At 60.9% G+C, this 83,149-nt stretch carries 77 protein-coding genes and 2 pseudogenes; 40 read left to right on the top strand and 39 right to left on the bottom strand.

The genetic code is table 11. The features are described 5' to 3' along the window. Nucleotides 1-225 precede the first annotated feature (225 nt). The 12 genes from P4U43_RS06560 to P4U43_RS06505 all read right to left on the bottom strand — a co-directional run bounded on the left by P4U43_RS06560 (nt 226) and on the right by P4U43_RS06505 (nt 12,233). Nucleotides 226-1,266 carry a DUF4192 domain-containing protein gene (locus P4U43_RS06560; RefSeq protein ID WP_277358005.1) on the bottom strand — a complete coding sequence of 347 codons (1,041 nt, stop codon included), beginning with the start codon at nt 1,264-1,266 and terminating at the stop codon, nt 226-228. Between the two features lie 460 nt (nt 1,267-1,726). After that, a complete protein-coding gene (locus P4U43_RS06555; protein ID WP_277358004.1) occupies nt 1,727-2,155 on the bottom strand; it encodes a hypothetical protein in 429 nt (142 codons plus the stop codon). Between the two features lie 22 nt (nt 2,156-2,177). Next, complete coding sequence (locus tag P4U43_RS06550) at nt 2,178-2,429, bottom strand: hypothetical protein (RefSeq protein ID WP_277358003.1); 252 nt, start codon at nt 2,427-2,429, stop codon at nt 2,178-2,180. 497 nt (nt 2,430-2,926) lie between these two features. Beyond that, on the bottom strand, nt 2,927-4,357 hold the full coding sequence (locus P4U43_RS06545) for a ParB/RepB/Spo0J family partition protein (protein ID WP_277358002.1): 1,431 nt from the start codon (nt 4,355-4,357) through the stop codon (nt 2,927-2,929). A 387-nt stretch (nt 4,358-4,744) separates the two neighbouring features. Continuing rightward, nucleotides 4,745-4,987 (bottom strand): hypothetical protein, encoded by a 243-nt coding sequence (locus P4U43_RS06540; RefSeq protein ID WP_277358001.1) that lies wholly within the window; start codon nt 4,985-4,987, stop codon nt 4,745-4,747. Nucleotides 4,988-5,209: 222 nt separating this feature from the next. Continuing rightward, nucleotides 5,210-6,139: a ParA family protein gene (locus P4U43_RS06535; protein ID WP_277358000.1), complete on the bottom strand. Its 930-nt coding sequence runs from the start codon at nt 6,137-6,139 to the stop codon at nt 5,210-5,212. A 333-nt stretch (nt 6,140-6,472) separates the two neighbouring features. Further along, nucleotides 6,473-8,071 carry a hypothetical protein gene (locus P4U43_RS06530; RefSeq protein WP_277357999.1) on the bottom strand — a complete coding sequence of 533 codons (1,599 nt, stop codon included), beginning with the start codon at nt 8,069-8,071 and terminating at the stop codon, nt 6,473-6,475. 358 nt (nt 8,072-8,429) lie between these two features. Next, nucleotides 8,430-8,657: a hypothetical protein gene (locus tag P4U43_RS06525; RefSeq protein ID WP_277357998.1), complete on the bottom strand. Its 228-nt coding sequence runs from the start codon at nt 8,655-8,657 to the stop codon at nt 8,430-8,432. Between the two features lie 134 nt (nt 8,658-8,791). Continuing rightward, a complete protein-coding gene (locus P4U43_RS06520) occupies nt 8,792-9,394 on the bottom strand; it encodes a hypothetical protein (protein ID WP_277357997.1) in 603 nt (200 codons plus the stop codon). Next, nucleotides 9,391-10,494, bottom strand: coding sequence for a transglycosylase SLT domain-containing protein (locus P4U43_RS06515; protein WP_277357996.1), 1,104 nt, complete (start codon nt 10,492-10,494; stop codon nt 9,391-9,393). Before P4U43_RS06515 ends, P4U43_RS06520 begins: the two co-directional genes overlap by 4 nt. Before the next feature lie 36 nt (nt 10,495-10,530). After that, nucleotides 10,531-11,943: a P-loop NTPase family protein gene (locus P4U43_RS06510; RefSeq protein ID WP_277357995.1), complete on the bottom strand. Its 1,413-nt coding sequence runs from the start codon at nt 11,941-11,943 to the stop codon at nt 10,531-10,533. Nucleotides 11,944-11,966: 23 nt separating this feature from the next. Continuing rightward, on the bottom strand, nt 11,967-12,233 hold the full coding sequence (locus P4U43_RS06505; RefSeq protein ID WP_277357994.1) for a helix-turn-helix domain-containing protein: 267 nt from the start codon (nt 12,231-12,233) through the stop codon (nt 11,967-11,969). Between the two features lie 196 nt (nt 12,234-12,429). Between P4U43_RS06505 and P4U43_RS06500 the strand changes: the two genes are divergently transcribed. From P4U43_RS06500 to P4U43_RS06465, 8 genes are all read left to right on the top strand, one after another. Next, nucleotides 12,430-13,005 (top strand): DUF6668 family protein, encoded by a 576-nt coding sequence (locus tag P4U43_RS06500; protein WP_277357993.1) that lies wholly within the window; start codon nt 12,430-12,432, stop codon nt 13,003-13,005. A gap of 4 nt (nt 13,006-13,009) precedes the next feature. Beyond that, nucleotides 13,010-13,303: a hypothetical protein gene (locus P4U43_RS06495; RefSeq protein WP_277357992.1), complete on the top strand. Its 294-nt coding sequence runs from the start codon at nt 13,010-13,012 to the stop codon at nt 13,301-13,303. Nucleotides 13,304-13,339: 36 nt separating this feature from the next. Beyond that, nucleotides 13,340-14,107: a flagellar basal body-associated FliL family protein gene (locus tag P4U43_RS06490; protein WP_277357991.1), complete on the top strand. Its 768-nt coding sequence runs from the start codon at nt 13,340-13,342 to the stop codon at nt 14,105-14,107. After that, a complete protein-coding gene (locus P4U43_RS06485; protein WP_277357990.1) occupies nt 14,079-15,857 on the top strand; it encodes a hypothetical protein in 1,779 nt (592 codons plus the stop codon). The genes P4U43_RS06490 and P4U43_RS06485 overlap by 29 nt, the downstream gene beginning before the upstream one ends. After that, nucleotides 15,838-17,355 (top strand): SCO6880 family protein, encoded by a 1,518-nt coding sequence (locus P4U43_RS06480; protein ID WP_277357989.1) that lies wholly within the window; start codon nt 15,838-15,840, stop codon nt 17,353-17,355. Before P4U43_RS06485 ends, P4U43_RS06480 begins: the two co-directional genes overlap by 20 nt. 119 nt (nt 17,356-17,474) lie before the next feature. Further along, on the top strand, nt 17,475-19,061 hold the full coding sequence (locus tag P4U43_RS06475) for an ATP/GTP-binding protein (protein WP_277357988.1): 1,587 nt from the start codon (nt 17,475-17,477) through the stop codon (nt 19,059-19,061). Beyond that, nucleotides 19,058-20,851, top strand: a complete 1,794-nt coding sequence (locus P4U43_RS06470) for a type IV secretory system conjugative DNA transfer family protein (protein ID WP_277357987.1) — start codon at nt 19,058-19,060, stop codon at nt 20,849-20,851. The genes P4U43_RS06475 and P4U43_RS06470 overlap by 4 nt, the downstream gene beginning before the upstream one ends. A 3-nt stretch (nt 20,852-20,854) precedes the next feature. After that, nucleotides 20,855-21,259, top strand: coding sequence for a DUF4913 domain-containing protein (locus tag P4U43_RS06465; protein WP_277357986.1), 405 nt, complete (start codon nt 20,855-20,857; stop codon nt 21,257-21,259). 590 nt (nt 21,260-21,849) lie between these two features. Here the strand turns inward: P4U43_RS06465 and P4U43_RS06460 are convergent. Beyond that, nucleotides 21,850-22,836 (bottom strand): sugar-binding transcriptional regulator, encoded by a 987-nt coding sequence (locus P4U43_RS06460; RefSeq protein WP_277357985.1) that lies wholly within the window; start codon nt 22,834-22,836, stop codon nt 21,850-21,852. A gap of 197 nt (nt 22,837-23,033) precedes the next feature. Between P4U43_RS06460 and P4U43_RS06455 the strand changes: the two genes are divergently transcribed. The 7 genes from P4U43_RS06455 (at nt 23,034) to xylB (ending at nt 30,619) form a co-directional block, all read left to right on the top strand. Continuing rightward, entirely contained in the window at nt 23,034-23,600 is a 567-nt protein-coding gene (locus tag P4U43_RS06455) for an SIS domain-containing protein (RefSeq protein ID WP_277357984.1), read from the top strand. A 94-nt stretch (nt 23,601-23,694) separates the two neighbouring features. Next, nucleotides 23,695-24,714, top strand: coding sequence for an autoinducer 2 ABC transporter substrate-binding protein (locus P4U43_RS06450; RefSeq protein ID WP_277357983.1), 1,020 nt, complete (start codon nt 23,695-23,697; stop codon nt 24,712-24,714). 51 nt (nt 24,715-24,765) lie between these two features. Next, entirely contained in the window at nt 24,766-26,334 is a 1,569-nt protein-coding gene (locus tag P4U43_RS06445; RefSeq protein ID WP_277357982.1) for a sugar ABC transporter ATP-binding protein, read from the top strand. 5 nt (nt 26,335-26,339) lie between these two features. After that, on the top strand, nt 26,340-27,323 hold the full coding sequence (locus P4U43_RS06440) for an ABC transporter permease (RefSeq protein WP_277357981.1): 984 nt from the start codon (nt 26,340-26,342) through the stop codon (nt 27,321-27,323). Then, nucleotides 27,320-28,432 carry an ABC transporter permease gene (locus P4U43_RS06435; RefSeq protein ID WP_277357980.1) on the top strand — a complete coding sequence of 371 codons (1,113 nt, stop codon included), beginning with the start codon at nt 27,320-27,322 and terminating at the stop codon, nt 28,430-28,432. The genes P4U43_RS06440 and P4U43_RS06435 overlap by 4 nt, the downstream gene beginning before the upstream one ends. Nucleotides 28,433-28,497: 65 nt before the next feature. Then, nucleotides 28,498-29,124 carry a KpsF/GutQ family sugar-phosphate isomerase gene (locus tag P4U43_RS06430; RefSeq protein WP_277357979.1) on the top strand — a complete coding sequence of 209 codons (627 nt, stop codon included), beginning with the start codon at nt 28,498-28,500 and terminating at the stop codon, nt 29,122-29,124. Nucleotides 29,125-29,152: 28 nt separating this feature from the next. Beyond that, nucleotides 29,153-30,619, top strand: a complete 1,467-nt coding sequence (gene xylB / locus P4U43_RS06425; protein ID WP_277357978.1) for a xylulokinase — start codon at nt 29,153-29,155, stop codon at nt 30,617-30,619. A 141-nt stretch (nt 30,620-30,760) separates the two neighbouring features. On the opposite strand, the gene P4U43_RS06420 is transcribed toward xylB, so the two are convergent. After that, entirely contained in the window at nt 30,761-30,904 is a 144-nt protein-coding gene (locus tag P4U43_RS06420; protein ID WP_277357977.1) for a hypothetical protein, read from the bottom strand. A 1,023-nt stretch (nt 30,905-31,927) separates the two neighbouring features. On the opposite strand from P4U43_RS06420, the gene P4U43_RS06415 reads away from it, so the two are divergent. Both P4U43_RS06415 and P4U43_RS06410 read left to right on the top strand, forming a co-directional pair. Then, nucleotides 31,928-32,320, top strand: a complete 393-nt coding sequence (locus tag P4U43_RS06415; protein ID WP_277357976.1) for a hypothetical protein — start codon at nt 31,928-31,930, stop codon at nt 32,318-32,320. Between the two features lie 3 nt (nt 32,321-32,323). Continuing rightward, nucleotides 32,324-33,025, top strand: a complete 702-nt coding sequence (locus P4U43_RS06410) for an RES domain-containing protein (protein WP_277357975.1) — start codon at nt 32,324-32,326, stop codon at nt 33,023-33,025. Nucleotides 33,026-33,603: 578 nt separating this feature from the next. Here P4U43_RS06410 and P4U43_RS06405 read toward each other — a convergent pair. Together P4U43_RS06405 and P4U43_RS06400 are read right to left on the bottom strand one after the other, a co-directional pair. Next, on the bottom strand, nt 33,604-34,014 hold the full coding sequence (locus P4U43_RS06405; protein ID WP_277357974.1) for a hypothetical protein: 411 nt from the start codon (nt 34,012-34,014) through the stop codon (nt 33,604-33,606). Nucleotides 34,015-34,604: 590 nt separating this feature from the next. After that, nucleotides 34,605-34,826 (bottom strand): hypothetical protein, encoded by a 222-nt coding sequence (locus tag P4U43_RS06400; RefSeq protein WP_277357973.1) that lies wholly within the window; start codon nt 34,824-34,826, stop codon nt 34,605-34,607. A 555-nt stretch (nt 34,827-35,381) separates the two neighbouring features. On the opposite strand from P4U43_RS06400, the gene P4U43_RS06395 reads away from it, so the two are divergent. Beyond that, a complete protein-coding gene (locus P4U43_RS06395; protein ID WP_277357972.1) occupies nt 35,382-38,192 on the top strand; it encodes a DUF4365 domain-containing protein in 2,811 nt (936 codons plus the stop codon). Nucleotides 38,193-38,486: 294 nt separating this feature from the next. Here the strand turns inward: P4U43_RS06395 and P4U43_RS06390 are convergent, their stop codons facing one another. The 3 genes from P4U43_RS06390 to mobC are packed head-to-tail and all read right to left on the bottom strand — an operon-like array spanning nt 38,487 to nt 41,214. Then, nucleotides 38,487-39,254: a hypothetical protein gene (locus tag P4U43_RS06390; RefSeq protein WP_277357971.1), complete on the bottom strand. Its 768-nt coding sequence runs from the start codon at nt 39,252-39,254 to the stop codon at nt 38,487-38,489. A 2-nt stretch (nt 39,255-39,256) separates the two neighbouring features. Next, nucleotides 39,257-40,798 carry a relaxase/mobilization nuclease domain-containing protein gene (locus P4U43_RS06385; protein ID WP_277357970.1) on the bottom strand — a complete coding sequence of 514 codons (1,542 nt, stop codon included), beginning with the start codon at nt 40,796-40,798 and terminating at the stop codon, nt 39,257-39,259. Next, complete coding sequence (gene mobC / locus P4U43_RS06380; RefSeq protein WP_277357969.1) at nt 40,795-41,214, bottom strand: plasmid mobilization relaxosome protein MobC; 420 nt, start codon at nt 41,212-41,214, stop codon at nt 40,795-40,797. The genes P4U43_RS06385 and mobC overlap by 4 nt, the downstream gene beginning before the upstream one ends. A gap of 446 nt (nt 41,215-41,660) precedes the next feature. On the opposite strand from mobC, the gene P4U43_RS06375 reads away from it, so the two are divergent. The 5 genes from P4U43_RS06375 (at nt 41,661) to P4U43_RS06355 (ending at nt 45,647) form a co-directional block, all read left to right on the top strand. After that, nucleotides 41,661-41,873, top strand: a complete 213-nt coding sequence (locus P4U43_RS06375; RefSeq protein ID WP_277357968.1) for a helix-turn-helix transcriptional regulator — start codon at nt 41,661-41,663, stop codon at nt 41,871-41,873. 35 nt (nt 41,874-41,908) lie between these two features. Continuing rightward, nucleotides 41,909-42,220 (top strand): hypothetical protein, encoded by a 312-nt coding sequence (locus tag P4U43_RS06370; protein ID WP_277357967.1) that lies wholly within the window; start codon nt 41,909-41,911, stop codon nt 42,218-42,220. A gap of 781 nt (nt 42,221-43,001) precedes the next feature. Continuing rightward, entirely contained in the window at nt 43,002-43,712 is a 711-nt protein-coding gene (locus P4U43_RS06365) for a hypothetical protein (RefSeq protein ID WP_277357966.1), read from the top strand. 205 nt (nt 43,713-43,917) lie between these two features. Continuing rightward, a complete protein-coding gene (locus P4U43_RS06360; protein WP_277357965.1) occupies nt 43,918-44,844 on the top strand; it encodes a phosphotransferase family protein in 927 nt (308 codons plus the stop codon). 182 nt (nt 44,845-45,026) lie between these two features. After that, nucleotides 45,027-45,647: a recombinase family protein gene (locus P4U43_RS06355; RefSeq protein ID WP_277357964.1), complete on the top strand. Its 621-nt coding sequence runs from the start codon at nt 45,027-45,029 to the stop codon at nt 45,645-45,647. A gap of 144 nt (nt 45,648-45,791) precedes the next feature. On the opposite strand, the gene P4U43_RS06350 is transcribed toward P4U43_RS06355, so the two are convergent. From P4U43_RS06350 to P4U43_RS06330, 5 genes are all read right to left on the bottom strand, one after another. After that, nucleotides 45,792-46,973 (bottom strand): NAD(P)/FAD-dependent oxidoreductase, encoded by a 1,182-nt coding sequence (locus P4U43_RS06350; protein WP_277357963.1) that lies wholly within the window; start codon nt 46,971-46,973, stop codon nt 45,792-45,794. Between the two features lie 81 nt (nt 46,974-47,054). After that, nucleotides 47,055-48,104 carry a Gfo/Idh/MocA family protein gene (locus P4U43_RS06345; RefSeq protein WP_277357962.1) on the bottom strand — a complete coding sequence of 350 codons (1,050 nt, stop codon included), beginning with the start codon at nt 48,102-48,104 and terminating at the stop codon, nt 47,055-47,057. After that, nucleotides 48,101-48,997 (bottom strand): carbohydrate ABC transporter permease, encoded by an 897-nt coding sequence (locus tag P4U43_RS06340; RefSeq protein ID WP_277357961.1) that lies wholly within the window; start codon nt 48,995-48,997, stop codon nt 48,101-48,103. Before P4U43_RS06340 ends, P4U43_RS06345 begins: the two co-directional genes overlap by 4 nt. Beyond that, the gene (locus tag P4U43_RS06335) at nt 48,997-49,884 is read right to left on the bottom strand and encodes a carbohydrate ABC transporter permease (protein WP_277357960.1); all 888 of its coding nucleotides are present in this window, start codon (nt 49,882-49,884) and stop codon (nt 48,997-48,999) included. The genes P4U43_RS06340 and P4U43_RS06335 overlap by 1 nt, the downstream gene beginning before the upstream one ends. Before the next feature lie 79 nt (nt 49,885-49,963). Then, on the bottom strand, nt 49,964-51,274 hold the full coding sequence (locus P4U43_RS06330) for an ABC transporter substrate-binding protein (protein WP_277357959.1): 1,311 nt from the start codon (nt 51,272-51,274) through the stop codon (nt 49,964-49,966). Between the two features lie 157 nt (nt 51,275-51,431). Between P4U43_RS06330 and P4U43_RS06325 the strand changes: the two genes are divergently transcribed. The 6 genes from P4U43_RS06325 (at nt 51,432) to P4U43_RS06295 (ending at nt 57,180) form a co-directional block, all read left to right on the top strand. Continuing rightward, nucleotides 51,432-52,532: a LacI family DNA-binding transcriptional regulator gene (locus tag P4U43_RS06325; protein WP_277357958.1), complete on the top strand. Its 1,101-nt coding sequence runs from the start codon at nt 51,432-51,434 to the stop codon at nt 52,530-52,532. 147 nt (nt 52,533-52,679) lie between these two features. Next, on the top strand, nt 52,680-54,095 hold the full coding sequence (locus tag P4U43_RS06320; protein WP_277357957.1) for an aspartate ammonia-lyase: 1,416 nt from the start codon (nt 52,680-52,682) through the stop codon (nt 54,093-54,095). 694 nt (nt 54,096-54,789) lie between these two features. Further along, on the top strand, nt 54,790-55,239 hold the full coding sequence (locus P4U43_RS06310; RefSeq protein ID WP_277357956.1) for an iron chaperone: 450 nt from the start codon (nt 54,790-54,792) through the stop codon (nt 55,237-55,239). Between the two features lie 262 nt (nt 55,240-55,501). After that, nucleotides 55,502-56,035, top strand: a complete 534-nt coding sequence (locus P4U43_RS06305; protein ID WP_277357955.1) for an RDD family protein — start codon at nt 55,502-55,504, stop codon at nt 56,033-56,035. A 93-nt stretch (nt 56,036-56,128) separates the two neighbouring features. Beyond that, complete coding sequence (locus P4U43_RS06300) at nt 56,129-56,320, top strand: hypothetical protein (protein WP_277357954.1); 192 nt, start codon at nt 56,129-56,131, stop codon at nt 56,318-56,320. A gap of 635 nt (nt 56,321-56,955) precedes the next feature. Then, entirely contained in the window at nt 56,956-57,180 is a 225-nt protein-coding gene (locus P4U43_RS06295; RefSeq protein WP_277357953.1) for a hypothetical protein, read from the top strand. Nucleotides 57,181-57,218: 38 nt separating this feature from the next. On the opposite strand, the gene P4U43_RS06290 is transcribed toward P4U43_RS06295, so the two are convergent. The 5 genes and pseudogenes from P4U43_RS06290 to P4U43_RS06275 all read right to left on the bottom strand — a co-directional run bounded on the left by P4U43_RS06290 (nt 57,219) and on the right by P4U43_RS06275 (nt 62,166). After that, entirely contained in the window at nt 57,219-57,443 is a 225-nt protein-coding gene (locus P4U43_RS06290; protein ID WP_277357952.1) for a hypothetical protein, read from the bottom strand. A gap of 191 nt (nt 57,444-57,634) precedes the next feature. Next, nucleotides 57,635-59,290 carry an ABC-F family ATP-binding cassette domain-containing protein gene (locus P4U43_RS06285; protein ID WP_277357951.1) on the bottom strand — a complete coding sequence of 552 codons (1,656 nt, stop codon included), beginning with the start codon at nt 59,288-59,290 and terminating at the stop codon, nt 57,635-57,637. Nucleotides 59,291-59,592: 302 nt separating this feature from the next. Beyond that, nucleotides 59,593-59,697, bottom strand: a pseudogene (locus tag P4U43_RS18060) (IS21-like element helper ATPase IstB); the annotation flags it as partial. 274 nt (nt 59,698-59,971) lie between these two features. Further along, nucleotides 59,972-61,225, bottom strand: coding sequence for an ABC transporter permease (locus P4U43_RS06280; protein WP_277357950.1), 1,254 nt, complete (start codon nt 61,223-61,225; stop codon nt 59,972-59,974). Nucleotides 61,226-61,230: 5 nt separating this feature from the next. Beyond that, the gene (locus tag P4U43_RS06275; protein ID WP_277357949.1) at nt 61,231-62,166 is read right to left on the bottom strand and encodes an ABC transporter ATP-binding protein; all 936 of its coding nucleotides are present in this window, start codon (nt 62,164-62,166) and stop codon (nt 61,231-61,233) included. Between the two features lie 543 nt (nt 62,167-62,709). Here P4U43_RS06275 and P4U43_RS06270 point away from each other — a divergent pair. After that, nucleotides 62,710-65,307 carry a DEAD/DEAH box helicase gene (locus P4U43_RS06270; protein ID WP_277357948.1) on the top strand — a complete coding sequence of 866 codons (2,598 nt, stop codon included), beginning with the start codon at nt 62,710-62,712 and terminating at the stop codon, nt 65,305-65,307. Between the two features lie 119 nt (nt 65,308-65,426). Here the strand turns inward: P4U43_RS06270 and P4U43_RS06265 are convergent, their stop codons facing one another. Continuing rightward, nucleotides 65,427-66,164, bottom strand: coding sequence for a hypothetical protein (locus P4U43_RS06265; RefSeq protein WP_277357947.1), 738 nt, complete (start codon nt 66,162-66,164; stop codon nt 65,427-65,429). Between the two features lie 392 nt (nt 66,165-66,556). Between P4U43_RS06265 and P4U43_RS06260 the strand changes: the two genes are divergently transcribed. Next, nucleotides 66,557-67,657 (top strand): DUF4365 domain-containing protein, encoded by a 1,101-nt coding sequence (locus P4U43_RS06260; RefSeq protein ID WP_277357946.1) that lies wholly within the window; start codon nt 66,557-66,559, stop codon nt 67,655-67,657. Nucleotides 67,658-67,834: 177 nt separating this feature from the next. On the opposite strand, the gene P4U43_RS06255 is transcribed toward P4U43_RS06260, so the two are convergent. The 3 genes from P4U43_RS06255 to P4U43_RS06245 form a co-directional block, all read right to left on the bottom strand. After that, nucleotides 67,835-69,157 carry a 5-methylcytosine restriction system specificity protein McrC gene (locus tag P4U43_RS06255; RefSeq protein WP_277357945.1) on the bottom strand — a complete coding sequence of 441 codons (1,323 nt, stop codon included), beginning with the start codon at nt 69,155-69,157 and terminating at the stop codon, nt 67,835-67,837. Nucleotides 69,158-69,161: 4 nt separating this feature from the next. Beyond that, complete coding sequence (locus tag P4U43_RS06250; RefSeq protein WP_277357944.1) at nt 69,162-70,916, bottom strand: McrB family protein; 1,755 nt, start codon at nt 70,914-70,916, stop codon at nt 69,162-69,164. Between the two features lie 119 nt (nt 70,917-71,035). Further along, nucleotides 71,036-71,947 (bottom strand): MT-A70 family methyltransferase, encoded by a 912-nt coding sequence (locus tag P4U43_RS06245; protein WP_277357943.1) that lies wholly within the window; start codon nt 71,945-71,947, stop codon nt 71,036-71,038. A gap of 173 nt (nt 71,948-72,120) precedes the next feature. Here P4U43_RS06245 and P4U43_RS06240 point away from each other — a divergent pair, with 173 nt between their 5' ends. Beyond that, nucleotides 72,121-72,606 (top strand): SRPBCC family protein, encoded by a 486-nt coding sequence (locus tag P4U43_RS06240; protein ID WP_318533007.1) that lies wholly within the window; start codon nt 72,121-72,123, stop codon nt 72,604-72,606. A 123-nt stretch (nt 72,607-72,729) separates the two neighbouring features. Further along, nucleotides 72,730-72,873, top strand: a complete 144-nt coding sequence (locus P4U43_RS06235; RefSeq protein WP_277357942.1) for a hypothetical protein — start codon at nt 72,730-72,732, stop codon at nt 72,871-72,873. Between the two features lie 18 nt (nt 72,874-72,891). On the opposite strand, the gene P4U43_RS06230 is transcribed toward P4U43_RS06235, so the two are convergent. Next, nucleotides 72,892-73,302 carry a hypothetical protein gene (locus P4U43_RS06230; RefSeq protein WP_277357941.1) on the bottom strand — a complete coding sequence of 137 codons (411 nt, stop codon included), beginning with the start codon at nt 73,300-73,302 and terminating at the stop codon, nt 72,892-72,894. Nucleotides 73,303-73,877: 575 nt separating this feature from the next. Between P4U43_RS06230 and P4U43_RS06220 the strand changes: the two genes are divergently transcribed. Next, nucleotides 73,878-74,489, top strand: a complete 612-nt coding sequence (locus P4U43_RS06220) for a hypothetical protein (RefSeq protein WP_277357940.1) — start codon at nt 73,878-73,880, stop codon at nt 74,487-74,489. 66 nt (nt 74,490-74,555) lie between these two features. On the opposite strand, the gene P4U43_RS06215 is transcribed toward P4U43_RS06220, so the two are convergent. Beyond that, nucleotides 74,556-75,377 (bottom strand): hypothetical protein, encoded by an 822-nt coding sequence (locus P4U43_RS06215; RefSeq protein WP_277357939.1) that lies wholly within the window; start codon nt 75,375-75,377, stop codon nt 74,556-74,558. Between the two features lie 476 nt (nt 75,378-75,853). Between P4U43_RS06215 and P4U43_RS06210 the strand changes: the two genes are divergently transcribed. The 3 genes from P4U43_RS06210 to P4U43_RS06200 all read left to right on the top strand — a co-directional run bounded on the left by P4U43_RS06210 (nt 75,854) and on the right by P4U43_RS06200 (nt 78,740). After that, nucleotides 75,854-76,906 carry a PDDEXK nuclease domain-containing protein gene (locus tag P4U43_RS06210; protein WP_277357938.1) on the top strand — a complete coding sequence of 351 codons (1,053 nt, stop codon included), beginning with the start codon at nt 75,854-75,856 and terminating at the stop codon, nt 76,904-76,906. A 46-nt stretch (nt 76,907-76,952) separates the two neighbouring features. Then, nucleotides 76,953-77,384 carry a LexA family protein gene (locus P4U43_RS06205; protein ID WP_277358007.1) on the top strand — a complete coding sequence of 144 codons (432 nt, stop codon included), beginning with the start codon at nt 76,953-76,955 and terminating at the stop codon, nt 77,382-77,384. A gap of 75 nt (nt 77,385-77,459) precedes the next feature. Then, nucleotides 77,460-78,740 carry a Y-family DNA polymerase gene (locus P4U43_RS06200; RefSeq protein ID WP_277357937.1) on the top strand — a complete coding sequence of 427 codons (1,281 nt, stop codon included), beginning with the start codon at nt 77,460-77,462 and terminating at the stop codon, nt 78,738-78,740. 338 nt (nt 78,741-79,078) lie between these two features. On the opposite strand, the gene P4U43_RS06195 is transcribed toward P4U43_RS06200, so the two are convergent. The 4 genes from P4U43_RS06195 to P4U43_RS06180 form a co-directional block, all read right to left on the bottom strand. Next, nucleotides 79,079-79,294 (bottom strand): helix-turn-helix domain-containing protein, encoded by a 216-nt coding sequence (locus P4U43_RS06195; RefSeq protein ID WP_277358006.1) that lies wholly within the window; start codon nt 79,292-79,294, stop codon nt 79,079-79,081. 137 nt (nt 79,295-79,431) lie between these two features. Beyond that, nucleotides 79,432-79,689, bottom strand: coding sequence for a ParB family protein (locus tag P4U43_RS06190; RefSeq protein WP_277357936.1), 258 nt, complete (start codon nt 79,687-79,689; stop codon nt 79,432-79,434). A gap of 24 nt (nt 79,690-79,713) precedes the next feature. Then, complete coding sequence (locus P4U43_RS06185; protein WP_277357935.1) at nt 79,714-80,049, bottom strand: hypothetical protein; 336 nt, start codon at nt 80,047-80,049, stop codon at nt 79,714-79,716. Nucleotides 80,050-80,132: 83 nt separating this feature from the next. Further along, nucleotides 80,133-80,324, bottom strand: coding sequence for a hypothetical protein (locus tag P4U43_RS06180; protein WP_277357934.1), 192 nt, complete (start codon nt 80,322-80,324; stop codon nt 80,133-80,135). A 106-nt stretch (nt 80,325-80,430) separates the two neighbouring features. On the opposite strand from P4U43_RS06180, the gene P4U43_RS06175 reads away from it, so the two are divergent. From P4U43_RS06175 to P4U43_RS06165, 3 genes and pseudogenes are all read left to right on the top strand, one after another. Next, the gene (locus P4U43_RS06175) at nt 80,431-81,549 is read left to right on the top strand and encodes a tyrosine-type recombinase/integrase (protein WP_277357933.1); all 1,119 of its coding nucleotides are present in this window, start codon (nt 80,431-80,433) and stop codon (nt 81,547-81,549) included. 4 nt (nt 81,550-81,553) lie between these two features. Then, complete coding sequence (locus P4U43_RS06170; protein WP_277357932.1) at nt 81,554-81,874, top strand: helix-turn-helix domain-containing protein; 321 nt, start codon at nt 81,554-81,556, stop codon at nt 81,872-81,874. 464 nt (nt 81,875-82,338) lie between these two features. Further along, nucleotides 82,339-83,149, top strand: a pseudogene (locus P4U43_RS06165) (hypothetical protein); the annotation flags it as partial.

Raw genomic sequence — 83,149 nt, 5'->3', positions numbered from 1 at the left:
GTGGCAGGGAAGGCGAGCCGACACGTCTCCTCATAGACCAGCAAGCACCGAAAGAGATGCCAGCCGTCACGCAGCGGGTAAGTCAGGAACCCCTCCCTTGCCACCTGAAACCCATCTTTCCTCAGTGCGCCAGCGGGGGAGGCCGCCGCCGCGCACCCAGGGGGAAGCTGGGGCAGGGAACCCGTTCCATTCCCTGCCCCAGCTCTTCAACCCTAGACTTGCTGGTTAGCGCTGGTAGGCGGTGTCCTTGCTGGTGACGCATACGGGGAGGGTTCCGGTGTTCACGAGCTGGGTCAGGAGCTGTGTGAGCCGGTGCTCACGGTCGGTGTCCTGTGCTGTGGTGAGGTACTGGGCGGCGATGGAGGAGCGGCCCTTGTACCAGTGGATCCAGCCGAGGAACGCGAACAACGGTGCCCGTGCTTCGGACGGCGTGGACGAGAGGAGCCCGGTGAGGAGGTTCTGGGTGGCGTCGACGCGGTCCCAGTCGGGGCGTGCGGGGTAGCGTCCGATCACGACCTGCGCGAACGTATCGGGGTCGTCGTCGGTGCTGATGGTGTCGGCGATGATCCGGTCCCGTACCGCCGGGGCGTGCAGGGCCGCGATCAGGTGCAGGGCGGTGTCCTCGTCAGGGACTGTGCCGAGGGTTTCCTGCCAGAGTGCCCGGCATCCGGTCATGACCGGAGCGGTCCAGTCGGCGGGGTCGGTGATGGTCCAGCCGGTGATGATGTCCCCGATCCGGTCGAGGGTCTCCGGAGTGTTCCCGGTGTAGTCGGGGATGGTGATGGTCCCGGCGGTGGGGTTGGAGCCCTCGTAGATCAGGTGGGCGTTGAGCATGCTGTCGGTGACCTCATCCAGCGGGCGCGGGGTACAGCAGTCCGCGTCCTGGCAGAAGTAGGTTTCCCACTGCTCACTGGTCACCAACCAGCTGTCGCGGATCGGTGTTCCCGCAGTGTCAAGGGCGTTGTCGATGGCGGTGGAGTGCTCGCTGTAGGGTTTGGTGCCGTCGATGGTGGCCCGGTCGGTGTAGGCGATGGACAGGACCCCGTCCGCCTCCCCATCGTGGGCTAGGTAATGCCGGACGGTTGCCGCGTACTGGGCGGGGCTGACCTCGGGCCCGGGGGCGTCCAGGCGCAGGGTCGCGCCGAGCTGCTTGCCGTGCATGGTCAGGAACACGAATGAATCCTGCGGGGTGAAGCCGAGGGTGTGCAGGACGTAGGCCAGAATGTCGGCCGGGGACGAAACAGACAGTGGGGTCTTTCCCATCATGATGTGATGCTCCTTAGTCGCAGAGAATGGGGTTTCGGGCTGTGGTGGTCCAGCAGTCGCCCTCTCCCCTCGTCGTTGTTTTGCCTGCTGGCAAGCTCGCTTGCTTGTGCCCGACGGAGCCGGGTCAACCCCGGCAGGGGCAAAGGAGCACAGAAGGTGGGAGGAAATAAGCGACTTTAGGAGCGCCGGACACCTTCTGGGCGGATGCAGCAGCGCAGCTGTTGACCCGGTGGAGCGGGCACACATAATCCGTAGGACAGCAGCAAAACCACAAGAACCCCTGCCGACGGCGACGCAGGAGCCGACGGCAGCTACTGTCCGGAGCGGTAGCGCAGGCCCGTTTCCTGGTGCGAGCGGGCGAGTCACCAGGATCCTTCTCGTCCGGGCCGGCTCCGTCCGGTCCGGGCAGCACCCCCACCACCAGAAAGGTGGCGGGGATACCATCCCCCTCCTGGTTGGGTTAGCTGGTCGGGTTGTAGGGCCGGCGGTCCCCGCCGGGCAGCCCGGCGGCGGTCATGGGGAGGTGGTGGGGTCCGTGGGACTGGCCGGATTTCCAGTGGAAGAAGACGTCCTCGGTGATCGCTTCGAAGCATGCCTCTTGGGAGCGGTACCAGGAGGCGCGGGTGTCGCCTTCCACGTAGGTGCCGTACCCGAACAGCTCCCCTACCTCGTCGCGGTGCCGTGCCACGGTGAAGATGATGTAGGGCCAGGCCCCGGCGTCCCAGCCCTCGCTCGCCCACCCGGGCAGCGGCACCCAGCCGGAGCCGTTCAGCGTGTTCATCCAGTCGTACCCGTCGCCGGTCCTGTCATCGGCAGGCAGCGCGGGCACGGTGATGGTTTCTTCGGTGTCGGCGGTGACGGTACGGGTCAGCAGGCGTGTGGTGGTCATGATCGGTGTCCTTTCCGGGTAGTCAGCGGCTGATGAGGCCGGTGGTCGTGTCGATGGTGAACCGTGCGCGGGCGCGGTCCCGGTGTGGGTTGTCCCCGCTCAGCAGGAGGTTGCAGGCGGTGAGTTTCCCCGGTTCCCGGTACTCGGTGATTTCCCGCAGTTCCTGCACGGGGGCGGCGTACCCGGCGATGGTGACGGTCCGGCCTGTGTCGGGGACGGACACGAAACGGGTCACCGCGTCCTGGCGGGATTGTGGCTGGTTGGTGGTGTTCACGATGTGCTCCTTCGTCGCAGGGTGGGGAGGGTTTTGCCCGGTGATGTACCAGGTGGGTTTTTCCTTTCCCCCGTCGTTGTTTTGCCTGCTGGCGGAGCAACGCGCAGCTGTGCCTGACGGAGCAGTGCTCAACGCCGTAGGTGCCAGGGTGCGCCAATCCTTGGGAGGAACTAAGCGACGGTAGGAGCGCCGGACAGGATTGGTGTGCCCGCAGCCGGCGCCAGCCGGTTGACGCTGCGGAGCAGGCACGCACAATCCGGAGGACAGCAGCAAAACACGAAGCAACTGCCGGGCGTGACGTAGGAGCGCCCGGCGTATCAGGCCGCAGCGAAGCGAAGGGCCGCTCACATTCTTGACTCCGAGCGCGAGCCCGAACGTAGTGAGGCCCGTTTCCTGGTACGAGCGAGCGAGTCACCAGGTCATTCGTCTGGGCCGGCTCCGTCCGGGCCGGGCAGCACCCCTGCCACCGAAGGTGGCAGGGGCACCGCTCCCCTAGGTCAGCTCGCGTCGGCGTACCCGGTTTCCTCCGCGATCAGTTCTTCCTCACCCGTCCGGACGTCCTCGAACGTCTCCCCCGGCGTCGGGGCTTCATTGGTGGAACTGGTTTCTGTGTTTACAGTTTCCTGTGTTTCTGTGTTTCCGTGGTCGGTGATGAGGGTTTCCACGTCGCTGAGCGTGTAACCCCAGACAGCGAGCTGGTTCAGGTAGTGGCTGGCGGTGCTGGACGGGTTGCGCCATGAGGCGCGGGACAGACTCTTCTCGAACCCAGCCAGGACCACGGCGAGGACGTTGGTTTCATGCTTCGCGGTCGCCTTGCTGGTGATCGCGGTCAATGCCCCGTATTCGTCGGTGGCTCCGAGCAGTTCGGCGGCGAAACCGCTGTGCTTGGACAGCCCGTCAGCGACCGTGTACCCGTGCGATCCCATGGACTGGGCAACGAATTTGAGCGCTCCCTTGGGTGTGGTTTTGGCTTTCAGGAGCTTCTGGACGAACTCGATGCGTACGATTGTGGCGGCGTCCCAGGCCTTGTTGTTTTCGATCACGGTGCGCCGTTCGGCTTTTTCCTCCTCGGTCATCTTCCCTGACCGTGCCGCGCCGGGTTTGGTGAAGCCTGCGGCTTTCCAATCGGTGTTGATGTAGGTGACGCGGACCTCGCCCAGATAGGACCAGCCGATGTGCGCGGCGTCGGCATCTTCAACGGTGAGCGGTTCACCCTCACTGGTGCGCAGATCGGTGATGCGGGCCATGGCGCCCTTGTAATCCCAGTAGGACACGTCCTCGTCCACGACCGTCAGACCCTGCGCTTCTACCTCCGCTGTGGCTTCTGCGATCAGTGCGGCGCGCGTCCGGTCGTCGCGGAGCCGCTGGGCCGTGTGGTCGAAGCCCTGCGGGTTCTGGTCCGCGACCTGCTCGAGCTTGACGATCGCGTCCTCATCGCCGTGGAACTCTTCGATGACGGCGGCCATCTCCAGCGTCATGCCGTTGGCGAGGGCTGCTGTGGCGGTGTCGTTGGCGCGGACTTTCAGCGCCGAGTCGACGGTGGCTTTCTTCGCCCCGGTTTTCCGGGCGATCTGCGTGGCCGAGACCCCGAGCAGGGAGAGTTGGTGGAACGCTTCGGCCCGGTCATGATCGGTCAGAGCCTGCCTGTGGTCATTCTCCACGACCTGCTTGGCCAGCCGGTCCGCTTCGGTGAGGCTGTCCACCACGTACACCGGGATCAGGGATTGTTTGGTTTCGACGGCGGCGAGGGTGCGCCGCTGCCCGTACAGGACGTGCGCTCCCCCGTCCTCGCCGCGGTGGGCGACGACGGGCTGGATGACGCCGTGTTCCTTGATGGAGGCCAGGAACGCCTTATCGAGCTGGACGTCGGCGCGGACGTTCGCGTCGATGGTCAGGGTGGCCGGGTCGATCATTTCCAGAACAGTCATGAGATGTGTGCTCCTCTTTCGCAGGTGGGGAAGCTGGGCTGTGGTGTACCAGCAGCTGCCCCTCTCCCCCGTCGTTGTTTTGCCTGCTGGCGGAGCAACGCGCAGCTGTGCCTGACGGAGCAGTGCTCAACGCCGTAGGTGCCAGGGGTGCGCCAATCCTGGGAGGAAATAAGCGACGGTAGGAGCGCCGGACAGGATTGGTGTGCCCGCAGCCGGCGCCAGCCGGTTGACACTGCGGAGCAGGCACGCACAATCCGAAGGACAGCAGCAAAACGCGCGTCTGTTTGGTCAGGCAAAAGCGGAGCGCAGGACCAATCCTTCTAAACGACGATGCCCGCCCGGCGTGTGGCCATTGGGCGGGCGGGGTCGGGATCGCGTCGGAGTGTGCTACCTGCCGATACGGCGTGGTTTCAAACCTAGACCTCTGGCTATTGCTTCTTCACTTGTCCCCTGAATTTCGTGCTCGCGTTGAAGAAGTAGGTCAATAGCGACGCGGATGAGGGTGTTATCGGTGATGCGTTCGCCGACGGAAGTGCCGTTCGGCAGGCGCCGCTCGCTGTTGAGCCGCCGGGTGAGCAGGGTGAGCGCGTCAGCTTGTTCGTTGTGAATGCGAGCTTCGCGTCTTTGCATCTGTAGGTACTTCGGTACTGACGTAGTTACAGAGTCTGTAACTACGTCAGACTCAGGGGTCGGCGCAGAAGCGGATGGTTCGGGAGTAGGTAGAGACTTCGTAGTGTCTTCGGGCTGGGTCAGCGTTGGTCGGTTGGCTTTGATGAGGCGATCTAGGCCAGCCGTCTTCGTCGCTTTGGGCGCCAGACCGCTAAGGGTGCGTCGGGTTGGTTGAGTAGTCATTTAGCTCTCCGCTCCGGCTGCACTTGTCGGGATGGAGGTCGATTCGCTTTCGGTTATGCGAGCAACAACTTCTTCACCGAGTGCTTGGAAGTCTTCAGCGACTCCGACGGCACTCTTGGATCGGGGCCCGTCATGCTGTTGGCCACTCCCCCGCCGCAACTCCCACCATTTAGGAGCAGCGAGCACTGCTTCCTCCAGCTCGAATGCAAGGAGTCCACGTTCGCGGCTTTCCTGTGCCGCTGCTTCAGCATGGCGGATGGATGTCGCGAATATGGGGGCGCCTGATCCGAGATCCTGCCGGATCGCCTCTCGAGCGCTTTCGGACACGCGCTTGGCGGATCGGTTGACGCCGAAAAGCACGATGCCGAGGAGGTCCAGGTCAGGGTTGATGGCAACAACCGCGTCAAGACGCCGCGCTACATCTCGAAGTCCTTTGCGCGACGATGCGTCTGTTTTAACTGGGATCATTGCCCATCGTGCGGCCGCGAGAGCGGCTTGCTGGAGGGTTTCCTGCCCGGGAGGACAGTCGATGAAGATTAGATCGTAGTTCTCGGCTAAGCCTTCGAGACCCTGAGCCAGGGCTGCTTTGGCTATGGCGGGGTCTTTCTGGGCTTTCAGAGTCAAACCTGCTGCCGCCATGTCCAAATGGGATCCACCCATGAGCACGTCCAGATTCTCCCTGACGCCCAGCACCGGCTGTGCCTCAGAACCAAACACAAGTGTCTGCGCGAGGGCCATCCCGTCATCGTTCGTATCGGCGTCCGTATAGCCGAGCTCCTCGGCAAGATTTCCCTGCGGATCCATATCGACCAACAACACCCGATATCCGCTTGCAGCTAGCATTCCTCCGATGTTCGCTGCGATGGTCGTCTTTCCTACCCCACCTTTGCCATTCACTATGGCGATCACGCGATCTAATCCTTGTGGCATATTTCCTCCTTAGCCCCATGGTCGCCGTTCGAAGCCGTAAGCCGACGGAGGCGCGCCGACAGTCTGTCAGTTCCGTACTACCGTACTACCGTACTACCGTACTAACAGAGTTTGTCATTTTGGACCGATACGAATGTGATTGCTCTCGCCTTTGGAGAAACTCCAAGGGGGGCCCACAGGTGCGCGGATAGAAAAGACCCCGTTAGTCACGTAATAACAGAGTCTGTTATTACGTGACTAACGGGGTAACGTACTAACAGATTCACAGCGCTGATAGCCAATGAATTGTCTGTCAGTACGTGAGTTTGTGACTAACAGAGTCTGTTATGAGAACTAAGCTGCAGACCATAGCGCAAGTTGCAGCTCTTCCTCGTCGCATGGCGGTAGCCAGTACTCCTCAGACTCAGGGTCATAGAAGTCAGATTCTTCTACCGTCCCGTCGGTGTGTCGGTCTAACCAAGCATGCCATCGCGCTCGTTCCCGGCGATACCTAGTGATTTGTTGTTGGCGTTCGATTGTTGCTCCCAGTCGTTCTGCCAGGGCCGACAAATTGGTCGTAGCGATAATCTCCCACCGGCCGTGGTGTCTGCGAAGCATCTGCAGACTTTCCATCTCCGCTAGAGCAGTCGTGACCGCGTTTCGGGAAAACCCAGTAGTACGCACCAGTTCGGCCGTAGTGGGGGAGTGGCGGCCGCGTTCGATAGCTTCGTACGTGAGTGCAGCTAGATCTCCAAGAACGCGAAATACCGGCCGAACCGCATGAATCTTCCCCTTGCGCCAGGTGAGTTGTCGGGCGAGGGCTTCAAATTCCTGAGGAAGATGAATTAGATAGCTGTCGGCGTTCTTCCCGCGGCCTCGTTCGATGCGGGTGAGAATCCCTGTGGTGGCCTGCTCTAGGGCCGGCAGTAGCCTGGCGATCGTCACGTGATCCTTGCCCAGCGCGACAGCGAATGTTCGACAACCGACATCGAGAACATTGGTCTGGTTAGTGCGCATGTATGCGAGGACTGCTCGGAATAGGAACTTGAGACTAATTCCCAACCGTCCACGCTGAGCGAACCTCTGGTCAAGAACGGCGTACAGGATGTTTTCGAGGTCGTTCACTAGCTGCTGGACAGAGACCGAGGTAGCCCCCGTGGGTTTTGTAGGGCTTGTGTTGTATTTATGAGCATTCTTTTGACGATGTGTTTGGGAGAGTTGTTTTTCCGTGATCCATGAGGTCGCTTTGTGCCATTCGGGGGCGAGCAGGCGGTCTACCTTGGAGCCATAGAGGGCTGTGAGCCCTGGATAGGTCTCATTCATGCCTGCGCGTACTTGCTCTAGCGTCCAGTTGCATGCGGCGAAGTGGTTTAGAACCGCCATGCGGGCTTCGGAGTCAGAGGCGTAGCGCTCAGTGTCGTAGAGACCTGTAAGAGCTACTGAACGCAAGGGCGAGTGCTGCCCGTTTACAGCGGTGTTAGTCGCGAGTGCTGTGCGTGACTTGGGGGGTATAAGGCGTTGCATACGTCGACGTGTGGCCTGAAGTCTGCGAATTTCAGGGGCCAATATCTGGTGCAATGCGCTGATGGCACTGGCCGTGTTTCGCCTCTTTAAGGTGTCGTACGCTTCCGTAAGCGGTGTGAGCAACACCTGGTGCCCACCGTATTTGTGGGCAGAGCCCGGCACACGAATACAGCCGTCGGTGATGTTTTGGTGGGGCCCTGGATCGAGACTTGCGGCGTGGAACATCAGTGCTTCAATAAGTTCTCGAGCTGCATCTGCAGCCATGGGCTCCTGCAACGGCACGTAGATGTGCCTTCCACCGCTGGGGGAGAAGTCTTCGACGTAACGGATACCAGATCTGTTGAAAAGCTCGCCCAGCTTGTCCGCGTCATCATCTACGACGGCTTTGCGCGCTTTCGACGTGTCCAGATCCAGGCACAGCGTGCGCACTGATCCATCGGTGCTGTGTACCAACACGGCTGCGGGAGCCCGGGGCACACTCTTGGTGATGGGCGATGGTGTGCGTGTACGCGGGTATTGGAAGCGGTCGCCAATCCAGCGTCCGGTTCGATATACCGGTTGCCCCGCGATCAGCGGCGCTAGTACCCACGCATGGTTTGGTGGTGTCTCACGGCGTGGCGCATGCGAATCTGGTGAGCCCAAAGGCATCCGGTGTACACTCTCTACTAGGTAACGGAACCCGAAAATGGGTGCTGTAACTGGAGCCCTTCACCGGGAAACTTGCCGGAGACGCGGTGAAGAGCTGAATAACTTGATACGAAGGCCCGCCTACGGCGGGCCTTCTGCTTTAACTGGCCCTAGCGATAGGCAAGGCCTCCTGGTGATTAATCTGGTCGACTTCAACCGTCGAGAGGTGCTGATGGAGCAGTTCCGCGACGTACTCGCTCACGGTGGTTCCTTTGGCTTCAACCACGTCAGCCAGCTTCACGGCGTCGGCGATGGGAAGGCGCGCACCGATGAGATGACGCTCGCCTTTGGTGGGTCGTTGTCGTCTAGTACGTCCTGGAAGTGCCATAACCCCGATTCTTGCGTTAACTGTTACAGCATTCCGGGAGGGCACCAGCGTGTCGCAGCTATTTCCTGCGCCGGTTGAGAACGTCGCAGCGGGTATCCTGCCTTCTCGGAGCCGATATTCTTCCAATACAAGGTTCATTGGCTCATGTCCTGAAACTGGTGCCCTACGACGTACCAACGTTCGTCGTGTTTTTCTAGGTAGATGGTGACGATTCGCTGGCCGGTGGCGGTGAGTTGTTCTCCGTTTCGGCTTTCCCACTGCCAGCGGACGTCGTAGGCGCGGATTGCTTTGTCCTCGGCGATGTCTTTGGAGACGTCGCTCGGTGCCGGAACGATGGAGGGGGAGCTGTATGCCTGGTGTTGGGCCGGTTCGAGCCAGGCACCTTGGGCTGCGTTCCGTTCGGGTTCCACCTGTTGGGCGGCCCAGTCCTCATTCATCAGCGATTTAGCGCGGATGGCCGCTGCCGTTTGGGTGCGGTCGGTCGTGGTGTCCCAGGAGTGGAGCATCAGCGCCGTGACTTCTGCCGTTGAATCGGCGTCCGTGCGGTCTGCGTCTGTCGATTCAATGAAGCTGCCCTCGCCCGGTGTGGGCTCGCCAGTATCCCCATTGGAGGTGGCCGGGGTAGGAATCTCGGGTGACGCTCCGGTGCGGTCCTCGCTGGGGCCGCAGGCGGTGAGGGTGAGGGGCAGGGCTAGGCAGATACGGGCGGCCGATAGGTATGCGCGAGAGTCTCTCACTGGGGCCACGCTCCTTTTTCTTTGAGGATGGGTTCGGGGTCGATGTTGTAGCCCTCATAGGGGAGGACGAGATCGGGAGCGTCGGGAGCGTAGATCTCTAGGTGGAGGTGCGTGGGGACGGATCCGAGGGCGGCTTTGTTGCCCTCGGTCCCGATGACGTCACCTCGTTGGAGCTTGTCGCCTTTGTCGACGGCGTAGTCGTTGAGATGGCAGAAGGCGAATCCGAAGTCCGGGTCGTCGCCGTTCTCTTTGGCGATGACGCATCCGTCTTTGTCGTTGAACCCTGTAATGCGTAGGTCGGTTGGGGCGATGACGGTTCCTCCATCGCCGTGTCCGGCGCCGGGGGTGGCGATGTCCACACCGACGTGGTTCTGTGCCCAGTCGGGAAGCCCTGGTACGTTGCGTTGCCCGTACCCGGACGTGAACTTCCCTCCGGGCAGGGGAGTGGTCCATTCCCCGTCTCCGAGGTCACCGTCCCATGTTCTGGCTCCGGTGGATGCCTTGCATTCCACGGAGAAGCTGCTTTGCGCGGTGTCCAAAATGCTGTTGACGTACTGCTGCGTCTCCTGGAAGGGCGGAATTCCCTCGTATTCGCGTACTGCGCCGGGGCCGGCGTTGTACGCGGCAAGGGTAAGACGCACGAGGAGGTCAGCGTCGTCCCCGGCCAGCGCTTGGACTTCTTTCATCAGGGCGGCCATGTAGCGTCCGTAGGCGGGTATCGCATCGCTTGCTGAGAACGGGTCTCCGCCGTTGCCGTAGCTGGCCCAGGTTGCTGGCATGAATTGCGCTACGCCTTGCGCGCCTGCCGGGCTCTGGGCGTCTTCTTTCCACCCTGACTCTTGGGCCAGCTGCGCGGCGACCACACTGGTGGGAAGGCCAGCCACTTTGGCGGCTTCTTCAACGAGGGGCCCCCACCCGTTGGGCACGGTGGGAACGGAGCCGTTCCCCTCGTCGGCGACAACACAGGATGCGCGCTCCAGCTCCTGTGCTTCCTCGTCCTCGGCGATGCTCGTGGTGAGGAAGACGATCGCCATGACGGCGCCGACAGGCGCGACTAAGAGCGCGACCGCACCGCATCCTAAAGCTTTCCCCGTGGACATGTTCCCTAACCCGTTGAGACGTGTTTGTACTCGGCTTTACAGCTGGTCGGTGAGGTCGGCGGTGGCCGATTCGTACGCGTGCCGGGTGGCTGGGTTGAGGATGTCGTAGTTGAAGGCCATGCCCTCTTGGAGGGAGCGGTCGAATGGGACGACAGCGATCGCGGCGAGGCCGATCGTCTTGCCGTATTCCTTCAGCCATGCCAGGCGTTCAGCGTTGGGCTGGGCCGTGTTGGTGACCACGAGGATCGACCGCGCCAGCTTGTCGCCGTGCCCTTCTGCTTTGACTCCCTCGACGGTTGCCTCGAGGAGCCGGCAGTCGTCGGCCTTGTTCTGCGCGACGAAGACGAGGGAATCTGCGACGTCGACAGCGGCACGCCACGTCGATGCTTGGGCGGAGTTTCCTGTGTCGAGCAGGATCAGGCTGTACAGCGAGAGCAGGACATCATGTGCGGCCTTGACGGAGTTACCGTCGACCCGTCGCCGGTCAGCTCCTTCTGGTGGGGAGGCGAGCACGTGAATCCTGTCATCGCCCTGCGGCCGGACATAGCGAACGAGGTCGCTGGTACGGCGGGTTACCGAGCCCAGGTTTCGGATCAGGTCCAGGGTTGTCCGGTCGTGTGAACCAGCGAGGGCTCGTTCCCCGAGTGTTCCCTGGTTCTCGTTGAACTCACCAGCCAGGATGTTGCCGCCACGGATCCGCCCGTAGGTCGCCGCAAGGTGATAGGCGACCGTTGTCTTTGTGGCCCCGCCCTTGAGCTGGACAACCGCGACTGTGCGGTGTGAATCCAGGGGGCGCTGGATGCGGCTGCGCCGGTCGCGGTTAGCCTGCTCCGCTCCCGTTGGTGCCAGGTGGGTCTTGAACGCCGCGTTCGACCAACCCCGCCATCCCTCCCGGGCAGGGGTCAGCGCTTTCTCGGCCGGAATTTCCGGCCGCAGCCGCATGCGTGGGTCGTCGGATTCGACCTGGACGGCGGCACAAGCCGCAGCTGCGGCTTGTGCTGCCGCCGGAAGTGACGCGAGTTCAGTTTCGGCGGCGGCCAGAGCTGGTTCGTTCCGCGCGGATTCCTCAACAGTGACCTGCTCGGCGAGAGGGATTTCATCGGCGGTAGTCACGTCCACGGCGACGTTTCCTGCACCTGGGGTGTCCGAGTATCCGGATGCCCCCGATTGGGCCGCGTGCGGCGTCCCGCGCCGGGATGGGCGCTTAACCCGCACGGAGGAGTCTTCCACCACTGAACCGTCAACGTCGACGATCAGGAAGGACTCCGGGTTGGTGGGGGAGGAGGGGTCGATGGCTGTCACTTTGAGGGGCCGGCCAAGATCCTTGGCCGTATCGGCAAGATAGGTGATCGCTTCAGGCATGGAATCGCACTGCCGTTCGACTCCATCGATCACAACCATGACGGTGTCATCGTCACCGATCGTCGCTGTGCATACTGGCCTACTCAAAGCTTCCGCCATCGCCTTTTCCCCTAAACGTCGTCTGGTGGAGTTCCTTCGATCGCCGCCGGAGCGCCGGATCGTGGAATGTTGTAGTGGCTGTTGAGGTGCTCTTTGACATCGTCACGCAGGATCAACCATGAACCGCCCAGCTTGATAGCCGGGACCCGACCCTCACGCAGCCACCGATACGTCACCTGCTTATCGGAGAGCCCGAGAAGGTCAGTGAGCTGCTCAATACTCAACCGTGGCGGCAGAGCATCAAAGAGGTCGTCCAGTGCCTTAGACACTATGACCACCCCAACCTCCATGGTCAGGACCATACACTATATGACTGAAAAGCAAGTTAACGTAAAGTAAAGTAAACATTTAGTAGGAATCCGCCTCAGATCGTGTCTACTATGGTCAAGGTCGAGTCTATGGTCGTTATGGGGGCAAAAGTAGATGGTCAATCGCTGGAGCGATTACGTCACGCGGGAGCCTGCTATCGCTCCGATGGTCACAGAAACCGAGATCCGCGACGCTGTAGAGGTTCTGAGAGGTGTCGCCGGCCCGCAACAGGGCCTTCTCGGCCTGGCAGCTGGTGAGGGTATGGCCAGATTCCTCACGGATGATTCGGATGTGTTCTGGCTCGGCGCACACGGCGGAGCCGGTGAGAACACTCTGGCCGATTTACTTGGGGGAGTGCCGTGTCACCATCGCTGGCCCTCTCGCTCCGCCGCTAACCCATCCGTCCAGCCTGCCCATGTTTTCCTGGTGGCCCGCCAGAACCACCGTGGCCTGAAAGCCGCCCAGCTTGCTGCGCGTGATTGGGCTGCAGGCTCGCACCCGACCATCACGTTGCATGGACTTGTGGTGATTGCGGACGCCCCGGGCAGAACGCCGAAGGCACTGCACAACCAAACACGCATCACAGCCGGCGGTGTCCCACAGACATGGGTTCTGCCCTGGATAGAAGAGCTTCGCCTCGCAGGAACAGTTGACCCCGAGTCACTGGCCCGCGAGCCAAGAAACGTCCTCACCAAACTCCGTGAGGTCATCAACACCACCATCAGAGCTAAAGGGGACTAGACCTATGGAACTGCTTCTTATGACCCAGGACGTCATCATCAACGCAGGCACCCTGCCCGACTCCGACCCGCTGGCACCTCCGGGCATCGGTGAAGCCTGGAACCGCATGGTCGGCGTTGGAAAGTGGATCGCGCTGGGCGTCTGCGTCCTTGGACTGCTGGTTGTGGGCGGAAAGATGGCCTTCGACGCACGCCGTGGTGAAACCACGGAGGAAATCTCCAGCGTCATCAAGATCGTCCTCGCGGTATCGATGGTCACCGGCGGAGCGTCACTCATTACCTTCATTTCCGGCGCCTGATCAACCGACAAACCAGTCTCACCTACAGGAGAAGCCATGGCGGAAACAGCAGAAGAAACCGACAATGCTTGGTGGACCAAACCCACCTTCATCATCTCCGCAATAGCCGTCGTCCTATTGATCGGCACAGGCATCATCCTCTTCACCTTCCTCGGCAATAACGAAGAAACAGACGCTGCACCGCCGGCACAACCACAAACGTCCGCACCCACGGCGACAGCAGCGGAGTCAGTGACTGGCGGTTCCATATGCGGACTGAACGCCACCGGGGGAACAACCATGACCACTGCACCCGAGAACGTGGAGTGGGAGTTCCTCGGCGGTATCGCAGCCCCAAAGTCCGCCGAACACGGACCCGGTCTCGTCGACGAACAAACGGGCGTCCGCTCGTGCTACTCCCACACGCCAGAAGGAGCTCTTTTAGCGGTGACCGGCATGCTCGCTGCAAGTGGGGACACCGAATTGCTGATGGAAACTACCCGAGCTCTAGTGCTTGAGGGGCCCGGCAAACAGCGGACCATAGATTCCCTCGAGGACCGTCTTAAGAGCGGAAATACGTCCTCAGTTCCAATCGAAGTGGCCGGTTTTCGGTTGTTGTCTTACAGTCCCGAACGGGCAACTGTTGAAGTCGTCCTCGCCGCAGATAGCAGCGAAGGAAAGATCTATCAAACGACTGCCTCCGACGTCGTTTGGAGTGACGGAGACTGGCACTTCAACCTAGACACCGATGGGTCGGGCGGCCCGATCGACGGGCAGATTACCGATCTTTCCGGATATGTCCCTTGGGGCCCAGTCAGTGGCTGAAGAAGAGTGCCAGTGGTATGACGCCGCTTGCAAACTGCGAAACGGTGTCCAGGATGCTGTTGCCGGCGGAGCCAGTGATGCGCTGGAAGCTATCGCAGATGCGGTGACCGCCGCGCTCATCAGCACAATCGCCGAGCTTGGCACACTATGGACGACAATCGATGCTCCGGATCTGACAACAGCGGCCACGGGTTCCGCTGAGGCTCCCGCTGGAGGTGCCTTCAACGATCAGGTTGGAACTCTCCTCGGGTACATGACGTGGATCGGTATGGGAATCAGTGCGATCTCCATCATCCTTCTGGCGATCACCTTGGTAACCAACGCCCGCCGCGGCGATGGTTCAGACCTCGTTAACAAGGCAACACTTCTCTTCGGAGCGACCGCCCTCATCGGTGGAGCAACTTCGCTCGCGGGATTCATCGTTCCGCAACGCGCAGCGTCTTCCGCCCCGGCCGTTGGTTTCATCCAGGACCAGACCTTTTATCTGACCCTCGCGTTGGCCGCGCTGAGCATGGTTGTTGCTGGTGTGCGGATCGTGTGGACGCAGCGCGGTGAACCGGCCCAGGAGCTTTTGAAGGGGCTGCTGACGCTGGCAATCGTGACCGCTTCCGGGGTCGCGTTACTGAACGTTCTACTCAAGGCGACGGACGCTCTGGCAAAGCAGATTATCGACGCCGGCATCGGCGAGAACTTCCAATCCGATGTCCAGATCCTGCTGGGAATCGCCCCGGGCGCGGGGGAGGCCGCCGTGTTTCTAGGCGGTAACCAGATGCTCATCATCATCGGCGGGATCATCGCGGTGTGCATCAACATCGCACAAATCATGCTGATGGTGCTTCGGACCGCGATGCTGTTCCTGATCGCCGGGGTTCTTCCGCTGTCGGCGGCTTTCATGAATACGGAAACAGGGAAGACCTGGTTCAGCAAGATCGTTGCGTGGACCCTGGCCTTCGCCTTCTACAAGCCCGCAGCTGCGCTCATTTATGCAACCGGCATCACTTTGACGACTTCCGGGCTTTTCTCCGGACAAGGGCTCTTGCAGTTCTCCGCTGGTCTGATCCTGATCATCGCGTCCGTCGTCGCGCTTCCGGTGCTCATTGGATTCCTTAGCCCTGCACTGGGAGCGATGTCGTCCTCGGGCGGCGGCGGTAATGCGATGGGGATGGCCGCGCTTGGTGCAGCGATCCCGCAGGGTGCGTCGCGGCTGGCACGCAGCCGTCAGGGTTTCGGGAGTACCCCAACTCCGCAACAAGGACCATCCTCACAGGGGGGACCACCCTCGCCGGGTGGACCGTCCTCTGGTGGGGCCGAAGGGGCTTCGTCGTCCGGTTCCGCGGGGTCAGGCGCGGGAGCTGGTGGCGCAGCTAAAGCGGTTCCGGCTGCTGGAGCTGCCGTAGCTGCCGCTGAGGTAGCGAAGAAAGGCGGCGAGGCCGTTGCTGGGGCTGTGCAGGAGGAGGCCCGGCAAGGCTCTTCCGGTGGGGCTCAAGGCGGTTCGGGGAACCCAGCAACATCGTCTCCGGCGGCTGCCGGAGAGTCAGGGGCCGAGTGGTCCGGGGCAGGGTCCGCACCGGGCGGTGGAGGCGGTACCAGCCCGCCTGGCGTGAGGGCTGCTGGTGGTGCCGCGGGTATCGCTGGGGCTGCTTTGCAGCAGGGTGCTGCGCAGGTTCAGAAGCAGGCACAGCAGATGAAGAAGGAAATTTCGAGCACCACCGGAAACGAGGATGGCCCTAATGGCGCAAACCGAAGCTGACACTGTCGACGTTCGCCCTCGCGTCTATGGCAACTACCGGGTGCCGACCAGCAAGGGCCTGGCCGGCCTGTCGACTGCTGGCACTATCGTCCTGGTCCTCGGCGTGATCGGCGGGGTCATTTTGATGATGCTCAACCTGTGGGCGGCTGCCCTCCTGTTCGAAGCCGTCATCGCTGTGGTTCTCCTGCTGTCAATGCAGAAGAACAAGCATGGCCGGACGATGGTTGAGCGTATATTCCGCCGGTTTGGGTGGATGAACGCCCAGTACACCGGAGCCAACGTTTATCGTGCCGGCCCTGTGAGCCGAGTGCCGAGTGGGACGACCACGCTGCCGGGTATCTCGGCGCGATCGACCATCAGCGAGCACACCGACGCGTACGGGCGGCCGTTCGCTCTCATGCACCTCCCGCAACGGAGCCACTACACGGTGGTTCTGGGGTCCGAACCGGACGGTGGCGGCATGGTGGATCAGGAGCAGATCAACCGGTGGGTGGACCGGTGGTCGCACTGGTTGGGCATACTCACCGACGAACCTGGCCTGACCGCAGCCTCGGTGACGATTGAAACAGCACCGGATTCCGGCTTCCGCCTCGCCCGCAAGGTCGAAAGCCGTATTGATCCGAACGCACCCGAATTCGCCCGGGCCGTCATCCAGGAGACCGTCGCCGCGCTGCCTACCGGCGCCACGGTGACCCGGGCTTACATCGCGGTGACCTTCCGCGCCGCGCTGCGGTCCGGTGGTCGCATCCGGAAGGCCGACGAGGTCGCAAACGACCTGGCGGCACGCCTGCCCAATATCACCGCGAGTCTCAGCAATACTGGAGCCGGCGTCGCAACGCCGCTAACGGCACAGGAACTCTGCGAAGTCATCCGGGTGGCCTATGACCCTGCCGAGGCGGTCCTGTTCGATAGGGCTCACGCTGAAGGTAAAGCACCGCTGTTGAACTGGAGCGAGGTCGGCCCGCAGGCGGCCGATACGTTCTGGGACAGCTACCACCACAACAATGCGTGGTCGAAGTCGTGGGCAATGTCCGTGCCGCCCCGTTCCACGGTTCAGGCGAATGTTTTGCAGGCCTTGGTTGCGCCGAGCCCTGAAGTCGTTCGCAAGCGCGTCACCATGCTGTACCGGCCGATTGATGCCGCCCGTGCAGCCCAACTGGTGGAAAACGACGTCAACACGGCCACCTTCAACGCTTCCTCACGCAACCGCGCCACGTCACGCGATACCCGTGAGACCAGGGCCGCCCGCGCCACAGCCGAAGAGGAAGCCGATGGAGCGGGCCTGCTCAACTTCGCGATGATAGTCACCGCGACCGTCCGCGCGAAGCAGGACCTACCCGAAGCTGAAGCCGCCATCGAAAACCTCGGTGCATCTGCCCGCATCCGTCTCGAGGAAGCCTATGGCGCACAGGATTCGACCTTCGCAGCCGGCCTGCCGCTAGGCATCGTCATTCCAGATCACCTGGCACTACCCAAGACCGTAAGGGACGCACTCTGATGAGCGTTGATAAAGCAGCAGCACCCCCGCAGGCAAGGTCAACCGATCCACGAGAACCTGCCAAGAGTGCAGGGAAGAAACATGCCCGGTCCACATCATCAGCTGGGAAGCTGCCGGGTTTGAGGGGCTTCAAAGGCAGGGGACTGGGCGAAGCGCAACTGCTGCATCCTGTGCGGGAGATGCGCGGAACGAACTACCAGTTGTGTGGTCTCTACCCGTTCCCGATGGGCGGCGGCGCACCCCTTGAAGGTGTACCGCTCGGCCGGAACCTCCTGTCCAACGAACCGGTCTGCTGCGACCCCATCTCGTGGTTCAAGAACGTCAGGCTGATTTCGAATCCTTCCGCGTTCGTCATGGCCAACCCCGGACTGGGTAAGTCCTCCCTCCTGCGGCGCATGGCTATCGGTCTGTGTGCGTTCGGCGTGAATCCACTGATCCTGGGCGACATCAAGGGTGAGCATGTGGGCATGATCGAGGAGCTTGGCGGTTCCCCCTTGCCGTTGGGGCGCGGGGTCGGCCACATCAATCCGCTCGATGATGCAGGTGCCTTGGCGGCGACCGAGCGTCTGTCGCCGGCTAAGCGTGAGGAGCTGCTTACCGAGCTGCACGCCCGTCGGCGTGGAACCATCGCCGCGCTGATCGCGATCCTCCGCAAGACACCGCTCGATGAGCGTGAGGGCGCGATCCTTGACCGGTGCCTCCTCGTCCTTGAATCCCGGCACAATGCCGCCGGAACCATCCCGGTCATGTCCGACCTCCGCCAGGTCCTCAAAGACCGGCATGTCGAGGTGCGGGAGGTGGCCCTGGACCGGGGCAACGACGAACGCTACGACTCCATCACCGAAGGGCTCGAGTCCTCCCTGAACAGCCTCTGCGGGGCGGGCGCGTTCGGTGACATGTTTTCGCGGCCCTCAACGCACCGGATCGATGCCACCAAACCGATGGTGTTCGACCTGTCCAGGATCTCCCAGACGGAAACCGATCTGCGGGCGGCAACCCTCATGGCCTGTTGGGCGGCCGGCATCGGAACCGTCACCACCTCGAACATGCTCGCCGACGACGGGGTGATCGAACGCCAACGGTTCCTCATCATCCTTGACGAGCTGTGGAACACCCTCGCGGCCGGGCCCGGCATCGTCGACCAGGTCAACGCCCTCACCCGGCTGAACCGTGAGTGGGGGGTCGGTCAGATCATGGCCTCCCACACCCCATCTGACCTCCAGGCGGTCAAGGATGAAGCTGACCGGCATAAGGCCAAAGGCATCATGGACCGCTGCGGCATCAAAATCCTTGGAGGGCTCGCCCGCTCGGAAATGCCCTTGCTGACCCAGTCCGTAGAGCTCAGCGTCCGCGAGCAGGAGCAGCTGGCGACTTGGCAGGACCCGCCGGCGTGGAACCGTTCCAAGGACGAAAAGACGCATTACAGCAACGACGACGTCTTCCAGCGCACAGATGACGCAACCTTCACGGATGAGGAGCTGACCGCGTGGCTGCAGGACGCCGACAATGCCGCCTGGTACTACGACGACCGCACGACGGAGCCGCCGCCCGGCCAGGGAAAGTTCTTCATCAAGGTCGGCTCCCGCGCCGGAATCCCGTTCAGAATGGAATTCACCCCAAGTGAGCGACTGTCCCGTGTGCACGACACCGAAAAGAAGTGGCACGAAGCCAAACGCACCGCCGCCCAGGAGCGAGGCGAACTGTGAGCTCACTGGACCGCAAACACAAGGGTGGATCCGCTGGAGAAACAGCACTTCTGGCCCTGCTGGTCACCGCCCTCATCGGAGTCCCCGCCGCGTTGTATGGTCTCAACACGTTCGGTCACCAGCTGGCGCCTCGCCCTGAGGGGCTTCCCGCTGACTTTTGGGCACGAGCCCTCGGAACTTTCACCGGTGACCTGCCGTGGCGCAGCACGGAAATCTACCTCCTGACCGCAGCAGGCGTCCTCCTGCTTGCACTCTTCGCACTCTTCCTCGCCCGCAGCATCAGCAAAGGCAACAAGGCCGTCAAGCACGACCGTGCTGCGGCGCGCATGGCCTCGCTGAGAGACGTCGGGCCGTTCACGGAGAAGCAGGTCCGCGCCAAAGCAGCCCGCTTCGGCGTCAACACTCCTGGCGTGATGATCGGGCGCATGGTCCGCGGTGGAAATACGCTCTACGCATCCTGGGAGGACACCCTCCTGCACATTTGGGGCACCCGTACCGGCAAGACCACCACCCAGGCCGCGCCATCGATCATCGAAGCCCCGGGTCCGGTGATCGCGACCTCGAACAAGCGGGACCTCTCAGACCTCACCCGCGACATCCGCGCCGAAGAGGGAGAAGTTTGGGTCTTCGACCCACAAGGGGTCGCCACGGAGGAACCCACCTGGTGGTGGAACCCACTGACCTACGTCACCGACAGCGAACGCGCCGCTGAAATGGCCAACAACTTCGCGCTCGGCTCACGGGCCGTCGGAGCGAAAGGAGGCGATGCCTACTTCGACACCGCCGGCAAAGACCTCCTTGCCGGTCTGCTGCTCGCCGCCGCCGTCGGCAAACAACCCATCGAACGAGTACACACTTGGCTTTCCCGTCCAACGAATGACGAAGCCGTCCGTCTCTTGGACGAAGCCGGATGGATCAAGGAAGCCGACTCCGTCGGTGGTGTCATCGCAACACCTGACAAACAGCGCGAAGGCGTTTACGGCACCGCCCGGCAGATGGCGTCCTGCCTAAAGAACGAGAAGATCGCTGCCTGGGTGAACCCAACCGGGCCAGGGGACCGCAGACCCCAATTCGTCCCGGAAGACTTCGTGCGGGGGAAAAACACGCTCTACGCGTTGTCCAAGGAAGGCGCTGGGACCGCCGGGCCCCTCGTTACGTCCTTGACGGTAGCCACCGCAACTGCTGCCGAAGAATACGCCGTCACCCAGCGCGGCGGCCGACTCGCTGTCCCCATGGTCTGCGTCCTGGACGAGGCGGCGAACGTCTGCCGGTGGGGGAACCTGCCCGACCTGTATAGCCACTACGGCTCTCGTGGAATCGTCGTCTCAACCTTCCTGCAGTCCTGGTCTCAGGGCGTCGATGTGTGGGGCGAATCCGGCATGAAGAAACTGTTCTCCACAGCGAACGTCTTCACCTACGGTGGCAACGTGAAGGAAGAACAGTTCCTGAAGATGCTCTCGGACCTCATCGGCCAATACCGGTACACGGCCGTGTCCACCTCCCGCCAAAAGGGTGGCAGCTCCACCAACCGGCAGGACTCCACCGACGACATCCTCTCGGTGGCCGACCTTGCCGCTCTCCCCAAGGGCAGAGCGGTGATGCTCGGCTCCGGTGCCAGGGCTGTCCTGCTCCGCACAGTACCCATCAGCGACCGCCCCTACGCTGACAAGGTCGCTGCATCAGAGGCCGCCCACAACAGTCCACGCCCCATCCCAGCGGGCCTCACCGGCGCTCCGATCTCAGCTGCAGCCGGTGTCGGCAACCGGTGGTCCACGATGGTGAAGGAGTAGCCGTTGGACATCGATATCGCCGATGAGGCGAACAACGATGTGACGGACGAGGAACCACGGCTGTACTACGCGAATGTCGAACAGTTCGTTACTCAGATGCTCGCCCAGCAATACCGCAGGCCGGTCGACCTCGCAGGTCGGGGCAACACGTTCACCTGGTGCAGCAGATGGTGGCTCCATGCCGAAGCCGTCAGCCGGCTCACCGCGCTATGGCGGGCTTGGGAGGCATCCCGACTGGACCCGACCACCGGCATGATCGTGTGGTGGCGAGACCACGCCGACGCCACCATGCGCGTACTCTTCGCCCAGGACGGGCCCTTCGCCGGCTGCACACCCCGCGAACACAAACCCACAGGCATCCCGCTACCCCTTACCCCACCGCCAGCAGGACTCTTCGAGCTGGATTGACTGGGCCTAGGTTGCGGGGCGTCCACCTGTGGGCGGGTGGAGCTCGAAGGACAGAGCTCAAAGCCGTCCACCTGTGGGTGAGCCGCCTTCAGACGTAGACGGGGCTTTGTCGCGTAACGCTCGAGCACGGGGTCGGATCTCCTCGGTTGCGACGACGTTTTTGACGTGGTGCAGACCTTCGCCGTGGGGTTTCAAGAAAGTCCCAGAATATGTTCGGGCCGTGACGGGTTGGATGATCTCAAATTCGACAGCGCCGATTCAGGAACGGCGCAGATGTATTCAAAGTGCTCGGTTACACGCTCACCTCCGATTTCAAAGTCGTGAAGGTTCGAAGGATCTAAGTGACGCACTTGCCAGCCAGTTACCCCTTCTAATCGCGACCACTCATCCATTGCGTGATGGGCGTCACGTACCACGTGGGGCGACTTGTTTTGAATTGAGTCATGAGGACGGTCCCTTCCAACCAGCGTGCATATTCAGGGCCATGTCTGTGCCACGCCAGTTGAAAGGGTGCGGTTGCGGCCTTCGATGGAGTCGTGCTGTTCCCGGGGGTGATGTGGTGTCGAACGGACAGGTGGCGCATAGGCCACTCAGGCAGAGAATATAGCTCCGTCTGGCGCGGATCGTGTAGAGCAGGAGCGCTCCAAGACCGCTTCAGCGAGCGCGCGATCGGTGACGATCTCTGTGACGAGACCGGATTTGGCGACCGCTGCAGCGGCGCGTGCCTTCCGTGCTCCGCCACCGACTAGGACGATGCGCGCCGTCTCTCGCAGCTGCTTCTCGGTGATCGCGATACATCGGTCGGTGAAATCGTGCGCGACGACCGAACCGTCGTCGGCGATAAGCAGAGCACCCACCTCGGCGACGACACCTTGGTCCTCAAGGATGCTGCGAATCGGCGTCGGGATCGTCTCTCGCAGCTGTGAATCCGGTGGCGCCCACGATCCGAGCGCGAGGACAGCAGCGTCGAGGTGGTCCATAAGGGCGAGCACGTTCGCCACGTCGCTTTGTGCGCGTAGAGAGGCCGCTGTGCGGGCATCGTCCACAACCATTGGGGTGAAGATCGTGCGTGCTGATCCACCCGAGTTCTGCGCCACCATTCTGACCATCTCGACGGGGGAATCGGCCAGTTCGGCGCCAACGGTGCCGGTCAGCTGGACAACGGCGATGCGGGGGAGTGTCGGTAAGGCGGCCGCCATGGCCCGAATGGTTCGGCCCCAGCTCACGCCAAGGGCGTCGCCATCTTTCAGCGTCGTCTGTAGGTGCTCCGCTGCGGCCAGACCGATCTGACGTCGAACAGCGTCGGGGGAACCATGGGACTCCACGACGGTCGCGTGCCGTAGCCCGAGCTGCTGTGCGAGCCGGGCAGAGAGGTCGGGGATGACGGCGCCGCCGTCATCGAGCTCGATCGTGACAACGCCCAGTTCTCGCGCGAGCTCGAGAAGGCGAGCGACCTTGAACCGATTGAGCCCCAGCTCCTTGGCGATCTCCACCTTGCTCGCGTCTTCGAGGAAGAAGCGTCGAGCCACAGCGACCAGGAGCGATCGGTCGACCGTCTCCCCCAAGGGTGCACTCATAGGAACCTCCGTTACCTGATTAAGCCCAGATTACTCCGACGGGATGTTTGCACTTTCCGAACTCATGTGCCTAATCTACATCATGTGAGCAGGAAGTAACGCTCATATGAGAAGACTGGCTCGGATCGCAAAGCGATACGGTTCCGTCCCGCGGGGCACCTGTATCGGCAATGAGGCCTCAGAAAGGACCCAACTTGATGACCACCACACCAGCGCGTGACATCGCGACAGCAGCGATCGCCGAGGTCGGAAGCATGCTCGACGAGGTCCCCGAGGGCAGGTACGACAGCTTCTTGGACGAGATCGTCACCGCGAAGACGATCGTGCTGCACGGTGTTGGCCGCGAGGGCTTGATGATCAAGGCACTTGCGATGCGGCTGATGCATCTGGGGTTCGATGCCCACGTGTTGGGCGACATGACGGCGCCGCCCGTGCGCTCCGGGGACCTCCTGATCGTCAGCGCGGGTCCGGGGCATTTCGGGACCATCCAGGCTCTTCAGGAAATCGCAAAGCACGCCGGCGCCCGCAATCTCCTCGTGACCGCGAATCCTGACGGCGCCAGTGCCGCCCTCGCCGACGTCGTCATCACCCTTCCCGGTCCGACGATGTCGGAGGACCTCCAGGTCCCCGTCAGCGCTCTGCTGATGGGCAGTGTCTTCGAGGTGATCCAGCTGTTCTTCTACGACGTAGCGATCAAGCGTCTCAGCGACCGCCTCGAGCAGCCGCTCGAAGACGCGCGCCTGCGCCACACGAACCTCGAGTAAGCGCCCGCTTTCTCGTTTCCCATCCGGGGGGCGCACCTGCCCCACGCGTCGCGCTGCCCTGCAACGCGCCGTAAAACCGAAAGGACAACACCCCATGTCTAGCTCCAGTGCAAGGGCGCTCTGCAGTATCGCGCTCATCTCGGCTCTCGCCTTGACCGGATGTGCCACTAACGGCGGATCCGGCGGCTCGACCTCCGGCGCCGACGGCGGACTGACCGTCGCCGTGGTCCCGAAGATCCAGGGCGTTCCGTTTGCCGACGCGATCAAGCGCGGCGCCGACGACGCCGCGGAAGAGTTCGGCTTCACCTCGAACTTTGTTGGCCCCACCGCCGCCGACCCGTCCGCACAGGCTGACGTGGTCCGCTCGCTGATGCAGCAGGGCGCCAACGCGATCGTCGTCGCTCCGAACGACCCCGACTCCATGGGCCCAGTGCTCAAGGAAGCGCAGGACCGCGGCATCGCCGTGGGAACGGTCGACACCGACGCGCCCGACTCGGTGCGGTCCGTGTTCGTCAACCAGGCGTCCTCGGCCGCGATCGGGCAGGCTCTGGCCGACCAGGTCCTCACGCCGATGGGCGGGTCCGGTGAGTTCGCGATCGTGTCCTGTGGTCAGACCGCGTCAAACCTTAACTCGTGGATCGAAGAACTGAAGAAGTACACCGCGGAGAAGTACCCGGACGCGAAGATCGTCGATACCGTGTACGCCGACGAGGACGAGGCCAACGCCGTCTCGATGGCGAAGGACCTTATCAATGCTCACCCGAACCTGACCGGTCTGGTCGGGATGTGCACCCCGACCGCTCCGGGTGTTGCCCGCGCGGTCGAGGAGACCGGAAACATCGGCAAGATCTTCACCACCGGTGTCGGCACCCCCAACTCGATGGCTCCGTACCTCGAAGACGGCTCCTCGAGCGCCTCCGTGCTCTGGGACGTGGAGAACCTCGGCTACCTCGCAGGATGGGCCGGCTACACGCTCGCCAGCGGCGACGAGATCGCGGCCGAGAACGAGGTCGGACGCATCGGCAAGGTCACGTACGACTCCTCTACCGGCGAGCTGCTCCTGGGCGACCCGCTGATCCTCACCACCGCCAACGTCGGCGATTACGACTACTGATGATCTGACGGTGGCGGCCTCCGGGCCGCTACCGTCTCGAAGGATGCACTCATGACAAGTACGGCAGCATCGGTGCCCGAGCTCCCGCTCGATACGTTGCTCCAGGCGGGCGGGATCACGAAGGCTTATGGCGGTGTTCGCGCTCTGCGCGGCGTCGACTTCGACGTCCGCCTTGGCGAAGTCCATGCCCTTGTGGGAGAGAACGGAGCGGGCAAGTCCACGCTCATCAAGATGCTCTCCGGCGTCGAACGCCCGGATACCGGCAGCGTCACCGTCCGCGGTGAGGCCGTCGCCCCCGGCAGCCCGAGTGCATCTCTCGCCGCAGGAATCTCTACCGTCTATCAAGAGCCCCACCTGTTTGCAGAACTGACCGTCGCTGAGAACCTGTTCCTCGGTCGGGAACTGCGTGGGCGTGGCGGTCCGGTGCGATGGGCCGAACAATTCGCGACCGCAGCAGAGCTGCTCGAACAGATCGGCCTGGACCCTGTACTGGCGTCCCGCCAGGTCGGCGACCTGAGCGTCGGCGAGCAGCAGCTCATCTCGATCGCGAAGGCCTTCGCCACCAAGGTCCGCGTGCTCATCTTGGATGAGCCCTCCGCGATCCTCGCGGACCACGACATTGACACCCTCTTCGGCGTCGTGCGGCGCATGCGTGATGCCGGAGTCGGTGTCATCTACATCTCGCACAGGCTGGACGAGCTCGCCCAGATCGCCGATCGGGTCACCGTCATGCGCGACGGTGAAGTCGTCACCAGCGCACCGATGTCCGAACTCTCCACGCGCGCCATCGCCGAACTGATGATCGGCGGTGAATTGGACGTCGTCGAGGTCGGCGAACGCACCGTCTCCACCGACATTGGGGTCGAAGTGCGCTCTCTCTCCGCAGGCAAAGCATTGCGCTGCGCGAACCTCACGGTCGCTCAGGGAGAGATTGTCGGAGTCTACGGCCTCATCGGATCGGGCACGGGAGAACTCGCCCGCGCCCTCAACGGCGTCCTTCCCGCCAAGGCCGGTCAGATCCTGATCCGTGCCAAGCCTCTGACCATCTCGAACCCTCGCGACTCCGCTCGCGCAGGGATCGCCATGCTCCCCGGAAACCGCAAAGTCCAAGGCGTCTTTCTCGACAAGTCGCTCACCTTCAACCTTTCCGTCTCCCACTTGCCGTTCTTCTCCCGGCTTGGCTTCGTTCTGGATCAGCTTCGCGAGCGTCGCAGCATGCTCGACTCGATGCGCAAGCTTCGGGTGAAGGCACCCTACCCGGAGACCCCGATCGGTTCCCTCTCCGGAGGAAACCAGCAGAAGGTCGTCCTCGCCCGCCAACTCGTCGAAAAACCCAGCGTCCTCGTCCTCGAGGAGCCCAGCCAGGGTGTCGACGTCGGGGCGAAGGGCGAGATCCACCGCCTCGTCTTCGACCTCGCCCGCGACGGTGCCGCCGTCCTGGTTATCTCCACCGATCTCGATGAGATCCGCACCCTGTCCGACCGGGTCCTGATCATGCGTCAAGGCGCCGTCGCCGCAGAGTTCCAGCGAGGGATCGCCGCGTCCCGCATCCTCGCCGCCGCCTCCGGCGATGAACCCGAAGCGACGACCGAGACCACACAGAAAGTCGAACGCGTATGACCGCCGTGGCCACTCCCGCAACCCGCCGCCGTCGAACCCTGCCCCTACTGCAGGGTCAGGAGATCGTGCTGATCGCCGTGCTCGTCCTGCTCTGGGCGGCCTTGTCGGTATCGACTGACACCTTCCTCACCCCCAACAACATCGGCGCGATCCTCTACCAGGTCGCCCCCATCGCCATCATCGGCGTCGGAATGACTGCTGTCATGGTCACCGCCGGCATCGACGTGTCCGTCGGAAGCCAGATCGCCGTCGTGATGGTCGTAGTCGCGAAGATGCTTCGCGACTTCGAAGTCGCCCTCCCCGTCGCCGTCATCGTTGCGGTGCTCGTCGGATCGATCCTAGGTGCCGTCAACGCGCTCCTGATCACCGTCGCGAAGATCCATCCCATCATCGTCACCTTCGGTACCCTCAACATCTTCCGGTGGGTCGCCCTGCAGATCTTCGGCGACCAGCAGGTCGACGGCGTGCCGGGAACGCTCACCGTCTTTGGCGGCTCCAACCAGGCCATGACGCTCGGCATCCCGAACGCGTTCCTGATCACCGTGCTGCTGATCGCGACCGGCTGGGTCTACATGCGCTCCTACGCTGGCGGCCGTCACCTCTACGCCATCGGAGGTGACGCGCAGGCCGCGCGCCTCGCCGGAGTGAAAGTCAGCCGCGCCACCGCCGGTGTCTACGTGCTCACTGGTGCCTGCGTCGGACTGGCCGGCGTGATCATGATCGGCTCCGGAGGACTCGTCCAGCAGAACATTGGCTCCGGCCTGGAACTCCAAGTCATCGCCGCCGCCGTCATCGGCGGAACTTCCGTCCTCGGCGGACGAGGCACCGTGCTGGGCACGCTGCTCGGTGCGCTCCTTGTCGGCAGCGTCGGCAGCGCTGTCACCCACCTGGGCTGGCCCAGCGAAGTCACGAACCTGTTCGTGGGCGCCTGCATCGTCATCGCCGTCGGCGTGGACCTCGCACGTCAGAAAAGAAGGGCACGCTCGTGAGCGTCACAACCGAAACCCGTCCGGACCAAGCAGGCCGCGTACCCGCCAGTGAACAGGTCGGCGCGATCCTCCGCGACCGCACCACCCTCCTCGTCGTCCTCACCGTCGTGATGATCGTCGTCTTCTCCTCACTCGGCGCGAACGGCTATCTCCTGGGCCCGTTCAACGTGTCCTACCTGCTCAGCTCGCTGATCTCCCTGGTACCCGTCGCTCTTCTCGCCCTCGCGCAGACCTTCGTCATCCTGTCCGGCCGCTCCGGTATCGACCTCTCCGTCGGCGGCATGGTCTCCCTCGGCGGCATGGTCTTCGCCAGTCTCGTGGGCCCCATGGGCTGGGACGTGCTTCCAGCTGCCGCCGTCACCATCGTCGCCGGAGGCATCTTCGGAGCTCTCAACGGATGGCTCGTAGGCTACGTCGGCTTCCCCCCGCTCATCGCCACCCTCGCTACCTCTTACATCTTCGGTTCCCTCGCCCTGCTGCTCAACGACGGGTCCCCGATTTCCGGGCCCCGGGTCGCAGCGACGAACTCCATCACGTCCAACATCCCGCTCGGGACCGGCTTGTTCCTCCCGACCCACGTCCTGACCATCCTGCTGCCAGCGATCGTGATCACCTGGTTCGCGCTGTCGCGTACCTCTTGGGGGCGCTCTCTCTACGCCGTAGGAACGAATGACGTCGCGGCCACCTACGCGACCCTGCCCGTCAAACGCATCCGCGCATCCGCTTACGTCGCCTCCGGACTGCTCTGTGGCGTCACCGCGATCGTGAACGTGGCCCAGTTTGCATCCGCCCGCCCCGACGCCGGTAGCGCAGGCAACGGCCTAGCCCTGCCTGCGATCACCATCGCCGTTCTCGGCGGCGTCGCGATCCACGGTGGCCGCGGCCGCATCAGCGGAACGGTCATCGCGGCCCTGCTCATCACCTGGCTGAACGCGGCGCTGTTGATTTCCTTCACCGGATCGTCCGGCCCGCGCGCACAACTGCTCGCTCTCGGTTTGCTCCTGGTCGGAGCGGTGTTTTTGAACACGGTGCAGCTACCCAAGTCCCGCCGACGTCGCTGGTTCGGACTGGCGCCCAACAACCGCAACGACCCCGGCAAATCTGCGTGATCCGCCCTAAAGCAACATCACACAGAGCAGCGCACTCATCCGACTCAACAGAAAAGGGGACCCTCATGGTAAGCAACAGTGCTCACGCCCTCGACATCGCCCGCGAACTCATTCAGCTCGAAGCAGACGCAGTCCGCTCCGTCAGTAAACAGCTCGACACGAGCTTCCTCGAAAGTGTCGACCTCGCACTCGCCAGCACCGGCAAGATCTTCACCGTCGGCTCCGGCACTTCCGGCATGATCGCCCGCCGACTCGCGCACTTGCTCTCCGTCTGCGGCAGCTCCTCGGTGTTCCTGCACCCGATGGACGCGCTGCACGGCAGCTCAGGAGCGCTCGAGGCCGGCGATCTCCTCATCGCGATCTCCAAGGGCGGCGAATCCGCAGAGATCAACCAGCTGCTCACCCTCGCCCGCTCGCGTGGCGTGAAGATCGTCGCCCTCACAGCCAAGCCGGAATCCGCCATCGCAGCCCTCGCCGACGTCACCGTCAAGCTGACCACCTCGGAAGGAGCGGACCCGGGCGGGGTCATCGCGATGGGCAGCACGCTCGTCACCGCCGTCTGGGGCGACGCCCTCGCCTACGTACTCATGCACTACAACGGATACAGCTGGAACGAAGTACTGGAGGCTCACCCCGCCGGCGCCGTCGGGCAGATCACCGCAGAGCCCGACAACGTCCGCAACCTCGTTTGACAGCGCGAACCACAACCCAAGGATCCCCATGCCTATCGCCGCCGGTGTCGACAGCTCGACCCAGTCCTGCACCATCGAAGTCCGTGACGCCGACAGCGGACTGCTACTCGGCTCGGGCCGCGCCGCGCACCCGCCAACGACACCCCCGCGCAGCGAGCAGGATCCAGAAGGATGGTGGACAGCCTTTGTTCACGCTCTGACCGCGGCCGCAACGGATGCCGGCGTCCGCGTCTCCGAAATCGACGCGATCAGCATCGCCGGCCAATGCCACGGAATGGTGCTCCTCAACTCCGCCGGGGAAGCATTGCGCCCCGCGAAACTCTGGAACGACACCGAGTCGACACCGCAAGCACGCGACATGGTCGCCGCGCTTGGGAAAGAGGGGTGGGCGCGCGCGGTGGGTTCGGTGCCGACAGCGGCATTCACCATTACGAAACTCGCCTGGGTCGCAGCTCACGAGCCCGAACTCATCAACGATATCGCCCGTGTCCTGTTGCCCCACGACTACCTCACGTTCCGTCTCACAGGACGGGCAGTCACCGACCGGTCCGAGGCGTCAGGCACCGCGTACTACGCCGCGCACGAGAACCGGTGGCGCACCGACCTGCTCGACCGCTTCGTGTCCGCGGACGTCGACTGGTCCACCGCGCTTCCTGATGTCCTCGGCCCGTCTGAACCAGCAGGAACAGCCTCTACTGCGGCAGCCCGTGAGGCCGGACTCCGCGCCGACGTGATCGTCGCACCCGGTGCCGGCGACACCCACGCCGGCGCACTCGGCATGGGGATGCGACTCGGCGACGTCGGCTACAGCCTCGGCACCTCCGGCGTCGTCTTCGCCACCTCACCCCATACGATCTGCGACGAAACAGGCTGGGTGAACGGCGTATCCGACGCCACCGGCATCTACCTCCCCGTCGTGTGCACCCTGAATGCCACCAAAGTCACCGACACCGTCGCCCGACTCATGGGTGTGGACCTAGGCACGCTCGGCGAACTCGCCCTCGACGCGATGCGTGACGCGGAACGACCCGTGCTCGCCGCCTACTTGGACGGTGAACGCTCCCCGGACCGGCCTAACGCGACCGGAATCCTGCAGGGACTGACGACGACGACCACGCGGGAACAATTCGCGCTGAGCGCATTCGAGGGCGTGCTGCTCGGACTGTACCGCGGCCAGGAAGCCATCGAACGACTCGGCGTCCCCACCGACGGCGACATCGTCCTGATGGGCGGCGGCGCCCGAGGTGCCGCTTACCGACAGGTGCTCGCGGACCTGACCGGCAGACCCGTCATCACGAAAGACGCTCCGGAAGCTGTCGCAGCCGGTGCCTGCACCCAAGCGGCCGCAGTTCTTGACGGCACGGAGGTGACCGTCATCCGCGACCGATGGACGCCACGCATCTCCTCCACCACCGTCCCTCGCGAAACGGTCCGCGTGAATGCGCGATACGGTCTCGTCGCAGACTGGTCCGGGGCAGACCCGCGCGCTCTGTAACAGCTCATATCGGGAGCACTCACCGCGGCCTCCGTCGCTGGTCTCGTTCCGGCTTGCCCGCCGACGGTAATCACCAGTTCCATCGGGCTCGCAGCGACGCTGAGCGCGGAGCGGAACTGATTCAACCCAGGAGTCGTGCACCTAATCTGGTAGCTGTATCCGAGCGAGTCCGCGACGATTCTCGGCGGGGATCTCGAGCACGAGGGCGCGCATGGCGGAGTTGCGGGCCGCGCGGAGGTCGATGCCGGCCTCGCGCAGTCGCATCATCAGCGCGTTTTGGTTCACTCCCTGACCGGGTCGGCCGCCGGGAAACAGGCATTGGTTCGCGGTGGAGGGATATGATCTGGTGCGACAGCGCGTTGAGGTAGTGGCGGATGACTTGGTCGAAGGGTGCCGGGTCCGTGAGGGTGTCGTTGGTGAACGAGACCGTGACGACTGAGTCAGTGGCCTGCAGCTGCTGTTTCTTGTGACAGCCTTATCCCACTTATTGGGCTTGCCCATGCCAGACGCATTCATGGCCTCTACCCAAAGGTCGACGTACCGCCGTATTCGCATGCAATGCAAAGATGTCCTTTACTACTGGCACCCCTACGTATCAAGTTGGAGCGTGATCTGATCTCCTTCAGGTGTTGGGTAAGGAGTTCCGCGAAAGGAGCATTGCCCGTCCTGGTACGCCCGGCCCTTGGTCCGGCGCTAACGGTGCCGCCTCGTATAGAGAACCGACGTAACAACTCCAGCAGCCAAAGCAACTATTACCCATAGGAATCCGATCGTCGGCAGTCCTAAGATGCTGCGCTCCGTGATCACGCAGTCCCCGGAGGCAGGACATTGGCCCCACTTGCCCACAGGAAGAAGCAGCACGACAGTGAAGGCGGCTGCCGCCAGGGTCCAGAACAGCCTTCGGACTTGGAAGCGTTTGGAGTGCGCAGTCTTCGACGTTCTATTGACACTCATAGTCACCCCCTGACTGCACTTCAACTGTTCTTCGGTGGTGTCACCATATCTGTGACAGCTCAGCGTCACGATCACGATTTGGATAAGTTGATTTCACACCATGCCCCGTTGGCGCGAGCCACCGCGCCGTTTCTGCGGGTTCGTTCAGTAATGGAAAAATCCGTCGAATGCCGCGCCAGAAGCGCTCATCAGAGGCGTGGCCCACAACTCCGCGGGAGAGGGCACCGGCGATTCATCTGATGAGATACGCAGAGGATAAGTTGACATAACGATGGTTATCGGCGCTTTATCGCATGTGATCCACGGTGGGATTCATGTGTTGATAGGGCATGCTTTTCATGCGATCATGAAGACATGACAGCAGTTGCAGGAGCACGCGGAGGACTGAAGGCACATCAGGATTCAATCCGGCTTTCGGATGCGGAATTGGTGCGCGATCTGCGTGATGTTCTCGGCTCGAAGCTGGTCGCCTATATCGGCTCGGTGAAGGAAACCCGGGCCGTCCGCCAGTGGGCCGACGGTGAAAGAAGGCCCTCGGCCGAGGTGATGACACGGTTGCGTCATGCCTACCATGTGGCCGCGCTACTGGCCGAGCGGGACTCCCGCGTGGTGGTCCAGGCGTGGTTCCAGGGCATGAATCCGCAACTGGACGACGTGCCGCCGGCGCGGCTGCTGCGCGAAGGCCAGGTCGAGGACGCAGCGCAGGCGATCCTCGCCGCCGCACGCGCCTTCACAGCAGCAGGCTAACCGGTGAGTTCTGAACTGCTGACATCAGCGGCAGACGCCCGCGTCTGGCGGATTGGTTTCCGTCCTGACCCGTGGGCATGGAGCGGCTGGGAATGGGCAACCAACGGCAGGTTCCCAGGCCGCTGGGATGACCTACATGGAAACTTCCGCACCATCTACGCTGGATCGAGCCTCCAAGCATGTCTACTCGAAGTCTTGGCCGGGTTCCGCCTCGACGCCCGACTCGCCGCGGAACTGGACGAAATCGTTGAAGACGATGAAGACGCAGTGCTGCATCCCACCGTGGCTCCTGGGAAAGTTCCCCGGGAGTGGCTTGATGCCCGCGCCGCAACCTCGGCCGCTCTGGCAGGTAGCTACTGTGTCGTGACCGACTCCAAGTCCATCGCCATTCTGTATCCGCACTTCATCGGAATGGCTCTCAACCTCGGCCTGCCAGACCTTGACGCCGCAGCCTTGAAAGACGCCCGACCACGCCAACTTACACAGGCCATCGCCGCCTGGATCTACGAGAAAACGGACCTCGACGGCGTTACGTTCGCCTCCCGTCACGGCGACGACCTCCAGCTGTGGGCCATTTTCGAACGACCGGACGAGGGATTTGTCAGCCCGAAGCTTCGTCACAGCAGGCCAGAGGAACTCCACCACGACAGCGACGCAATCAAGCAAGCCTTCGCAATGCTCGGCCTAACCTGGAAAAACGGATAGACCACTCCCCTGCCGTCGACGGGCATAGCCTGACAGAATCTCAATTCTCGGCACAATAAACCCCCAGTCAAGAGGGTTTTACGCATGCACAAACCGATCCTTCAACGCACCCTTTCTCGGGCGGTGAGGAACGGGCCGAGGCGTCTTAGGTCTATCCATAATCCGGGCATTTGATTGCGTTGCTGGCCGCGCCGTAGCTCACGACGTTCTATGGTTCGCCGCGGTATTTCCGTTCGTTACTGAAGAAGAACAATCCAAGGAACCCAAGACAGATTATTGCGAGGACGAGTACCAGCCAGTCCGCTTTGGTCACTCCGATATAGATTCCTAGGCCGAGGAAGCCAATGATGGGGAGACACCAGGTGAAGGCCAAAAACCGAGTACGTTCCCGATAGGTCCAGACCTGCCCCCTCTTTGGAAACATCAATCCTCCATGTCCGAAAAAATCACGCCGATACGGTGTCGAATAGAACGAAGCCTATAGGGAGAGTTCTCGAACTAGAAGGCCTGCCCGGGCCCTGTTCCTCGGGGACAGACGTTCATCCTCCATCCTTCACCGAGCAGGCGGCTGGGGCTGGTTAGCGGACCGGGAAGTCACCCTCGTAGTCGTTCCACGTACCCGCCAGCTGTTGCATGGCGAACAGCTGGTCGTTCACAGAAGCATCCTTACCGGCGAAGTCCATGACGAAGTAGTTCACGCTGAAGCTATCGGCAAGGGTCGAGTTGTACTCTGTTGCCGCTGCATGCGTTCGGAAACGGTAGTAGTTCGCTTCAGCTGTGCTGTACGCCTCGACGCAGCCGATCTCTGCACCGCACGCCGAGTCGGTGATCTCCGTGACCTCCGTGGTCACATCTCTCCCGGTGTACTCGGCTTCCATCAGGTCCTCGAGCGTGAGAGTGAGCTGAGGATGCAGCAGGAGGTAGATCATTCCTGCTACGAACATTAGTGGCACGCCTACCAGGACAGCGATCAGCCATTTCTTCCCCATACCGCACTAGTATGCAGGAGCTGGCATCCCTAACCGGACGTGTTTGGCCGCCCGCAGACCATCGGCACATAAGACGTGCTGTCGTTTTATCTCGGTATCTGAAAATAGGCGGCATGAGGAACAGGACGAAGGTTGCATTCAGAAAGACCGTCGTCCGGCGAGGCGATTGAACAGTCCGACTCTGCAACCATAGGCTTCGGTGGATGTACCCCCCACCTGCAGGATCAGTTCTGACGGCCGAGCAACGTCAGGAACTTGACGACACTTTCCTCTCGTCCGACCCCTTCGGATACTTCAGTGCTCGGATCGAGATGATGTTGCGGTGGGCGGAGTCCGGGGTCGACTGTGATGAGCATGTCGGGGTTGCAGCCGATGCTGAGCAGGACGCGACGGAGACCCGTGGGCGGTTTAGGCGCCTCCTTGGTCGGCCGGTTGGCTTTGTACCCGCAACCTCGAAGAGGTCGATCGCGACACAGGTCGCCACAGACGCCTATGCCCTTCGGCATCATGCGGCTGAATCTCTTGTGCGGCTGGCGGCGGTGCTTTCGTCAGGTATGGAAGTTGCTGAATCGTGCGTCTGGGAGAGGATATCAGCTGGACCGAATCAACTCGATCAGCTTGTGGACCAACTGCAGGCGTCCCTCTGCTCGACGGAGGCCCCAGCCCAGTTCGCTCGTCTGATCCTGCGTGGGCAAGACTTGCAGGGCGGGATAACCGAGGAACTTGCTTCGGCGTCCAATGTGTTGGCCGACTGGCTCCAATTCGCTATCGAACTGCTCGTGGGACATGAACTTCAGCTCAACGCTGCTCACAACAAGATCAAACACGGTCTTTCGGTTCGCGCTCGTGATGACCTTAAAGTTTCGTTCGCCACTACGCCACCCAGTGCAGATGGGACGATACCAGTCGGTGCACTAACGGGCCCGAACGTCGTAGACATCTTTGACCGTCCCGTTATCGAGGTTCTCGCGCAGGCCCCCAAAGTGGACGGACATCGGCAAGGACTAGAACTGACGCAGTTGAGGGTGGATGTGCCTGCCGTTCTCGCCGAGGCATACATGATCGCGTGGGTTCATGGGGCAATGTTTCATGTCGCGGCAACGAGACACTTCGAAGGACGGGCAAACCTTCCCAGCCATGTTCAAGCGCCCGCTCATCCCGGGTATCCGGTGGGTGGCCCGCATCCTGAACATGTTTCGGGCAAAGCGCCGGTGGGGATGAGGTTTCCTCTCACTACTCCTCCTGGGGGTGGGCCGCCGCGGCGCTCAATGGGAATCGCGTTTCGGGACGCGTTCATTCCGCTTGTATTCACTGGCCCCGCGATGCGCAATATTCGCGTTGTTGCGGACGAAGCAAGGGAGGCATAGGTGCGGGCTCCAAAGAACGAAGCTACGGGAACCTCAGGTGAGTCTGAGGTTTTGGCGCAGTTCGAGCGCTTGGGCTGGGGTGGGGTGATTGATAGCCGGCACGACACAGGCACCGATCTGTATCTACGGCCGCGAGATGCCCGCCGGTACGAACTCGGTGCCGTGATGGGCGCCCAAGTCAAGACCGGGTCATCCTACTTCGACTCCCCGAAGAGGAATGCTGACGGCACAATCACCGGATGGTGGTTCACCGAAGCCGACCGTGAGCACTTCGACTACTGGCTGCGCCACGCCCTGCCACACGTAGTGATCCTGCGCGACCAAGACAGAAACCTCTCGCACTGGGTTCACATCACTCCGGAGCGAGTTATTCCGACCGGCAAAGGCGCCAAGATTCTGGTGCCAGCCTCCCAGAGCGTTGACGCCGACCACAATGAGGCACTTTCCGATGTTGCGCTGACACAGCTGCCAAGCCCGACCTGGGATGGCACTGCGTGGACCGGCGCAGTGCATCTTGTGCAAGCAGAGGAGATTCGGCATGCCCTCATCACCCCCCGACTTATCGCACCGCATCCAAACCTGGCACCGGATTCGATCACTGGGCTCGAAGCCCTTGCGATGCAAGTGCTTCTTCGGGATGAGCTTGAACGAATCCTGAATCCGGTAACCCTTACCGCAGTAGTAGGGGAGAGTGACGCCGAGCAGAAGGGGCTGTCACTCGACAATGCACGTGAGGCTGATGACTGGTGCTGGCGTGCAACTGCCGCTCTTCATCTCTGGCACTACCAAGGGGAATCTGCTGACCTGTTTCGGCTTGTTGATCAAACTTCAACATCTGCCCAACGCGCCGCAGCGTTCGTGCTTTGCTGCGTCTATCACTTCGACAAGAACGACCCCGATACGGCACTCCAAACACTGCAGGACGCCCTGGAACATGACGACTACTCCTCCGTGGATCACGCATGGCTTGAAGCTCAACGGGCGCGGGCACTGCTGGAGGTTGGACGACAAGAAGAGGCTTTCGACCTCGCGATGAAGACCCAGCGAATTCACCGGGAGGTACCGTCAGATGTCACAGCCGCGGCCATCGCAGGCGCTTGCGCGATGACGTCGTTCAGGGCCGCGGGTTGGATGCAGGGTGACATAGCAAACATCATCCAGCGCAGTGACAACCCTGCGTCGTGGTGGAAAACCCAGGTGATGTCCTATGGGTTGATCGCTCATCTGTCGGAGGGGTTCCGGAGCTGGAGTGAGGATGCGTCAATTCGGATCGGAGGCTCGGATACTGCCCATAAACACCTGCTTTCCGCTGCATTGCTGGCCTCGAGCGCTGGCGATCATGATGGGTGGCGTGGCGCTACGGGTGCTCTCGCAGAGCACTTTCTTATCGCTGCCATCCCCACGGACGATCCCGACAAGGTTGCCGGCCAGCTGACTCTTCTCCGCCTATCCGGTGACAGCAAAAGCACAGGGCGCGCCACTCGACACATCGTGCGCAAGGGCCCAATCATGGCAGCTAGAATCGCGACGAGCGACGTGAACTTATCTCATTCGACTCGAACAACCGCCGCGGCAGATATCGAACTCCTAACGGCTGGCGGCGACGTTCTCGAACCGGCACATGCCGACGAAATCTGCACATGGGCGCTGGCGATGCTCCAGGACCCCAAGAGCTACCTGGAACGTACCCGGCCTACCTTCAAGGTGCTTTACAAGATCGTCGACCTACTGAAGTCCATGGTCTGGACGTTAGGCGAGGACGCGCTTCACAACGTGATCGATTACTTCCTCGACCAGCCACCGATCACCGATCACGGTACTGCACAGACACTCGCCCCGCTGATCCATGCGATCCCCGTATCCGCATGGCGTGAAGATGACCGTCAGCGCGCGGCAACCCGGGCTGACCGAGACGCCGCCTACCTACGCGAGGCTTTTTTGAAGGTCGCTGCCCCTGCAGTCGTCGAGAGTCGTGAGCAAGTTCTTAAACGAGCTCGGGCCGGAGAGTTGGTAATCTTCGAAGCGATCGACGACGTACGAACGTTGCCCTCCGACGCAGTCGATGCCCTCACCGACCGACTGTCCAACGTTATCGAGAGTCTTATCGATGATGCCGCAAAGGGGGCGTACAGTATCGGTGGTCTTGACCCTGGTCATGCACTAGCTTTGCTCGCTATCTGGCACCCTTCTAGTGCGCGGTGGGATCGCATCAAGGCTTTATTAGCAAATCCCGGCGTTCGACCTCAACAACAATCTGGCGTCCTGAAAGTACTCGCCATCCACGGGGAAACGCTCGCTGACCCAGTTAAGACACAGCTTTTCGAGGCCGTGTCAGCTCTTCGGAACCGGGAGCCAGTCCGAACCTTCTTCGATGGCGATGAAGACATCCGAGGTCTCGCCACCGAAGCATTCGCTGCTCTCGTGAACGAGACCTCCCGCGAACCCTTGATAAGGGACCTCCTTGGCGGCAGTGCGGTGCACCGTACCGCAAGTGCACGGATCATTGAACGCTTCGGGGATAAGGCGGAGTTCGAACTTCTTCTCGCCCTAGCGGGTGACGCAAACGAAACCGTACGCAATGTGGCGCTCAGAGGGCTGAGCAAGAGGGCCAATACAGCATTTGTATCTCAGGGAGTCGTGACGATCCTGTCGGAAGTCCTAGAGTCGGGCGGAAGGCGGAGTGCAGCCGCGGTCGTTTCAGGGCTCCGCAAGCCTTCGGACTCTCCAGCTGTTTCTCAACTGCTGGCGATCGCCGCGCAGCACCCATCAGCACAAATTCGTAAAGCTGCGCGAGAGGGCACGACCGACTGAAAGTTCCATATGCGCCATTGGTACTCCGCCGTAAACGGTGGCAATGATGCTTGATCCCTTCAAGACTCTGCGTGCATCTTCGGGGTCGTAGCGCTGCAAATTGCTGTTTGGTCCATTCCCGCAAGCCGGTCGCTCAGAGCCCGTAAGCCGAACCCTGAACGTGATCGAGCGTGTTCGACTCGGTTCCAACACCATTCACGAATCGTTACGCACGTTTCACCTGCGCGATGAAGTGCACGATGAAGGTGCGACGCGCGCTCGTAGTTAGTCGAGCAGGACCTGGGGTGGGTCCCTCTAGCCCAAACCAACCTCTCGGTCCCTTGCGGAGCCTCGGTTGGTGAACTTCTTTCCCGTTATGAGCTTGTGTCCGCCTCGAACGCTTTCGCGAGGGTGGGTGCCCTGGTCTCGGTCTGCGGTGAGAACGGCGGTGACGGCTTCCTTACCTTCCTCGGTGTGCCCGAATGTGTCCATGAGTCGGTCTTCGAGCTGTGTGCGACGGTCACCGGAGTCCCAAAGCTCGTCAGCTGCTGCGGCAGCGTTCTCCGTGTCGGTGTCGTTCTGCAGGTCTCCCGCAGCGACCGTTGCAGCCTGCTGTTCGGCTTCGGCAGAGTCTTGCTGGGCTTCCTGCTCCTCGGCTGCTTTCTCCCGGGTTCCATCGATGCCGGCCCCTGGTGAGGCTGCGTTCCCGTCGAGGAACTGTTCCGGGGTGAGGTCGTACCGGTCCCTGATCTCATCGTGCATGTGCTCGCGGGACAACCGCGCCATGTCATCGAAGGGTTCCCACTGCTGCGCGAGCGCGTAGTGGGTGGCGATGTCCTGGGGCTGCGCGGATTCCCAAAACTGCGGCCGATGCACCGCGGCTAGCTGCGTCCGCATCACAGCGCGTTCGGCTTCGAACCGTTCTTCGAGCTGCCGGCGTTCCTCGTTGGCTGCACGTTGCAGTTCTTGTAGGCGCTCTGCCCGCTGACGAGCGAGCATTTCCCCAAGCCTTCCAGCTACAGCTAGCGCGGCCTGCGCTTGCCCCCGCAGCAGATCATTGGCTCCATCTGGTGTGTGCTCCACGACTATCTCCCCATCCCTTGATCGTGTGTGGCGTGTTGTTCGATTTGGCGTTGTCGTGCCGCGTACCTATCAACCTCGGTCAGGGCTTTCACCTGCCGGTTTGGTCCGTCATGTGCAGGCTGCAGCTTCGGCTCGGGAACGTCCGGCAACGGTCCTGCCACAGCGGCCAACTGGTTCCGGATCGTTTCTGTCAGGACGTTGGCTTCCCGGAGTTCTTTTCCGGCTTCGTGCATGGCGCGGATTGCGCCGAAGGTGCGGAGCATCTGCTGCATGATCAGCGCCTGAGCGACCGGTGACGGTGCGCTCGTGGCGGCAAGAAGGAAGGCCGTGGTGCCGCCCATCCGCAACGGCGGATCCACGGGTGTGGTGATCTTCATGCCGCTTCGGTGAGCGGATCGGGCCATCGCCCGCGCGGCCTCAGCTAGGGGCCCGGGGGAAGGTTCAGTCGCCCGAGACCAGGCACCGAGCAGGCCTGAGGTCTCCCGTGCCACATGCGCCCACGTCTGGTGATCCTCTGGAGCGACCTTCGTCATCGCCCGGCGAGCCTCTGCCAGCTGCACAGCGAATTTCCTAGCCAGGTCCTCGTCAAACGCCCGACCTGCCGCAGACGTCACCGGGGATCCCTGTTTCATGTCCGGGGCGTCCGGGTTCGCAATCCTGTGATGACGCTTCGCGGCCCACCATTCCTCGGCCGCTTTCTGCGCCTGCTGCGGCGTATCCGACCAGGTGGTCCGTAGTGCAGGAAGGGTGAGGTCCTTGGCGAGCTTCCCTCCCCCAAACCAGATCGGGCGCATGCCCTTCGGGGGCCGTTCAGCCACCGAGTAACCCGTGACAACGCTTAACCCGCCGTCCGCGAAACGGGCGCTAACCAGCAAACCGCTGCGCCGAAGTCGCCGCACGAACTCCGCCTCATGCTGTGAGGCGACCGCGCTTGAACGGACAAGACGTTCCATCCGGAATCGTGCCGGCTCCTGCTCGCGTCCGGCCCTCTGCTCGGCTGGTTTGTAACCGCGCTCGGCGTACTGCCCCAGCTCCATCAAGCCGTACTTCTTTTCAATGCCACGGGCAGCCCGTTGTGCCTTCGGATAGTCGGCTCCGTCGTGCCACTTGGTGCCATCGGAGCGGACACGGGAAGCCACGATATGTATGTGGTCATTCCCGGCGATACTCGTTCCGTGGTGAACTGCGACCCACTGCACGGGCGCCTTGCCGCTCGTCTCCGTGAATCCCATATCGTCCATGAAGTCATGGGCGATGTCGGCCCACTGCTGCTCGGTCACGGGCCGCTCATCGGCACGCAGCGAAAGCGAGCAGTGCCAAACATGGTTGGTGACGTCCATGTCGAACGTCCGCCGGTTCAGGTCCAGTTCCTTTGCGACCATGACAGCGGCGCTCTCGTCCAGCTGCACATCATCGAACCAAGCCATGATCGTAGGACTACCGGTCACCAGGTGCGGATCGGTGTGTTCATTCCGCTTCCCAGGACCAACCAGATATTTCATCAGCCCGACCGGACGGTCACCCTTAGTGATGTTCGGAATCATGGCTTCAATTCCTCAATGACGTCGACAATCTTCGCCATCACCTCACGGGCTTCCTTCACCACTGCGCGACCATTCGATGCCATCTCCCCCGTCGTGTTCTGATGACGCGCCACTTGGTTGATGTTGTTAGCAGCAGTAGCAATCAGGTAACGGATTTCGAGAAGTGTCACCAGTTCCTGCTTGCGCAGCTGCAAGGAAGCCGGGTCTCCAGTGCCTAAGGCAGCATCGACCAGAATCGCCGACGGCGAGAGGCCGGTTTGGGCCTCAAGTTGCAGCAGCTTGGCACGCTCGAACTCCGACATGGAGACACGCACGTACTGGGTTTTACCTTCAATGCGCTTGCGCCGGGAAGACCAGACACGACGCGATGGCTTCTCAGCAGCATCCGTCTCCCGGCTTTCATCTTCTCCAGCCACGTCCGTTCTCCTTTCCGGCCCAGCGCAGCGCCCCTTCCCAGGAGGCCCCGCACCCTTAGTGTGTCATGGCCGTCGCCGGGGGCGCTAGGCCGAATCCGCGTTTATGGCACATAAACGCATAGCTTGCTCCGTGGGTGCTCCGTCATACGCTCACCCGAGAGTCCCCCCGAGGTGTGGGGTTTTCATACTTCTGAGGAGGCGCTGCGCGCCCGCATGACAGTACGGCTGCGCCGTTCCGTTTCGGCTGGTGAAGGTACTGTCCGCCCTTCTCTTGGCAAGTCTCCGCCGGCGGCTTTCGCGGCATATCCTCACTCGCTTCGCTCCTTCCGGTATTCCACGGTCCCCCGACTCCAACCTGCCAATTCACTTCGCGGCCAAGTTAATGACGGCGTTGCCGAAAGGAACGGTGGCAAAGAGAGAAAGCGAGGCGAACGATGCGTGGACTGGTGACACCACGGCAAGTGGCACAGAAGTACGGAGTCAGCATGGTGGAGCTGGCGTCATGGCGACGACGGGAGATCGGTCCGCCGTTCTACACCTTCGGACGCAAAGTAGTCCGGTACGACATGAGCGATGTCGACGACTGGTTCCACGATCCGCGCAACGCGCGCCTACACCACTGCCCCGTGGATGAAGGAACGCACTTATGTCCGTCGTGAAGGATGGCCAAGATCGCGATAGATAGGGTTGAAGCATGGCAAGCATCGACATTGAGCAAACACAGCAGCAAGCACGCGCACTCCTAGACTCCCGCATCGATTCCATCACCGCCCTGGTCAAAGCAAGGCAGCGCGTAGCCGACCTCAGGCATCAACTCGCGGAAGCCGAGAAGGATGACAAGCGAGCATATGTCAGAGCGGCAAAGGACGGATGGAGTGCAGAGGAACTCAAAAAGCTCGGACTCGAGAATGCAGCCGCCGGCCGTCGCCGCGTGTCCAGCCGAAGAGCATCAGAACTAGCTCACTCAGAAACGGACAGCCGCCCGTCTGGCAGCTCACAGAGTTGATATCGGGCGCACCTTCGCTCCCGCGAATACTGTGACTGAAAATGACAGCTGAACTGCCGTCAGGCGATCACTGGGCGCTGGCACTGTCCATGGTGGATCCTCGACCACTGCCCATTCCTCGCGGGAGCATCCCTCTTGACCCTGGGATATACATCTGGTTCCGCCACGGGGCTCCAATCTATGTGGGCGAAGCCCTCGGAGCACAGGGACTGCGCGGGCGGCTGAGAGCACACCTATCGAAGGGCTTGGACTTGAGCCGCAGCACGCTAAGGGCAAGCATCGCCGTCCAGTTACTAGGCATCGAACGAGCAGTTGCTCGCACGCGCCCGACCGTCATGCAGGCCGATCAGGTAGCGGTAGTGAACCAGTGGCTCGCGACATGTTAGCTCGGATGGATCTCATGCACCAGCTCAAAGGAAGCCGATGAGTGGGAGATAAAGCTACGGAACGAGTGGCTCCCACCGCTCAACTTGGTGTGAACCTGCTGCTGGTGTCCAACGGTTTTCAATGGCGATAGATCAGCCGCCGGTGTACATCCGCTTCGGGGTACCGACTTGTTCGGTGTCGTTAGCCGCGGCTCACGCGGCTGATGCATCGCTTCAGGTGACTGAGTGGTCTACCCAGTCACGCAGGAGGTTCGCTTCAGCAGACGGCTTATCGATGGTTGCTAATGCCTGAACTGAAACCACCGGTCGTAGTCGGCAAACTATCGAACTCAAGGCCTCAATGTAGGCTTTCAGAACCCACGCTCGTGAGTCCTGCCGAATGGGGAGGAATGTAAATGTCAGATAGACACGAACTCGAGCCTGCCGATTCCACGAATCGGATACGCGGAACAAATGCCAACATCTCTTTGCCTGCAGAGGTCCTTGGCCTCTTGGTGGGCACCATCAGCCCAACCGCTGGAGCTGGTATTGCCTTGGCCGGACGTTTAGTACATGGAATGGGTAACAGGCTGCAACAGCACGAAGATGAGATGTTTAGCCACCTGAGCGAGGGAGTTGAGTCGAGCAGCCACCGCCATCCAGAAGCGGTATATCAGGAGCTGATGGAGAAACCGGAACATCTCTTGCAATTGGCTAAAGCCGTCGATGCAGCTAGGAAGAGTGCATCAGCGGAAAAGGCCAGAAGCTTGGGAAACATCCTGGGTGAGCTGGCATCAGATGACTCCATGATCGACGACGCTTCAGTATGGATTGATATCTTCGGGAGAATCGACCGGATCCATGTGCGCATTCTCCAAGAGATGGCTGCCCTGAATGGAAGCACTGAACCGGTCACGCTTGAAGCGCTGGCGAATCGCACTGGCATCGGCAACGCGCTCATCCCACCAATTCATACACTTCTGCAACTTGGCCTGTGCCGCCCAAGCAATATCATCGACGGCGGGACTGCAGACGGGTTGTTCGAGGTCGATGCCATCAAAGGCGACCGGTACTTCCTAGGACCATTAGCTGATGAATTGTTCGAACGGTTGCGGAATGCCAGCTGAGCCGGGGCGACCCTGTCGAACAAGTCTCTGGGTAGAATCCGACCTTCCAATCACCGATGTGTTGCAACTGATGGGCTTCGAGGCACAGAGGATTCGAGACACTGAATCGGGCTAAGGCGCTTTCGGTAAGTGGTCCTGGCGGTGATCGAGAGCGTGCATCGCGGAAAGGTTCGTGTATCTATGAACTAGCCAGCTCCTAGAATGAGTGCGTGAACCTTTCACATCTCGGCGCGCCGATCGGGCCGATGATCCGCGTCCACGGCGGGTACGCCAACGGTTGTACCGGCTCGACACCGACCAGGGGTCCTTCGCGGTGAAGGAGTTGAACCTCGTCGACCGCCGCTGGACCTATCCCGTCGAGGACGTGTTCAGATTTGAGCGGGCGGCCTTCGCTGCCGGCATTCCGATGCCAGAGCCAATCTCGGCCAGCCACGACACGCTCGTTCACCGATGGGTCGAAGGCGAGAAGGTGCCCGAAGCGCCGGTGTCGTCGGCCTACGCCTTTGAGATCGGTGAGATCCTCGGGCGCATCCACGCGCTCGACGCCCCATGGACCCATGTGTCGACTGAGGATCCGACGTCGCCTGACTGGCCCGAGCTCGCCGCGCGGGCGGCAGCGACCGCACAGCCGTGGGCCGACGAGCTCGCATCTCACGTCGAGACGTTCCTCGCGATTGCCGACTTCGTCGACACGTGCGAACGGCCAGGCCCCGTCGTGCTGACCCACAGGGACATCCAACCGTGGAATCTGCTCGCTCGAAAGGGTCGGCCGGTGGTGCTCGACTGGGAGCTTTCGGGGATGCTCGACCTGTCTAGTGAGCTCGGCTCGACCGCGCTGAGCCTTGCGAAGGGACCTGACTTCGACGACATCAAACCCGCCATTTTCCGCTCGGTACTCAACGGTTATGTCGCGGGCGGCGGAGTGCTGCCGCCGTCAGGTCCAAGCTGGTTCGTGTTCATGATCGGCGGCTGGCTTGGGCACACGAGGTGGAACATCCTCCGGTGCCTCGCCGGTGTCGAGGCGAGCACAGGCCCTGACCTCGCCCTGTCGCACGAGTCCGTGCGAAACGGAGTGCGCGGCCTTCCCGACATGTTCTGCCGACTTCCGGAGCTCGAGGCTTTGCTCGGGTGATAGCGGCCTAGGTACGTCTCACAACTCTAGGGTTGCAACACACTAGGGCGAGACACCACCACTCCCCCGCACTCACTGCTTCTGCTTTGTCTTGCTACCATGTCTTCCAAGCGAACCGCTAAAAAGGGACTGCGAAGTAGCTTACGAGACAGTTTTAGGACAGATCAACGTTGAGGAGGACCATGGGCAAGCTCATCGGGTATGCGCGGGTATCAACTCGCGCCCAGGACGCCGACCGGCAGGTCACCGACCTACTCGCTGCAGGCGTCCGTCGCGATGACCTATACGTTGATCACGGCGTCAGCGGCGCCCACGCTCGACGCCCGCAATTCGACAAATCCCTCAACGCACTGCATGAAGGCGACACCCTGATCATCACGACCCTCGATCGCCTCGGCCGCTCCACCTCCAACATGCTCGCCCTGGCCGATGAACTCCGGGCACAGAAGGTGAACCTGCGCGTCCTGAACCTCGGCGGCGGGAACGTCGACACCGGCACCCCCATGGGATCCATGGTTTTCACCGTCATGGCCGCCCTCGCGCAGATGGAACTCGAGATCAAACGCGAACGCGTCAACGACTCCAACACCAAACGCCGCATCGCCGGCCTCGACCTCGGCGGCCGCCGCCCAATCTTCAGCGACAGCCAAATCGCCAACGCCCGCCAACTCATCGAACAAGGCCAACCCGCATCCCACGTCGCCCGCGACCTCGGCATGTCCAGAGCCACCCTGTACCGGCGAATCGCCAACCTCGACGCACAGCAATGGATTACCACGCTTCCCGGGCCCACGAACGATTGAAGACGGGGCCGACCGACGTAGGGCGCTGCCTGCACTGCCGGCGCCAGTGGACGTTCGGACAATAGCTGGCGAGCAGGGCGCAGTCCCGACCACAGCCCAGTCTGGGGAAGTGGTGAGCAGCGTTTCCACCACTTCCCCAGCTTGCTAGTTTTGGAGCACCGGTGCCCAGGCGCCGGTGCTCACGGTTTCCTCAGTGGCGGTGCCAGTGTCGAAGCGGTCGAGGCGGAAGGGCTTCAACACCGGAGACGGGGTACCGATAAGGATCTCCTCGGCGAGGAGCTCACCGATGATAAGCCCGAGCGTTGCACCCGAGTGAGTGAACACCGTGTACAGTCCCGAGATTGAAGGCACCGGGCCCACCACCGGTTCACCGTCACCCGGAATGGGTTTCAGGCCTGCTCCCACTCGATGCGCGGTCAGTTTGGGGTTTCCAGCTAGCACCTTCGATGCCTCGTCGAGCAAGCCCTGCACCGATCCATCGGGGACCGTGAAGGATCCATCGTCCCCGACAATCACCGACTGCTCTGCCCAGTCGGCATCGAGTACGAGCCGGCCGTCGGGCGTGGGCCGCACCGCGACGCGCGGGGTGTTGAGCACGGTTTTTACATTTATATCGATCGGATCGGTGAACAGCACGAAGGCGGCAGGAGTAGCATCCGGAACCGTTACGCCAAGGGCAGCGAGCTGAGCTGGAACTTCACCGCCGGTGGCCAGCACTACTCGATCGGCAGCCACGTGCGTCCCGTCGCCGAGTATCACGCCGACGGCCGCGCCGTTCTGCACGTCAACCCGCACATCACCGGCATGCTCCATGATGTTCGCGCCATTAGCCACCGCCTCAGTCACTAAAGCCGGGATGAAGTCCGGCATATTGACCCAGCCTTCGCCGGGGTTGTAGATGGCGCCTTCTTCAGCCACCGCATCCACGTTTACATCGGGCGCTACCTGTGGCACGTCGGCACGGTCGATCCAGACGGAGTCGTAACCGTTTGATCGTTCGAAGGCGAAGGTCTCGCGGAAGGTTTTATCGGGGCTCGCCCATTTCATTGCACCGTCGAATCGGATGTAGCCGCGGCTCTCGGGGTGGTGCGCGCTCCAAGTGCGGTAGCGGTCGATGGCGAGCATCCGCAGGTTGTGGTAACCGGCTGAGCGGGCACCCGATGAGTTCAGCCACGCGATCGAGCGGCTCGAAGCCCCATTTGCGAGCGACCCAGCTGTTACTAAGGTCACCTGCGCGCCGCCCCGTGCGAGATGCATGGAGGTCGCCGCGCCGAGGATGCCGCCACCAATGACGACGACGTGATTGGCTGGAGCTGTGGAGGACATGGTTCTCCCTTTCTGGGTGTGTTTGCGACGATGATTTCCGCAGGGCGGCGATGGTACTGGCCTGCACGACTTGGTTCGGCTCTAGCCGGCCGCGCGATGAACTTCCTCGATGATGTGAAGCACCTGCACTGCGTCCTTCGGATCGGCTGGAAGAGGGGTGCCGTCGGCAAGGTGGTTGCTCAGTAGCTTGTAGAACTGGGGGTAGTCGCCACGCTGTGCTGGAATCAGCTGCGGGGCGGCCCCTGAGCTGAGCGATCCCCATGCCGATTCCGCCTCTATCCCGTAGTCAGCATCATTGGGATTCTTTCCTGCATCCAGCGCTGGTTCCTGTCCGTCCAGTCCCCACTTCAGGTAGGTGCCGCGGGAACCGAAGATGTGGAATCGGGGACCGGGCAGAGCAGCCAAGCCGCTCATGGTCAAGCGGGAGCGAGTGCCGTTCGTGTGTTGCAGGATTACAAAGGCATCTTCATCGGCATCAGTAGAGGCGTCGGTATAGCGGGTGGTTTGTCCGTACACCTCCTGGACCGGTCCGAATAGTTGGAGGGCTTGATCGATCAGGTGGCTGCCGAGGTCATACAGGATTCCGCCCGCCATATCGAGGGTCGCGGCGCCCTTCCAGCTTCGGAAACCGTCCGGTTGCCACCATTCGAATCGTGACTCGAAGGTGGCGATGGACCCGAGTACTTGCTGCCGGACAAGGTCTTGGACAGTGAGGAAGTCTGCGTCCCAGCGGCGGTTCTGGAAGACCGTGAGGCTGACTCCGGCGCTCTCAGCCTTTTGTATGAGTTCTTCGCCCTGTGCTGCTGTAGGGACGAAGGGTTTATCAACGACTACGTGTAGACCATGGTCGATAGCGGCATTCGCCAGTTCGTAGTGGTTTGCCGGCGGTGTACCGATGATGACGAGGTCGATTTCATCTGCATGCTTGAAGACGTCCTCGGGGTCCTTGAGTATGGTCGCCTTTGGATGGAGTTCTCGAGCCTGTCGGGACCGTTCCTCGTTGCTCGTGGTGATGAAGCGAAGGCTGTAATCAGGATTGGCGGCCAGGAGTGGCGAGTGAAAGACCCGCCCCGAAACGCCGAATCCCAACACTGCGGTCCGGATTGTTCGTCCAGTTGCGTGGCCACTCATTTGCCCATCCCTTCCGACAGTCCGCGAATGAAGTAGCGCTGCCCAATCGCGAAGGCGATGATCATGGGAAGACTTGCAATGCCTAGGCCGGCGAAGAGCACTGACCAGTCGGTTTGAAGCGTGCTCCTGAAGTCGAGCAGCCCGACGGGCAGGGTCTTTAGGTCCGTGTCATTGAGGAAGACCAGCGCAAAGGGGAACTCGTTCCAGGCGAAGAGTACGTATACGAGGCCGGCGCTGGCTAGCACTGGCTTACACAGGGGGATGATGACCCTCAGGAAGATCTGGAGGGAATTCGCGCCGTCGATCCGCGCGGCTTCCACCACCTCGTCCGAGAGCGTCAGCATGTATGCACGGATCAAAAAGATGGTGAAGGGTAGCCGGTAGGCGACGTAGACAATGATCAGTCCGGCATGCGTGTTGTATAGGCCTACCGTTTGTAGCAGCTGGAATAGGGGAACGAGGATCATTGTCGGTGAGACCATCAGTCCGCCGAGAATCAGGAACGTGACCGTCTTTGAGAATGGGAGGTTGAGCTTGGTTAGCGCGTACGCCGCGGCAGCGCCGAGCAGTAGCGTGATTGCCAGCGAGATGACGGTGATGATGACGCTGTTGGCGAAGTAGGCGACGACGCCCTGGTTCCAGGCTTTGACGTAGTTCTCGAAGGAGAGGGTATTGGGCAGTGCCCACGGGTCTGCGAAGATTTCGGCGCTGGTCTTGAAGGCTGACGAGAACATCCAGAAGAGCGGGTAGAGGACGCCAATGCTCATGACGACAAGCAGGATGCGTACCAGGTAACGAGCGACGATGCTCAGGTAGTCGGGACGGCGCTTTGCCTGCGCGGCACCCCGGGGTCGGGTGTTTGGCGTTGTTGGCTTCATGGTTACGGAGCTCATTAGAGGCTGACCCTCTTCCTGCTTGTGTAGCCCAGCTGGACTGCGCCGATGATCAGCGTGATGAAGAGGACGATGGTGGCGATCGCGGAGGCGTACCCCATGTCATCGTTCACGAACGCGTTCTGGTAGATCATGGTGCCCAGAACCTGGGTGGCGTTATTGGGACCACCATTGGTCATCGCGACGATCTCGTTGAAGACGAGGAAGGCGTTGCTGACGGTGACGATTGACATGACGGCCACCATCTCCCTGGTCAGCGGAATCGTTACGTTGAGGAACTGCCGCACCGGACCGGCTCCGTCGAGAGCCGCGGCCTCATAGAACTCGCTCGGGATACGCTGGATGGCCACCAGAAGTAGGGCTGCCACATATCCGGTCCACTGCCACTGACTCATCGCGATGATTGCCCAGATAGCGGTTTCCGGTTCACCCAGCCACACCCGTGCGAGCCCCTCCATACCGAGCCCACGCAGGGCCTCGTTGAGGAATCCGACTTCCGGGTGGTAGATGAAAGAGAAAAGCACACCCGTCACCGTGATCGAGATGGTGGCCGGCAGAAAGTACACGCTGCGGAAGAAGGCCTGGAGCTTGCCCTTCACGAACCTGTCCAGCAGTGCTGCCAGAATCAGGCCGAGCCCTACCTGAAAAATGAGGGAGACGGCCGCGTAGGCCACGTTATTGCGGATTGCGATCCAGAAGACCGCGTCGCTGAAAGCTTTGGTGTAGTTTTCCAATCCCACGAACTGTTGTTCCGGGGAAAAGACGCTCCACTGCAGAAAGCTCAGGCGCAGGTTCTGCGCCAGGGGGTAGTACAGGAGAGCCAGAATCGCCAGAATTGCCGGGGCTGCCCAGAGGATTGCGCTGAGGCGGAGTCTTCTTGTCATCATGGTGTGCACGAGTCCTTTCACTCGGGTGCGCCACCGAAGCGGCGCCGCCATTGGATCGCCGCTCCGGTGGTTGAGCTGCCTACTTCAGACCGTCTGAGGCTGCCCGAATAGTGTCCAGAATCTCCTCTGGAGTTTGTGACCCGTCGATAGCGGCCTGTCCCCCTGCGAGAAACGCTGCGCCGACCTCAGGGTTCGTAGCTGTATCCAGCCAGATGTTGAAGGTATCGACGCTTTGCAGGTGCGTCAGTGCTTCCTCCAGCTGTGGCAGTACATCTTCAACCCCTTCGGCGGATCCGACGACTGCTGAAGGACGGTCCCGCATTTCAAGCAGGCGTGCGCCGTTCTCCTGGGTGGTGAAGAACTTCAGGAACTCGATGGCGAGATCCTTGTTGTCGCTCTTTTCGTTGATGAGGAAGCCGTCGGGCGCGCCGGTGAGTGATTCCGCGTTGCCTTCTGCGCCTTCGATGTCCGGGAAGGCAAAGAAGTTCCAGTTGGCGGCCACGTCCGGGGTAGCGCCGTTCGCTTCCCTGAAGATGGAGAAGATGTTGCTTTCGCCGTAGTACATGGGCGCAACACCGGTCTGGATCTCTGCCTTTGCTGAATCATTGGAGATTCCGTTTGCTCCAGCGGTGAAGCAGCGTTGAGCCAGCTCGTTGAGGTCTTCGAATGCCCTGATGTAACCGGGGTGCTCGAAGGTTGCAGTCGCAGGTTCGAAATCTGCCTGCATGACGTCACGCGGAACGTGCTTGGCAATCAGGGTAGTTAGGTAGTGCACTCCTGGCCACATGGCGTTGTTGCCCATGGTGATGGGCGTGAGTCCGGTTGCTTCGAAGGTGTCGCAGGCTGTCAGGAGTTCTTCGTAGGTTGTGGGCACCTGCACGCCGTGTTCCTCGAACATCGCCGAGTTATAGATCATGTACTTCCCGGACATACTGACCGGGACTGCGTAGTTCTTCCCCTCGACCGTGTAGGCATCGACGGCGGCCGGCATCAGGGACTCTTCCCATTCGCCGTCCATTTCGGATGTGAGGTCCGCGGCGAAGCCGGCGTTGAAGTACTGCTCCCCGTAGGCGCCTGGCCACGCGAAGTACACGTCCGGAAGGTCATTGGAAGCTGTCAGAACACGCAGTCGCTCCTTGTACGGATCGTCCTGGATGGCCTGCATCTCCACGGTCACTCCGGGGTTGGCCTTCTCAAACTCGTCGACGACCTTCTCGAAGAAGGCCGCGTGATCTCCCTCCGGCCACTTATGCATGACACTCAGGGTCTGGTCTCCTCCGCTGGAGTCCTGGCCGGCGTCTCCGCTTCCGCCGCATGCGGAAAGGGCCAGGGCAAGCAGGGTCGAGACAGCCAGAACAGATTTGCTGCGACTGCGGACGTTCATGGTCATGGGAGCCTCCAAGGCAGGTAGTGAAGTCGCGGACCACGTATTTGAGAGTCTTCAACGTGTGATCTGAGTCTCTTGGTGAGTCCGGTCTCACAAAGGTATAGCATTGAGACTGGACTCACAAGTCCGTTTCAGTAATTTCTCAGAGATAGGTTCACCAATGAGCACCAGTCCAATCCGCCGCGAGACGACGGTCGCGGACGTAGCAGCCGTCGCGAAAGTGTCGAAGGCACAGGCGGCGCGAGCGCTGGGTGGGTACGGGGCCGTGAGTAGCGATGTTCGATCGAGGGTCCTGAAGGTAGCGGAGCAACTGGGCTACCACCCGAACATGCTGGCCCGCAGTATGAACACCGGGCGGTCCCACACCATCGGCGTGGTGGTCGGTGACATTCAGAATCCATACTTCAGCTTGGCCATGAGAGCCATCTCGGACACCGCCCAGCCCGCCGGGTATGACGTCCTGCTGATCAACACCGGCGAGGACGTCAAGGCGGAGCAGGAGGCAGTACGGGTCCTGCAGGACAAGCGAGTAGACGGCTACATCATCGCGCCGGTGCTGTCCGATGACAATGCCCATCTACGCGCGGTTGTCGATTCCGGACGACCCCTTGTCCTGCTCGACAGGGCGGTGGATGGCCTGGAGGTGGATGTGATCGCAACGGCATCCGAGCAAGCGTCCTTCGAGGCGGCGCAACTGTTGCTCGAACAGGGACACGAGCGCATTGCCTACATCTCAACTCTCAAGGCCCGTTCAGACCGATATGGAAGTGAAAAGACTCTCGGCTCAACCCCAGTTGCCCAACGACTGGGAGGCATGAGGCGCGCCTTCAAAGAGGCAGGCAAGGAGTTTCCCGCCTCCTTAGTCCGCTTGAACGCAGGCACGGACGAGAGCATTCATGAAATTGTCCAGGAGCTGCTGGCCCCGCCGTTCGGCGCGACCGCGATCATGGCCTCCGACAGCGTAATCGCCCTGAGCGCACTGGAAGAAATAGCGAACGCCGGCCTCACCATCCCGGCGGATCTCTCCTTCGTAATGTTCGACGATCTTCCCTGGACGAGACTTCTCACCCCTCCTCTCACCGTCGTCTCCCAGCCCGTGTACGAGCTCGGTGTCGCCGTGGCAACTACCCTCATTCACCGTATGCGCGGGGAACAGTTCAGCGCGGAGTTCGACTTCCACGCCCAGTTAATCCGCCGGGGATCTGTGGCTGCTCCCCCGCACGCCGAAACTATAATCAAGCGCAATTCTGTTTCCGTTTAGATACTGCCTACCCGCCTACACGCAGTGAAACCGCACCGCTCTCCGGCATCGCAACCACCCCGGTGATGGGCGGGGACCATACGCCCGGAATGCTGTAGGCCACCAATTTCCTGTCGAAAACCCGTAAGAGAAACCTTGTAAGGATCTATGACTATCATCGATAGCACCGCGGGCTTCCGCTCCGAGCATGACCTCCTAGGCGACCGTGACATCCCCGCCACTGCGTACTGGGGAGTACACACGCTCCGGGCAGTGGAGAACTTTCCTATCACCGGTCAGAAACTGTCATCGAACATCCACCTGGTCCGCGGCCTCGCTGCAGTGAAACTCGCAGCGGCCCGCACAAACCGCGAGCTCGGGCTCCTCGACGTGGAACGCTCTGAAGCTATTGAGCAGGCCTGCCAGGACATCCTGGACGGCCGGCTAGCCGACCAGTTTGTTGTGGACGTCATCCAGGGCGGTGCCGGAACGTCGTCGAACATGAACGCCAACGAGGTCATCGCCAACCGCGCGCTAGAAATCCTGGGCCACCCCAAGGGCGACTACGCTCGTCTGCACCCCAACGACCACGTGAACCTATCCCAATCCACCAACGACGTGTACCCCACCGCAGTGAAGCTGGGCACCATCTTTGCCGCCCGCGAACTGTTGGAGGCGCTGAGCGAACTTGAGGAAGCGTGCGCTTCAAAGGCACTCGAGTTTCGTACTGTAGTCAAAATGGGCCGCACCCAACTGCAGGACGCCGTGCCCATGACCCTGGGACAAGAATTCAGCACCTACGCCATCACCATCGGAGAGGACCGGCTGCGCCTCTCCGAAGCCGAACTGCTGATTCATGAAATCAATCTCGGCGCTACTGCAATCGGCACAGGCTTGAACGCCCCAACCGGCTATGCGGAAACAGCCTGTCGACACCTCGCCTCGATCACTGGGCTTCCCCTGATAACCGCCGTCGACCTGATCGAGGCCACCCAAGATGTAGGCGCCTTCGTCCACCTATCCGGCGTCCTCAAGCGCGTGGCCGTGAAGCTCTCCAAAATCTGCAATGACCTTCGCCTGCTCTCCTCCGGCCCACGCGCCGGCTTCGGCGAAATCAACCTGCCGGCAGTTCAGTCCGGGTCCTCCATCATGCCCGGCAAAATCAACCCGGTGATCCCGGAAGTGGTTTCTCAGGTGGCTTACGAAGTCATCGGCAATGACATTACTATCACCATGGCCGCAGAAGCCGGACAACTCCAACTCAACGCCTTCGAACCCGTCATCGTCCACAGCCTCCACAAGAGCATTTCCCACCTGGAAGCCGCTTGCCGCACCCTCACGGCCCGCTGCGTCCGGGACATCACCGCCAACAGCGAACACCTCCGCCTCACGGTGGAACAGTCCATCGGCCTGGTCACCGCCCTCAACCCGCACCTCGGCTACACCACCGCCACGGCCATCGCCCAGGAAGCCCTCGCCACCGGCAAGGGGGTCGCGGAGCTCGTGCTCGAACATGGGCTGCTCACCGCCGAGCAGCTCACCGAACTCCTCAGCCCGCAGCGCCTGGCCAACCTCAACAAATAATCCCCAAACCACACGAAGCCCTCGTTCACACAGCGATTACGCAACCATTGGGCCAAGTGGAGTCTTCATCTGATGGATATCACTCGGAGTGAGACTAAGTAGCTGGGCTGGCCCTACGGCACAAGGATGCGGGCTATTGCTGCAAGGGCTCGGACGTCAGGTGAAGTAGTCCGGGTCCAGTGTGTGGCCGAGGTTGCACCACCGTCTTTGGAGCACGAAGCGTAGTTCTTCGTGTGCGAGGGGGCGGTATCCATGGGCTGCCCCGACTCTGCTGTAGAGCCGGGGCAGCAGCTGAATTCTCGATGGCTGGCATGCCGATCAGGATCAGCGCGCCTGAAACTCTGGAACCGCCATCCATGGCTAACAGTTACAACTCAGCCAGTAGAACGGCCCCGTTGCGTATGGGTGTACCCCAACGCAACAGATTCCCAGGCCGCTCGGCTGCACGCCGAGCACACACGCCCTTAGATCTGCATAGGATACACAGCGAAGGAAGCTATCGCGGGATGGTTGACGCGACGTAGCGCGGCTTTCCCATCCCTCCTCGGGTTACAGATGCCCCGAGCGGTGCCCGTATGGGGCACGGAATAGGATCGCTTTACCGGGCGGGTTCAACGCGCTACCAGAGTGGGCCGAAACGCGGACTCAGCACTTCGCTGCCATGCCCCCTCCGTTCGGCAACCCGATTTGTCGCATGTACACCCGCCGCCTATCCGACGCCGCGGTTCTGCCGAACCGGAGTCCGAGCGAAGCGGAGGTGGCCAGCGCTAAGCTCAGGGTTATGGGTGCAAAAGCGAAGAGCGTCGAAGAGTATCTCAATGCGCTCGACCCCGCGTACCGAGCAGAACTCGAACGGATCCGCGCGCTTGTAACACAACTCGTGCCGGACACCGAAGAGACCATAAGTTATGGGATGCCGACTCTCAAATATAAAAACCGGGCACTGGTGTACTTCACCGCATCCAAAAAGCATATGAGCTTCTACCCCTCCTCACGGGCGATCGAGGAGCTGAAGGGCCAGCTCAAGCACTACAAGACCACCGAACACGCGATCCAATTCACGCTGGACAAGACCCTGCCCAGCCGCTTGGTCGAAGATCTCGTTCGCGTACATGTGCGCGAAATTGACGCCAACAGGCAATAAGCCCCCAAGCGTCCTACGATCCAGCATCGTGGTCGCAGCAATGATCAATCCGATCTGCGCAGCCGCACGGATCATGTATTTCAGCGCTCTCCTGCGGTTCGGCTTCCGGGGCCAGCTGATGTCCGATTCTCTGCATTGCGCCTCTACTAGCTTGATTCCCATGCCGGACCGGCCGAGAGGAGGTGCTACCGCTAACCGGCGATTCCGGCGCGCCAAGTACCGAACGAGAGTGCGCGCTGAATCGGTTGCTAAAATCCGGAGAGTGCACCCGCAACCGTGGAACCGATTACTTGCTTGGGTGATCGACTGGATCTGCATACTCGCATGGGCTGCGCTCCTCGCTGCGGTCGGTATACCGCTCCGACTGGCCGGGATCACCGACGGACTCACGTTCGTGGCCCTCAACATCATCGCGACACTCGTCCTTGTGGTCCCCGTTACTCTCACGCTAGCCGGGCTTGAATCGTCAGCGCGGCAGGCATCGATCGGCAAACACTCGCGCCACCTCCTCGTCATGAACTCACGCACAGGCCTTCGTCTTTCGTTTCGACGCGCGCTCGTTCGGAACACCATGAAGGTAGCCGCGCCATGGACGATTGGGCATGCTGCCGTCTACGGTATCGTCGCCTCGAGCGCGGATGGCAGTGTACCTCCCTCGATTTGGGCGGGCACGGCGTTTGCCTACGTATTGCCGGCCGCTTACGTGGCGTCACTATTTTTCGGCACGGGCCGGACACCTTACGACCGAATTTCCGGCACAACCGTTATCCTCGGCCCCGGAGCGAAAACCAGCTGAAGAAGACAGAGGCAGTCCGACCAAAGATCACGCGCGCCCTGTATGCCGCCGCCCTACTCCTTGAGTCCGTCGAGTGCGGGAATCGGCGAGACGGTGACCATCGAAGCACAGGACTCGGATTGCGATCCCCGCTACGGCGAGAACGCCAGGATCAATGCGACGGTGACTGATGCCGGAGTTGGACAATCCTCGCTGGGGGACGGATGCGAAGGACCAAGCAACCGCGAGGCGGCTCCTAACTCGCCTGGATCGGAGGGCCATCAGATGATTGTCCTCAGCGGGTAGAGGTTACTGCTCGTCAGTGGGTGGAGGTTACTGCTCGTCAGTGGGTGGAGCCGCACGTGTTGGGGCGAACCGGCACGGCTCCACCCGGGGCTTGAGTGCCCCGCCAGGTTGGAGCTGAAGTTTCGGGTCAGCTCACCGGCAGTCCTCACTATCCGCTGCGTACCTTGAGGTTTCCTCCACGATCACCGAGCAGTACATGACTGGATTGGTGGATCGCTTTTATGAACGGGCGGGTCACTGATCGAACTGCGATGCCGACTGAACGGCATCTAGCCTCCGGCGGCCTCTACCAGGGCGGGGAAATACCGGGTTAGATCCTTCCTTGCCGGAACCACAAGGCGGCGCGCATTCATGGTCACGGATGACCACAATGCACTCACCGGTAAGGGCGCCGCCTGCGAAGATGCTGCTGATACCTCGGTCCCGGGTTGAACTCAGTGGAGGACGTAGCTGGTCGGGGACGTTCACCGGTTACCCTTGACGGTGCTGGTGTCGTTTCCATAGCTCGTGCGTCCGCCGATGATGGCATCCTGATGGTGTGCCCTACTCGTTGGAAAGCCGAAATGCCGGTGAACGCGCGGCAGCTTGAGGCAAACTCTCGGCTTTCCGCCGCTACAGGAGCAGGAGGAGGCAAGATGGATGAGCTGCACGAGTGCGGCAGTCTATGTGAAGCACTAACCCGCGCGGCCCGTGATGTCGCGCCAACCGCTGGTTCCGTCTCGCGTGAAACGCTTGCTGCTGCTCTCCAGGAACGACTGATCCATTACTGGGGAGCCGGTCATGGGATCGGATCCGCTGAGCTCTTGAATATTGCCGCGGATATCAAGGGCCCTTCCAAGAAGGAGCGGCACTACAAGTAGCCCCAAAGGTGAATCTCAAGTCATGTTCGAGTCATTCCTCATGAGTACCGTTCGTGCGAGGTTGATATGGCGTCTCGTCGATTCAGTTCCTCGTTGACCTCGTCCAGCCTGCTCTGAGTCTCCATCTGCGTATCTATGTGTGCGTATTCCTCGTCCAATTCACGGTGCAGTCGACTGTTGAGCACTTCCAGTTCTGTATCGCTCAGCAAGGTGAGGTCGTCAGGAAAAGACTCATCCGGCTCCAGCCGGTACGTCCTACTCATCCATCCCCCTCGTAAAACTGCTGACACCGGATGGAACAGAGACTATCGCCCTCCGCAGCACCATGGCGGAAAAATATGAATTTGCTGAGACGCCTGGGTTCATCTGCGAGAGGGTTTGACCATGGCCTCCCCACCACTGCCTGTGACGGCCCATTACGAGCGGCCTGAGCGCGCACATACTTTCTTCGGGCTCATACCGTCGCCTCACTTCCCGTCGCCGCGGCCAGCCGGAGTTGGGGCCAGTCGTCGACATCGCGAAGAAGCTGCCGATCATGCGTCGACAGAACAACCGCCGCCTGGGTAGCACCGAGCGCGTCGGTGAGTTCATTGACAAGCGCTATCGAGAGGTGGTTGGTGGGTTCATCGAGGAGGAGCACGTGCGGTTTCGTCGCGAGTACCAATGCTAGATCGAGGCGACGCTGTTGGCCTGTCGACATTTCGCCCACCCGCTTGCTGGAGTCACGGGGGCGCAGGATGCCGAGCTGGGAAAGCCCTACCGTTTCAGCGGGTTGTAACGTACCCGAGGCGACAAGGGCGGCGACGTGCGCGGCGTATAACTCACTCGCCCTCAGGTTCAGGGGTAGTGCGGATTCTTGGCGCAGGAAGCCTAGACGCGTGCTCTGAGGTATTCGTATCGAGCCTGTGTCCGGTTGCAGTTCACCAGCGATTACCGCTAACAACGTCGACTTTCCGGCACCATTCGCACCGGTCACGACGAGGCCTCCGCGGTGCGAGAGTGAGAGCGACACCGGGTTCGTCAGGCGCTCAGCAACACTGACGTGATCGACGCTGAGGAGGACCGCGCCGGTTCTTGTCGGGAGCTCTGGGAAGCGGAAGTGCTGTGGTGGTTCCGGCACGCTCAGCGCGTGCGCTTCGAGCTGTTCCTGACGCCGATGCACGCTTTGCACGAGGCCCCCCGCACGGGTAGCTCGCCCATGTTTGTTGGTGCCCTTTTCCGGCCGCCAGCCCGAGACGAGTCGGTTCTGCGCCGCGTTAAGGCTGTCTTGCAGTCGAGTGTGTTCGGCTTGTTGGTGCTCGTACTCTTGTTCCCAGCGTTCACGCTCGGCCAGTCGACCCTTGATGTAGTTGGCATAGCCGTTGCCATAGATGCGCGGGCGATCATCTGGCGTCGGGTCGAGGTCGACGATGGTCTCGGCAACCTCCGACAGCAGTGCCCGATCATGCGTCACGACCACGACGCCGCCGCTACGCGATCGGAGCTGGGCGCTCAGAAACTCGAGTCCGCTTCGATCGAGATGGTTGGTGGGTTCATCGAGCAGCAGGAAATCATCATCGGCCCCCAAAAGGCACGCTAGCCGCACCCGATACCGCTGGCCTACGGAAAGGTCGCCGAGGAACCGCGCCGGGTTGGTCTCCGCATCAAGGGCTTCGAGTGCGATCTGCACGCGCCGCTCGGCATCCCAAGCGTGAAGTAATTCTGCTTGTTCCAACGCTGCCACGTACCGCTCGTCTGCACCGGTCATTCCGTCCGAGAGGGCAAGGGTGGCCGCGTCCAGGGCCGCCAGCGCCGCCAGTGGCTCGGCGATCGCTTCAGCCACAGCTTGGCCCACGGTTCGGTCGTCACTTGCGGTCATTTCCTGTTCCGCGACTCCTAAGGTGCCGATGCGCTGCACGGAGCCAGTCTCTGGAACCAGGGTGCCAGCGAGTACATGAAGGAGGGTCGATTTGCCGCGGCCGTTCTCGCCCACGATCGCGATACGCGAAGCGGGAGTCACGACGAGGTTTACGTGGTTCAGAACAGATGTTGCCCCGCGCATTACAGAAACATCGGAGGCGATGAGCTGCGCTCGGTGGCGCGCCGAATAAGGGTTGGTAGAGGTGAGCATTTGTATCCTTCGTGACGACGCACCACGAGCCCAAAGCCCGGAGAGCGCGAATGACGGCGACCCACGCGGGGGTCAAGAACGAGCAGCCGCCGCAGCCTCGGAGTTACTCATCGAGCGCGGAAGGCCCTACTCAGCCGTCACAGGAAGTACAAATGCATGACTTGATCGTAAAGCATCAAGTCGGCAGTCCGCCAACGATGTCCCAAACCATTGGCTATGAAAGGGCGCGCTGACGAGCATCGTTGTCGCTTGTCGACGAGGCTCCGACTCAATCACCTCGTTTGGTGGGCGAGGGTGTGGGCGAGACGGTGGGAGTCGGTGCCGGAGTCCCCGAGGAGGCAGAGAGGTTGGCCTTTGCGGATCCAGTCACCGGTGGCCAGGGTATGGATGGTGGCGGGGTTGATGTGGCGGCCGGTCCAGTCCTTACACGGCGAACACGTGCTCGAGCGTGACGACCAGGCTTGGGAAGTCAAGCGGGTCTCGGTCTTCTTCCCCCAGTCCTTGCTGTCCAGTAAAGATGGCTGGCATGCCGCAACAACGCGTTTCCCAGACTGCTTCTACATTCGTCGGCGACTACCTGAGCCTTCCAATCCCTGAAAGTTGCGCAAACTCGTCACACTCCGAGGGCCATCCCGCCGTCACCCTGCGCGCAAGAGCAAGGCCAGGTAATCTTCGTCGGCGTCAACTCGCCGCGTTCGATACCGCTTCCGGTGTGCGGCGGCCGCTGCGCAGGGCGGTTCTAATGTTCACCTTGGAGGTGTAGGAGATGGACCCGTACTGGAAGAGCCGGACCGCGAGAAAGAACATCAGCACCGCCCCGATGAACAGGATGGCGATGACGATCGAGGCTTCGGCCACGCTCAAGGATCCGAGGGCGTTGCGGAGCATCGCGGTGACCGGAGAGGAGAACGGGAAGTACGTGAAGATCTGGACGATGAGTGCCTGCGGGTTGGAGAAGATCAGCGAGATCGCATAGAACGGGACGAAGATCAGGGCCATCATCACGCCCATGAAGTTTCCGGCTTCCTTCGCGGTGGGCATGACTGCTCCGATGGCGACGAGCGTCGTAGTGAACAGCGCGAACCCGCCGATCAGGAGCAGGAATCCGATGATCATCGGGACAGGCTCGAAGACCAGGGCCGCGAGATCGAGTTCGGGGATGCTGATCTGTTCACGGAAGAAGAGGTATCCGATGACGATGGGTGAGGCGAAAATGACCATCTGAACCAACCCGATGCCAAAGAGGGCCAGGACTTTGCCACTGATCAGCGTTGTCGGCTTCAGGGTGGTCAGGATCATCTCGGTGACCCTGTTTTCCTTTTCCTCGAGGGTGGAGCTGAGCATCTGTCCGGCGAGAAGGATGATGAGACCGTAGAAGATGACCAGGAACATCAGCGGCGGGATGACGGCGTTGAACCCGCCGGTTTCCTTGCCGTCCTGGTACGTAGTGAGGGCGATGGACGCATCGCCGGCAGCCAGGGTAACCAAATCGGGTGAGCCGATCTGTGTATTGACGGCCTGGGTCAGCATGGCTTCGGCGACGGCGGAGTACTTGTTGTTCTCGAACAATCCCTGGTCCGCCCCGTAGACCTTGATGTCTGAGCTAGCAGGGTCGGCCGGGAAGTCGAAGAACGCATCCACGGCCCCGGTCTGAACGGCATTGACGCCCTCCTCCGGCGAGGCTGCCTCCTCGGCCCCGAAAGCAGCGGCCTGCTCCGGTGTGATGAGCCCGGAGGCGTCCGTGTAGGAGATGGAGAACTCAGCGCTTTCCTGGGCGTCGGCGGCGGACGCGGTAGCACTGTTGCTGATGAAGATTAGACCGAAGACGACGGCCATGATCAACGGCACCGACAAAGTGCCGACCCAGAAACGCTTCTTGCTGATCGTGCGGACGAACTCGAAGCTGACGACGGTGCCGAGGTTGTGCTGTGCCATGCCTGTTATGCCTCTGCCATCTCGTAGTCACTGGTGGAAGCCTCATTCTCGGCGCCGTAAACGCGGATGAAAATCTCCTCCAACGAAACCTTGGTCGTCGTGAAGGATCGCACTGCCACTCCCCCGGCGATCAGTTCTTTCAGGATGTCCGTTTCGTCGGCATCATCGGCGATGGACAGTTCGGAGTAGTTCGTCTCGCTCACAGCGAGCGTGTATCGCGGCGATGCCGGGACCTGGCCGGAATGCTTGAGCCGGATGACGCGGCCGCCGAACTGGTTCTGAACCTCATCGATGGTGCCGTACGCCTCAGAGGTTCCGTTCTTGAGCAGGATGACCCGGTCACAGAGCCGTTCAACTTCTTCCATCTGGTGGGTGACCATGACCACGGTCGCACCCTTGGTCTTTTGCTCGCCGATGATGTCCATCAGCAGGCGCCGGTTGACCGGGTCGAAGCCCTTGGTCGGCTCGTCCAGAATGAGCAGTTCGGGTTCGTTCATGATGGTCACGCCGAGCTGGACCTTCTGCTGCTGTCCACCGGAGAGCTTATCGAGCTGCACGCCGGCCTTGTCCGCCAGGGCAACGCGCTCCAGATACTCGAGAGACCAGCGTTTGGCGGCGCCGGCATCGAGGCCTTTGAGCCGGCCGAAGTAGTTCATCACATCGATGACCTTTTCCTTCTTGTAGAGGCCGCGTTCCTCCGGCAAATACCCTAGGCGTCCTCCGTCCTCGGGCCGGAACGGCCGCCCTCCGATATGGAGGATCCCTGCGGTCGGCTGGTAGATGCCCAGCAGCGCACGGATGGTCGTGGTCTTGCCCGAGCCGTTACTGCCAAGGAAGCCGAACGTCTCGCCCCGGCTCACGTCGAAGGACAGATCCCGGATGACGGTTTTGTCACCGAAATCCATTCGAAAACCGTCGATATGGACAAGTGCTTCGCTCATGGCCAATTCCCCAATGAAGTGCCGTCAGATGATCCTTCGAGTCTATTCACGGCCCCTCACGAGGCACTCAGTCCAAAGGATGACATCGACCGACCCGGCAGTTCGCACGGAACGCTGGATTGAAAGTCAGTCGTATCCATTGGCACCGTCGATCAACGATCGACGGAAGTGTCAGATCCCGTTCTGGTGCGGAATCGTCATTGCAGAGGTTTCGCACTTGATCTGTGCCTCCGGAACTCGCCGCTGTTCGATGCTCCATAAGAAGCGGGTCAGAACCGGTCGTTTATGCCACCCCTCGTTTACAGGGCAGAAGAGGAACAGAGACCGGCCAGACGTGTCCCAGAGACCTACACAGGCTGATGCAATATCAGCTGAGTTTATTCAAGGGTCTCGCCCTGACTCGACGGAATCTTCGAGTCTCATGACATCTACCTAGGCGCAACACACCGACACGATCGCTCATTTCTGCCTACTGTCGTAACCTCTCCCTTCACCTGAGCGATGCTTGGAGGAGAAGATGGGACATAACCGAAGGGGCGGCTAGTGGCTTTCAGGACGCGGAATAGTAGCGCAGCAGCGTTGAGCACGCCGAAGGCGATTTTTGAAAACACCCGCGTCGGCAGACAAGACTTACAAGAGCTCTGGCCACACCAGGAATCTGTACTCACTGCCTGGACTGACAAGCATCAGGACGCAAGCGATGTTGCTATCGAACTGCCTACCGGCGCCGGAAAGACGCTCATCGCCGGACTAATCGGAGAGTTTGAACGCTCCGTTCGTGGTCGCCGGGTCACATACCTATGCCCGACGAAACAGCTAGCTAGGCAGTGCCATGCGCAACTCCTCAGCTACGGGTTGCCCGCGGTACTGCTTATCGGGCCGGTAGCACAGTGGAACTCCGCAGATAGGGCGCGTTACTCGTCAGCCAGCGCAATCGCAGTCTCTGTTGGATCACACGTCTTCAACAGCAATCCCGCCCTCGTGGACTCCCAATACATGATCGTCGACGACGCTCACGCAGCTGACAGCTATGTATCTAACCCGTGGTCCATAAACCTTGAACGCAAAGAGACGGCCTACCACGAAGTCCTTCGTGTCCTAAAAGACTCCTTTGATCCGTTGGTCCTCGGTCGTCTGCAGCAAGACACCGCCGCCGGCCAATTTGCTTCGGACGTCTACCTAGCCTCTCCTGTGGGTGTCATGTCCGCTGCGGCCGCTCTCGAGCAAGCACTGAAAGCGGCTCAGGGAGAAACCGAGATTAATACAGACGCTGTATACGCTCTGAAGATGCTTGAGGGCCATCTCGGGCAGTGTCTCGTGTTTGCGTCCTACCGAAGTCTACAAATTCGGCCCTTCATACCACCAACCCATGCTCATACCGCCTTCGATAGCCCGAAACAGCGCTTATATATGAGCGCGACTCTTGGAGAAGGTGGTGAACTTGAACGCAGCTTTGGCAGGACTAAGATTTCTCGGATCCCCACACCCCCGGAGTGGGCCAAACGCGGGACTGGACGCCGGTTTTTCATGTTCCCGGAACTCACAACGGACTTCGCTCGCGACAAGACAGATCTAGCCGCCTGGATAGTAGCGCTGACCAAGCAGGTAGGACGGTCTGTTGTCCTTACTCCTGATCGACGGACTGGTGAAGACTTCGAGGAATGGGTAGGGGACTCCCTTTCGATCGTCCACGCAAAAGACATTGAGGACAACGTCTCGTCATTCACCAGTCAGCAGGATGCGGCGCTAGTTCTCACCAATCGTTATGACGGGCTCGACCTCCCTGATGATGACTGCAGGCTCGTCGTAATTGACGGACTACCGTCGAGGGGTGATCTGCAAGAACGCTTTCTGGTCGGTTCTCTTGGGGCTCTGGACGTACTGCAAGAACGTATTCGTTCACGAATAGTTCAGGGAGCAGGTAGGGCCACGCGTAACGAAGACGATTACGCCGCCGTTCTTATGCTGGGTGATGATCTAAGTTCATTCTGCACACGATTGGATGTTCGGAATGCTATGCGTGCTGAGCTCAACGCCGAAGTTTCCTTTGGGCTTGAGAACAGTTTAGGAATCGATTCTGACGAGATGAAGGACAACTTCAACGCGTTCCTTGCACAGGGCGATATGTGGGCAGAGGTGGAGAGTGATTTAGCAGACCGGAGGGATGAGGCCACCGTTGTTCACCCCCCGGGGACTGCTCAGTTGAGCGCCGCGTCTAAGGACGAAGTCGCTGCATCCCAAGCCGCTTGGCAAGGCGATTGGGGTCGCGCTCTCGAACACGCAAGGAAGGTGGTTGATAGCCTTACTGGGGGCAGGGCCCCTCAGCGATACGCGTCGTTCTGGAACTATCTGGCTGCCTGCTGGTCCCTAGTCTTGGCCGAAAAGCGACAGGACGCGGGCCTCAGGGAGACGAGCATGGACTACTACAGGGCGTGCCGCTCATCCGGTCGTGGAACGCTCTGGATGTCCTACTTACACGCACCTGCGGATCATGACTTCGAGACTGGCACACCAGCTGAAGACGTCGATGCGGTTGACGAAGTAGCAGCCGCGAACATCTTGCAATCATTTACCCAGGTTGCACGACCAAATTCGTTTGCGAACGAGATTGCTCGAATTCGAAGCCAACTGCTGGCTACAGAAGCGACTCCTTATGAGGAAGCGCTGGTCCATCTTGGCGTGCTGGCTGGAGCAGAAAGCGATGGCAACCACGGGGCATCCTCAGCTCCTGATGCATCTTGGATATTCTCAACCAATTCATGGGTAGGCTGGGAGGCAAAGAGTGAGTCGTTGCCAGAGGGAGAGCTTGGCGCAAAGGACGTACGGCAGGCAGGATCGCACCTTCGCTACATAGCCAGCTCACGAGGTGAATCTGCACCTAGCGACTCTGTGGTCTTCCTAGTCACGTCACAGAAACGCGTTCACCCGTCGGCTCGCGCCATAGCTGAAGACCACGTCTACCTTGTAACGCCTCAGCAAGTTCTCGAGGTCTTCGATGCGCATACGAAGGCCTGGCATGCACTCCGAGCGCGAGGATCGAATGTCATTACTACAACCGATGTTCTCAATGCATTGAAGGATGCCAACGCCCTTCCGTCTCTCTGGATACCGAAGCTCCGGAAAAACCCGGTCAAGCAGTGAGTTGAGAACGGTGTCTCATATCCGATGGGAAACAAGACTCAGCTGACCTGATCGGAAGAAACGAACTGGCTTGTCGGGTGCTGACTGCAACACCGCGGACACGTAACAGAATGCATATTTCATGGGGTACGAACCAAAAAGGCACAGATGGTTGTCAATTTCTCAAGGGCATCCGCATAAGCTGCATCGCGTTCCCAAGAGGCGGTGTAAAGGTGAGAGTACGCATTGCGCCGGACCTGACCTGCTCTTTCTTCTAAGTAAAAATACCCTGCAGTTTTCCGGTCGCCTTGAGTAAACACTTCGAGATCGCAGCGGAAGGCGTCTCGCTGTTCCTTCTGAGATTCATTGGGGTGAAGCACTCCGCTAGCAGCGTCCGCAAATTCGTCCAACCACCCTGGTATCTCATCTCCGTCACCGATACCGACTAGAGGGTCGTGATCTGCCACCCAAGCTGTCAACAGCAGGGCTGCGAGGTCCACCGCTGCGTCATAAGTGGACTTTAAGCGGTCTGGTCCCGGCCGCATCGTCATGACTTTATCGAAGCGCCCCACAAGCGTCATTCGCGGGTTCCAAGTCCATAGATCGAGTAGGTGGTGAAGCACCGAATCGGGAAACGGAAGACTATTTACCATGGAGACCGAATAATCGTCGTCTAAGGACGAGTTCTTTCCTAGAAGCTCATCGAGCTCTCCTGGGCCGAGATACTTCCACTCACCAGGGTCATCGGAGCGAGGAATCACGACAAACGTCGGAATTCCCGACGCTCCGCTTGAAACCCAGCCTCTCAAAGTCCCGATGACTACCGTAGGATCCGACACCCAGTTCTTCACTTGGATGTGTGCGGTCCGGCCAGACATTGTCCAGGAATCCCTGATGCAAGTCCTGTCTAGCGGGATACGGAAGGGTTCGCAGGGAAGATGAATATGTAGATCCCACCCATAGTCGGAAGCTGACAGAGAATTTAAACTTGCTCCCGTATCTAGCATCCTTCGAATCACTGATGCTTCTCCGACGTCCCCCAGATAGTGTTTTTTTGTCCGCTTCGCCATATCGTCATGATGTCCTATGTGCAGGGGGAAAGGCCAAGATATGTGGTCTGTCGTCTCTAAGCGTCGTTTGGTTTTTCAGGACTGACCCTCTCCGCGCCGCAGTCACAGCTCGTCTTAGTTCCATACGTTGCTTAGCCCGGGCGTCAGCACCAATCGGGATCCGGCTCATCAGGCCACACCAGGGCCGTAAGGTTTTGCCCGTGACTAGTGAATCATCCACAAGAAAAAAGCTGCGCGTTGGGCATCGCTCCGAACGAGACGGCATCAACGCTGTGCGGGGACTACTCGAGCGCCATGGCCTAGTGGTGGACGAAGTGGACGGAAGGAGCGACTACGGTCGGGACCTCAATGTCGACATCACTCGCGACTCTGCCATTACGGGCGGCATTATTGGCGTTCAGGTTAAGGGAGGCCGGACCTTCTTTCGACGTGGCCAGTGGATCATTCCTGCCACGAAAGTGGACTGGGCCTACTGGCGCGCATCCACCGTACCGATTGTCGGAATGGTGCATGATCCCGATAGCGGAATCATCCGCTGGATAAATCTGACGGAAGCAGCTCGTAGCCGTGTCTTAACGGAATCCTCAGGCTTCAAGGTTTCAGAGCAGAACGACAATCTGTCGGAGATCGTCCTTGAGGAGGTCTTAAGCGACGACAGCTTTGACTACTTCATCACCCGCACAGAGGCCTACCTGACCGCCACCGCTGATTCTGCTTACTTGCTGCTACTCGATTTCGACGATGAAATTCGCCGCCAGGGGGTGTTCAATTGCTGGACACTGGGCCGCCGTGACCCACGTCCTTTGATCCTCTTGCGCCGAGTATTGACTTCCCTGGCGGGGCGCAGTCTGTATGACGGGATCAGTGTTCTGGCACACGCGACTCCACATCCGGATATCTTCTGGACCAAGCAGAACTGGATTTCCCCAGTGGTTGAAAAGTCCATCCAAGCTTCGTTCAGGTGGTCGCCCGACGAGTTGGCGGAACTAGTACATGCCGTCGAAACCTTCGATGATGCAGGGTCAGACTGGCAGCGTGGCGGTATCGGCCAGAGCCTCTGGTCGATTATGGTCGTCGATCCCGAGTTATGCTCGAAGTTACCCTTGGCGGTTCGTGCTGCTGCAGAGACAGGGCGGGTACAAGCAGCCGTCAGACTCCTCATATGCCTTCAGTATCTGGCAGACGATCCGCTAAGGGAGGTGGATGCCCTCGTCCGAGCCCATCCGTCGCTGGAACAACACGAAATGGCCCGCTTGGTCGTGGAGCACTTACGCGAACACGGTCGATTCGACGTGTACTGAAATTGTGCGCCAAGCTGCATAGCTGATGGCCCCTGAGGAACCGCAGGCCAATGTGGGCTGGGATGCGAGGTTACCCTCCTGAGTGCACAGTAGCTTGGGGCGACTCGCGGTAACCGCGACGCGCGCGGACGATGTGGAGGAGGGCCCATTGAGGCAATAGGTCTACCGGCCGGGCTGTTAGCTCGGGGTTGCCGCCGGGGTTATGCGTTCGCGGAAACTCGCCAAGTTGTCCCGTGCATTCGGGCCAACGTCCATGAAGTGCAGGCGAATGGGCGCCCCGATTCCCCGCACTGCGTAAGACTTGGGAAGCGCCTGTCCCTTAGCCAGGACGATGGGATAGACCAAGGCTGTTCTAGCACCTAGCCACAGCGGTTGCTGTCGGTAGGCTGCCATCTGGTAGACGTCACCTCGCGAAACCCGGATCCTCGGGCCACTGTTTCCAACAGTCAGGGCATCATCTTCGTTGCCGGGAATCCGCAACGACTCCTTATATTTAGCGTCGAACAACATCACGTCATTCCCAGCACGCAGCACATAGTCCGGATCGATTTTCGACGTGGTCAGCCTATTGGCAGAACCATCGTAAATCATTGCGCTTGGGCGCTTGGACTTGTCCACTGTGAAAGCTTCTGAAGCTTCCAGGATTCCACGCAATGCCTCCTGGAACAGCGCCGGCATCGCCCACATGAATGAGCTGACCTGGTTCGCGCCTGTTTGTGCCCCGAGATGCCGGCCACCGAGCAGATCGCCCGTGGTCTGCAGTATGGAAGCGTAGTGGCGTTCGGAGCCTCGGGTCGAGGTCGCCCGCAGCTCTCTAGGGCCAATGGTGGTATCCGAAACCTCAGCAAACATGGGTAGTGCTGCGTTGACCGCGGCTTTGACTGCCTTCCGTGCAGCCGGGATTGCCAGTGCAGACGACAATTTTGTAACTTCCCGCAATCCCGCTTTTAGGACTCTGTTATTTGCTGTGTCAATGGTTCGTTCGGTGATCACGCACGGAACTTCCGCATTGCGCGCTGTTGCAAGGCTTTGCGTCATGTACTTTGAGACGAGAAAACGGCCTCGCACGTGGCCGGGAAGAACGACTTCCCGTGTCCGGTAGCTCCTGCGCAACCACCTGGTCGCAAAGTCCGCCACGGCGTCCACATACCAAACCAGCAAGGCCGCAATCGGATCCGAGTAAGCATTGTCGATGCCCACTCTCGCGCCCTTTGGTCTACGCAGAACCTCGCCGCGCTGGCCGTATGCGTGCTCGGCCAAGAACAGCACATCGGCGCCTCTAAGCTTCGGCTCGATCACCACAGTTAGATCGATGTCGGCGCTTCGGTACCGGGCTATTCCGGACAGGGCATCCGCCTTCAGCCGCCACTCAACCTCTTTGGGACGGCGGGTGGCAGTCACCGATAACTCGATCCAGAACGACTCATCCACAAGCTGGACGAGTTCGTCATCGACGAGAGTCGTTTCATACTCTTGGAGCCTTAAGGTCTCAACCCGCATTGGCTTAAGTCTCGGCCACTTCTGATACGCGGGTAGTTGTGTCTAATTGGAGAAGCCTCTCGATAACTGCCTCCGGCTGGATCCCGGACGTCAGGTTAACTAGTCCAAGAGCGCTCCTGAACTTGCCCAGGGCATCAGGCTCGACTTCGCCTTCCAGCGCGTACTCGGAGAGCAGAGGCAGGACCTCATAAATCAGGCTTTGGGCAATGCCGGCGATGACCTCATCCTCGTTCTCAGCGGATTTATTCGGCATAAAGTAGGACGGCCCCACTTGAATGCCGATCGTTGCTTCACTGACTAGTTCACCGACCATAGCGAAAAGCTGCAGCGCTATCCGCTTTGCACGCTCAGTCTTGTAACCGAGGTTTGACGCGATAGGGGCATCCGTCGATGGCACATCAAGGAACACGAACCGACGACGGAGCGCATAGTCGATCACCGCAATGGACCGGTCCGCTGTGTTCATCGTTCCGATGATCTGCAACGAGTTGGGCACCATGATGGAGGTATTCCCATCGACGGAATACGGTGTCGCGACCGGCTCGTTCCGATACTCGAGCGCATAGAGGAGCTCTCCGAAGATCGCCGGAATGTTCCCACGGTTCAGTTCATCCAGAATGAGGATCAGCTCTGTGCTTTCGCCCCGACTAGCGAGTTCTCCGCCGAGAGCGCTCATGAAGCTCAAGACACGATGCTTCGGTGTGAAAGTGACGCCTCCCGCCACCGGCTCGGCTACCAACGCGCGAACAAAGTCTGTGTATTCGTAGCTGGGATGTATCTGAACAATCTCCCACACGGCTGGTACGCCACGGCGCACGATTTCGTCTGCGACGCCTTCCACAGTTCGCTCATGGAGCGGCATGGTGTCAAGAACGCGCTGCAGGTGCCCTTCGTCTCGTCGGCCACCTGTTGCCCATGAAATGTAAGCCTTCGCCAGATAGGTCTTTCCGGTACCAGGAGGGCCTTGAAGGACGACCTGCCCCTTCCTTTCGAGTTGAGCACGCAGCTCGGACAGCCCGTCGGGCACGGCAGCGCGTGGGGCCGACGGCGTCGCTGGTCCTGCCGGGTCGGCTGCTGCACGGAACTCATTACGCGAGAGATTGAGCCAATGATGGGCACCAATCGATAGTGCGAAGTCGAGGACTTCATCGTCCTGGGGTCGGAACCATGATTTCCATGCGCTCGCGCGTTCCCGGATTAGGGACAGCAAACCCGGCACCGCGTAGGCAGTGGGCAGGAAACGCTCGACCCCGGTAACACTGCCAGCATGTCTCAACAGCACAAGAAGTTTGCAGGTCTCAAGGTAGCTGAGAACGTTCGTTGTGGGCTTCGCGTTATCTTGGGTGGTGATTGCGAGTTGAACCAGACGGGCGTGAAGTTCATTGCGATTGATCATCGCCGGGATGATGCGCCCGTCGGAATCAGTCAAGTGCTCCCGGACCACCACCTCAAGGCGGGAGTCAGCCAGCAATTGCGCACACCATACGAGAAGATGTGCATCCGGCCGGGCGTTCCGGGCCGCCCGCAACAGCTCATCATCTAGAAGAACCTGGCCAGCGGCCCTGTCTTGCTTTTCCAATTTCGGTTCGTATGTGAAGAGATCGTTCCAGAGTTCCTTTATCGACCCAGCCGCGGCAAGCTTCGCCTCAACGCTGCCCGCCGTATCCAAACCTGGCTGGAGGGTTTTGAGGACTTCGACGAACTCATTGACCTTGAAGAACTTAGTCAGCGAGACAACGCCCGGTGATTCGATGGGCATTATTGTCTCCAGCTAGACGGCGTCTGTAGTAGGTAGGTGTTTCGTCACCTAGATACTACAGACGCCGAGAGAGCGAAATCGACGCTGGGCTTGAGCAGTGCCCGGGTTCCGAGGAGTTACTACCCTTGCGCCTGCAACGCCGGAACCGCTCCGCGCGGCCGTATGTCGGCACCCGCGCGGTCTAGCAGGGCACGAACCCGCGTAATGGTAAATCCGGTTTCGGCAGCGATGTCTCTGATGCTGAATCCGAGCCGTTCATACATGTCGTGCAAATCCGCTGCCAATGCGTCAGCTTCGACGTCCTGAATTCGCTCGTACTTTGCAAGCTCCGGGATATCTACGCCGTGGCGTTCAATAGCGCCGCCGGCATAGCCCTTCGACACTGCACCCCTAGGCGCTTCATCGCCCGACTCATCACCCCAAGCAACCCAGCCGGGCTGCGGGTGACGGGCAAACATCTCCAGCCACGGCCCAGGCGAGCAGGCCTCGATAAGAGGATACTGCTCGTCAGGCTTGCGCGAGTGCTCTCGCTTCCGACTTTCAATCATGTTCACCTGACTGCGTGCCGGCGGCAGAGTCCGCATAGAGCCTTTGACGCCGAACAGCAGAATCTCAGTAACATTGCGGAAGTAGAAGCCGACACCGCGTCCGTCGGGCCCCCCGTCTTTGCGTCGCTTCGCCCATATGATGTGACTGATGTACCGAAAGCCCCATGCCTCCATGACGGCTAGACCATCCGGAAGCATCGCGTTGGGCACCCACAGGTAGAGATGCGCGTTTTTAGCACAGTGCTTGGCCACGGGCAGCGCCTTGATGTCATCAAGCTCCATCGTGCTGTAGCGGTCGAGCCGTCGGTGCTCTGGCGCTACTTTCCCTGTCCGGTTAGCAAAGCGCCACGGGGGGTCAGCGAGGACCGTTTGAAAGCCCCCTTCAACGGTCGGCAATGGCGCTGGTTCAAGCGACTCCCTCAGGGGAGCTGGCTTCACGGCGGATTCAGCAATTTGGATCTTCACAAAGAGATCTTCGCACATGGATGTGACGGTAATCGACACCTACAAGTACGGCGCGTTGGACACGCTTGAACTAGCGGTATCGCGACCTACCCTCAGATTAGCCCTGTGACGATGAGATAGCTTTTCTTGGTAGGAGTCGCCCTGTTCTGCGGCGTCTATTCCACTTGCAGCCCTTGGGGGGACGGTAGTCGGTGTTTGAGCGGGTGCGCGATGAAGTGATTGATGTTGTCGCCTCAATTGACTTGGCTGTACCCCCTCGGGAGGTGTGGGCCGTCATCAAGCCGCCAGAAACGGCAACACTCCTGGACCCGAATCTGATAAGAGCGTTTCGGGTACCTGGCACTCCCAAGGGTGTAGGCGAGATGCAAGGTTTTATCGGTCACCGCGACGGGCGGGAGTACGCACAACTAGTTGAAGTGGTGGAAGAAGTCGCCGAACGGTGGGTTCTGATCCGTGTTGTGGGTGGACCCGATGAGGCTGCACGGACGGGGTACAGACTGACTGCGATACCGGAAGGAACACGCCTCGAGCAGTTGCTCAGTGTTACTGTTCCCGCCAGTCAGATCAAAGCTAGGAATCAAATTCGCCAGCAGTACCGCGCAGCAGCTGAAGCCTTCCTCGAAAGGGTCCGCGTGCTGGTCGCGCCAGCGGGTCCGTCATCGGGCCGGCATACCTAGTCGCCAATTGGGTCACCAAGGACCTCGCCAAAGCAACCATCTGGTTCAGACGCTGCCACCAACCGGGATCGAGGGACTGGTCATCAAGAGCGCCGGCCAGGAGTACCAGGGTGGTGAAAGGCAATGGCTGAAGGTCAAGCACCGGAGACCTTCGACGTCGTCTGTGCGGCGATGATCGGCCCCATCCCACCGGGAGGGCTGGGTGTGGCGCAGCGCCGTCACACCCAGACAACGATGAGCGCTGAGCTCTCGTACTCAGCGCTTTAGACCATCGGTACCTTGAAACTACCGATCGAGTTTGTCGGCTGCAGCATTGCGATCCACACCGCCACCGATAGCGGCTTCAAGAACGGGAATCTTCGATTCTCTCGCTGACATGTTTGCGTCGACGATCGTCCAGTTTTCACCCGTCAGTATTTCGATCGGTGTGGCTGTATCTCCGTCAACGGCTAGGTATTTATGCATCCCAGCAAGGGCTTCTTGTTGGTCGGAGTAAGCGGTGATAGTTACTCCATCCGCGCATCTGATCGATTCAGAATCGAGCACAGCCCCAGAGGTAACGTTCTCTGAGGGACAGCCACCTCCCGCATCGATTACTGCGGTCCGCATCTCTTGAATCGAATCGAAGGGACCTCCTGGCTGATCCGATTCACCGCATCCACACAAAACACTCATAACAGCGATAAGCGCTGTCACACGGCCAAATCTTCACGTTGCTCCTTTGCTAGCTTCCTCTCAGCGCTGAAGCTACAGCATCGATACCCCTCCGGTCTCATCTTCGCTTTCATCACCGATCTGGATGCCGCGTTGGAGGGCTGCTGCCGTGCGGGTGTAGGCGTCGGCGATGTAGCCCTCGAGCTTGGCCCATTCGATGCGCCGTTGCCCGCGGCGCCAATCTGGATCGCAGGCAGATCCCCGGAGCTCAGGAGTGCCCGAACCTGGGATTCGTTGATTGCCAGCTCGGCCGCAACGTCCTTAATGGTCAGGAAGCGCGGGTGTTCCTGTCCGAGCATACGGCCGGCCCTCCTTCACATAGTCGTTCTCGACTTCTGAAGACAGGTGGCGGGCTGACCAGCCACCTCACCGCACCTACCTGAACACGAACCAGCCCTTTGCCTACAGAAAACATCGCAGTGCCGGACTCCTGACCACATCAGCAAGGTCACATCACACCGATTAATCTCCTTGTGGCGTCCGCCATAAGGAGGCCGGATGGTTGTTCAATGTTCATAGCTGGGAACTCATTACCGCGCCTACCGAGGAAGTGCCCGATGGATGACAGCGAATCGATGACCGAACCAATCAAGAAAAAGTCATTTGGGAAAGCGATAGGAGGCGTAGCTGGCGTAGGCGTCTTCCTTGCTGCTCTAGGTCTCGCCTTGGACTACTACTACTTCACCAATGGCGGCATTGGCCCCACCACTCCACCTGACTCCAATTCCCAAGGCGAACGGCCTGACGAGGAATCGAACGAGCCCGATCCACCCTCGCCTCCTGACACGACACCTCCCCCATCACCGGATGCGTTAGCTTCGATCATTGTTGAGACAGCGGTGAGTAATACCATTTATGGGAAGGCAGTCGGCGACGAATACCAGATGCACAACGGCCACGGCTACATCAAGGTGGCCTACGGCTGGTCAGGAAGGCGCGCCAACGACACTGAAGTAGTGGGTGAGACTTGCGACATCGTCGTTGACATCACCGGCCCTGAAAATATCCCCTCAGAAACCTATGCACAGTGTTCGAACCACGAAACAGACTTCTTCAACGCCTCAGACAATGACATGCAGATCAGTACCCCCGGGACCTACGAAATCACGGTGACTGATGAGAAGACGGGAGTTTCGGGCTCAAAGGAAATCACTATCCTGGGCGAGTAAACCGGGAAAACGTTTCTCACCTTCCGGTTTGGCTAGGCGGCAAGATTCTCCCATCGGCGCCCGTTGTTATCTGGATTGTTCTGCCAGCCTGCGCAGCTCATTGGTCATGGCTGTGGACGGTGCGTAACCGCTCGACTGCTCGGTAAGGAACTTCCGCGCTACAGCTGTGCGATCTCTAACTGTGTGAACCTCCTGCCAGGGCAGGCTGGCGCGCAGTTCTCTAGCCAGTTCGTCTATGCGCCCCATCAGCTTGGAATATTCGGCTTGTGCGTTATCTCGAACGAGGCGGCTTGCCTCCCGCAGGATAAGGGTGGTCATGTAACCACCTTCGTTAGATTGCAGCAACGGCTCTAGAAGAGTTTTACCAATGGAGACGCGTGTGTGGGTCGTTGCGCCCCGGTACTGAGGCTCACGCTCGAGCTGTTCGGCCAGGTGTGTCATTCGGATCCGGGATGCCCTATACAGATCCGTACTCTGAGCGTCCTGCTCCTCGGACCAATTTTCTTCGAGCTCCCCCAACTCCTGCTTCCAGGACGGCACGGCGTGGTAGAGGAATACGGCACCACTGGCAATCCACTGGAGGAAAACCCCATCAATCTGTCCGGAACGCTCCTGCCATAGGTTTAGAAGCTGTGCGGGAGGCTCCAGTTTCGCATCGTCATCCGGATTCCATGTTGCTATAAGTTCTGACGGGTCAAGGCGCGAAACCGTGAGGGACAAAAATGGCGCGAACGCGTGCTGGGCCAGGTCAAGGATTTCGTCGACGGAAGTCGTCTCATGCCAAAGAATTACAGCCGGCTCCCCCGGGAATACCGCTTCCATGAGGCGCAGGCCTCGCCTCTCCACACCCTGACGGATCTCCAAAACCATTTCCTCGAAATCTTCCACCTCCGCACCATACCGAATTGCGAGTTGACTGCTCATTCTGCCCAGCTAAGACGCGGCGCAGCGCTTCCTCTAACGCCTGTCTTTGCGACGTTGCCCTTGTGCCCAAGAGAGCTATTGAGGCGCCGCACCATCGTGCACGAGTACATCGTTTATTGCTCGACTCTCTAACAGAATGGTGAGCATCGCGTTGAGGGCTTCCTGCCACCTGTCACGGCCCATGCTCCCCCACGCTTCGTTGCTTGTCCCGCACGCACGTGGACAGCAGGAACCAGCCTGACCGCCTGCACAACACCCGCCACCTCACCGAACAGGGATTTCCTCGCCTCGTGTAAGCGGTGGGCCTGCACAGCCTCGTTCGGTGCGATCCGGGTTCAAGGCTTGAAGGGCCGGCGGAGCCCACCGGGGTTTCGTCTCAGCTGCCGTCGTCCTTTGCATAGATTCGTTCCAGGACGGCGGGTGTCAGGAGAATGAGGTGTATGACGCCTGCTGATGTTGTTCTTCCCGATGGCTACAACCAAACACTGGCCGCGCTGAAGGTCCGGGTCCGTGACGCCCGTGTCCAGGCCCAGCGCACTGTGAACACGCAGCTCATCGAGTTGTACTGGCACATCGGTACTGAAATCCGTGTGCAGCAAGAGCGCCAGGGGTGGGGAGCAGGAGTCGTTCGACGTCTTGCGGATGACCTCCGAGCGGAGTTCCCGGACATGACGGGTCTCTCGTACCGGAACCTGCAGTACATGAGGGCTTTCGCCTCCGCTTGGGACGACCAGCCAATTGTGCAACAGACTGTTGCACAATTGCCGTGGGGTCACATCGTCACCCTCCTGGACAAGCTCGACGCTGCGGCCGAGCGTGACTGGTATGCGGCTGCCGCGGTGGAGTATGGGTGGTCGCGGAACGTGTTGCTGAACATGATCATGAACCAGTCGATGCAGCGCACCGGGGCTGCGCCGTCGAACTTCGCCCGGCAGCTTCCTTCCCCCGATTCCGAGCTGGCCCAGCAGGTCGCCAAGGACCCGTACGCGTTCGAGTTCCTCGGCCTCTCCGGTGAAGTCGCCGAACGGGACCTGGAACAAGCGTTGACGGACCGGATCGTTGATACCCTGCGCGAGCTCGGTCCCGGATTCGCGTTCGTTGGTCGGCAGGTGCACTTCGACGTCGGCGGCGACGACTTCTATCTCGACCTGTTGTTCTTCCACGTCGAGCAGCTGCGCTATTTCGTCATCGAACTCAAGACCGGAAAGTTCCAGCCCGAATACGCCGGGAAGCTGAACTTCTATGTCGCCCTGGTCGATGACCAACTCAAACGCCCCGCCCACAACGACACCGTGGGCATCCTGATCTGCGGGTCCAAGAACGAACACACCGTCCGCTACGCCCTGGGCCGGTCGGACTCCCCCATGGCCATCTCCACCTACACCTATGACTCCCTGCCGCCGGCCGAGAAAAACGCCCTTCCCGGTGCCGAGGAGCTCTCCGCGGCCTTCGACCAGCTCGAACCAGGAACAGGTTCCACCTCCGACGGATAGGTGTACTTTTAATCGAACACGTATTCGATTAGGAGCACCCAAAATGATGACCATAGTTGTTGATGTGCGGGAGGTACGAGCGATCCCGCCGGTTGTCACGGTGCTGTCGTCGCCTGTCTCCATCCCAGCTGGGTTCCCATCACCTGCGCAGGACTACTACGACAAGGGCATCGATCTGAACGCTCACCTGATCAAGGACGTGACGAGCACGTTCATTGTGCGGGTTTCGGGTGACAGTATGAGCGGGGCCGGTATCAGCGACGGCGATGAGCTCGTCGTGGACCGCTCACTCACCCCGCTGGATGGGTCCGTGGTGGTCGCGGTACTCGATGGAGAGCTGACCATCAAACGGCTCAGGATCACCCGGCGCGGTGTTGTTCTCGCCGCGGAGAACCCGTCCTTCCCGGACATTGTGGTGCCCGAACTGGGGGATCTGAGCATTTGGGGTGTGGTCACCCGCTGCCTGCATTACGTCTGAGGTACCACCTAGTGTGAGCACCGCCAGACCACACGCCCTTGCAGCCCGGCTGCACGCCAGGAAAAGACGATCCGAATGAGTACCCGCCAATTCGCCCTCGTGGATGCGAACAGCTTCTACGTCAGCTGCGAACGGGTCTTCGACCCCTCGCTGGAGGGCGTTCCCGTCGTGGTCCTGTCGAACAATGACGGGTGCGCGGTGGCCCGCAGCCCCGAGGCGAAAGCCCTCGGCATTCAGATGGGTGAACCCTGGTTCAAGCTGGCGCCGCGGGCCAAGGAATGGGGACTGATCCAACGCTCCAGCAACTATGAGCTCTACGGTGATCTGAGTTCCCGGTTTATGACCCTCCTGGGCCGGTACAGCTACCGGCAGGAGGTGTACAGCGTGGACGAGTCCTTCCTGATCCTGGACGGCCCGCCAGAGGAGCTCGTCGCGACCGGCAGGGACATCCGATTCACGGTCGCCAGGAACACCGGCCTGCCCGTCTGCGTGGGTATCGGACCGACGAAAACGCTGGCGAAGTTCGCCAACCGCATCGCCAAGCAGAACCCGTGGATGGACGGGGTCTGCGACCTGGACACCATGCCGGCCACCCAGGTGGAGGCCATCATGGGCCGGGTCCCGGTCACCGGGATCTGGGGCATCGCCGGCCGGCTCGGGAAGCGCCTGAACGCCCTGGGTATCTTCACCATCAAGGACTTGCGTGACGCGGACCCGGTCCTGATCCGGAAGAAGTTCAACGTCGTCGTCCAACGCACCGTGCTCGAACTGCGCGGGATCCCTTGCATCGAGCTGGAGACGACCCGGGCGGATAAGAAGCAGACCATCTTCTCCCGGTCCTTCTCCACTCCGGTCACCAGCGTCGAGGAGATGCATCAGGTGCTTTCCCTCTACGCCCAGTCCGCCGCCGTCCGGTTAGCCCGTGACAAGCAGGTGGCCAAGATCATGACCGTGTTCGCCGGAACCTCCCACTTCAACGAGCGGGCCTCGTCCTTCCCGTCAGTGACGGTGAAGCTGCCGACCGCGACCGCTGACCCGGTCCTCCTCACAAAGGCCGCAGTCGGCGCCCTCGATGGGGAACTGATTGAAGGCATCCCCTACGCGCGGGCGGGCGTCATGCTCACCGGGCTCTCCCCCGCCGGCGCCGAACCCACCTTCGACGAGTTCGTCACCGTGCACGAGCGCCGTGAAATCGGGGACCTCATGGGCAGAATCAAAGACAAGTACGGTTCCACCAGCATCGGCCTAGGTGCTGCGGGCATGCTCAAGCCGCCGGACTGGACCATGAGTCGGAAGCATCAGTCCCCCCGCTACACCACCGAATGGGCCGAACTGCCCATCGTCAGGGCGAGCTAGGACAACGACGCAGACGCAGCTCCGGTCCCCGCTTTTAAGTAAGCGGTGCCGGCGATCGTCCGAATGGGGGAAACGTACGGGGCCGGCCCCTGGTCACATCATAATGGGGCATCAATACGTTACCCAGTCTCCTGACCAGCCGGCTGAAAGGCTGGAAGGTTCGCCGTCAGGTGACTTGTGGCGAAGGGTGGTGATGGGCGAGGGAGAACAAACGGTATAGGGCCTACTGCGAAATGCGCAGCGATGCCGAACTGGACTCCAGAGCAACAACCCCCTGGAGGAGTCCGGACCGGCACGGCGCGGGTGCACTGAGTTCGCTACCCGTTCTGGACCGATGCTTAGTCTGCTTCGGTGTCGGTGAGCTGCACGCCGCGTTGAATTGCTTCGGAGGTGCGGGTGTAGCCGTCGGTGATGTAGTCCTCGAGTTTGGCTCGTTCGATGCGCCATTGCCCGCGGCCACCGATCTGGATCGCCGGCAGGTCACCGGAGGCTATGAGGGCCCGGACCTGGGATTCGCTGGTGGCCAGCTCGGCAGCGACATCCTTGATGGTCATGAAACGGGGGCTCGACTGGTTTGTAGTCAATATGTTGTCCTCGGCGATGTTCTCAACTGGTGTAGAAGCTGGGGTCGGGTGCTGCACCACACAGCTCCCGACCCCGTCTCTTTCTTGTTTTCCCTGCGAAAGGAAATCTATTCGGTTCGGTGCTTCTCCTCAGTGAGGTTCCGCCTGCCCGTGCGCAGTGCTCCTGGTGGCACCGGCTCCCAGGGCTTGCCGCCGTTGTACTTGCGCTGCAGCCGGCGCACTTCTTTCAGGACCGCATTCTCGATTAAGTCTGACACGGACGCATACCCTTCAACGGCACCTGTGGACAGGAAGGCAGCGCGGACCCTGCCCGCGTCGTCCTGGGTGAAGTACGGGGTGAAGGAGGCCGGTTTCCGCTTACTCATCTACTCAGATACTCATTCACTCATCTACCGGTCGGCTGGGTTTTCGAACCGGGCTCGGGCTTCGTTGGCCGTCAGGTTCAAGGCTTCCCCGATGTCGTGCCAGTCGCCGCCTTCATTGCGTGCGAGTTTCACTGCTGCGGCCAGTTCCCGTTCTGCCCGCTCGAACCTTTCCTGGTGGCCTTTGAGTAGGCTCCGCCAGTCCTCGATGAGCCATCCACGGCCCATCATGTCCTCGTCATCGGAGAGCTCAAAGCAGTCCCCCAACAGCCGATAGGAGTTGAGCAGTTTCGCGGCCTCGTCTGGGCTGAGCTCGTCGAAGTCGTTGGTGTCGCTGGGTCCTGCGTAGGGCTGGTCCCTCATGGTTAGTCCTTGGTTGGTGGGAAGCGCCGGCGACCATCGTAGAGCGGCCGCCGACACTCCCCCGGTGTTTGGGCGAAAAGGCTTTAGAACGGCGGGTCGACGGCTTCGGGTGCGTTGCCCCAGCCGCTGGTGCTGGTAGCACCGGCTGGTGCACCCCACGGGTCTGCTTGTGCGCCCTGGCTGCGTGGAGCTCCCCCACCTTGGTCGTTGCTGTCGTTGGTGGTGCGTTGCGTTCTGTTGATTTTCGCTGTCTGGAATCCCGCAGGTTCGTTCATGAGTAGCTAACCTCCAGTCCATGCGGGATCTGGCCAAGACCCGACTTTTGACCGGCGGAACAAATTGTGACGCGATTTCATAATTCCTGAAGCTTCCGTGATATTCATGATCAGTGCTAAATATTACCGAACCCAGGTGTATGTGATGGCGCTTGCTACCGTCCGCTCCATCGGTTTCAGCCGGGCACTGCAATCTTTGCAGGACGAGGAGGATTTCGAGCAGGAGTTGGTGGATCAGTTTGCGCTGGCCCAGGTGGGTGCTGGTCTTACTGACCAGTTCGTGCGGACGGAGCGTTCGGTGATTTTCGAGTTCACCCGTTTCCTGGGGCAGCCGGTCTGGACGGCCTCCCCATCTGATGCGGACCGGTTCCTGACCCATCTGCGGCAGGAGCGACGAAACACTCGGAGCACACGGGAAAGTAAGGCAGGAACCCTTGCCCGGTTTTTCGACTTCCTGATTGCCAGATACCAAGGGGACGTCCACGCGCTTACCGGTTATGTGCTGACGCAGCCGATCGACGAGTTCAACCGACCTTCAAGTTCCTCTTCACCCGCTGCCCGAGTCCCGCCCAGTGATCCTGAAGTTGAGACTCTCTTCGGGCAGTGGCGTGATGCGCTACCCACCGCACGCAAGTACCTACCCGCTGCCCGCGACTATCTCGCCGCTTCCCTCTGGCGCCGGGCAGGACTACGAATCAACGAGACCGTGATGCTCGACGTCAAGGACTGGCGCCCGGACCTCGGCGACCACGGCAAGCTCCACATCCGTTACGGGAAGGGCAGCCGCGGCCGCGGCCCGAAACCCAGGCTTGTTCCCGCGATCAATTCCGTCGACGCACTGCTGGACTGGTGGTTCACCGACGTGCGTCACCAATTCGGCGATGACTACCTGAACCCTGACGCCCCGCTACTTCCCAGCGAGCGGCACGACCAGCACAAAGGAGGCTGCGCTCGGGCCGGCGATGATGCCCTGCGCGCCGGCCTGGCAGGGGCTGTGGAACGTTGGCTGCCAGCGTGGAAAGGGCGACTGAGCCCACACGGCTTACGCCACTACTGCGCTTCCTCCCTCTATGCTCGTGGCCTGGACCTGAAAGCAGTGCAGGAACTACTCGGACACGAATGGCTGTCGACCACAACCCGCTATATCCATGTCCACGAGAACCACGTTAACCATGCGTGGGCGGTCGCTAACGAACGAGTGGCCGCCCGGCTGACAGGAGAGTGACACGATGCGTTGGAATTTACGGATGGTCGCCGCCGAGCGCGGAATCTGGAAATCGACCGAACTGCGCCGCCAACTCGCTGATGCCGGCCTGGAAATCAGTGCTGGCAAAATGTCCGGTCTCTGGACCGGGACCCCGACCACTATCCGCCTCGAAGACCTCGACATCATCTGCTTCGTACTCAACTGCTCGCCCACTGAACTGCTGATCCGCGAGCCGGAGAAAGTCACCGCGGCACGCCCACAGAAGGCGCAGGCCTCATCGGGCGGGTCCGTGCCTTCCATGGTTCCCCGGCTCGGCCGTAACCGAACCACACCTCCCGCATGAGGGGATCCAATCCACCACCGAACTGCACGATCTGCGCCCAGCGGCCCGTCGCATGGAGCGCACCCCGGCGCACGAAGTTTTGCTACGACTGCATGCCCGGCGGACCCTACGTCCCGCCACCGTGCCGGCGCTGCGGACGCACTGACGGCTACTACTCCGCCGGCCTGTGCAACCAGTGCCACCGCAGCTCACCCCAACCAGTGGCCGCATGCAGGGACTGCCATGCCTGGGGCGTGACACGGACCCACCAATGGCTCTGCGACGCGTGCCGGCACTGGCGAAAGAAGCACCCTCAAGGGTGCTGCAGAATCTGCTCTGCGGACGTCGCCGTCAACGATGACCAGGCATGTCGGCTCTGCCGGAGCCAATTCATCACCAGTGGAGGTAGGAAAAGCGGGATCAGTTTGGTGGAGGCCAACCGGTTCGGACAGCAACTGTTCCTGGCGAATCTCCGACATGCCAGAGTGGGGCAGCACCGCGGCACCCGCCGGAAGCGCACAAAGGCCCCCATAACGAGCCCGGCACCAACCTTCGAAGCGTTCGACCACCGCCAGCTCACCCTGTTCCCGGCATTCCGTGACCTTGCCAACGGAGCCATCCACGGGTTCCCGGCACCTGCTGAACCGAAAATGGCTGCATTCCTCGATCAGATCCTGATCGAACACGCCCGCGAACACGGATGGAGTCTCACAACCACGAAAAGGACACGCCGCGGACTGGCCATCGCACTTGGCCTGCAGGACACACCCGGCGCTCCGATGCTCGCCACCGACATCCTCAACTTGCAAAGCATCGGAATTACGACCCTTCGGCTGCTGGAAGTCTGCGCAGCATCAGGCCTACTCGAAGACAACAGGGAACCCGCCGTAGACAGATGGTTTGAGACCACCGTGGCTGAGCTCCCAGAGCAGTTGAGAACCGAGCTCGAGCGCTGGTACACCATCATGCTCCAAGGCAGTACCACCCCGCCCCGCAGCAAACCCCGCTCAGAAATAACAACACGCCTGTACCTGCGCTGGTCACTGCCCGCCCTGCGCTCCTGGGCTGCCGCTGGACGGACTTCCCTTCGGGAGATCACGCCGGAGGATGTCAGAGAAGTCCTTCCAGAAGCTGGCAACGCACGTGCCAGGATGGGACAAGGATTACGTTGCCTGTTCCGTGTGCTGAAGAGCCACCGACTCATATTCCTCAACCCGATCGACCCCATACGAACCGGCACCCATGCGACCCGCATCCCGCTGCCTCTGGCCTCCGCCCCGCTGCGCGACGCAATCA

The organism is Arthrobacter vasquezii (genome assembly GCF_029455255.1).
GTDB lineage: Bacteria > Actinomycetota > Actinomycetes > Actinomycetales > Micrococcaceae > Arthrobacter_D > Arthrobacter_D parietis.
The sequence above is the reverse complement of the archived record's forward strand: the minus strand, read 5'-3'. Positions and strand labels throughout refer to the sequence as shown.

Coding starts and splice junctions, on each gene's coding strand:
- P4U43_RS06235 (WP_277357942.1), top strand. CDS start 72,730: ATGGCTGAAGGTCAAGCACCGGAGACCTTCGACGTCGTCTGTGCGGCG.
- P4U43_RS06310 (WP_277357956.1), top strand. CDS start 54,790: ATGTACACCCGCCGCCTATCCGACGCCGCGGTTCTGCCGAACCGGAGT.
- P4U43_RS06330 (WP_277357959.1), bottom strand. CDS start 51,274: ATGACCATGAACGTCCGCAGTCGCAGCAAATCTGTTCTGGCTGTCTCG.
- P4U43_RS06175 (WP_277357933.1), top strand. CDS start 80,431: ATGATCAGTGCTAAATATTACCGAACCCAGGTGTATGTGATGGCGCTT.
- P4U43_RS06280 (WP_277357950.1), bottom strand. CDS start 61,225: ATGGCACAGCACAACCTCGGCACCGTCGTCAGCTTCGAGTTCGTCCGC.
- P4U43_RS06535 (WP_277358000.1), bottom strand. CDS start 6,139: ATGCCACAAGGATTAGATCGCGTGATCGCCATAGTGAATGGCAAAGGT.
- P4U43_RS06450 (WP_277357983.1), top strand. CDS start 23,695: ATGTCTAGCTCCAGTGCAAGGGCGCTCTGCAGTATCGCGCTCATCTCG.
- P4U43_RS06190 (WP_277357936.1), bottom strand. CDS start 79,689: ATGAGTAAGCGGAAACCGGCCTCCTTCACCCCGTACTTCACCCAGGAC.
- P4U43_RS06545 (WP_277358002.1), bottom strand. CDS start 4,357: ATGACTGTTCTGGAAATGATCGACCCGGCCACCCTGACCATCGACGCG.
- P4U43_RS06560 (WP_277358005.1), bottom strand. CDS start 1,266: ATGATGGGAAAGACCCCACTGTCTGTTTCGTCCCCGGCCGACATTCTG.
- P4U43_RS06325 (WP_277357958.1), top strand. CDS start 51,432: ATGAGCACCAGTCCAATCCGCCGCGAGACGACGGTCGCGGACGTAGCA.
- P4U43_RS06220 (WP_277357940.1), top strand. CDS start 73,878: ATGGATGACAGCGAATCGATGACCGAACCAATCAAGAAAAAGTCATTT.
- P4U43_RS06200 (WP_277357937.1), top strand. CDS start 77,460: ATGAGTACCCGCCAATTCGCCCTCGTGGATGCGAACAGCTTCTACGTC.
- P4U43_RS06250 (WP_277357944.1), bottom strand. CDS start 70,916: ATGCCCATCGAATCACCGGGCGTTGTCTCGCTGACTAAGTTCTTCAAG.
- P4U43_RS06205 (WP_277358007.1), top strand. CDS start 76,953: ATGACCATAGTTGTTGATGTGCGGGAGGTACGAGCGATCCCGCCGGTT.
- xylB (WP_277357978.1), top strand. CDS start 29,153: ATGCCTATCGCCGCCGGTGTCGACAGCTCGACCCAGTCCTGCACCATC.
- P4U43_RS06170 (WP_277357932.1), top strand. CDS start 81,554: ATGCGTTGGAATTTACGGATGGTCGCCGCCGAGCGCGGAATCTGGAAA.
- P4U43_RS06430 (WP_277357979.1), top strand. CDS start 28,498: ATGGTAAGCAACAGTGCTCACGCCCTCGACATCGCCCGCGAACTCATT.
- P4U43_RS06245 (WP_277357943.1), bottom strand. CDS start 71,947: ATGTGCGAAGATCTCTTTGTGAAGATCCAAATTGCTGAATCCGCCGTG.
- P4U43_RS06335 (WP_277357960.1), bottom strand. CDS start 49,884: ATGATGACAAGAAGACTCCGCCTCAGCGCAATCCTCTGGGCAGCCCCG.
- P4U43_RS06255 (WP_277357945.1), bottom strand. CDS start 69,157: ATGCGGGTTGAGACCTTAAGGCTCCAAGAGTATGAAACGACTCTCGTC.
- P4U43_RS06265 (WP_277357947.1), bottom strand. CDS start 66,164: ATGTCTGGCCGGACCGCACACATCCAAGTGAAGAACTGGGTGTCGGAT.
- P4U43_RS06185 (WP_277357935.1), bottom strand. CDS start 80,049: ATGAGGGACCAGCCCTACGCAGGACCCAGCGACACCAACGACTTCGAC.
- P4U43_RS06295 (WP_277357953.1), top strand. CDS start 56,956: ATGGATGAGCTGCACGAGTGCGGCAGTCTATGTGAAGCACTAACCCGC.
- P4U43_RS06320 (WP_277357957.1), top strand. CDS start 52,680: ATGACTATCATCGATAGCACCGCGGGCTTCCGCTCCGAGCATGACCTC.
- P4U43_RS06180 (WP_277357934.1), bottom strand. CDS start 80,324: ATGAACGAACCTGCGGGATTCCAGACAGCGAAAATCAACAGAACGCAA.
- P4U43_RS06415 (WP_277357976.1), top strand. CDS start 31,928: ATGACAGCAGTTGCAGGAGCACGCGGAGGACTGAAGGCACATCAGGAT.
- P4U43_RS06285 (WP_277357951.1), bottom strand. CDS start 59,290: ATGCTCACCTCTACCAACCCTTATTCGGCGCGCCACCGAGCGCAGCTC.
- P4U43_RS06490 (WP_277357991.1), top strand. CDS start 13,340: ATGGCGGAAACAGCAGAAGAAACCGACAATGCTTGGTGGACCAAACCC.
- P4U43_RS06460 (WP_277357985.1), bottom strand. CDS start 22,836: ATGAGTGCACCCTTGGGGGAGACGGTCGACCGATCGCTCCTGGTCGCT.
- P4U43_RS06540 (WP_277358001.1), bottom strand. CDS start 4,987: ATGCAAAGACGCGAAGCTCGCATTCACAACGAACAAGCTGACGCGCTC.
- P4U43_RS06210 (WP_277357938.1), top strand. CDS start 75,854: ATGACGCCTGCTGATGTTGTTCTTCCCGATGGCTACAACCAAACACTG.
- P4U43_RS06370 (WP_277357967.1), top strand. CDS start 41,909: ATGGCAAGCATCGACATTGAGCAAACACAGCAGCAAGCACGCGCACTC.
- P4U43_RS06195 (WP_277358006.1), bottom strand. CDS start 79,294: ATGACCATCAAGGATGTCGCTGCCGAGCTGGCCACCAGCGAATCCCAG.
- P4U43_RS06455 (WP_277357984.1), top strand. CDS start 23,034: ATGACCACCACACCAGCGCGTGACATCGCGACAGCAGCGATCGCCGAG.
- P4U43_RS06340 (WP_277357961.1), bottom strand. CDS start 48,997: ATGAGCTCCGTAACCATGAAGCCAACAACGCCAAACACCCGACCCCGG.
- P4U43_RS06485 (WP_277357990.1), top strand. CDS start 14,079: ATGTCCCTTGGGGCCCAGTCAGTGGCTGAAGAAGAGTGCCAGTGGTAT.
- P4U43_RS06555 (WP_277358004.1), bottom strand. CDS start 2,155: ATGACCACCACACGCCTGCTGACCCGTACCGTCACCGCCGACACCGAA.
- P4U43_RS06290 (WP_277357952.1), bottom strand. CDS start 57,443: ATGAGTAGGACGTACCGGCTGGAGCCGGATGAGTCTTTTCCTGACGAC.
- P4U43_RS06445 (WP_277357982.1), top strand. CDS start 24,766: ATGACAAGTACGGCAGCATCGGTGCCCGAGCTCCCGCTCGATACGTTG.
- P4U43_RS06405 (WP_277357974.1), bottom strand. CDS start 34,014: ATGGGGAAGAAATGGCTGATCGCTGTCCTGGTAGGCGTGCCACTAATG.
- P4U43_RS06515 (WP_277357996.1), bottom strand. CDS start 10,494: ATGTCCACGGGGAAAGCTTTAGGATGCGGTGCGGTCGCGCTCTTAGTC.
- P4U43_RS06495 (WP_277357992.1), top strand. CDS start 13,010: ATGGAACTGCTTCTTATGACCCAGGACGTCATCATCAACGCAGGCACC.
- P4U43_RS06500 (WP_277357993.1), top strand. CDS start 12,430: ATGGTCACAGAAACCGAGATCCGCGACGCTGTAGAGGTTCTGAGAGGT.
- P4U43_RS06385 (WP_277357970.1), bottom strand. CDS start 40,798: ATGATTCCGAACATCACTAAGGGTGACCGTCCGGTCGGGCTGATGAAA.
- P4U43_RS06480 (WP_277357989.1), top strand. CDS start 15,838: ATGGCGCAAACCGAAGCTGACACTGTCGACGTTCGCCCTCGCGTCTAT.
- P4U43_RS06350 (WP_277357963.1), bottom strand. CDS start 46,973: ATGTCCTCCACAGCTCCAGCCAATCACGTCGTCGTCATTGGTGGCGGC.
- P4U43_RS06365 (WP_277357966.1), top strand. CDS start 43,002: ATGTCAGATAGACACGAACTCGAGCCTGCCGATTCCACGAATCGGATA.
- P4U43_RS06525 (WP_277357998.1), bottom strand. CDS start 8,657: ATGGCACTTCCAGGACGTACTAGACGACAACGACCCACCAAAGGCGAG.
- P4U43_RS06345 (WP_277357962.1), bottom strand. CDS start 48,104: ATGAGTGGCCACGCAACTGGACGAACAATCCGGACCGCAGTGTTGGGA.
- P4U43_RS06355 (WP_277357964.1), top strand. CDS start 45,027: ATGGGCAAGCTCATCGGGTATGCGCGGGTATCAACTCGCGCCCAGGAC.
- P4U43_RS06275 (WP_277357949.1), bottom strand. CDS start 62,166: ATGAGCGAAGCACTTGTCCATATCGACGGTTTTCGAATGGATTTCGGT.